General features: G+C 43.3%; 99 protein-coding genes, 1 tRNA gene and 1 riboswitch (2 of these 101 running past the window's edge). Of the genes, 48 read left to right on the top strand and 52 right to left on the bottom strand.

Going from position 1 to position 115343, the window contains the following annotated elements:
• A protein-coding gene (locus GPM24_RS02655) for an AIR synthase family protein (protein ID WP_158825186.1) crosses the window boundary here: on the bottom strand, positions 1–765 show its 5' portion. Its footprint begins 282 nt before the window's first position; 765 of the gene's 1047 nt are visible here — the first part of the coding sequence; it begins with the start codon at positions 763–765; its stop codon lies off the left edge, out of view.
• Positions 766–769: 4 nt separating this feature from the next.
• Positions 770–1486, bottom strand: coding sequence for a class I SAM-dependent methyltransferase (locus tag GPM24_RS02650; protein WP_158825185.1), 717 nt, complete (start codon positions 1484–1486; stop codon positions 770–772).
• A 100-nt stretch (positions 1487–1586) separates the two neighbouring features.
• Positions 1587–1690, bottom strand: a riboswitch (TPP riboswitch).
• Positions 1691–1832: 142 nt separating this feature from the next.
• Between GPM24_RS02650 and GPM24_RS02645 the strand changes: the two genes are divergently transcribed.
• The 6 genes from GPM24_RS02645 (at position 1833) to porN (ending at position 8639) form a co-directional block, all read left to right on the top strand.
• Positions 1833–2825 (top strand): DUF4271 domain-containing protein, encoded by a 993-nt coding sequence (locus GPM24_RS02645; protein WP_158825184.1) that lies wholly within the window; start codon positions 1833–1835, stop codon positions 2823–2825.
• A 26-nt stretch (positions 2826–2851) separates the two neighbouring features.
• Entirely contained in the window at positions 2852–3610 is a 759-nt protein-coding gene (locus GPM24_RS02640) for a uroporphyrinogen-III synthase (protein ID WP_158825183.1), read from the top strand.
• Between the two features lie 236 nt (positions 3611–3846).
• Positions 3847–5151 (top strand): T9SS ring complex lipoprotein PorK/GldK, encoded by a 1305-nt coding sequence (porK, locus tag GPM24_RS02635; protein ID WP_158825182.1) that lies wholly within the window; start codon positions 3847–3849, stop codon positions 5149–5151.
• A 99-nt stretch (positions 5152–5250) separates the two neighbouring features.
• Positions 5251–6048: a type IX secretion system motor protein PorL/GldL gene (porL, locus tag GPM24_RS02630; protein WP_158825181.1), complete on the top strand. Its 798-nt coding sequence runs from the start codon at positions 5251–5253 to the stop codon at positions 6046–6048.
• 58 nt (positions 6049–6106) lie between these two features.
• The gene (gene porM, locus GPM24_RS02625; RefSeq protein WP_158825180.1) at positions 6107–7642 is read left to right on the top strand and encodes a type IX secretion system motor protein PorM/GldM; all 1536 of its coding nucleotides are present in this window, start codon (positions 6107–6109) and stop codon (positions 7640–7642) included.
• 34 nt (positions 7643–7676) lie between these two features.
• Positions 7677–8639, top strand: a complete 963-nt coding sequence (gene porN, locus GPM24_RS02620) for a type IX secretion system ring subunit PorN/GldN (RefSeq protein ID WP_158825179.1) — start codon at positions 7677–7679, stop codon at positions 8637–8639.
• 84 nt (positions 8640–8723) lie between these two features.
• Here porN and uvrC read toward each other — a convergent pair whose 3' ends face one another.
• From uvrC to porW, 3 genes are all read right to left on the bottom strand, one after another.
• The gene (gene uvrC / locus GPM24_RS02615; RefSeq protein ID WP_158825178.1) at positions 8724–10535 is read right to left on the bottom strand and encodes an excinuclease ABC subunit UvrC; all 1812 of its coding nucleotides are present in this window, start codon (positions 10533–10535) and stop codon (positions 8724–8726) included.
• Positions 10536–10762: 227 nt separating this feature from the next.
• A complete protein-coding gene (locus GPM24_RS02610; protein WP_158825177.1) occupies positions 10763–13003 on the bottom strand; it encodes a penicillin-binding protein 1A in 2241 nt (746 codons plus the stop codon).
• A 3-nt stretch (positions 13004–13006) separates the two neighbouring features.
• Entirely contained in the window at positions 13007–15826 is a 2820-nt protein-coding gene (gene porW / locus GPM24_RS02605; RefSeq protein ID WP_158825176.1) for a type IX secretion system periplasmic lipoprotein PorW/SprE, read from the bottom strand.
• Between the two features lie 72 nt (positions 15827–15898).
• Here porW and GPM24_RS02600 point away from each other — a divergent pair, with 72 nt between their 5' ends.
• The 11 genes from GPM24_RS02600 (at position 15899) to GPM24_RS02550 (ending at position 24793) form a co-directional block, all read left to right on the top strand.
• Positions 15899–16129, top strand: a complete 231-nt coding sequence (locus tag GPM24_RS02600) for an AtpZ/AtpI family protein (protein ID WP_233268717.1) — start codon at positions 15899–15901, stop codon at positions 16127–16129.
• Positions 16126–16506 carry a hypothetical protein gene (locus GPM24_RS02595; RefSeq protein WP_158825175.1) on the top strand — a complete coding sequence of 127 codons (381 nt, stop codon included), beginning with the start codon at positions 16126–16128 and terminating at the stop codon, positions 16504–16506. Before GPM24_RS02600 ends, GPM24_RS02595 begins: the two co-directional genes overlap by 4 nt.
• Positions 16507–16520: 14 nt before the next feature.
• On the top strand, positions 16521–17600 hold the full coding sequence (gene atpB / locus GPM24_RS02590) for a F0F1 ATP synthase subunit A (RefSeq protein ID WP_158825174.1): 1080 nt from the start codon (positions 16521–16523) through the stop codon (positions 17598–17600).
• Positions 17601–17647: 47 nt separating this feature from the next.
• Positions 17648–17854, top strand: a complete 207-nt coding sequence (gene atpE, locus GPM24_RS02585) for an ATP synthase F0 subunit C (protein ID WP_158825173.1) — start codon at positions 17648–17650, stop codon at positions 17852–17854.
• Between the two features lie 148 nt (positions 17855–18002).
• Positions 18003–18512, top strand: a complete 510-nt coding sequence (gene atpF / locus GPM24_RS02580) for a F0F1 ATP synthase subunit B (RefSeq protein ID WP_158825172.1) — start codon at positions 18003–18005, stop codon at positions 18510–18512.
• 84 nt (positions 18513–18596) lie between these two features.
• Positions 18597–19142 (top strand): ATP synthase F1 subunit delta, encoded by a 546-nt coding sequence (gene atpH / locus GPM24_RS02575; protein WP_158825171.1) that lies wholly within the window; start codon positions 18597–18599, stop codon positions 19140–19142.
• A gap of 41 nt (positions 19143–19183) precedes the next feature.
• Complete coding sequence (gene atpA, locus GPM24_RS02570; protein ID WP_158825170.1) at positions 19184–20758, top strand: F0F1 ATP synthase subunit alpha; 1575 nt, start codon at positions 19184–19186, stop codon at positions 20756–20758.
• 85 nt (positions 20759–20843) lie between these two features.
• A complete protein-coding gene (gene atpG / locus GPM24_RS02565; protein WP_158825169.1) occupies positions 20844–21743 on the top strand; it encodes an ATP synthase F1 subunit gamma in 900 nt (299 codons plus the stop codon).
• A 106-nt stretch (positions 21744–21849) separates the two neighbouring features.
• The gene (locus GPM24_RS02560; protein ID WP_158825168.1) at positions 21850–23499 is read left to right on the top strand and encodes a glycosyltransferase family 39 protein; all 1650 of its coding nucleotides are present in this window, start codon (positions 21850–21852) and stop codon (positions 23497–23499) included.
• 159 nt (positions 23500–23658) lie between these two features.
• On the top strand, positions 23659–24525 hold the full coding sequence (locus GPM24_RS02555; RefSeq protein ID WP_158825167.1) for a DUF4349 domain-containing protein: 867 nt from the start codon (positions 23659–23661) through the stop codon (positions 24523–24525).
• A gap of 64 nt (positions 24526–24589) precedes the next feature.
• Positions 24590–24793 carry a hypothetical protein gene (locus GPM24_RS02550; protein ID WP_158825166.1) on the top strand — a complete coding sequence of 68 codons (204 nt, stop codon included), beginning with the start codon at positions 24590–24592 and terminating at the stop codon, positions 24791–24793.
• 80 nt (positions 24794–24873) lie between these two features.
• Here the strand turns inward: GPM24_RS02550 and gldB are convergent, their stop codons facing one another.
• Positions 24874–25917 carry a gliding motility lipoprotein GldB gene (gene gldB, locus GPM24_RS02545; protein WP_158825165.1) on the bottom strand — a complete coding sequence of 348 codons (1044 nt, stop codon included), beginning with the start codon at positions 25915–25917 and terminating at the stop codon, positions 24874–24876.
• A 72-nt stretch (positions 25918–25989) separates the two neighbouring features.
• On the opposite strand from gldB, the gene GPM24_RS02540 reads away from it, so the two are divergent.
• Positions 25990–27645, top strand: a complete 1656-nt coding sequence (locus GPM24_RS02540; protein WP_158825164.1) for an NAD+ synthase — start codon at positions 25990–25992, stop codon at positions 27643–27645.
• 73 nt (positions 27646–27718) lie between these two features.
• On the opposite strand, the gene GPM24_RS02535 is transcribed toward GPM24_RS02540, so the two are convergent.
• A complete protein-coding gene (locus GPM24_RS02535) occupies positions 27719–28258 on the bottom strand; it encodes a hypothetical protein (RefSeq protein ID WP_158825163.1) in 540 nt (179 codons plus the stop codon).
• A gap of 499 nt (positions 28259–28757) precedes the next feature.
• Between GPM24_RS02535 and GPM24_RS02530 the strand changes: the two genes are divergently transcribed.
• Together GPM24_RS02530 and GPM24_RS02525 are read left to right on the top strand one after the other, a co-directional pair.
• Positions 28758–29366, top strand: a complete 609-nt coding sequence (locus tag GPM24_RS02530) for a DUF4136 domain-containing protein (protein ID WP_158825162.1) — start codon at positions 28758–28760, stop codon at positions 29364–29366.
• A 78-nt stretch (positions 29367–29444) separates the two neighbouring features.
• Positions 29445–30104 (top strand): DUF4136 domain-containing protein, encoded by a 660-nt coding sequence (locus tag GPM24_RS02525; protein ID WP_158825161.1) that lies wholly within the window; start codon positions 29445–29447, stop codon positions 30102–30104.
• A 65-nt stretch (positions 30105–30169) separates the two neighbouring features.
• Here GPM24_RS02525 and GPM24_RS02520 read toward each other — a convergent pair whose 3' ends face one another.
• Positions 30170–30622 (bottom strand): carboxypeptidase-like regulatory domain-containing protein, encoded by a 453-nt coding sequence (locus tag GPM24_RS02520; protein ID WP_158825160.1) that lies wholly within the window; start codon positions 30620–30622, stop codon positions 30170–30172.
• 139 nt (positions 30623–30761) lie between these two features.
• Between GPM24_RS02520 and GPM24_RS02515 the strand changes: the two genes are divergently transcribed.
• Positions 30762–34517, top strand: coding sequence for a S8 family serine peptidase (locus GPM24_RS02515; protein ID WP_158825159.1), 3756 nt, complete (start codon positions 30762–30764; stop codon positions 34515–34517).
• Between the two features lie 66 nt (positions 34518–34583).
• Here the strand turns inward: GPM24_RS02515 and GPM24_RS02510 are convergent, their stop codons facing one another.
• Entirely contained in the window at positions 34584–35105 is a 522-nt protein-coding gene (locus GPM24_RS02510; protein ID WP_233268716.1) for a hypothetical protein, read from the bottom strand.
• Between the two features lie 177 nt (positions 35106–35282).
• Between GPM24_RS02510 and ggt the strand changes: the two genes are divergently transcribed.
• The 4 genes from ggt (at position 35283) to GPM24_RS02490 (ending at position 39179) form a co-directional block, all read left to right on the top strand.
• Entirely contained in the window at positions 35283–36977 is a 1695-nt protein-coding gene (ggt, locus tag GPM24_RS02505) for a gamma-glutamyltransferase (protein WP_158825158.1), read from the top strand.
• Positions 36978–37090: 113 nt separating this feature from the next.
• Positions 37091–37537, top strand: a complete 447-nt coding sequence (locus tag GPM24_RS02500) for a MarR family winged helix-turn-helix transcriptional regulator (protein WP_158825157.1) — start codon at positions 37091–37093, stop codon at positions 37535–37537.
• Positions 37538–37594: 57 nt separating this feature from the next.
• Positions 37595–38221 (top strand): FKBP-type peptidyl-prolyl cis-trans isomerase, encoded by a 627-nt coding sequence (locus GPM24_RS02495; RefSeq protein WP_158825156.1) that lies wholly within the window; start codon positions 37595–37597, stop codon positions 38219–38221.
• Positions 38222–38225: 4 nt separating this feature from the next.
• A complete protein-coding gene (locus GPM24_RS02490; protein ID WP_158825155.1) occupies positions 38226–39179 on the top strand; it encodes an FKBP-type peptidyl-prolyl cis-trans isomerase in 954 nt (317 codons plus the stop codon).
• Here the strand turns inward: GPM24_RS02490 and GPM24_RS02485 are convergent, their stop codons facing one another.
• From GPM24_RS02485 to GPM24_RS02460, 6 genes are all read right to left on the bottom strand, one after another.
• Complete coding sequence (locus GPM24_RS02485; RefSeq protein WP_158825154.1) at positions 39180–40490, bottom strand: cryptochrome/photolyase family protein; 1311 nt, start codon at positions 40488–40490, stop codon at positions 39180–39182.
• Positions 40483–41391 (bottom strand): TIGR01777 family oxidoreductase, encoded by a 909-nt coding sequence (locus GPM24_RS02480; protein WP_158825153.1) that lies wholly within the window; start codon positions 41389–41391, stop codon positions 40483–40485. Before GPM24_RS02480 ends, GPM24_RS02485 begins: the two co-directional genes overlap by 8 nt.
• A gap of 33 nt (positions 41392–41424) precedes the next feature.
• Positions 41425–42324: an NAD(P)H-binding protein gene (locus GPM24_RS02475; protein WP_158825152.1), complete on the bottom strand. Its 900-nt coding sequence runs from the start codon at positions 42322–42324 to the stop codon at positions 41425–41427.
• A 175-nt stretch (positions 42325–42499) separates the two neighbouring features.
• Positions 42500–43825 carry an ABC1 kinase family protein gene (locus GPM24_RS02470; protein ID WP_158825151.1) on the bottom strand — a complete coding sequence of 442 codons (1326 nt, stop codon included), beginning with the start codon at positions 43823–43825 and terminating at the stop codon, positions 42500–42502.
• Positions 43818–44492, bottom strand: coding sequence for an HAD family hydrolase (locus GPM24_RS02465; RefSeq protein ID WP_158825150.1), 675 nt, complete (start codon positions 44490–44492; stop codon positions 43818–43820). The genes GPM24_RS02470 and GPM24_RS02465 overlap by 8 nt, the downstream gene beginning before the upstream one ends.
• A gap of 68 nt (positions 44493–44560) precedes the next feature.
• Positions 44561–45214 (bottom strand): TetR family transcriptional regulator C-terminal domain-containing protein, encoded by a 654-nt coding sequence (locus GPM24_RS02460; protein ID WP_158825149.1) that lies wholly within the window; start codon positions 45212–45214, stop codon positions 44561–44563.
• A gap of 249 nt (positions 45215–45463) precedes the next feature.
• Between GPM24_RS02460 and GPM24_RS22275 the strand changes: the two genes are divergently transcribed.
• From GPM24_RS22275 to GPM24_RS02445, 3 genes are all read left to right on the top strand, one after another.
• A complete protein-coding gene (locus tag GPM24_RS22275) occupies positions 45464–45610 on the top strand; it encodes a DUF2256 domain-containing protein (protein WP_158825148.1) in 147 nt (48 codons plus the stop codon).
• 39 nt (positions 45611–45649) lie between these two features.
• On the top strand, positions 45650–46945 hold the full coding sequence (locus GPM24_RS02450; RefSeq protein WP_158825147.1) for a DASH family cryptochrome: 1296 nt from the start codon (positions 45650–45652) through the stop codon (positions 46943–46945).
• Between the two features lie 588 nt (positions 46946–47533).
• A complete protein-coding gene (locus tag GPM24_RS02445; protein ID WP_158825146.1) occupies positions 47534–49069 on the top strand; it encodes a cryptochrome/photolyase family protein in 1536 nt (511 codons plus the stop codon).
• Positions 49070–49075: 6 nt separating this feature from the next.
• Here GPM24_RS02445 and GPM24_RS02440 read toward each other — a convergent pair whose 3' ends face one another.
• Entirely contained in the window at positions 49076–49882 is an 807-nt protein-coding gene (locus GPM24_RS02440; RefSeq protein ID WP_233268715.1) for a ThuA domain-containing protein, read from the bottom strand.
• A gap of 262 nt (positions 49883–50144) precedes the next feature.
• On the opposite strand from GPM24_RS02440, the gene GPM24_RS02435 reads away from it, so the two are divergent.
• The 3 genes from GPM24_RS02435 to GPM24_RS02425 all read left to right on the top strand — a co-directional run bounded on the left by GPM24_RS02435 (position 50145) and on the right by GPM24_RS02425 (position 55645).
• Positions 50145–52955: a 2-oxoglutarate dehydrogenase E1 component gene (locus GPM24_RS02435; RefSeq protein ID WP_158825144.1), complete on the top strand. Its 2811-nt coding sequence runs from the start codon at positions 50145–50147 to the stop codon at positions 52953–52955.
• Positions 52956–53098: 143 nt separating this feature from the next.
• Positions 53099–54706 (top strand): 2-oxoglutarate dehydrogenase complex dihydrolipoyllysine-residue succinyltransferase, encoded by a 1608-nt coding sequence (gene odhB / locus GPM24_RS02430; protein ID WP_158825143.1) that lies wholly within the window; start codon positions 53099–53101, stop codon positions 54704–54706.
• Positions 54707–54919: 213 nt separating this feature from the next.
• The gene (locus GPM24_RS02425; RefSeq protein WP_158825142.1) at positions 54920–55645 is read left to right on the top strand and encodes a helix-turn-helix domain-containing protein; all 726 of its coding nucleotides are present in this window, start codon (positions 54920–54922) and stop codon (positions 55643–55645) included.
• Positions 55646–55731: 86 nt separating this feature from the next.
• On the opposite strand, the gene GPM24_RS02420 is transcribed toward GPM24_RS02425, so the two are convergent.
• The 7 genes from GPM24_RS02420 to GPM24_RS02390 form a co-directional block, all read right to left on the bottom strand.
• Positions 55732–57063: a TldD/PmbA family protein gene (locus tag GPM24_RS02420; protein WP_158825141.1), complete on the bottom strand. Its 1332-nt coding sequence runs from the start codon at positions 57061–57063 to the stop codon at positions 55732–55734.
• Positions 57064–57070: 7 nt separating this feature from the next.
• The gene (locus GPM24_RS02415; protein ID WP_158825140.1) at positions 57071–58708 is read right to left on the bottom strand and encodes a TldD/PmbA family protein; all 1638 of its coding nucleotides are present in this window, start codon (positions 58706–58708) and stop codon (positions 57071–57073) included.
• Positions 58709–58759: 51 nt separating this feature from the next.
• Positions 58760–60550 (bottom strand): hypothetical protein, encoded by a 1791-nt coding sequence (locus GPM24_RS02410; protein WP_158825139.1) that lies wholly within the window; start codon positions 60548–60550, stop codon positions 58760–58762.
• Positions 60551–60557: 7 nt separating this feature from the next.
• Positions 60558–62681, bottom strand: a complete 2124-nt coding sequence (locus GPM24_RS02405; protein WP_158825138.1) for a hypothetical protein — start codon at positions 62679–62681, stop codon at positions 60558–60560.
• Positions 62674–64203, bottom strand: coding sequence for a BatA domain-containing protein (locus GPM24_RS02400; protein WP_158825137.1), 1530 nt, complete (start codon positions 64201–64203; stop codon positions 62674–62676). Before GPM24_RS02400 ends, GPM24_RS02405 begins: the two co-directional genes overlap by 8 nt.
• 22 nt (positions 64204–64225) lie before the next feature.
• Positions 64226–65104 carry a DUF58 domain-containing protein gene (locus GPM24_RS02395; protein ID WP_233268714.1) on the bottom strand — a complete coding sequence of 293 codons (879 nt, stop codon included), beginning with the start codon at positions 65102–65104 and terminating at the stop codon, positions 64226–64228.
• A gap of 96 nt (positions 65105–65200) precedes the next feature.
• Positions 65201–66187 carry an AAA family ATPase gene (locus tag GPM24_RS02390; RefSeq protein ID WP_158825136.1) on the bottom strand — a complete coding sequence of 329 codons (987 nt, stop codon included), beginning with the start codon at positions 66185–66187 and terminating at the stop codon, positions 65201–65203.
• Positions 66188–66370: 183 nt separating this feature from the next.
• Here GPM24_RS02390 and GPM24_RS02385 point away from each other — a divergent pair, with 183 nt between their 5' ends.
• From GPM24_RS02385 to ispG, 3 genes are all read left to right on the top strand, one after another.
• Complete coding sequence (locus GPM24_RS02385) at positions 66371–66997, top strand: DUF4159 domain-containing protein (RefSeq protein WP_158825135.1); 627 nt, start codon at positions 66371–66373, stop codon at positions 66995–66997.
• Positions 66998–67064: 67 nt separating this feature from the next.
• On the top strand, positions 67065–67685 hold the full coding sequence (locus GPM24_RS02380; RefSeq protein WP_158825134.1) for an RDD family protein: 621 nt from the start codon (positions 67065–67067) through the stop codon (positions 67683–67685).
• 75 nt (positions 67686–67760) lie between these two features.
• On the top strand, positions 67761–69878 hold the full coding sequence (gene ispG, locus GPM24_RS02375) for a (E)-4-hydroxy-3-methylbut-2-enyl-diphosphate synthase (protein WP_158825133.1): 2118 nt from the start codon (positions 67761–67763) through the stop codon (positions 69876–69878).
• 26 nt (positions 69879–69904) lie between these two features.
• Here the strand turns inward: ispG and GPM24_RS02370 are convergent, their stop codons facing one another.
• Entirely contained in the window at positions 69905–70624 is a 720-nt protein-coding gene (locus GPM24_RS02370) for an energy transducer TonB (RefSeq protein WP_158825132.1), read from the bottom strand.
• 26 nt (positions 70625–70650) lie between these two features.
• Complete coding sequence (locus GPM24_RS02365; RefSeq protein WP_158825131.1) at positions 70651–71424, bottom strand: energy transducer TonB; 774 nt, start codon at positions 71422–71424, stop codon at positions 70651–70653.
• 96 nt (positions 71425–71520) lie between these two features.
• On the opposite strand from GPM24_RS02365, the gene GPM24_RS02360 reads away from it, so the two are divergent.
• Positions 71521–73260: a thiamine pyrophosphate-dependent enzyme gene (locus GPM24_RS02360; RefSeq protein ID WP_158825130.1), complete on the top strand. Its 1740-nt coding sequence runs from the start codon at positions 71521–71523 to the stop codon at positions 73258–73260.
• 177 nt (positions 73261–73437) lie between these two features.
• Here the strand turns inward: GPM24_RS02360 and GPM24_RS02355 are convergent, their stop codons facing one another.
• From GPM24_RS02355 to hemA, 10 genes are all read right to left on the bottom strand, one after another.
• Complete coding sequence (locus tag GPM24_RS02355) at positions 73438–74442, bottom strand: MBL fold metallo-hydrolase (RefSeq protein ID WP_158825129.1); 1005 nt, start codon at positions 74440–74442, stop codon at positions 73438–73440.
• 551 nt (positions 74443–74993) lie between these two features.
• A complete protein-coding gene (gene hemJ / locus GPM24_RS02350) occupies positions 74994–75533 on the bottom strand; it encodes a protoporphyrinogen oxidase HemJ (protein WP_158825128.1) in 540 nt (179 codons plus the stop codon).
• 62 nt (positions 75534–75595) lie between these two features.
• On the bottom strand, positions 75596–76621 hold the full coding sequence (gene hemE / locus GPM24_RS02345) for a uroporphyrinogen decarboxylase (protein ID WP_158825127.1): 1026 nt from the start codon (positions 76619–76621) through the stop codon (positions 75596–75598).
• Positions 76622–76654: 33 nt separating this feature from the next.
• The gene (locus GPM24_RS02340) at positions 76655–77185 is read right to left on the bottom strand and encodes a tetratricopeptide repeat protein (RefSeq protein WP_158825126.1); all 531 of its coding nucleotides are present in this window, start codon (positions 77183–77185) and stop codon (positions 76655–76657) included.
• Positions 77185–77892 carry a response regulator transcription factor gene (locus GPM24_RS02335; protein WP_158825125.1) on the bottom strand — a complete coding sequence of 236 codons (708 nt, stop codon included), beginning with the start codon at positions 77890–77892 and terminating at the stop codon, positions 77185–77187. Before GPM24_RS02335 ends, GPM24_RS02340 begins: the two co-directional genes overlap by 1 nt.
• A gap of 13 nt (positions 77893–77905) precedes the next feature.
• Positions 77906–78775 (bottom strand): sensor histidine kinase, encoded by an 870-nt coding sequence (locus GPM24_RS02330; protein ID WP_158825124.1) that lies wholly within the window; start codon positions 78773–78775, stop codon positions 77906–77908.
• 83 nt (positions 78776–78858) lie between these two features.
• A complete protein-coding gene (hemL, locus tag GPM24_RS02325) occupies positions 78859–80193 on the bottom strand; it encodes a glutamate-1-semialdehyde 2,1-aminomutase (RefSeq protein ID WP_158825123.1) in 1335 nt (444 codons plus the stop codon).
• Between the two features lie 143 nt (positions 80194–80336).
• Positions 80337–81308: a porphobilinogen synthase gene (gene hemB, locus GPM24_RS02320; protein WP_158825122.1), complete on the bottom strand. Its 972-nt coding sequence runs from the start codon at positions 81306–81308 to the stop codon at positions 80337–80339.
• Positions 81309–81418: 110 nt separating this feature from the next.
• Complete coding sequence (gene hemC / locus GPM24_RS02315; protein WP_158825121.1) at positions 81419–82993, bottom strand: hydroxymethylbilane synthase; 1575 nt, start codon at positions 82991–82993, stop codon at positions 81419–81421.
• Between the two features lie 154 nt (positions 82994–83147).
• Positions 83148–84374, bottom strand: a complete 1227-nt coding sequence (gene hemA, locus GPM24_RS02310) for a glutamyl-tRNA reductase (RefSeq protein WP_158825120.1) — start codon at positions 84372–84374, stop codon at positions 83148–83150.
• Between the two features lie 206 nt (positions 84375–84580).
• On the opposite strand from hemA, the gene GPM24_RS02305 reads away from it, so the two are divergent.
• Both GPM24_RS02305 and GPM24_RS02300 read left to right on the top strand, forming a co-directional pair.
• Positions 84581–84964, top strand: coding sequence for a DoxX family protein (locus GPM24_RS02305; protein ID WP_158825119.1), 384 nt, complete (start codon positions 84581–84583; stop codon positions 84962–84964).
• Positions 84965–84968: 4 nt separating this feature from the next.
• The gene (locus GPM24_RS02300) at positions 84969–85808 is read left to right on the top strand and encodes an alpha/beta hydrolase family protein (protein ID WP_158825118.1); all 840 of its coding nucleotides are present in this window, start codon (positions 84969–84971) and stop codon (positions 85806–85808) included.
• Between the two features lie 490 nt (positions 85809–86298).
• Here the strand turns inward: GPM24_RS02300 and GPM24_RS02295 are convergent, their stop codons facing one another.
• Positions 86299–87573: a metal-dependent hydrolase family protein gene (locus GPM24_RS02295; RefSeq protein ID WP_158825117.1), complete on the bottom strand. Its 1275-nt coding sequence runs from the start codon at positions 87571–87573 to the stop codon at positions 86299–86301.
• A 120-nt stretch (positions 87574–87693) separates the two neighbouring features.
• Here GPM24_RS02295 and GPM24_RS02290 point away from each other — a divergent pair, with 120 nt between their 5' ends.
• The 4 genes from GPM24_RS02290 to GPM24_RS02275 all read left to right on the top strand — a co-directional run bounded on the left by GPM24_RS02290 (position 87694) and on the right by GPM24_RS02275 (position 90997).
• Positions 87694–88260, top strand: coding sequence for an RNA polymerase sigma factor (locus GPM24_RS02290; RefSeq protein WP_158826027.1), 567 nt, complete (start codon positions 87694–87696; stop codon positions 88258–88260).
• The gene (locus GPM24_RS02285) at positions 88244–89023 is read left to right on the top strand and encodes a hypothetical protein (RefSeq protein WP_158825116.1); all 780 of its coding nucleotides are present in this window, start codon (positions 88244–88246) and stop codon (positions 89021–89023) included. The genes GPM24_RS02290 and GPM24_RS02285 overlap by 17 nt, the downstream gene beginning before the upstream one ends.
• 31 nt (positions 89024–89054) lie before the next feature.
• Positions 89055–89921, top strand: coding sequence for an outer membrane beta-barrel protein (locus GPM24_RS02280; protein ID WP_158825115.1), 867 nt, complete (start codon positions 89055–89057; stop codon positions 89919–89921).
• 74 nt (positions 89922–89995) lie between these two features.
• Positions 89996–90997: an ABC transporter ATP-binding protein gene (locus GPM24_RS02275; RefSeq protein ID WP_158825114.1), complete on the top strand. Its 1002-nt coding sequence runs from the start codon at positions 89996–89998 to the stop codon at positions 90995–90997.
• A 104-nt stretch (positions 90998–91101) separates the two neighbouring features.
• Here the strand turns inward: GPM24_RS02275 and ilvA are convergent, their stop codons facing one another.
• From ilvA to atpD, 14 genes are all read right to left on the bottom strand, one after another.
• Positions 91102–92352, bottom strand: a complete 1251-nt coding sequence (gene ilvA, locus GPM24_RS02270; protein ID WP_158825113.1) for a threonine ammonia-lyase IlvA — start codon at positions 92350–92352, stop codon at positions 91102–91104.
• 3 nt (positions 92353–92355) lie between these two features.
• A complete protein-coding gene (locus GPM24_RS02265; RefSeq protein WP_158825112.1) occupies positions 92356–93522 on the bottom strand; it encodes a 2-isopropylmalate synthase in 1167 nt (388 codons plus the stop codon).
• Positions 93523–93607: 85 nt separating this feature from the next.
• On the bottom strand, positions 93608–94363 hold the full coding sequence (locus tag GPM24_RS02260; RefSeq protein ID WP_158825111.1) for a class I SAM-dependent methyltransferase: 756 nt from the start codon (positions 94361–94363) through the stop codon (positions 93608–93610).
• 31 nt (positions 94364–94394) lie between these two features.
• Positions 94395–95483, bottom strand: coding sequence for a 3-isopropylmalate dehydrogenase (gene leuB / locus GPM24_RS02255; protein WP_158826026.1), 1089 nt, complete (start codon positions 95481–95483; stop codon positions 94395–94397).
• A gap of 86 nt (positions 95484–95569) precedes the next feature.
• Positions 95570–96160 carry a 3-isopropylmalate dehydratase small subunit gene (leuD, locus tag GPM24_RS02250; protein ID WP_158825110.1) on the bottom strand — a complete coding sequence of 197 codons (591 nt, stop codon included), beginning with the start codon at positions 96158–96160 and terminating at the stop codon, positions 95570–95572.
• Positions 96161–96175: 15 nt separating this feature from the next.
• Entirely contained in the window at positions 96176–96610 is a 435-nt protein-coding gene (locus GPM24_RS02245) for a GxxExxY protein (RefSeq protein WP_233268711.1), read from the bottom strand.
• Between the two features lie 53 nt (positions 96611–96663).
• The gene (gene leuC, locus GPM24_RS02240; RefSeq protein WP_158825109.1) at positions 96664–98082 is read right to left on the bottom strand and encodes a 3-isopropylmalate dehydratase large subunit; all 1419 of its coding nucleotides are present in this window, start codon (positions 98080–98082) and stop codon (positions 96664–96666) included.
• 133 nt (positions 98083–98215) lie between these two features.
• A complete protein-coding gene (gene ilvC / locus GPM24_RS02235; protein ID WP_158825108.1) occupies positions 98216–99274 on the bottom strand; it encodes a ketol-acid reductoisomerase in 1059 nt (352 codons plus the stop codon).
• 54 nt (positions 99275–99328) lie between these two features.
• Positions 99329–99820 (bottom strand): DinB family protein, encoded by a 492-nt coding sequence (locus tag GPM24_RS02230; RefSeq protein WP_158825107.1) that lies wholly within the window; start codon positions 99818–99820, stop codon positions 99329–99331.
• 5 nt (positions 99821–99825) lie between these two features.
• On the bottom strand, positions 99826–100440 hold the full coding sequence (gene ilvN, locus GPM24_RS02225) for an acetolactate synthase small subunit (RefSeq protein ID WP_233268710.1): 615 nt from the start codon (positions 100438–100440) through the stop codon (positions 99826–99828).
• 16 nt (positions 100441–100456) lie between these two features.
• A complete protein-coding gene (gene ilvB, locus GPM24_RS02220) occupies positions 100457–102196 on the bottom strand; it encodes a biosynthetic-type acetolactate synthase large subunit (protein WP_158825106.1) in 1740 nt (579 codons plus the stop codon).
• Between the two features lie 91 nt (positions 102197–102287).
• Positions 102288–103997, bottom strand: coding sequence for a dihydroxy-acid dehydratase (ilvD, locus tag GPM24_RS02215; RefSeq protein WP_158825105.1), 1710 nt, complete (start codon positions 103995–103997; stop codon positions 102288–102290).
• Positions 103998–104411: 414 nt separating this feature from the next.
• The gene (gene atpC / locus GPM24_RS02210; RefSeq protein WP_158825104.1) at positions 104412–104660 is read right to left on the bottom strand and encodes an ATP synthase F1 subunit epsilon; all 249 of its coding nucleotides are present in this window, start codon (positions 104658–104660) and stop codon (positions 104412–104414) included.
• An 81-nt stretch (positions 104661–104741) separates the two neighbouring features.
• Positions 104742–106247 (bottom strand): F0F1 ATP synthase subunit beta, encoded by a 1506-nt coding sequence (gene atpD / locus GPM24_RS02205; protein ID WP_158825103.1) that lies wholly within the window; start codon positions 106245–106247, stop codon positions 104742–104744.
• A 213-nt stretch (positions 106248–106460) separates the two neighbouring features.
• Between atpD and GPM24_RS02200 the strand changes: the two genes are divergently transcribed.
• Both GPM24_RS02200 and GPM24_RS02195 read left to right on the top strand, forming a co-directional pair.
• Positions 106461–107687 carry an OmpP1/FadL family transporter gene (locus GPM24_RS02200; RefSeq protein ID WP_158825102.1) on the top strand — a complete coding sequence of 409 codons (1227 nt, stop codon included), beginning with the start codon at positions 106461–106463 and terminating at the stop codon, positions 107685–107687.
• A gap of 23 nt (positions 107688–107710) precedes the next feature.
• Positions 107711–109054, top strand: a complete 1344-nt coding sequence (locus tag GPM24_RS02195) for an SGNH/GDSL hydrolase family protein (RefSeq protein WP_369409670.1) — start codon at positions 107711–107713, stop codon at positions 109052–109054.
• A gap of 68 nt (positions 109055–109122) precedes the next feature.
• On the opposite strand, the gene GPM24_RS02190 is transcribed toward GPM24_RS02195, so the two are convergent.
• Positions 109123–110109: an NAD(P)H-quinone oxidoreductase gene (locus GPM24_RS02190; protein WP_158825100.1), complete on the bottom strand. Its 987-nt coding sequence runs from the start codon at positions 110107–110109 to the stop codon at positions 109123–109125.
• Positions 110110–110251: 142 nt separating this feature from the next.
• Here GPM24_RS02190 and GPM24_RS02185 point away from each other — a divergent pair, with 142 nt between their 5' ends.
• The 5 genes from GPM24_RS02185 (at position 110252) to obgE (ending at position 114600) form a co-directional block, all read left to right on the top strand.
• Positions 110252–110713 carry a redoxin domain-containing protein gene (locus tag GPM24_RS02185; RefSeq protein ID WP_158825099.1) on the top strand — a complete coding sequence of 154 codons (462 nt, stop codon included), beginning with the start codon at positions 110252–110254 and terminating at the stop codon, positions 110711–110713.
• A gap of 128 nt (positions 110714–110841) precedes the next feature.
• Positions 110842–112437, top strand: coding sequence for a S8 family peptidase (locus GPM24_RS02180; RefSeq protein WP_158825098.1), 1596 nt, complete (start codon positions 110842–110844; stop codon positions 112435–112437).
• 295 nt (positions 112438–112732) lie between these two features.
• Positions 112733–112806, top strand: a tRNA-Arg gene (locus GPM24_RS02175).
• Positions 112807–112873: 67 nt separating this feature from the next.
• Positions 112874–113446, top strand: a complete 573-nt coding sequence (locus GPM24_RS02170; RefSeq protein WP_158825097.1) for an adenylate kinase — start codon at positions 112874–112876, stop codon at positions 113444–113446.
• A 155-nt stretch (positions 113447–113601) separates the two neighbouring features.
• Positions 113602–114600: a GTPase ObgE gene (gene obgE / locus GPM24_RS02165; RefSeq protein WP_158825096.1), complete on the top strand. Its 999-nt coding sequence runs from the start codon at positions 113602–113604 to the stop codon at positions 114598–114600.
• A 38-nt stretch (positions 114601–114638) separates the two neighbouring features.
• Here obgE and GPM24_RS02160 read toward each other — a convergent pair whose 3' ends face one another.
• Positions 114639–115343 carry the final stretch of a hypothetical protein gene (locus tag GPM24_RS02160; protein WP_158825095.1) on the bottom strand. 873 nt of this gene lie beyond the right edge of the window, so only the last 705 of its 1578 coding nucleotides appear in the window; its start codon lies off the right edge, out of view; it ends in the stop codon at positions 114639–114641.

The following is a 115343-nucleotide window of genomic DNA, read 5'->3' as shown; positions in this document are numbered from 1 at the left end:
TGGCAAAGCATCGTTATATACTCGAACTCCGTTACCTGAGGCGATAGCCATTTCGTAAATAGCACCCAGTACACCACCTTCGGTTACATCGTGCATGGCAGTAACGGCTTGATGGCGTGTGGTAACCGCGGTTAGGCCATCTTGTAAAGATGAGGTTTGATAAAAAAGCGCACAACCGCGGTCGTAAACCTCTTTTCCTAATTTGTTCTTTACCGTTTCCGGAAAACTCATGCCCAGTATAGCTGCTGATGACATGGCGCATTCTTTGGTAACGATGATGACATTGCCTTCTTCGGCATATTTGCTTAATCGTATCTGGCTAAGCGGAGCGGTAAGCAACATCGTGCCGCCACCAGCAATGGTTGAGTTTTGCCCTTCAATGCTACCGGTATGCCCACCAGTAATGGCTACGCCAATTTGATTACAGTATTGATGCACAAAATCCCAATAGGTCACAAAATCCTGCTTGCTGAGGGTGGGAGGTAGGTTGAGTACCATTTGCGCGTACATAGGTGCAAAGCCTGTGGTAGCCATATCATTAGCCATTAAGTGTACCGATAGCCAGGCCGACTCCTGTAAGCCCAGTGACGGTATTAAGGACAGTGGATCGCTGGTCATGGCCAGGCCCATACCGCCCGATAAATTCACCACTGATACGTCCACACCAAATGCTGGTCCGCTTAAAACTTCAGACCGCTGAGAACCACAACGCGGCAAAATAATTTCATCAAAGCCACCGTTGGTTATTTTTCCTGAAAGTGACATAGGCTTAATCCAGCAGTTTTACATACAAACCAAAAAAGTCGCCTACAGGTACGCTCCATTGCTGTACCGGGAACCACTCCGGCAAGCCAGTGCAGGTCCACTCCAAGCTATACTGACGACCTTGCAAGGCTTCATTAATTTTTTCGATCAGCATGGCCGGCGTATAAAAGGTAGCGGTTACATAAAACGGATTTTTACCGAACATTTGTTGTACACGGCGGCGCAGCACTTTGGGCGAGTTGCGGTTCATCATACCAAAAGCAATACCATGCTTGCCCACACGGGCCGCTTCACGTATTACCTGAACCGGGTCGCGGTAGTATTCAAAAGTGGTGATGAAAGCTACGGCATCAAAGGTGTGGTCTTTAAATGGCATAAAGTGCGAGTCGGCATTTACCAAATCACCGCCAAACAGGTGTACCGCTTGGCCAAGCATAAAAGGGGAAAGGTCGCCGCCGGTAGCTTCAATGCCTATTTCGTGCCACCAACGGGTAAAGCGGGTGGTACCGCAGCCAAATTCCAGCAGTTCTTTTACGCGTGGATCTTTGCCTAATAACTGGCCCATCACTTTTTTTTGCCATACTTCGGCCCGTTTGTAGCGGCCTTCGTACCATTGCTCGTAAGTGTCAGTGTGTTCGCGGTTAAAAAACCATTCTTTGCGGCCCTGCCAGTTGGTTAGTGTTTGGGTCATTACCCCAAAGCTTTGTTTTTCAAGCTCCATTTATTCAAAAGGTTAAAGTAAAAAAGCCTTGCTTGCCGCTACAGAAATACCGTAACAGAAAACAAGGCTTTGTATGAATAAACAGCTTGGCTGAAAAACATCAATAGAGCCCATGCATCCCTACGCCGGTATTATCCGTATCAGGTTTATCGGGTATTATCTCAGCCTTTAACTATTAAATTAAAAGCACCCCGTGCAAGTATTAAATCAAATGTAAGATATGTGATGGTTAAATGCCAACGTTTCGATAAATAATTGTTTAACTGCTGTTTTACTTTTTGGTGCCCAATTATTAAACCAGTAAAATTTGCCCTACTTTTGCGAGAGAAACCGGGTACCTGTTAATATGCGTTTTAAAGTTTTAGGCTTGTTCATAATGATGTTGTTTTGTGCTGTAGCTGCCTACAGCCAAACAGATACGGCGTTGGTGCCCGTAGAGCAGCCCGATAGCTTACCCCGAAAGCGCATTTATGTGCCGCCTCCGGCTGCTGCCAGTTTGCTCGATTCTGTAGCTAATGCGCTTGCTGCTCGCCAGCGTTTCGTGGCCGACTCGCTTACCATGGTCTTTGTCAAGAAGCCTGATCCATTACGCCGGAACTTGTTTGTAGATAGTATGCTGAAGGCTTACGGTAGGGGTTATAGCATTTTGGAACAGCCTGCCAACCGCCGGGGTCATCTGCGCGAAGGCAGTGCCCGCCGCACGCGCGACCAATGGGTTATTGTAATTATCACCGCCTTGTTGGTGTACATGGGCCTGCTTAACCGGGCCATGAGCAAGGATATCAAAAATGTACTAACGTCGTTTTACAACAATCGCGTATTATCACAGGTAAGCAAGGAAGAAAACTTGCTCAATTCCTGGGCTTTTGTAGGCTTGTTCATTTTATTTGGGTTTACCTTCGGCTTGTTTATTTATCAGTTTACCACCTATAAAGAAATATATTACCGGATAAGCGGCATACAGTTATTTACATCATTTTCGGTTTTAGTAATTATACTGTTTGCTGTAAAGCTGGTATTGCTGCGCTTTTTAGGTTTTGTGTTCAACATCAGTCGGCTGGTAGCCGAATACAGTTCGGTGTTGTACCTTACCTATTTCAATATTACGTTTGTGTTTTTGCCTGTTACTCTATGTTTTAGCTTACTGGCGGCTGCGCTTATACCATACGTGCTGGGGGTAGCTTTATTCCTGGTAGTAGCTATATTTATTTGGCAATATTTGCGCAGTAGTGTAAATATCATTTCCAATATTAAATTTCATAAGTTTTATTTATTTATTTATCTTTGTGCCCTTGAAATTTGCCCGATTTTAATATTGATTAAGGCACTGAATAATTAGAAACTTAGGTAGTTAGACACACTAAATTGGAAGATAGAAAGAAAAAGGTTAAGAGTATATTGGTTACCTTACCAAAACCTGAAAACGACAAGAATCCATATGCTGAACTGGCTAAGAAACTAAATCTAAAAATAGATTTCAGGTCTTTTATACATGTGGAAGGCGTACCGGCTAAAGATTTTCGTAAAGAGAAAATCAACCTGGCCGATTTTACTGCCGTAATCTTCACCAGCCGTAACTCGGCTGATCATTTCTTCCGTATTTGTGAAGAGATGCGCTTTGAGGTTCCGGTTGAAATGAAATATTTCTGCCTTTCTGAAACCATTGCGCTGTACCTGCAAAAGTATATTCAGTACCGTAAACGTAAAATCTTTTTTGGCAAACAAACTGCGGCCGATTTGGCTGAAGTATTGAAAAAACATTCAAGCGAAAAGTTTTTATACCCTTGCTCTGACGTAGCAGCAGAAGAAACACAGAAGTTTTTGACTGAAAACGGTTATGATTTTACGCCTGCTGTTTTGTTCCGTACCGTATGCAGCGATTTGTCTGACCTGGCCGAAGTGTTTTATGATGTAATTGCATTTTTCAGCCCGTCGAGCATACAATCGTTATACAAAAACTTTCCCGATTTTAAGCAGAATAACACACGCATTGCTGCTTTTGGCGCCACCACACATAAAGCCGTACTTGAAGCCGGTTTGATTTTGGATATTCCTGCACCCACTCCAGGTGCCCCGTCCATGACTATGGCTATTGAGCAGTATGTAAAACAAGCCAACAAGTAATCTTAAAAATCCTTCTGATACCAGAAACCTTTTAAAGTGCTTTCACGTAAAAGCACGCATAAGTTTTGATAATATTCTCTTTTTTAATAGCTTGGAGTATATTGTCAAAACTTTAATTTGAACCCGGCGTTTGCAAGGGGATGGATTCTGTTATAGTAAAGTATTTTCCATCTCTTTTGCTGATCGCCACTATATTTAAAGCTCGATAAAATAAGATTGTTGAACACAAATTAGAGATGAAGAACAAATACTTTCTTTTACTATTATTGGCAGGTGTAGTATTGAGTAGTTGTAGCAGAAGTGATAGGGGAGAAGTAATTGGTGTGCACCAACGTGCTTTTCGGGCCGAATTGCCTGCAGGTATGGTGTATATACCAGGTGGCTCTTTCCTGATGGGGCAAACCGATCAGGATATTACCTTCGCACAAATTGCTCAAACTAAACAGGTAACGGTTTCTCCATTTTTTATGGACCAAACCGAAATCACAAATAGCCAGTATCATCAGTTTGTAAACTGGGTGCGCGACTCCATTGCCATTACACAATACTTAAACGACGAAAAGTATTACGTAAAGCCTAAAAACGGCAATGCTGCCGGAAATCAAAAATTTATTAACTGGGCATATGTGCAACGTAATCCGGTTTGGGCTGCCCGTAAGGGACAAAATCCAAACGCAAGCCGTTTGCAGGATATGTACTATAAAGGGGATGACCAAATCCTGGGTCGTAACGAACTGGATGTAAGCAAGTTTAAATACAATTACGCAATTGTTGATTTACGTTCTGCATCAAATTCAAGGTTCGATAAAACTAAAAGACGGTCTGACTTCATTTTACGCGATACCGTAGCCGTTTACCCAGATACACTGGTTTGGTTGAATGATTTTTCATATGCGGCGAATGAGCCAATGGTAGAAGGATATTTTTCACATCCATCATTCCAAAACTATCCGGTAGTTGGTGTAACCTGGCGTCAGGCCCGTGCATTCTCATTATGGCGTTCACACTACAATGATGCTTACAAAGATCAACGTCATTTACCGCACCGTTTGCCTTACAGCTTGCCTACCGAGGCCGAGTTTGAATATGCTGCACGTGGTGGCCGGATTGGTACTGATTATCCATGGGGTGGCCCATATATCAAAAATGCTAAAGGCTGTTTGCTGGCTAACTTTAAGCCGGGTCGTGGTAATTACACAGATGATGGTGGCGCCTATACGGTAAACGTGCGTTCTTATTTTCCTAACGATTACGGCTTGTATAACATGGCAGGCAACGTAGCCGAGTGGACACTGTCAGCATTTGATGAATCTGCTTCTACTTTTGTACACGATATGTCGCCTACATTTAATTATGAGGCTAAAGCAACCGACCCGGAGGTGCTTAAACGTAAAGTAGTAAGGGGAGGATCTTGGAAAGATATTGGCTATTTTCTACAAAATGCCACCCGGTCTTATGAATATCAGGACACTGCAAAATCTTACATTGGTTTCCGCTGCGTATCTCACTTCGTTGGCCGCGATTTTCGCGACAAACGATAATCAAACGTAACCCGTCATGTACCTTTTGCGTATAACGCATTCAAAACAAATAATTATCAAACGAAAAACAAAAACAACAACAATTACACTACATTAATTATGGCTGGCAAAAAGAAACCTTACGGAATTGGTAACATTGTATCTTGGGGTGCAACCGTGGTAATCATCGGTTTGATGTTCAAAATCTTACACTTACCTGGAAGTACTTATTTCATCGCAATCGGACTATCTGCTGAAGCAATCTTGTTCTTTATTTTAGGTTTCGTACGCGAACCGGAAGAAGTGGATTGGACAAGAGCATATCCTGAACTGGATCCTGACTATAAAGGTGCTCCTCGTGCCGTTGCTGCTGCACCACAGTTACAAAGTACTGGTCATACCGCTGCTTTAGACAAAATGTTGGCTGACGCTAAAATTAACCCTGAATTGATTGGTAATCTGGGAGAAGGTTTAAGAACATTTGGTGACAAAGTAGCTTCCATTTCAAAAGTAGCTGACGCCGGTGCTGCAACCAACGAGTTTGCTGCAAAATTAAAAGCTGCCGGTTCAAGCTATGATAACCTGAGCAGTGCATTTGCAAAAGCATCTGCCAGCTTAAGCGATATGGCTAACTCAAGCGTTGATTCAAAAGCTTACCATGAGCAAGTGACCAGCTTGGCTAAAAACCTGTCTGCTTTAAATGCTGTATATGAGCTAGAATTACAAGATTCAAGCGCACACCTAAAATCAATGAACAAATTCTATCAGAACCTGTCATTGACCATGAACAACTTCAACGAATCATTGGAAGATTCTAAACAGTTTAAAGATGAAGTTGGTCGTTTGGCTAAAAACCTAGGTGCACTAAACTCTGTGTATGGCAACATGCTAACTGCTATGAACCAACCACGTGCTTAATAAATATATAATCAATTTTAATCATTACATTAACTAATACCTAAAATATATATAGCACATGGCTGGAGGTAAAGAAACCCCAAGGCAGCGAATGATGGGCATCCTGTATCTGGTACTGTTGGGCTTGGTTGCCCTACAAATTCCAGATTCGTTATTGGATGCCTTCAAAAACATAACAGATAGCCTTTCTCAATCAAAAAATAACGTACAAACCGGTATCAATAACACATTTGATGCTTTTGAAAAAACCAAATTAAAAGAACAACCGGAAAGAGCTAAGCCGCTTTACGATAAAGCTAAACAAGCCAGCTCGATAGCTACTGAATTAAGCGATTACGTTGAAACCATCAAAAAAGACCTGATTGAAAAAAGTGGTGGCATAGACGAAAAAACACAAGATTATAAAGGGAAAGCTGATATGGATATATCAGCCCATTATATGATTGATGGCAAAAAAGGTCTGGAACTGCGTCAAAAAATTGATGAAACCAACCAGAAGTTGATTAACCTGTTAGATGCAAAAGATCGTCAGGGCCTTAATTTTAACTTAGCGGTAGTAGATCCGCCTAAACATGGTGAGGTAACCCGCAGAACTTGGCAGGAAGCTACTTTTGGCGAGGGTATCCCAATGGGTGCGTCTATTACAGCTTTGACCAAAATTCAGTCTGATGCTAAAAATGCTGAGGCTGAAATTGTGAAAAAATTGTTAGGCAAAGTTGACCAGGCAGTTGTTAACTTAGATAAGTTTGCAGCGGTTGCAGTAGCACCAAGCAGCTATATCATTGCTGGTCAGCCTTACAAAGCAGAAGTGTTCCTGACAGCGTCTGATTCACATTCAAGTCCTGATATTGCCGTTAACGGTTCACGTCTACAAGTAACAGAAGGCCGTGGTCAGTACTCGGTAGGTACCAGTGGCGAGGGTGTGCGTACTTGGGTAGGTACCATCCGTGTAAAACAAAACGACGGTACTATTAAAGAATACAAAACTGCACCGCAAACTTACCAGGTGGCTAAGCCATCAGCAACAGTAGCGGCTGATAAAATGAACGTACTGTACATTGGTGTACCAAACCCTATATCAGTATCTGCTCCGGGTATTCCTAAAGAAAAGCTGAGAGTAAGCATATCTGGTGGTTCGGTTAGCGGTTCAGGCGGTTCATTTGTAGCCAAAGTAAGTTCTCCGGGTACTGTAAATGTTACCGTATCAGGCGAAGCATCACCAGGTAAAAATCAGGTATTAGGCTCAACACAATTCCGTGTTAAACGTATACCAGATCCTAAAGCCGTATTTGGTGGCAAAAGTGGTGGCAGCAGCCCTACAGCAAACTTAAAAGCACAGGATAGATTATTTGCCAAATTAGATAACTTTGATTTTGACGCGAAATTTAATGTTACCCGTTTTAACATGATTATTCAACGTCCGCGTCAGGATCCTATTCCTTTGTCAACCAGCGGTGGCGAGTTGTCATCACAAATGCGTCAGGCCATGTCATTGATTACGCCTGGAACCATGGTGGCCTTTACTAACATTATGGCGGTAGGTCCTGATGGTCAGCCACGCGGATTAGAGGATATCGTATTAAGAGCGAACTAATCAGAATATTAAAAGCGCAAATTAAAATTAACACATGAGAAGCAAGATTTTGGCGGTTGGATTATTGAGTTTAATTTGTTTGAGCACTTATGCTCAAAGGCGAACCACGCGTAAACGTACTCCCGCAGCCGCTACCCAGCGTAGAACTGTTAGACCAAATGCGGTTAACAATACCACATTTAACTCACAGTCTGTTGATACGGCGAAAAGAGTGTCGGCCAAGCCGTTTGAGCGCCCTATAGATGGTTACTATAAAAAAGCCAACATTTTAAGTGCCCGGGTTACACCATATGCCAACCTGCGAGAAGCTGACGTTGTGTATGCCAAACGTGTTTGGCGCGATATTGATGTGCGCGAAAAAATGAACCAGTACTTAGGCTCACCTAAAGCCCGCTTAATTGACGTGCTGATGGAAGCTGTACAGGCTGGTGAGTTAACTGCTTACGACCCAAGCCCAACCCGCGACGATCCTAACGGCGACAGCTTTTCTGTTCCGCTTACACCGGGCAGAGCCAGAGCACGCATGGCCGACAGCGTTGTAGTTGATAAATTTGATGCCAATGGCGATAAAATTGGATCAAGCATACAAGCCGGTGATTTTAACCCGGATAGCATCATTCGTTTCCGTATTAAAGAAGATTGGGTGTTTGATAAACAACGCTCGATATTTGAGCCACGCATTATTGGTATTGCGCCCATGATGAAACTTAAAGTGGCTGGCATGGATGCTGACTACCAGCCTGCGTTCTGGATTTATTTTCCGGAAGCACGCCAGGTACTGGCTACCAAAGAAGCCGTTAGCCGTAACAGTGATGCCACCGGCTTAAGCTTTGATGACGTGTTTATGAAACGCATCTTCGCCAGCGTAATTGTCAAAGTGTCTAACCAGAAAGACGAGCGGATTAAAGATTATGCCCAAGGCATAGATCGCTTGTACGAGTCAGAGAAAGTTAAAAAATCTCTGCTCGACTGGGAACTGGGCTTGTGGCAATACTAAGCTAAGTAGCTCTAAAAATATAAAGGCCTTATGCAATTTGCATAAGGCCTTTTTTGTTGTTTAAATTTAAAATAACTAATCAAATTAAGTGGTGGTTGCAGGCTGATTGGCTTTAAAGTAGTCGTTTACTGCCTGCGCCTGTTTTAAATTTACGACCTCCTGTAATTCTTCTAAACTAGCTTCGCGGATCTTTTTCACCGATTTGAAATACTTCAATAACTTTTCGGCTGATAAGCGGCCAATGCCACGAACCAGTTCCAGCTCCGTAGCCAGTGTGCCTTTATCACGCTTTTTACGGTGGGCAGTAATACCGAAGCGGTGCGCCTCATCACGCAGTTGCTGAATAATTTTTAATGTTTCTGATTTCTTATCCAAATATAATGGGTACTGATCGCCGGGATAATAGAGCTCCTCTAACCGTTTGGCAATGCCAATAACAGTCATTTGCTTTTCAATACCCAGTAGCTTCAGGCTTTTTAATGCAGCACCTAATTGGCCTTTACCACCATCAATCACTACCAGTTGGGGTAGCTCAATCCCTTCATCAAGCAAACGACGGTAGCGGCGAAAAACGGCTTCTTCCATGGTGGCAAAGTCGTTAGGTCCTTCAACCGTTTTTACGTTAAAAAAGCGGTAATCGCGTTTGGATGGTTTAGCATCTTTGAATACCACAATGGCCGATACTGGGTACTTGCCCTGGAAGTTAGAGTTATCAAAACACTCAATATGCCGTGGTAACTGGTTCATGCGCAAATCTTTCATCATCTGCGTAAGCAAACGTTCCGATTTTACTTCAGGGTTTAGCTTCTCGTACTGATCAATTTTCTCACGCTTAAAGAACTGCACATTCTTGTACGATAAATCGAGCAATTTTTTCTTTTCACCTAATTTAGGTACGGTAAACTTAATGTTGTTATCTTCTAATTCGATTTCAAAAGGAACAATGATTTCTTTTGATTGGCTGCTATACCGGCTTCTAAATTCAGATATGGCTAATGATAATAACTCGGCATCCGTTTCATCCAATTTCTTTTTCAGCTCAATGGTCTGCGTTTGGATGATGGTACCGTTCATTACCTTCAAAAAGTTCACAAAGGCGTATTTCTCTTCAGATGCGATGCTGAATACATCCACATCGGTAATAGACGAACTCACTACCGTTGATTTGCTTTGGTAATTCTCCAGCAAATCGTACTTGCGTTTTAAACGGTGAGCCAGCTCAAAATCCAAATCAGAAGCGGCGCCTTCCATATCCGTTTTCAGGTTGCGTAGTACATTGCTGATTTTACCATTCAGAATATCTTGTATCTCGCTGATGTTGCGGTTGTAGTCATCTTCTGCCTGATAATTCTGGCAAGGGCCTTTGCAGTTGCCTAGCTGGTACTCCAGGCATACTTTAAACTTACCAGCATTAATGTTTTCGGGCGTTAAAGCCAGGTTGCAGGTACGTAAAGCATATGTTTCACGGATAACACCCAAAATCGTATGCATCATGCTTACTGAAGGGTAGGGGCCTAAATATTTAGAACCATCGCGTACAATATTACGTGTCCAAAATATGCGTGGAAAGCGTTCGTTTTTGATGATAATCCAAGGGTAGGTCTTATCATCTTTTAACAATACATTGTACTTAGGCTTGTGCTTCTTAATCAGACTGTTTTCCAGCAGCCAGGCATCTACCTCGGTATCCACAATGGTAAAGGTGATGTTGCGTATTTTAGATACCAATACTTTGGTTTTAGAACTTACCTGATGGTCTTTTACAAAGTATGATGATACCCGGTTGCGCAAATCTTTTGCCTTACCAATATATATCAGTTCATTGCTATCATCCCAGTATTGGTATACACCGGGCTTATGTGGTATTTTTTTTAATGCTTCTCGGTAATCGAACATGTTGTTTCCCTCCGTCCCATAAAAGGGAATAAATAATAAATGTCGGGTACCTAATAACGAAAGTAATCGAAATTAAGTACCCGACATCGCCGTCTCACAAATCATTCCTTCGCTTATCAAATAATCAACATTTGTTAATAATGTTTTCATTAACAGTAAGATGATTATTCGAAGAAGCTATAAGCAATACTCGTCTTGGATCTTGCTTCTTGGTTTCTGGCTCTATCTTAAAAGCCCAATTTGTTATCCACTTCTGTAGTAGCTTGCTGCTGCTGGCTATAAGCGTTACAATCCAATTGAATATTTACCCCATTTTTAGGCGGATCAAAATCTACCCCGGGTTTAATGCCTAAAGATTGGTTGGCATAAATCTTTTTCATGTACAGCGCAAAAATAGGTAAAGCCGTATTGGCACCTTCGCCTAAACGGGTAGAGCGGAAGTGCAGCGCCCGGTCTTCACAACCCGTCCATACACCGGTAACCAGGTAAGGTGTTATGCCAATAAACCAACCGTCCGAGTTATCGTTGGTGGTACCGGTTTTGCCACCTATTGGGTTGCGCAGTCCGTACTTGGCACGTAAGCGCCAGCCTGTACCTTCATCAACCACGCCTTTTAACATATAAGTCATTACATAGGCGGCCTGTTCATTTAAGGCCTGCACTACGCGTGGTTTGCGTTCATATAATAAGTTGCCGTTCTTGTCTTCGATGCGCAGCATGTAGATCGGTTCGGTCCACAGACCGTGATTAGCAAATGCACCGTAAGCACCGGTCATGTCATATACCGAGGCGTTGAATGTGCCTAAGCAGATGGATGGGTAAGCCGGTACATCGCTGGTAATACCCATCTTTTTAATTAATTGCTGAACGGGTATAGGGGTTACTTCTTTCATCACGTGTGCCGTTACCCAGTTTTGTGAACGGGCCAGGGCCTTACGTAAAGTAATAGATCCTTGTACAGTTTCAGATGGATCAGACCGCGGGCACCATGGTTTGCCATAGCCGTAAATAGTATCCGGTACATTGTTTACCTGCATACAAGGCGAAAATGCCGCATCCTGAATAGCCACTGCGTAAGTAAACGGCTTGGCGGTTGAACCCACCTGGCGGTTACCCATTTTTACCTGATCGTACTTGAAATGCTCAAAATTGATACCGCCTACCCAAGCCTTTACATAGCCAGTAGTAGGGTCCATACTCATCAACGCATTGCGCAGTAGCATTTTGCAGTACACAATTGAGTCAACAGGCTTCATGGTGGTGTCAATATTACCATGCCAGGTAAACAGGTTCATACTAGCCGGCGTATTAAAGTCTTCGGTAATTTCCTCGTCCGATTTGCCTTGCAGTTTTAACGAGCGGTAACGGTCAGACCGTTTCATGCCCTGATCTAACAACTGTTTAAAATTAGGAATGCTTTTCCATAAGCTACGGCCGCGCCAGTGCTGGTTAAATTGCTGCTGTAAGTCGCGCATGTAGGTTTGTTGCGCATCTTCAGCATACTGCTGCATGGTATTGTTAATGGTGGTATATATTTTTAAGCCATCGCGGTCAATATCGTAAGGAGTTCCGTCTGCTTTATGTAATGATGGATCGTCTAAAACGCGCTGAACATCCTTGCGTAACACCGAACGGAAATAGGTAGCCAAACCTTCGTTATGGTCGGTAGGGCTAAAGTGTAAACCCAGCGGTTTTTGTTTGAACTCTTCAGCTTGTCCGTCGCTCAGCATACCTTCTTCGGCCATACGGCGCAGTACAAAATTTCGTCGCCCCAGCGATTTATCCGGGTGGCGAATGGGGTTGTATATACCCGGACCGTTTACCATACCTACCAGCATAGCGGCTTGATCGGCTGTCAGCTTATCGGGCGTGGTATTAAAATAGGTACGCGCGGCCGATTTAATACCGAAAGTGTTATATGCACCAAAGTCAACCGTATTTAAATACATGGTGATGATTTCTTCTTTGGTATAACGGCGCTCCAGGTTAACTGAGATAATCCACTCCTGCAGCTTTTGCGTGATACGCTTAAAAACATTGTGCGAACGTTCCGAGAAAAGGTTAAGCGCCAGCTGCTGGGTAATGGTACTGCCACCTTGCTTTTTACCAATCAGGTTGTAAAAGATGATAGTAAAGGTACGACCAAAATCAATACCCGAGTGATCCATAAAGCGGTTATCCTCAGTAGCAATCAGGGCGTTAACTACGTTAGGGGATATCTCGTTGTAATTAACGTTAGACCGGTTTTGTACATAGTAGGTGCCCAGCACATGCTTATCGGACGATAAAATTTCGGATGCCTGATTACTTTTAGGGTTTTCCAGGTCGCGGTATGACGGCAAATCGCCAAAAATACCAAAGGCAACCAGCACCATCATTAATATAAAGAAGGTAAAGCAGCCAATTACAATCTTCCACAAAGTGAAATTGTAACGGCGTATTTCTTCAGGTCTGAGTTTTACAATCATGTTCTAATAATTTTTCTGATAATAGTCTGTATAACTATCCAGTAATTTTCGGTCGGCTAATTTATCCAGATTTTCTTGAGTGATGATAAAAAAGCTGTATTTATCGGCCGAAACCTTCATGATTTGTGGTAAAAGTGGTACAATGCCGCGTGCATAGTTCTTCACATCATCCAAACTGCTAAACCGACCCACGTATATCAACTGATTATCATCACCCACAGGTTTTAACTGGTGACTGACTTGCACACCCTGATAATTGGTACGGTTAAACTGCCCCACGCCAAAACGCGATGATGATAAATTAGTGCTGCCGCTAGTTACATTAATCACAAAATAGTAACGACTACTATCGCGCTTATTAAATATTGATGGCGGCTCGGGCGCTGGTTTAGGTGCAGCCTTTGCCACCGGAGCAGTACTTACCGGCGGTGTAACAGGTTGTGTTACTGGCGGCATTACCTTAGGTACAGTAACTGGGGGCGCTGTTGGTACAGTTGGCTTTACCGCTGGCTGTGTTGCCGGTTGCTGCTGTTTCACTGTCGGACGCGTTACTGCTACGTTTTGCTGCATTACCGGTGCCGGTATAAATGCTATCGCGTCTGGGTCAGTATCTACCAGTGCTACCGGGCGGGAAGCCATTTCGGCTTGGTTGGCGTCAATGTAAGCCAAGTGTTGTTGTATCAATGGGGTAATCAGGCGGTCGTCAGGGTAGCGGCTGGTTATTTGAACCAGTTCGCTGCGGAAAGGCTGCACTTTTTCCTGATGGCCGGATGCTAATGTACGCAAGTAAGCTATCTGCGGTGATAATTTAGTGTCTGGATATTGCACCAGCAGCTCATCGGCGCGGGCAATTACCTGCGGGTACTCGCGGTGTGTATACAAATCATAAATCTGGTTGTAAAATGCGTTTAACTCGGCATCCCTGTCGTTTAATCTTTGGGCATAATCCGGGTCATTAATGACCTTAGCAAAAGTGGTGTTGCCAAATTTGCTTAGAATCAGATTTTTGTACTCATCTGATTTAGCCTGGTTAATACCACTGTACAAACGGTACAAATTATAATAATTGGCCACTAAGTTAGGATCATCCGGGAAACGGCTAATCAGCAACTCATAAATGCGGATAGCCTCGGGTTTGTCATCCAGTATATCACGGTAAAAATTAGCAATGTCAACATAAGCATTATAGATACGTGTGTTTGACTGTGCCAATTGCTGTGGTGTGAGCGGAATGTTTTGCAGTAAATCCTGACGGTAACCAGATGCGGCCACGTCGGCTGTGCTTTTTTGCAGGGTGCCCGGAACAATACTTGGGTCAACGCCTTGGGTAGAGTTTACCGCATTAACGGCAATATCGCTATTATAACGGTCGCTGCGTCGCCAGTTATCTTCCAGTTTACGGTTACCCCAACGGCGTTTAAAATCAGTAAAACCCTGACTAACGGCAGAGGTATTATAAAAATAAAAGGAGTTATTGTCAGCAGGGCCGCCTTGTGCTACCGTGTTATCGGCATTAGTAAATGGATTGCTAACCGGTGCAGCAACAGTTTGTTGAATCATCTGCCTGCTGGTTATTTCTTGAACGCGGCGGGCCCGTGTAGGCTCATCAAGCTTAGCCAAAGCCTGTAAGGTATCCTCGCGCGAGATGATTTGCAAACGATCGGCCAGGAGTTGCAGATTGTCTGCCTTTCTGCGGATGGTTTGATAACCGGGATAATTTGGCGGCAAATTCAGCAGCGTGCTATCATAGTAAAGTTTAGCCGTTACATAGTCGCCTTGATTTTTAAAACTAATATCAGCTAGTCGTAAATAGCTTAAGCCTTTTTGTGTTTGATTTTTTTGACTGTATTTAACCGAAAGCTTATAATTTTTAATGGCTTCATCTAAATGATTGTCGCTTAAGGCTAACTCGGCCAGTTGATAATAAATCTGGTCGGTAAAATCCTCATTGTTCTGGTTGCGAAGCAAACGTTTTAGGCGGTCGGTCCGGCTTAACTGGGCGCCATTGCGGTTATCTTCCAGGCGGATGCGGTTTAAATCGGCATTAAAAGCCAGCACAAACGGTGCATTGCTTTTTACCACGCGTGTATAACTGTCATAAGCATCAACCGGTTTGCGGTTCAATTCCTGCAACTGTGCCAATATAAACGTCCACCGCAGGCGTTGTTGTTTATTAGAACTGTGTGCAATAGCTTGGGTAGCCATTTCCTCAGCCTCAGTATATTGGCGGGTATTGATATGGTATTGCAAACCTGCTGCATAAACATCATCGGCTTGATTGCTTTTCGGGTTGATGTCGAGCAAAGCGCTATCTAAAATAGATTTGGCAAGTGGCAGCTGATTTAAGTAAAGTAACGACCGTACTTGCCATGCACGCGCTTCTTGAACCAAATCGTGTTCACTGTGGTAGGAGCGGGTAACGTAGTTAAAGAACTCTACTGCATTATAATAATTAGCGTTTAAATGAGCTGCCTTGCCAAGTAATAGGTAAGCGTCGCCTATGTAATGGCTTTGTTCTTTAATACTGATGATATTGTTGGCTTTTGCCACAACGGCATCCAGTTCCTTATCAGACGTGTTGGCAATGTGCGAGGCTGTATCCTGATAGACGGGTAATATTTGGTCGTACGCATCTATAAAGGAAGCAGCGTAGCTATCTTGCTTTTGTTGCAACAATTCATCAGCATTAAACAAAATATTATACTTGGCCGTTAAATTTTGCAGGCCACGGTTAACGGCACTCTTTTTTTCGAGTGAGCAGCCAGCCAGCAAAAGCAGCAGTACTAATGATTGAAGTTTGGCAGATTTTAAAAAATAGTTCAAGCTCAATTTAATTAAACAAAAAGCATTGGCTAATTTACTAAATACTATGCAACGCATTTAATAAATTTGCCGGTGAATTATTTATTGCAGGAACAGGTCGAATACATGAACAAACCGGCTAACGACTATATAAAGTATACAGGCATCGCTTTTCAAATGATTTTCATCATCGGGGTACTTACCTTTATCGGTTATGAGATAGATAAGCGCGCCGGGCATACTACGCAATGGGTTACTGCTTTGTTATCATTATTTGGTGTTTTTGCCTCGTTATATCTGGTTGTTAAATCATTAAAAAGTTGAAACGCTTTTTTATTGGGTTTGGCGTAGTTACAGTAGCTATTGCTTTACCACCGGCGCTTCTAAACTTTACCGGATATACCCACTTGCTGTTACCTCATTTTTGGCTGATGTTCCAGTTTTTTTCTTCATTAACCTTTCTGCTCTGTCTGGGTGTAATTTATGGTCAGCAACGCAACGGTAGTTTAGGCGGACAGATATTTTTAGGCGGAACCACTTTAAAGCTGCTTTTATGCATGTTTTTTGCGCTTATTTATTTGTACAAATTCAAGGTAAATGACATCATATTTGTGCTCAACTTTTTTTATCTTTATTTCTTGTATACTGCCTTTGAAGTTTACAGTTTATTGACTAACTTGCGCGTCCAAAATAAAAAGTAAAAATCTCGCAATTAATGGATTTTAGGCACATTTTGAACTCAAAAAAAACTTTACTCAGCGTAATTTTAGGTGTTTTTTTTACACTAACCACGTGTAAAACTTTTGCTATACAAGGCGAAAATGGCACTACAGAGGCCAAAAATGCAGAACAGGAAGCCTTTAATCCAACCACTGCAATTTTGGAGCACATCGGCGACTCGCATTATTGGCATGTAGGTGGCGAAACATCTATTCCACTTCCGGTTATTCTATTTACCGATAAAGGCATGGAAATGTTTTCGGCTTCTGAATTTCATCATGGTACTGAAGCTCATCAAGGTAAGTATTATACTTACAAACTGGTTGAAGATAAAATTCGCGTAGTAAATGCAGGTGGCGAAGTGGATAAAGAAGCTTCAAAACATATCTACGATTTCTCAATCACTAAAAACGTAGTGGCTTTGTGGATTGCCGGTATTATACTACTGATTATATTCTTTAGCGTTGCTGCAGCTTACCGCAAGCGTGCAGGTAAAGCGCCAAAAGGTTTGCAGTCATTCATTGAGCCGGTTATTATGTTTGTGCGTGATGAAATTGCCCGCCCAAATATTGGTTATCGCTATGAGCGCTATATGCCTATTTTGTTAACCATTTTCTTCTTTATCTGGGTGAACAACCTGTTAGGTTTAATTCCATTATTTCCGGGAGGTGCTAACGTTACGGGTAATATCCTGATGACTTTTGTGTTATCGTTTATCGTAATGCTGGTGGTTAACTTTAGCGCCAACAAGTATTACTGGAAACACATCTTTATGCCGCCTGTACCGGTTTGGTTATATCCAATCATGATCCCGGTGGAGTTAATCGGTGTGATATCTCGTCCGTTTGCCTTGATGATTCGTTTGTATGCCAACATCTCGGCCGGTCACATTATCGTGTTAAGCTTAATTGCCCTGATTTTTATATTCAAATCAATGTGGGTATCTCTGGTATCGGTTCCATTCGTATTGTTTATGGACGTGCTGGAGCTTTTGGTGGCATTCTTACAGGCGTTTATCTTTACCATGCTTACTGCATTGTTTATTGGTACTGCCGTTGAAGAACATCATCATTAATTTTAAAATAATTATACACTATATTTAACTTTTAAATTTTTACAAACATGACTGGAAGTATTGCTGCATTAGGTGCAGGTTTAGCAGTTATCGGTGCTGGTATCGGTATCGGTCAGGTAGGTGGCAAAGCTATGGAAGGTATTGCTCGTCAGCCTGAAGCTTCTAACAAAATCCAAACTGCGATGATTATCGCTGCGGCCCTTATCGAAGGTGTTGCACTGTTCGGTGTGGTAGTTGCACTGTTAGGTAAATAATTTTACCTACTCAAAAAATCTAAAACCTTACTTGCAGCGGTTGGCGGCAGGTAAGGTTTTAAAATGTAATCTCGCTAAAGATTTCTATCCGGTTAAAACGGTTTGAGATCTGTTGTTAAATAGTGTAATAGAAGAATTTAAATAAAAGATGGAAGAATTATTTGAAGGTTTATTAAATGATCATTTAGGCTTTGTTTTTTGGGCCGCAGTGGCATTTGTTCTTTTGCTTATCCTGTTGGCAAAATTTGCCTGGAAACCTATCATGGCAGCTATCAGCGAACGTGAGCGTTCTATTGAAGATGCTTTATTGAAAGCAGAAGCAGCTAAAGAAGAGATGGCTCGCCTGACTAACGAAAATGAGCAGTTGCTGAAACAAGCCCGTGCCGAGCGCGACTTGATTTTGAACGAAGCTCGTAAAATTAAAGATCAGATTGTAGGCGAAGCTAAAGCCCAAGCTAATGCTGAAGGCGCCCGTATGATTGAGCAAGCTCGCATTGAGATTAACAGCCAAAAAGCAGTTGCTTTGGCGGATGTGAAAAATCAGGTAGCTAGTCTTTCGGTAGAAATTGCTGAGAAATTATTACGTAAGCAATTAGCCGACCAGCAAGCACAGGATGCAATGGTTGCTGATTTATTAAAAGAAGTATCTGTAAAATAGTTGTAGGTTGTGAGTTGTTAATTGTGGGCCAGAAAAGCGTACTATCAGACAACACAGAACAGACAACAGACAACTCAATAGAAAATGTCTGAATTAACCGTTGGAACCCGTTACGCAAAATCGCTGATTGATTTAGCTATAGAGCAAAACGCTTTAGAAGCTACCAAACAGGATATGACCTTTTTTGTGCAAACTTTAAAGGCTAACACACAGCTGCAGGCGGTATTGCGTAACCCCATCATTTCACAAGATAAAAAGCTGAAAGTGCTGGAAGGCGTATTTACCGGTAGGGTAAGTGCCAACACTCTGGCATTTTTCAAAATTATGATTAGCAAAGGCCGTGGTGAGGTTCTATACCCTGCTGCACAGGAGTTTGTTAATCTATATAACATCAAGATGAAAATTGTTAACGCTAAGGTGGTTTCGGCAGCGCCGTTATCTGAGGCTAATAAACAGGAAATCATCGCTGATGTACAAAAAATAGCCGGCGCTCAGGTAAACCTGCAAACACTGGTTGATCCGGCTTTAATTGGCGGTTTTATATTAACCGTAGGCGACAGACAAATTGATACTTCAATAGCTACCAGCTTAAAGAAGTTGAAAAAGGATTTTGCCGAAAAAGTAGTTTAAGGAAATTTAAGTTAAAAAACATACTCTAAATAAAATAACAAATGGTAGAGGTTAGACCAGACGAAGTATCGGCTATCTTGCGTCAGCAGCTGTCGGGCTTTAAGTCAGAATCTGAATTAGAAGAAGTGGGTACCGTACTCCAAATAGGTGACGGTATTGCACGCGTTTATGGCTTAACTCAAGTACAGTACGGCGAGCTGGTTGAGTTTGACAATGGTTTACAAGGTATCGTATTGAACCTTGAAGAAGATAACGTAGGTGTAGTATTGCTGGGTAAGTATGATGAAGTGAAAGAGGGCGATACTGTAAAACGTACTTCAAAAATCGCTTCATTAAAAGTTGGCGAAGGTATGCTTGGCCGTGTAGTAAACACATTGGGCGAGCCTATTGACGGTAAAGGACCAATTGCGGGTGCTACTTACGAGATGCCGTTGGAGCGTAAAGCGCCAGGCGTAATCTACCGTCAGCCGGTAACCGAGCCGTTGCAAACCGGTATCAAAGCTATCGACGCGATGATTCCAGTTGGTCGTGGTCAGCGTGAGTTGGTAATTGGTGACCGTCAGGTTGGTAAAACCGCGGTTTGTATCGATACCATCATCAACCAAAAAGAATTTTACAACGCTGGTCAGCCAGTAATTTGTATATATGTTGCCTGTGGCCAAAAAGCTTCAACGGTAGCGAACATCGTTCGTACACTGGAAGAAAATGGTGCTATGGCTTACTCTATCGTAGTCGCATCTAACGCATCAGATCCTGCGCCAATGCAGTTCTTTGCGCCGTTTGCTGGTGCTGCTATCGGTGAGTATTTCCGTGATACCGGTCGCCCTGCACTTATTGTGTATGATGACTTGTCAAAACAAGCAGTAGCTTACCGTGAAGTATCGTTGTTGCTGCGTCGTCCACCGGGCCGTGAGGCTTATCCTGGTGACGTATTTTACCTGCACAGCCGTTTGCTAGAACGTGCCGCTAAAATCAACTCAAATGATGAGATTGCTCGTCAAATGAATGATTTGCCAGAATCAATTAAACACCTGGTGAAAGGTGGTGGTTCATTAACTGCTTTGCCGATTATCGAAACTCAGGCTGGTGACGTTTCTGCATATATCCCTACCAACGTAATTTCTATTACAGACGGTCAGATATTCCTGGAATCAAACTTGTTTAACGCAGGTGTACGTCCGGCTATTAACGTAGGTATTTCGGTATCACGTGTTGGTGGTAATGCGCAAATCAAATCAATGAAGAAAGTTGCCGGTACCTTGAAATTGGATCAGGCACAATACCGCGAGTTAGAGGCTTTCTCTAAATTCGGTTCTGACCTGGATGCGGCTACTAAAAACGTAATTGACAAAGGTGCCCGTAACGTGGAGATCTTGAAACAAGGTCAGTTTGCACCAGTAAGTGTAGAAAAACAAGTTGCCATCATTTACGCAGGTACTAAAAACCTGATGCGTAACGTACCGGTAAACAAAATCAAAGAATTCGAAAACGAATATACCAGCCAGTTGGAACTGCGTCATCCAGAAACTTTAGCGGCTTTAAAAGCGGGTAAGTTTGATGACAACATCACTGGTGTTCTTGAGCAAGTAGCTAAAGAACTGGCAGGAAAATACTAATTAAGTAGTAAGTACTTAGTGGAAAGTAGAAAGTTAGAAAAGTAAGCCTTTTCACTTTTTACTTTCTGCTTTCTACCCCATAACAATGGCTAATTTAAAAGAAGTAAGAAACCGTATTGCATCTGTAAACTCTACACAGCAAATTACCAAAGCCATGAAAATGGTTTCGGCAGCTAAGCTGAAAAGAGCTACTAATGCTATTGTTGATTTGCGTCCGTATGCTAATAAGCTAAAAGAGATGCTGGCAAACTTATCTGCCAGTATTGAAACTGGTGCTTCTCCGTACCTGCAAGAGCGCGAGCCTGCACGTGTGTTGATTGTAGTGGTATCTTCAAACCGCGGTTTGGCTGGTGCCTTCAATACAAATGCTATTAAAACTGCTAACAATCTGATTGCCGACAAATACGCAGATCAGTTTGCAGCTGGTAATGTTTCTGTAGTAGCTATTGGCCGTAAAGCGCAAGATTATTATACCAAACGCAACTTTAATGTAATTGGTGATAACAACGAAGTGTATTCTGACTTAACATTTACCAATGTATCTAAAATTACCGAAGCTATTATGCAAGGTTTTATAGATGGTAAGTTTGACAGGGTAGAACTGGTTTATAACCACTTCCGCAACGCAGCCATGCAAGTATTAGTTGCCGAGCAATTATTGCCTGTGCCTAAAGCGGTTGAGGAAGACACCAAGCTAAAAAATAAAGCAGAAGTATCACAAACTGATTATATTCTGGAGCCATCACAACAAGCCATTGTTGAACAGCTGATTCCTAAGAATATTAAAATTCAATTGTACCGTGCAGTATTGGATTCACATGCCTCTGAGCATGGCGCCCGCATGACAGCCATGGACAAAGCTACTGAGAATGCCGGTGAGTTACTGAAAAGCTTAAAACTATCTTACAACCAAGCACGTCAGGCTGCAATTACTACCGAGTTAACGGAGATTGTAAGCGGCGCAGCTGCGTTGTCAAACGGTTAATCCCGCACAACTCTTAATACGACAAAAAGCCGAAAGATGAACTCTTTCGGCTTTTTGTCGTATTAAGGAAATATTATATCTTCCGCAAATACAGTTACTTGCCAACATGCTATCACAGTTAAATCTTAAAGCCGATGACTTTCCTGGTACTAAACACAAAAAAGTATATCATATTGCTCTTTGGACTGTAATTGCTATAGGTGCGTTTATACGGCTGTATCACTATTTCTACAACCGCTCTTTATGGGAAGATGAAATTTATTTATCAGCTGGTATTGTTAACAAAAGCTTAGTTGAAATTTTAACACGCCCCTTGCCATATTTGCAAAAAGCACCACTTGGATATTTACTGGTATCACGTTTTTGTGTGTGGGTATTCGGTAACCATGAAATGGCATTGCGGCTTTATCCGCTTATATGTGGGTTATTGTCTTTATTTTTATTTGTACCTGTAGCGCGGTATTATTTAAAGCCTTTAGGGGTAGTGGTAGGTTTAGCTATGCTGGCCTTTTCGCCTCCAATTATATATCATAACGTTGAGGCTAAGCCCTATGGTACCGAGCTGTTAGCCACATTAATAGTGCTATGGCTTTTCATAAAATACCAAAACCAAACGCACTGGCGCAAATTGTTGGTTTGGGGTATATATGGTTCTATTATTGTATGGTTTACTTATACTGCAATATTTGTATTAGCCGCTACTGGTATCACTCTTGCTATTAGCTATACCACAAAGCGTAATTGGAAGGCATTAATTCGAATGGTGGTTCCCGGTGCCATGTGGCTTCTCAGTTTTGCCGTTAGTTATTTCTTGTATGCCAAAGAAGGTTCAGAAAGTGGTTGGCTGGTTGATTTTTGGCAAAAACATGATGGTTATATCCCACTATCGCCCGTGCCGGCTGCGATGTGGTTATTGCATCGGGTATTTTCTTTTTTGCATTATCCGGTAGGGTTAAGCTGGTATAACGATTGGTCGGAGCATAATGTAATTAAACAAATTTTGAACCGGATGGCTTTTGGTCCCCTTTTGTTTTTAGCGCTGGGCGTTCCTTACTTCTATAAATACAATAAACGCTTTTTACTGCTGGTTGGTATTGCTATACTTATAACTGTGAGTACATCAGCGCTAAAGCTGTATCCGTTTCATGAGCGTTTAACGGTTTACTTAGCACCCTATATTATTATTTTACTGGCGAGTGGCTGTGAAGCAATTGTTTGGCCAGGCTTATTTGTTAAAGTGATACGTTATATCTTAATTGCACTTTTACTTTTCGGCCCATTCAAAAATTCGTTAGAGCAGGTGATTAAGCCGCGCTTGTTTGCGGATTACAAAAAGTCGTACCAACGCGAGGCCTTGTTCTATCTGCAACAGCATATTCACCAAGGCGATGCGGTATATATTCACCGAACGGATATACCTGGCTATACGTTCTATAAATCAATTTATCCGTTACATTTTAACGCAGTGTTGGGGCACGACTTCCGTAATACAACTAGCAACTTCAAAGATTATCTTTTAAAAACAGATGCAGAACTGAAATCTTTACACGCCAAACGCATATGGATTGTTTACAACACTTTGGATGCTAAGGTTGGTGAGTATGTAGATATGCCGCAATGGTACTACAGAAACCATGATGGTATGGAACGGTTAGAAAAACATCTTAATCAACTAGGACGCAAAGTAGACGAGTTTAGACCTACTGACGGCCGTTTAAAAAGTGATGTAAGCGTGTTATTAATTGAACTACACTAAGGCAGTTTATAAAGTTAAATTGTCATTTAAGGATATCTATTCCAGCCTTTGTAATCGTAACAACTTTATCACACAAAAATATACTCCGTTTTATACGGGTTACTTTTCGATACATTAAGGTATCAATATAAAAAAACCTTAAAGCTTAATGTAATGAAAATGAGTAACTTATTAGTGCTCCTGGCCGTGCTTTGCCTGTTGGGAGCCTGCAAAGGCAATAGCCACTACGAACCTATTAATAACAGCGATAGCGTAGCTATGTCTTCAACAGCTGATAGCGTTGCCACCGATTCCAACCAACCTAAACTGGTTAAAACAGCCGAAATGAATATGAAAGTAAAAGATATTCATAAAACCAGCGAACGCATTGTGGCCCTTACCGAAGGTTATCATGGTATGGTAATGCATCATCACATGCAGTCTACCATTGAGCGTAGCAATGATATATCACGAAGTGATGATTCGCTGATGCGTGTATCATCTTTCACTACCACTGCTAATTTAACAGTTAAAGTTCCGTCCGATAGCTTAGAACACTTCATGACCAGGGTAGGCAAGCTGGGATTGTATGTTAATGTCCGTAAAATGGATGTTGAGGATATGACATTAGCCTATTTATCTAATAAGTTAAAGCTCGAAAGCCGTTCAGAAATAATTGCTCAGCAAAAGCAAGGGAAAATCATCATAAAAAAGCCAGCTGATGTTTTAGCGCTTAAAGACGATATGATAGACCAGAAAGTGAGCAACCTACAAACAGACGACGCGGTAAGAAACAGCATAGTAGACTTAACCCTTTATCAAAGTAATACTATTGTGAAAGAAGTAATTGCAAACGATGATCCGGATACATACAGAGCACCGTTTATGAGCAGGTTTGCCTTTGCATTCACTAATGGATGGAACTTATTTGTCGATCTATTTATTGGACTGGCTAATTTATGGGTATTTTTACTGTTGGGGCTGGGTGCATGGTTCACCTACAAATGGTACAAACGCAGGCAACGTGCAACTTTATCTCACATTTAAGTAAAAAGCATTACCAACTTTAAGCAAACATTTATATTTTTGCCGCAACTAAAAAAGTACTCTGATGGATTCAATGCAAAAAGCTAACGCTACCAGTATTTATTTTACTATTACAGCAGCCGTTATTGTGGGCTTAGCGGGTGTTTTTGTCCGCTTTTTAGATGAATGGTTTGGCCACGGCTTTCTGTTTACCAGTTTATCTAACATCATTTTAGTTATCGGTATTCTGATAGCGTTAAAAGGTGTGTTTGCTATTTTAAAAGCTTAAGTCAACTCTGCACTGTCTTTATATAAAACGGGCTTCCTGATATATTTCAGGAAGCCCGTTTTTTTATGTTTATTGTAAAATTATTTAGGGTGATAGCCCGATTCATTTAAAATCAGTTGCGGATCGGCACTGTTCATTAGTTGTGGCAAGGTAACATTAGGATGCTTTTGCATGTAAGCACGCACAATTTGCCAGCCCGTCCAAATACCCAGCCTTGGGGCCGACTCATTGTTTTCACCTAAGCCCGGCGTAAAAGGGGCCTCGTTCAAATATTTTTGCAATTTCTGGTAATCGGTTTCATATAGCAGATTTTCTTCCAAAAAGTATCCCCATATATTCTTTTCAAACTGTTGGCACCAGTCCAGTTGCTTTTGAGTATAGCCAATTTTCAAGGTGTCGGGGGCATCGGGCAGTACCTGATCCAAAAAGTACATGATTTTTCCTTCATGAACCATTTTAGCCAGTAATGATTTGTCGCGTTCCTGTTCCGGAAACATATCTTCGCGGGCAATGCCTTCTACCACACGTGGTGCAATATTGTCTGGCGTAAAACGGTGGGATATATAACGAGGATAAGCATTAACCAATGCCGGGTAAAATTTGGAATCGGCGCCCAAAAACAAATCAAGCCCAACGGCAAAGTAGCCGTTACCAATAGAGGTTTGCGCCTGAAAGCCTGAAACGTAGGCGTAAACCTTAGGGAGTTGCTTTTGGGGGTAATAATATTTGATGCGCTTAAATGCGTCGGTAAGTTCAGCTTCCTGCTTGTTCAGGTTAGGGAAAACATGGTCAACCTCCTGCTTTAAATCGTTGTATGGCTTGCCGGCAAATACGCGGCGCAGGTTATCATAGCAGGTGGCAGTATCAGTTAGCTTACCGGCCTGTAAAATGCGTTCCATAAAGTCGTTATAAAAGCTGCCGTACTTTTGGTACAGCATCACCGACTTGGGATGCATAGGCGGTGTGCGTAGCTGGTCAAATTCCTTGTCAAACCGTTGTACATGTACCTCCAGTTTGATATGGCTTACGTCAACCTTTTTGTTTTGCTTGCACGCGGTTAGGAGCGCTACACCTAAAATATATAAGTAAAAATGTTTTAATTTGCTTTTACAGGGCATCTTCATTGTCCTTTAAACAAATTTAGTGGTTTTGAGTTGCAATAAAATAAAGCAACTGCATTCTATCTGTCTCAAATCATGAAAATAGCCTTAGCTCAGCTCAACTATCATATTGGTAACTTTGATGCCATCACCGCAAAAATTATAGATGCTATTGATAAAGCCCGTAAAAACGGTGCCGACCTGGTAGTGTTTTCAGAACTCTGCATCAGCGGTTATCCGGCCCGCGACTTTCTGGAGTTTAGAGAATTTATTGATCTGTGTGAACAATCTGTTCAAAAAATTGCTGCGGCCTGTACGGATATGGCCTGCATTATTGGTACACCTACGCCTAATATTAAACGAAATAAAGGTGGTAAAGAGCTACATAACTCAGCCTATTTTATTGCCAATGGCAAAGTACAGCAAGTAGTTAACAAAGCGCTATTACCTAACTATGATGTTTTTGATGAATATCGTTATTTTGAACCCGAGACCGAGTTTTCGGTAGTAGAATTTAAGGGACGTCGGATAGCGTTAACCGTGTGTGAGGATTTGTGGAATACCATTGAAAACCCGTTATACATCACCCGCCCAATGGACGAGCTGATTAAGCAAAATCCTGATGTGATGATTAACATTGCTGCCTCACCGTTTGCTTACAACCATGATGAAGAGCGGATTCAAATCTTAACTGATAATGCTAAGTATTACAAACTGCCGTTGTTTTACGTAAATCACGTAGGCGCACAAACCGAAATTATTTTCGATGGTGGCTCACTGGTATTTGATGCCAACGGCGACCTGGTAGATGAAATGCCATATTTTGAGGAATGCATAGCGTATTATACGCTTAACGATGATAACACGATTACCCCAGAGCAGCCTACAACCAAAAAAGAGCAGCGCCAAAGTGATATCGAGCAAATATACCTGGGCCTGATTTTAGGTATCAAAGATTATTTCTATAAATCTGGCTTTACCAAAGCTACACTTGGTTTATCCGGCGGTATAGATTCAGCCATAGTAGCGGCTTTAGCAGTAGATGCTTTAGGAGCCGAAAACGTAATGGGTATACTGTTACCATCTAAATTCTCTACAGGCCACTCTGTATCCGATGCCGAGGCACTGGTTAAAAACCTGGGCTGTAAATCAGAAACAATTGCTATCAAAGGCGTAACCGATGCGTTTGAAAATGCTTTGCACACGCAGTTTGAAGGACTGCCTTTCAGCATTGCAGAAGAAAACCTGCAAGCCCGTAGCCGTGCGGTTATATTGATGGCTATGTGTAACAAGTTTGGCTATATATTACTAAACACCAGTAACAAAAGTGAGGCTGCTGTAGGTTACGGTACGCTTTACGGTGATATGTGCGGCGGTATATCGGTACTGGGCGATGTGTACAAAACGCAGGTATATCAACTTGCCCGTTACATTAACCGCGACCGTGAAATTATCCCGGAAAATACCATCAGCAAACCACCATCAGCAGAGTTGCGTCCAGATCAAAAAGATACCGACTCGCTGCCCGACTACGATACGCTGGATACCATTTTAATAGAGTACATAGAACATCGCCGCTCATCTGCCGAAATTATACGAATGGGATACGATGAGGCTACTGTGCGCAGAGTAATTAAACTGGTAAACACTGCTGAGCATAAGCGCTATCAAACGCCGCCCATACTGCGTGTGTCGCCCAAAGCATTTGGCATGGGGCGCCGTATGCCAATTGTGGGCAAGTACTTATCCTAAAATTATAAAACATTGGTATATACACGAAAGGGCTGATCAAACTCAGCCCTTTCGTGTATATCATCAGTTAATATTAAGGTTCTGTTTTACTAACTGGTGCGGCAGCCGCAGGTTTCGTTACCTCTGCAACTGCTACTTTGGTTTCTTTTGCCGGCATTTCGGCTACAATCTTATTTTCTTTAGGCGTAGCTGACGCAACGGTGGTTTCGGTCTTATCTTTAAAAGTTTTTAGCTCAGCCATCAAAGCCTCATTTTTGGTTGTCAGGTCTTTTTCCTGATTTTGAAAGCCAGTTACGTCAGCCGTTAATTTGAAAATCTGCGCTTTCTGGGTTTCAATAGTAGCATTTCGAACCAGCAATGCTTCTTTCAAGCTATCCGTCTTGCTTTCCATTCGGCTAATTAACCCGTTGTTTACCTCTGCAGCTCCTTCCACGCGAGCAAGCTTAACCTGCAGCTGCTGTAACATGTCATTTTTGCTATTAATTACTTTACGCAGGCTGTCTACCTCCCGGGTAAGCATTTCAATAACCACTTTTTTACTTTGCGCCTTTAAACCTGTTAGCCCAATCAAGAACAGGCTTACCATCATCAACATAAATTTTCCTCGTGCCATATCCTATATTTTTTATTGTGTGAATAACTATGCTATTCAATTTGCTCGCAGGTTATACAAGGCATTAAGTAGCCAAGCCACCTTATATAGAGCTTAAGTATAAAACAGAATAGAATGCCTAGGGGAGGGGCGGGTGTAGAAAAGTATTGGCTAAAATTGTATAGGTATAACGGCGGTTATTTATTAATAGTTTAAAAGAAGTCAGATTTTTTAGGAGTAACGGTTTTGTTAGTCAAATGATTGTGTGTTATTGGTTATCAGAAAGTTAAAATGCTATTAATGCATGGTTGAATTGTGATTAGATAGTTTAATTGCTCAATAATTGGAATCTGAATTTCTCTAAAAGAAAGATGATGGGGCGGGTAAGGTAAGGCTACTTTTATTAAAACTGAGTATTCTCAAATTATTTGTCACACTGATTAATATCAACGTTATTAACCGGCAAACAACTTTCATATTTCATAGCTTATATCAAATACATTTATCAATGAATTTAAATATGAAGAAGTTAAGTTTTGTGTTAATAGTTTTTTTGACAGGCTTGGTTTGGAGTGCCTGTTCCAGATATAACTATTACGCGGTAGGAAACAATAATAATTTAAGTCGCTACCATACATTTGCATGGCTGCCATCCGTTAAAAATAAATCTACCAGTGCTTATAATAGCGACATTACCGATCAGCGCATTAAAGAAGCCGCAACCGAAAATTTAGAACAACGCGGACTAATGCTTAAAGCTAACAAACCTGATTTGCTGGTACGCTACAACATTATGCTGAGCGATAAAGAGCGTGTTTATGATCAGCCGGTTTACGATTACGTAGGCGGAGGGGCTTATCCGGCAGTAGGTTATTACCGTGGTCGCAGGTTTTTTTATTACCGCTATGCCAATCCATACCCGGTTTATGTAGGGCAGGATGTAGAGCGAGTGCCTTACAAAGAAGGTACTTTAATGATAGATTTGATTGACCGCAATACCCATAAAGTGATTTGGCGAGGTTACGGCATTGGCGAGGTAGATAACCCGGCAAAGGCAATTCAGGATTTGCCTAAAATAGTGGAAGGTATCATTAAAAAGCTGCCGCTTACGCCTATGAAAAATTCTTAAGAATATTTTCAAAAAATAACAATTACGGGTTAAACCTTTCGTTACTTAGAAGTCTAATAAAATAAGTAAACAAAAACAATGAATAGAAAATGGTATATAGGACTCGTACTGTTATGCCTGTCAGTACTTTCAGCCTGTTCAACAGGCTACAGGTATTATAAAGCCGGTAACAGCTTTATAAGTGTAAACCGTTATAAAACATTTGCCTGGGCGCCTACACTGCCAACCCGTAAACCGGATAGCATTGTAAGTACCCAAAAAGCACTGGGCGCTCGTTTAGACTATTTGAACAACAGCAAGTATTTTAAAAGCCCACAAGCTGTTGAGCAAATCAGAACGGCTACTGTAGCAGCCCTGCGAACCAAAGGGTTAACAGTGGATGAAAATAACCCTGATTTGCTGGTGCGTTTTACTACACTGGTTGACCGTGGTACCCGTCGCAGCTATTATAACTATCCTTACTACGGTGGCTTTTATGGCGGCTGGGGTTGGGGCTGGGGTTACCGCTTTAGCCCATGGTGGGGTGGTTACGGTTGGGGTGGTCCTGGTTTTGGATACCCTGTACAGGAACACTTTAAAGAAGGTGTGCTGGCTATTGAGCTGATTGATACCCGTACACATGAGCCGGTATGGATTGGCTATGGTGCCGGTGAATTGAAACGTGACCCTGAAAAAGTTATTGCTCAGTTGCCTAAGGTGGTAGATGGTATTTTTAAACAATTACCGGTTAGCCACTAACAGCTATCTGCATTTTGTAAAAGAAAAGGCTCGTCTGGTTAATCAGGCGAGCCTTTTTTATGCTCTTAAAATACAGCGTTAAGGGTAATGGTCACATCGCGGGTTGTGGTTTGCCCGTTGGTAATAATTACTGGGTTCAAATGGCCCTCGCCATCAGCTTCGGCAGCAAAATAGCCATTGGTTTCTTTTATAAAAACTGAATATTTACCGGCAGGTAATTTTACCTGGTAACGTCCGGTACTGTCGCTTCGGGTATGTGCCGCCAATCGGCTACTGATCTTGGTAAACAGTGGCATGTTGCCGGTTGCTTGTGTTGTAGTAGTAGCCTGGTATACATAAATATCCTTAACCACACCCCGCCCTCTGCTTTTGGGGCGGCCAGGGCCTGGCATCTGGTTGCCGCTTAAATTATAAATGTGTCCTTGCAAGGTACCTGTTGGTGAACCGTTTTTTTGTATGGCGCAGGCAACTAGCAAAGTGCATCCCAGCAGGCTTAAAATCTTAAAAATGTTATTCATAAATCAACGTTTGGCAAATTTTCTAATCAATAAAACCTGCTAGTGTAAGCGCTTAAGTTTAGGAACTTTTATTAACTTAAATTCGTTAAACTTACACAATTTTCTGCTGTGTCTATGCAGCTTCGTTTTTAAGCCTTTTATGAATAAATTTTACGCTAAAAGTATTGGTGGGTTACTGTTATTGCTGGTATCGGCTATTACAGCGCTGGCGCAAAAACCGTTGGTTAGCGCCGCAAAAAAAGCTGAACTTGATCAAATGGCTGTGCAGTTAAACAGCACTTATGCCACTAATCAGCAAAAAGCCCAGCAGTTAGCCGTTCAGCATAACTGGACGATACGCAAGCGTACCAAAAGCGGTAACATTTTTTCATTACAGCGCATTACGCCTAATGGCTTTCCTATCTATTACAAAAACTTTAACAATACTACAGCCGCTGCCACAACCCGTACCAACGAGGTGCAGCCTGGCGGTGCACTCAATTTAAACCTATCGGGCTCCAGCACATTTTTAAACGGTAAGCTGGGCATATGGGATGGCGGCGCAGTATATGCCAACCATCAGGAATTTGCTGGAAAATCTATTACCCTGCGCAACAACGTTGCTACCGACTTGCATGCTACGCACGTGGCCGGTACCATGATAGCAAAAGGTGTGTATGCACCGGCAAAAGGCATGGCTTTTAACGCTACCACTTTACAGTCGTACGATTTTGATAACGATATTTCGGAGATGACCGCTGCGGCGTCGAACTTATTACTCTCTAATCACTCCTATGGTGTAATTGCAGGCTGGAATTATGATGATGATTTAAGCCGCTGGGAATGGTATGGTTTACCGGGCGATACGGTAGATTACAAGTTTGGTTATTATGACACCGATGCCCGCAGCCTTGACCAGTTGACTACTACAGCACCTTATTATTTAATTGTAGCGGCATCGGGCAATAGTCGGGGCTATCCGGGGCCTGCGGTTGGTACTACTTATTACGGTTTCCAGAGCCGTACCAATCAAACCATCGTAAGCAAAGGCCCAAGGCCTGATAATATCAGCAGCAATACGGGGTATGATATTATTCCGGGGTTTGCTACGGCCAAAAATATTTTAACAGTAGGAGCGATTAACCAGTTGCCCTTTGGCCCTACCAACCGGCAGGATGCAACGATATCTTACTTCAGTTCAATTGGCCCTACAGATGACGGCAGAATCAAGCCGGATATTTGTGGCGACGGCGATGCCATATTATCAACCAGTAATACCGGAGTTGCTGCTTATACTACATTGTCGGGTACGTCAATGTCTACCCCTAATGTTACCGGCTCGCTTTATTTACTGCAAGAGTATTACGCACAAAAAAATAGCGGTAACTTTATGCGTTCGGCTACCCTTAAATGTTTGGTATGTCATACGGCATTCGATGCCGGTAATGTTGGTCCCGATTATATTTTTGGCTGGGGGATACTGGATATGCGCAGTGCTACCCAAGCCATAACCAACCGTGGAACCACCAGCTTAATTAACGAGAATACCCTAACTCAGGGGCAAACGCAAACTGTAAAAGTAATTGCATCAGGCAACGGGGTGCTGGCGGCTACCATAGCCTGGACAGATCCGCAGGCTACGGTATCGGCCGACGGTACGATAAATGACCGTACTATAAAATTAATTAATGACTTGGATATCCGCATTAGTGACGGTAGCAATACCTATAGCCCGTGGGTGCTTAATATAAATACCCCATCGGCTAATGCTACCCAAGGTGATAACATTAGGGATAATGTAGAGCAAGTATTGATCGATGGTGCAACACCAGGAAAAACGTATACAATTACCATATCTCATAAAGGTACATTGCAGGGTGGCAGTCAGGCTTACTCGCTGATTGCAACCGGCATTGGCGGTACAAATTATTGCACTTCGGCAGCATCATCAAGCGCCGATTCACGTATTGACAATGTTACTTTAGCTAATATCAACAACACACCGGCAACAGGGTGTACTACTTATTCAAATTATACGAGTTTGACAGCTCAGTTAGAGCAAGGGCGTACTTACCCGCTCAGCTTAAAACTGGGTACATGCGGTGCTAATTTCAGTAAAATAGCCAAAGTGTATATTGATTGGAACGGCGATGGGTCCTTTAATAACACGGATGAATTGGTAGCTACTACAGGCGTTATTGGTGCAACCACTACTTACAACACCAACATAACTGTACCCGGTGCAGTTATAGCCGGAAATTATTCCCTGATGCGGGTGGTGCTGGTAGAAACGACAGATGCCAATAGTATAACACCATGCGGTACCTACAACAAAGGCGAAACGCAAGATTATCGCGTACAATTTTTACAAGCTACTACGGATGTTGGGCCAATTACAGTTACCGGTGGTGCAACAGGGGGCGCTTGTGCCGGGCCAAGTAATGTAACTGTACGGCTTAAAAATTTTGGTTCGCAGCCGGCAAGTAATATCTCGGTGAGGGTTACTATTACACAAGCATCTGGTCAGGTAACTACTTTAAATGAAGTGTACACGGGCACATTAGCAGCGTCAGCCGAAGATGATTTTCTATTAAACGGAACGTTTACTACACAGGCCGGAAGTACTTACACGCTTACAGCTACTACTACGCTTGCTGCCGACCAGGTAGCCACTAATAATCAAACCACCAGTACACTGGTTACGGGTTCTATACCGATACCTGCCGGTCTTTTTGCTTATTTTTGTAACGATACGCAACGTTACCTGCTCACGGGCGAAGATACCGGCCAGCTGTTGTGGTATACCAGCGCAACTGGCGGCGTACCTATAGCATTGGGAAATAATACCTATACAGCAACAGCACCTACAAACAATACCTTTTATGCCGGCATTAACGATTTTAGTGGCAATGTAGGGCCGGCAAGCAAAAATGCCTTCTCGGCCGGTAGTTACAATCAGTTTACCTCGTCTGTATATGTAAATACTAAAATACCGGTAATTATTAAAAGTGCACGGTTATATGTAGGAAACTCAGGGCGTATTACATTTACAGTTACAAATACCAGCGGGCAAGTAGTATCATCCAGAACATTGAATGTTAGAGCTACGCGCACTACGCCAGGGCCCGGCGCGCAAGTTGATGATCCTAACGATGCCGGCCGTGTATACAACCTCGACTTACTGTTGCCTGCTGCAGATACTTACAGTATTAGTGTTAGTTATGCCAACGGCGCTACTTTATACCGAAACAATGGTGGGGTTAACGGTTATCCTTTCACAATAGGAAATGTCTTTAGCATCACCCGTAATGATGCGGTATCGTCATCAGCCCCGAGGGATACTTCTTATTATAAAAATTTATATTATTATTTTTATAATATGCAGGTAGTAAGTGCAGGGTGTGCATCTGTTGCACGGCAGCCGGTTACCGTTACCAATGCCGTAATCACTCAAAATGGTGCTACGCTGGTGTCTAGTTTTACAAGCAATAACCAGTGGTACCTCAATGGCGAATTGTTAGCAAACGCTACCGGGCAAACTTTAACGCCATTGCAAAGCGGGCAATACCAGTTACGAAATGTGCTTGCCACAGGCTGTACTGCTATATCGCCGGTTTTCACTTATATTAAAGCAAACGCGGTGGTAAACGGTTCGGGTAACATTGGTTTATCGGTATTCCCGGTTCCTGCTGGTACTGAGCTTAATCTGTCGTTTTTAGCACCTGTAGCCGACAACCTGACCGTATCGTTAATAAATAGTGCCGGGCAGACAGTATACAGCAATGCCAGGAAAGCAATAACAGCTGGCAACTATACGCAAATCATCAACGTTTCTAACTTAGCGCCGGGTACATATGTGTTACGGTTGCTATTAGGGCAAACGGTATATACCAGTAAGGTTATCATATCACGTTAAAAATGTTATACAAAAAAAGGCCTTGGTGATATACCCAGGCCTTTTTTTGTATCAAATAATAATAAGTTAAAAAGTATATTTCAAACCTAAGCCGGGTGCAATGTCAAAAAAAGTACCACGGGCCAGCTCAACACGCGGATTCAAATCTAAGCTTACGGCAATAGGTGCATTGGGGATGATATATTCTAAACCTAAAACACCATCGGCACCCAGTAAAATGCTGCTGCTGTCATAATAATCTTCGTCGCCGTTAAAACGCTTGTAATAGCCGCTGCCTACTGCGCCAATGTGCGCACCGCCGCCATAATAAAATTTAAGTTCGGGTACGTTGAACGCGGTTTGATGTTTTTCCCATAAGCCCGTTACAACCAGGCCGTGTTTGCGAAAACCTAAAATACCTTCGAGCGCTACATCGCTCTGCATAAAATATTTACCGGAAATGCCGTTTTCATAGCCACCAAACTTAAGGCCTAAGGCGTATGGGTAAGAGGTGGCGGTTTGGCCGCTGGTTTGGGCCATAGCTTGCCGCGTAAATAATATGGCAAACGCAGCCATCGCAAAGATTAAGGTTGCTTTTTTCATCATCATAGTTTTGCAAATAACGTCAGATTTTAAATTTTATGCCCCTGTTGCATTAAAGCATTAGTACAAATAGTTGTATCAGGCTGAGTGTCAATTCTGTTAATTTGCAGTAAGACACACATTTTTGAGAATCGTTTAATAGCAATTATATAAATTTAGAGGCTTAATAAATATATTTTCAATATGAAATTATCTGTGAGTAGCATAAAGTTATGGGTAACAGCAGCCATTCTTTTAACCGGTTGGGAGTTACATGCACAAAACCAAGCTGCGCAGTCATATAAAAATGGCTTGGTAGTTTGTGCTTATCCTGACGCTGCCCAAGCCGGATTATCTATATTAAAAAAAGGCGGTAACGCGGTAGATGCTGCCGTAGCAGTACAATTTGCTTTAGCCGTAACGCTCCCCGAAGCTGGCAACATTGGCGGAGGCGGATTTATGGTTTACCGCTCGGCCAAAGGCCAAGCCGCCACGCTCGATTTCAGAGAAAAAGCGCCTGGGGCTGCGAGTACTAATATGTATCTGGATGCATCAGGAAATATTATTCCGGGTAAAAGCTTATACACCCATCAGGCGGTTGGTGTGCCTGGGTCGGTAGATGGAATGGTGGAGGCTCACCGTAAATATGGCAAATTGCCTTGGACCGCACTGGTGCAGCCTGCCATCGATTTAGCCCGTAAAGGTTTTGTGATAACGCAACATTTGGCCGATGATTTAAATTATAACCAAGCCGAGTTTAAAAAATTAAACCCCGGTAAATCATATTTTTTAAAAGCAGCACCTTGGAAGGCTGGTGATATTTTAGTGCAAGAAGATTTGAGCAAAACTTTGACTTTGATACGCGACAAAGGTCGGGATGGTTTTTACAAAGGTGGCGTAGCCAATCAACTAATTGCCGAAATGCATAGTGCCGACGGGCTTATTTCGCAGGCTGATTTGGATAACTACCATTCGGTATGGCGCAAGCCGGTTACCGGTAAATACAAGCAGTATGAGATCATTACCATGCCGCCACCTTCTAGCGGCGGGATTGCGCTGCTGCAACTACTGCATAGCGTTGAGAAGTACCCGCTGAGTCGCTGGGGGCATAACAGTGATTCGACCGTACGATTGATGGTGGAAGCCGAGCGTCGTGTGTATGCCGACCGGTCTAAATACCTGGGCGACCCCGATTTTTACAAAGTACCTGTAGACAGTTTGCTGAACCCCCGATACATCGATACCCGCATGCAAAGCTTTAGCTGGGCAGCTGCTACACCTAGTAGCAGCATACAGCCCGGAACCTTTGCCGGATATGAAAGCGACCAAACTACCCATTATTGTGTTGTTGACCGCGAGGGAAATGCGGTATCCATCACGACCACATTAAACGGCAGCTTTGGTGCCAAGATTTTTGTAAAAGGCGCCGGCTTTTTACTGAATAATGAAATGGACGACTTTAGCTCGAAGCCAGGCACACCTAATATGTATGGGCTGGTTGGCGGCAAGGCCAACAGTATTCAGCCAGGCAAACGCATGTTATCGTCCATGACACCTACCATACTGGAAAAAGACGGTAAGTTGTTTATGGTGGTAGGCACGCCGGGTGGCTCAACCATTATTACATCAGTATTTCAAACTATATTGAATGTGCTGGAGTTTGGGCAGGATGCGCAGCAAGCCGTAGCATCCAAACGTTTTCATCACCAATGGCTGCCCGATATAATAAGTACTGAGAAGGACGCGTTCAGTTCGTCTACTTCCGCTAAAGTTACCGAAAAAGGTTATTTTCTTAAAGAAGGGGGCTCTATAGGTAGGGTAGAAGCCATTGTAAACACGCCCAAAGGTTACACAGGTGGTGCCGACCCGAGGGGAGATGATACGAAAACCGGTTGGTAATAAATATCACTTTTAAACAATTCATTAAGCCGCTTTACGTTATATAACACTTGGCCGAAGATTTCATAGTCGGAAAATACAGGCAGGCGGCATTTTAACTACCTTTGATATGCATGTATAGTAAGGTGAAACATCAGCACGAGACTATTGATTATTTACTGAAAATTGTTTGGCAGAATATGGCCAACCGCTACAATCAACTGGTTGCCGATTGGGGTATTACACAATCTATAGGTTATTTACTGATTAATATAGACGAAACAGAAGGTACAACGGTATCGCAGGTTGCTGCTTTATTGGGACTAAAATCAACCAGCTTGTCGAGGATGTTGAGCCAGATGGAGCAGATGGATTTGATTTACCGCCAGTCGAACAAAGGCGATAAGCGATCGGTAAAAGTATATCTGACCGACCTGGGAAAAGAGAAGCGCCACCTGGCCCGCGGTTTGGTTAAGCATTTCAATAACTATCTGAACGAGCATTTGAGCGATAAAGAAAAGCAGACTTTGATAACCACCCTTAAAAAAGTTAACCAGCTAACGCTCGATTATAAGCCCTGATTTAATACATTTTTACACTCATTGAAGCGTTTGGTGGTTAATTATCGTATTGTTTAAATGTTAAAAATTGTTAAGCTGCTTATTTTGAACTTTAAAACGATAAATTTGCGGTTTGAAATGACCCGGATGAACAGGTTGCTGATATTAATTGCTTTGTGTGTGCTGGCTTTTGCTTCGTGTAAAAAAGCAGATGATACGCAAGTGGTAATTAACGGTGAACAAGCCGCCATTGACGATAAGCTAATTACAGATTACCTTACTACCCATGGTATTACTAATGCTAAACGGGTAGAAAATACTAATGCTGCCGGTTTATCATTGGGGCCAGACACGATAGGTGTATGGTACCAGATTGTAAAGCAAAGTACAACCCCTTCACTTTACAATTCAAGCTCTACCAGGGTTACGGTAGGATATACAGGTACGTTGCTTACCACGGGTGAAGTATTTGCCCAAACCGGTGATTTCCATCCGTCTTTTACCCTTGGCGAGGTAATAAAAGGATGGCAGGTGGGTATACCTAAAGTGAATAAGAACGGCATAATACGGTTATTTATAGCTTCGCGTAATGCTTATGGGGCTTATGCTCACCCTGAAGTTAAATATAATGGCTTGCCGGCCAATGGCTTACCTGCTAATGCTGTGCTGATTTTTGATATAGAAGTAATTGATGTAACGAACTAATTAAATGAAACTAACTTACTTAACGCTTTGTGTACTATTAACTTTAGGCTTTGTATCTTGTCGGAAAGACAAACAAGATATCGGGATTAAAGAATTTGATGAACAACAAATTACTGCATATATAAAAGCCAACGGCCTTAATAATATGAAGCGTGCGGATGGTGATACATCTGGCATCTATTATGAGATACTCAATCAGGGTACAGGTGCTACGCTCAGATATCAGGATACTATTGCTTATACATTCAGCATTAATTCACTTGATGGATTATATAACTCTACCGACACCGTTTTTAACCATGGATGGTCATTTGTAGGACAATTGATACCTAGTGGTGTACAGCAGGCTGTTTATAATTTGGTAAAAACTAAAGGTACCCGTGCCCGTTTTCTAATCCCATCGCGTTTGGCTTATGGTTCTAGTGGTTTTGGTAACGGAAGCAGCAGGCTAAGGGGTAATCAATCTTTGTATTATTATATTAATGTTATCAATAATCAAGATGCGTACGATGACGCCTGTATACAAAGCTATTTTAAAAATACCAACTCTAACCCGGCCGAGTATACTAAAATTACATCGGGCCGATATGCCGGGCTTTACTACAAAATTAGAAAAGCCGGTACCGGTACTACTTTAATTAATGAAACGTCAACAGTTGCTATTGATTATAAAGGAAGCTTCTTGAATGGTACTGTGTTTGACCCAAGTAATTATTCTGAAAACAATAATGCGTCTCCCGCTACTTATGATTTAAATAATCCTAATGCACTAATACCGGGCTTTAGAGAGGCATTGCTGTTAGCTAAAAATCAAGGTACGGATATTACGGTAATCGTGCCATCGCGTTTAGCATATGGCAGACCAGGTAGTGTCAATCCAACTACTAGAGCAGTAGTCATTCCATCTAATAGTGTATTAATTTTTGACGTTACCATAAATACGGTAACTAACCCGTAATCAGGGCTTGGCTACTGCCGCACGATAAGTTTTCAAAGCGCGTTCTTTACCCGCTTTGTTTTCAATAATGGGTTCAGGATATTGGTTAGTACCATATTCCGGAACCCATTTTTTTATGTACTCATTTTTAGAGTCAAACTTTTTTATTTGCGCCTCAGGATTGAAAATTCTAAAATACGGCATTACATCAGTACCCGAACCAGCCACCCACTGCCAGCTGCCAACGTTGGTTGATCCTTCATAATCCAGCAGTTTACGGGCAAAGTAGTGTTCGCCCAGGCGCCAGTCAACCAATAAATGCTTTACCAAAAAGCTGGCTGCCACCATGCGTACACGGTTATGCATAAAGCCGGTGGCATTCAGTTCGCGCATGCCGGCATCTACCAGCGGGTAGCCGGTTTGACCTTTGCACCATAATTCAAATTCATGCTCATTGTTGCGCCATTCTATACGGTCAAAAGCTGCGCGGTAAGCATGCTTTTCGGTTTCCGGAAAATGGTCCAGTATCATCATATAAAACTCGCGCCATACCAGTTCACCCAGCCAGGTTTGCTCGCGCGTAAAAGCTGCACGGGCAGCATCGCGTATGCTCACGGTGCCAAAACGCAGGTGAATGCCTATGTGAGAGGTGCCTTTTTTGGCCGGATAATCGCGGTTACGGGCATAGTCGTCTATAATATGCTCATATTCCGTTTCCGGAAACTCAATACTGCTTTCAGTAAAGTTCATTTGCTGCAAGGTGATATTGGGCAGCGATTTAGTTTTGTGCAGATTGCTTAAATACTTTTCGGTAGGATAAGAGCTTAAGTAAAAAACATTTACCTTTTTAAACCAACGCTTTTTGTAGGGCGTAAAAACAGTATAAGGTTTGCCGTCATCTTTTACCACCTCATCGCGCTCAAAAATCATTTGATCTTTAAATGTACGGAAGGGGATGCCCCGCTGCTGTAGCTTTTCGCCTATGCTGCCGTCGCGCCTTTTGGCGTAAGGTTCATAATCGCGGTTGGTGTAAACGGAAGCTACGGTGTATTCTTGTAAAATCTCGTTCCAGGCATCATCGGGCTTGGCGTACTTTATTAATAAGCTGCTGCCATGTTTTTGCAATTCATCGCGCAGAGTTTGTATGGTTTGATAAATAAACGTTACCCTGGCGTCGTCCCTGTCTTCCAGTTTGTCAAGTATCTCGCGATCGAAGATAAACAGGCACAATACCGGCTGGCCGCTTTTTAGCGCATGATATAATCCGGCATTATCATGTAACCGCAAATCGCGGCGTAACCAAAAGAGGGTAATGGGTGCTTTTTTATCCATAAATATTTTGTAAGGCTTTAGCTACATCCGGGTATTTAAATTGAAATCCGGCCTGTTCTATCTTATGGGAAGAAACGCGGGTACTGCCCAGCACCACTAAATTCATTTCGCCAAAAATGCGTTTTAATACAAACGCAGGTACGTTGGGCAGCCATAATGGTTTGTGAAGTTGTTTGGCAACGGCCTGTGTAAGTTGCTGGTTGGTTACCGGGTGGGGCGCTACCATATTATAAACGCCGGGTGGGCAATGGCCTTCAATGGCGTATAGGTACATATCTACCACATCCTGCCAGTGTATCCAGGGCACCCACTGCTTGCCGCTACCCAGTGCCGATCCAAATCCTAATTTGATGGGCATAGCCAGTTGCGGTAAGGCGCCACCTTGTTGGGTTAGGACCACGCCGGTGCGAAACTTGGTAACGTTTAATCCCAGTTGCTTTCCCTCGTCTACCGCCTTTTCCCATTCAATACAGCACGTGCCTAAAAAATCGTGCATGGGCCGACTCGTTTCTGTGAGCAACTCATCGCCCCGGTTGCTATAGTAACCGGTTGCCGATGCCGAAATGATGTTTTTAACATTATGCGGATGCTTTTTTAATACGTCATAAATTAACCGGATAGATTCGGTACGACTGTTAATTAATAACTTTTTGCGTTCCTCCGTCCAGCGTTTATCGGCAATGCCAGCACCGGCCAGATGGATAATGGTATCAACGCCGTCAACACAGGCTTCATCAATTTGGCCTTGCTCTACATTCCATAAATAGGTTTTTACCTGCTGATTTTTACCATGCGTACGACTTAAATGACTTACCTGGTGGCCTTGGCGTAATAAAGCATCCGTCAGGTCCTTTCCTAGCAAGCCGCTACCACCGGTAATCAATATATGCTGTTTAGCCATGGTATAATATATAGTTAAGGTTAAAGGGCTGTTCTATGATTGGCACGTAAAATCTTCAGTTTGCCGTAGTGCCTGCTTAAAGGTAAGGCAAGCATGCGGAATAATTTTGCGGATAGCATCATCGCGCGAGATAATATCGTACTTCAGATTTTCAACCAGCGTTTTGGCGTGCGAATAACTGATAGGCGTCAAATAATTGAGCCAGTAAGATGACAAGGCAGATGATACCTGCGGCAACGTCATGATTTTAGCTTTTGTGCCACGGCATATCTCGGCGTGGGTGATCAGCATTTCGCGGAAGGTTAGGATGTCTGGTCCGCTAATGTGAAATTCACTATCATATGTGGCAGCGTTCAGCAAGCAATCAACCAAATAAACAATTACATCGCAGGTAGCAATAGGCTGCTCTTGCGCTTTAGCCCACTTAGAGGCAATCAGTATGGGCGATTTTTTGGTTAATCCTTCCAGCAACTCCGTTGCAATACTGCCCGGACCGATAATCATAGTGGTTTTTAATACGGTTAATGCCGCATCAGCCCCACGCAAAATCTCTTCTACGTGTTGTCGTGACAAGCCCGCTTCGGTTAACTGATCGTCTATTTCGCTTAGGGAAATAATTTGTTTGCAATGCGTTTGATTAACCGCAGTAATGAAGTTATCGGCCGACAGCGCTTCTAATCCGGCAAAGCCCGAGGTTTGCGGAAGGGCATTCACCAGGTAGTAAGCCGCATCAATATCAACCGGTAAAGGTTCCATATTTCGGGCACGCAATAGGTCGCCCGTTACCAGTTCAACCTGGCCGGCATATGGGTTTTGCTTTTCAAAAAGCTTTTTATCGCGCACCAGGCATACTACTACATGGCCCTCCTTCAGCAAAGCCGGGATGAGCCGGGTTCCTATATAGCCACTGGCACCTGCAAGCAGTATCTTCATATCAAGTAGAGCAACAACGCAAAAGGCAGGGAGTTTTGGTTAAGCTAAATAAGTGGTATAATTACCAGCACAACTTATATATGCTGCCAGTATACAGGCTGCAAAATTAAAAAGCCCTGTCAAATAATGGCAGGGCTTTTTGTTTATTTCCTTTATTTAAAATAATGTCAGCTTACTATACAACGGCCATTACATGCGGCTTGTAAGTGTCTGTGCGTACTTGTGCCTGCAATTCATGTAAAATATTATACAGGCCAAAATTGGTACGGTTAACGTAAATAAAATGCTTTACCCCGCGGGCCTGTTTAAACTCGGGCATGCGCGATACCATTTCACCAAAGCCGTACAGCTCATCAAAAAATGCGGTTTCACTAAAATCAAATGTACTGCTCATGTAAGGTTTGGCAAACAGGCCTATCATTTGCTTGTACATGCCGTGGTAAAATTCAATTTGCTTAGGCGTATCGTTCGGCAAAATCATTTCCAGCTTACGGAATGCCTTGATGGTTTCTTCTTTATTATCCAGCAAATTGGTTGACGTAAGTGAAAAGAATGGATAATAAAAATCTTCGGGCATCTCCTTGATGCAGCCAAAATCGATAATGCCCAGTTTGCCGTCGGGTGTAATTAAAAAGTTGCCCGGATGCGGGTCGGCATGCACCGCACGCAGTTCGTGTTGCTGAAAATTGTAAAAGTCCCACAGTGCCTGACCAATTTGGTTACGCAGTTCTTGCGATGGATTGGTTTGCAAAAACTCACGCAAATGCTGCCCTTCCAGCCAGCTCATGGTAATAATACGTTTGCTGGATAATTGCGGATAATACTTAGGAAACACTACATTGTTAAGCCCAGAGCATGCAGTTGAAAACTCTATAGAACGGCGTACTTCCAATTCATAGTCGGTTTCTTCCAGCAGGCGTTCTTCCACCTCGCGCATATAGATATCCAGTTCCTTTTCACTCATGCCCAGCAGGCGAAAAGCAAAGGGTTTAACCAATTTCAGGTCGGATGATATAGAATCGCCTACGCCCGGATATTGTATTTTAACGGCCAGCTTTTCGCCATTCAATTCAGCTTGGTGCACCTGGCCGATAGAGGCAGCGTTGGTTGATTTCAGATTAAACTTATCGTAAATCTGCTCTGGCGATTTGCCAAAATATTTTTTAAAGGTTTGCACAATCAGCGGTCCGGATAGCGGCGGAGCGTTATACTGCGATTGCGAAAATTTATCTACGTAGGCTTTAGGCAGAATGTTTTTATCCATGCTCAGCATTTGCGCTACCTTAAGGGCGCTGCCTTTCAATTCGCTCAGTGATTCGTAGATATCGGCTGCATTATCCTCGTTCAGTTCCGTGCGGTCCAGATCGGGGTTAAACAGCTTTTTAGAGTAATGTTTTATATAGTTGCCGCCCACCTTAAAGCCGGTTTTTACAAACTTGGCCGAGCGCTGTACTTTACTGGTGGGTATGCTGTTTTGCTCTTTGGCGTTATCTTCACTCATGCTTTTTCTCTTCAAATAATGCGGCCAATTTTTGTACAGTCAGGCCGGTATAATCGGCAATAATTAAATCAACCGGGTGCAGTTCCTCTGCTTGGTGTGTAGTGGTTATGGCTGCCACCTTCATACCCGCGGCATTGGCTGCTTTTACACCCGACAAGGAATCTTCAAACACAACGCAGCTTTCAGGCTTAATGCCTAAATCTTCGGCTGCTTTTAAAAATATTTGTGGGTTGGGTTTGGGTTTACTGATGCGCGGCCCATCTACTATTGTATCAAAGTAAGGCTTGATAGGTAGCTTATCCAGCACAAAATCAATATTAGAAGCTGTGGCCGATGACGCTACTGCTGTTTTTACACCGGCGTTTTTAAGTTCAATCAGCAGCCTTTCTAACCCATTAATAGCCGTTACATGCGGGCCATATTCTTCTTTGTAAATGCGGGTCTTTTCATCAAACATCTCCTTCATTTCGTCCTCGCTGTAATCATCGCCAAAAAATTCCCGCATAATAACCATGCCCGGCACACCGCTCAATTTTTCGTTGTATAATTCAGTAGTTACCTCAACACGGTTGTATTTTTCAAACAGTTGTTTCCAGGTTTTAAAATGATACGGATTGTTATCTACCAAAGTGCCATCCATATCAAAAATAGCAGCGAATTGTTTCATAAGTTGTTAATGCAGAAGTGCGAATATAATTTACCGTCGCTCCTCGCCATGACGAAATGATATAATTTTTAAAACCCCATTTTTTCTTTAAATCCGCCATTTTTGGCTAAGAACTTGCCATAATCAATCAGATTATCAATAGGCGAACGCTGAAACAGATCAAACGTTACGTTCAGTCCTTTTTCAATAGCTTCGTCGGTTTTTTCAAAGCCAGCAGAGTTATCGCTGGTCCAGAATTTCAGCACAAATCCAAATTGCATCCAAAGGCCGTCTTTGTAGCGTTTGGAAAAAAACTTGCGATCTGTTAGTTCACCGGTTTCTATGCCATCACGTACCAGCTCATCGGCAAAGTTTTCAAAAATGGTTTTCAGGTTATCTAGTACCCGTGGGGTTGATATACCGCGTGGCTGTTTTTTTAAACTGTAAATGGCAAAGCTGCGGCTGCCTTTGAGTAATTCAAAAAAGCTGTAAAAAAACGACAATGCCTTTTCACGTGATGAGTATTGCGGCCATACTTCCTGTGTTTTAATTTCGGTGATAGTCTTCTTTCCAAACTCTGCCCAGATGTTTTGCTCTACCGCCTCAAACGATCCGAAGTAGCGGTAAAATTCATCCTCGGTCATGTCGTTATTCTTGGCAAAAAGGTAAACCGATTTGGGTTCATGTCCTTCCGTAAGTACATAATCAATATAGGCGCTTTGTATGCTTTTAATAGTTGCCATATGGTGGATGATTAATGATTTGCTATAAATTTACAGTTAATTTGGCTGATCAATGTCATGCTTATATACAATTAAACGCCTGCTTAGGCATATATTGTTTATTCGTTATCAAACAATTAAGCTATAAACGGTTTAATAGATTAGCATTGCCGAGCCTGTTTTCCTGTAATATTCCATATCTTTATAAATCCTGTTTCGTATACAATATTGGGTGCTTAACATTGTATCAGCCGGTTTGTTCATCCTGTTATGTCCGCTCCTAAAAGAATCCTGAAAGAAAATTTGCCGCAAAAAATATGTGCCGTTTGTGGTCGCCCTTTTGCCTGGCGTAAAAAATGGGCTAAGTGTTGGGATGATGTCAAATATTGCAGCGATGCGTGCAGAAGACAGAAATAATGCCGATTATTGTATATTAATTTGGATTGATTATAAACAATGAGTGAAAAAATAATACTGGTTTGGTTCAGAAACGACTTGCGTGTACATGACAATGAAATATTGTTAGAAGCAATACGTAAGGCCGATAAGGTACTGCCGGTATATTGTTTCGATCCTCATTATTTTCAAACTACTGAAGCCGGTAACCATAAAACCGGTAACATACGTGCTCGTTTTCTTATTGAAAGCGTAGCTAATCTACGGCAAAATTTACGCAATCTAGGCGGCGAATTAGTTATCGCACATGGTCATCCGGCCGAGTTGATTCCTCAATTAGCAGAGCAATATCATATCAGCGAAGTATACCACCATCGCGAGGTGGCTTTTGAAGAAACCGGTATATCCGAACAGGTTGAAGCTGCCTTATGGAAGATGAAGCTGAATCTTAAACACTTTATTGGCCATACCCTGTACCATAAAGAGGATTTGCCTTTTCCGATTAAAGATATCCCGGATAGCTTCAATACCTTTAAAAAGAAAGTAGAACGCGATAGTGCGGTGCGCCCGTGTGTGCAAACGCCCGAGGCTGTTATGACGCCTGAAATTATTGATGCCGGTGAAGTGCCAACCCTTGAGCAATTGGGATTAAATGAGCCCATTGCCGACCCTCGTGCTTATCGTTTTGTAGGTGGCGAAACTATGGCTCTGCAACAATTAGAGCAGTATTTTGCCAATAAGTCAACAGCTGCAACCCTTAAAAAGGGGAGTAGCGCAGCTTCCAAGTTATCACCATGGTTAGCTCTGGGCTGTTTATCGCCCAGGCAGGTATATTGGGAACTGGTAAAACACGAAGTTAGCATTAACAGTCACCCGCTGATGCTGGAATTACTATGGCGCGACTACTTCCGGTTTATGTTTAAGAAGTACAGCAGCAAGTTCTACAGTCCGGCTGGCTTTAAAGATAATGCACCCGAACTGGCTACTAACCAGGATGAACTATTTGACCAGTGGAAAAACGGTCAAACCGGTGTGCCTTACGTAGATGCCTGTATGCACGAGTTGAAAATTACGGGCTTTTTACATAATTCCTGCAGACAGGTGGTGGCGGCTTATCTGACCAAAACCTTAAAAGTTGACTGGACCCGCGGCGCCCAATGGTTCGAAGAAAAATTAATCGACTACTCACCGGCCAGCAACTGGGGCAACTGGGCCTACATTGCCGGTGTAGGCAACGATCCTCGCGAGAATCGATATTTTAATCCCAAAACTGCTGCCGAATTAGACCCTAAAGGAGAATATGTTAGGCTGTGGTTAAATGAAGAAGCCGCCGGAGATTTGGCTGCATCAGCATAGTTTTTGCAACATAATTGCCTAAAAAGTAACGGCTTGTGTAATAGGCGTAGAAGCGATCTCAAAATTTTTGCACTGTCTTTATTTATACTACTATCCTAAGTTTGTACTGTAAAATTAACTTCTGATAGTGGTCCTTTACTTACTTCGTCCGCTCATTGCCGCGGAGGCTATTTCTTTTGTCATAGCCACAAAAGAAACAAAAAGGCCTAGCTCTCGCGATCCCTATCCAACGCTACAGGCAGCCGCCGGCCCGGGCGCGATAGCGGGCCACTGCGCTTCTTTTCTTTTTCTATCCTCGTTCAAAGTAAAGCACAGTCAGAACATAACCGACAAAAGAATCGGCATTCAGCTTCTTTCGGTAGCTACTGACTTAAGTATAAGCACTGTTTTGAATAGAAAGAAGGTGCGGCCGAGAGCTTTTTCTTTGGTTACTTTCTTTTTTGCGGTAAAAAAGAAAGTGACATCCACAGTCGGTGGTATAAGAATATCTCTATCCTAATGAAACACAACCAGAAGTAAAAGCTACAAATAAAAAGAACAAGCCTCAATCATTCAAAACCACATCAACACCTGCCTGTTGTTTAATGCATGTCCCGCACGCTCCGATTAATACTTGGCGATCAGCTAAACAGTAATCACAGTTGGTTTAAGCAAACTGACAACAACATTATATATGTAATGCTCGAGGTGATGCAAGAGCAGCAATATGTAATGCACCATGTGCAAAAGATACTGGCTTTTTTTGGAGCGATGCGCAACTTTGCTTATCAGCTTAAAAAAAGAGGGCACCAAGTGGTTTATATCAAATTGGATGATCCGGAAAATCAGCAGGATTTTGAACAGAATCTGCAACGCATCATCATCCAAAACAGCATCACCCGCTTTGAGTACCAACTGCCCGACGAATACCGGTTGGACGAGCAGTTAAAAGCTATCTGCCAAAAGTTAAATATTGAAACTGGTGTTGCCGATACGGAGCATTTTTTAACAGAACGGAATGACGTTCAAAACTTTTTCAGCGGTAAAAAGCGTTACCTGATGGAAGTGTTTTATAGGCACATGCGCCAGAAGTTGCATATATTAATGGAAGGCGACGATCCGCTGGGCGACCGCTGGAATTTTGATACCGATAATCGTAAAAAGTACGACGGCAAAGTGCCGCTGGAAGAGCCCATTCGCTACAATCATGACGTAACGGAACTAAAGGCTATGATTGACCGCATGGGCGTCAAGTATTTTGGAGAGGTAGATGCCATGCGGCTGGAATGGCCGCTTTCCCGACAGGAGGCTTTAAAATCACTCGAGTATTTTTGTGAGCATTTGCTGCCACACTTTGGTACTTATGAAGATGCCATGCTGCAAGAGCATATCAGCTTATTCCATTCGCGTATGTCTTTTGCGCTGAACTCAAAAATGATTGCGCCGTTTGAGATTGTGAGTAAGGTGTTGAATCACTATAAGCAGCATCAGCAAATAATCACCTTACCGCAGGTAGAAGGTTATATACGGCAGGTGGTAGGTTGGCGCGAGTTTATGCGTGGGGTATACTGGTCGCAAATGCCGGGGTATGATGAGAAAAACTTCTTTAACCACCGCACGGAGATACCGCACTGGTTTTGGGATGGCAATACGAAAATGAACTGCCTCAACAAATGTATTGGCCAATCGCTTAACCATGCCTGGGCACATCACATACAACGGCTGATGGTAATTGGTAATTTTTGCTTGCTGGCCGGCATTAACCCCGATGATGTGGATGCCTGGTATCTGGGTATTTATGTAGATGCCATTCAATGGGTAGAAATTACCAACACCCGTGGCATGAGTCAGTTTGCCGACGGTGGTATAATTGCCTCGAAACCATACGCAGCTACCGCGGCCTATATCAACAAAATGAGTGATTACTGCAAGCACTGCCATTACGATTATAAGAAAAGATATGGCGACCGTGCTTGCCCGTACAACAGCCTTTACTGGAACTTTTTGGACCGCAATGCCGAGCATCTGCAAAGCAACCCGCGCATCGGTATGGCCTATCGCATCTTGAAAACGATGCAGCCTGATGAAAAGCAGAAAGTAATGGAGCAGGCGGCCGATTATCTGGATAAATTAAATGAGTTATAACAATGCTCACTCAGCATTCTTTCTGGTTCCCAGCCATAGCAGTGAATTAATGATAAACTGATTCTGCTCTTTATTGCTGAAAGTATAAGAAAGTGTGCGATTGGTATTGTCGTACTTGTGCTCATAGTCCATATCATTGTGGCCCATATTTACATACACCATTTTATATTTCTTGTTGGTCCAAGCTACGGGGTAGTAGCCGCTATGCCAAATCTCATTGGGCTTGGGGCCGGTGCCCAGCGGAAAGCTGCTGGAGTCAATAGTCAGTAAAATATCGATGTCCGGATTTTTGCTTAAGTCGTTTTGCCAGCGGTACCATTCGTTGGGGGATGCTTTGAAAATAGCGGGTAAGTGCTTTGTGGCAGGATGCCGTTTGTTTTCCACTCGCAATATGGCCGATGTTGGTCGCCAGGTGTTACTTCCATATTCGCCCGAGCCTAAAAACTGGTTATGATACCAGTTCCAGTTTTGCGGATAGGCCGATGGCGTAAGTGCAAATGCCGAAAAGTGAAAGCCCATCCAGGCACCACCATTTTTCATGTATTGTTCAAAAGCAGCACGCTGTTCAGGTGCGTCGGGCCGGGTATCTAAAAATAATACAACCTGATAATGCGAAAGGAAGGCTGTGTTTAAATTACGCCAGTTGCTGGTGGTATCATACGTAAAATGATGCTTTTTGGCGATTTCTGGAAACCAGCGATTAGCTTCATTAACAAAGCTGATATGGGCCAGGTCATTTTTGCCTGTAAAAAAGGCAATCACCTTAAAGCGGGAAGCATTAATTTGTGCATAAGCATTTGCAGCAAGCAGCAAGAAACTTAAGCATATTATGCTAAGTGTAATTTTAACACTGTTAAAAAAGGGCATCTTTTTGTTAAGATTAGGTAAAAGTAAGCAGTTGCCAATTTAACATATTACTAAACATTTATACTTATTGGGCACATTTAGTGCGTTTAGCGATAGTCAATCTGTTAAAAAATCAAAATATAACATTTTCAAAACCATTTGCAAATTAAACCGTGTAGTTTACATCTTATATTCTTAGTTTTGTACCGTTTTACTGATTGGTTTTCAGATGGATCGTCTTAATTACATCAATAGCGGAAACGCAGCCTACATAGATTCACTATACGAAGCTTACAAAAATGACTCTGAATCCGTTGATTACGGGTGGCAGAAATTTTTTGAGGGCTTTGATTTTGGACAAGGAAATGCACCGCAACCCGCTGCCGCAAATGCTGCAGCCGGCACTCCCGAGCACGTTTTAAAAGAAATTAACGTGCTGAATATGATAAACGGTTACCGTTCACGCGGTCACCTGTTTACCAAAACTAACCCCGTGCGCGAACGCCGCAAATACCATCCGGGCAAAGAGCTTGAAACCTTTGGTTTAAGCGATGCCGACATGGATACCGTATTTAACGCTGGTGTAGAGGTTGGCTTAGGCCCGGCCAAGCTGCGCGATATTCGGCAGCTGTTGGAGGATACCTATTGCCAGTCGATTGGCGCGGAGTACAAGTACATTCGTAATCCGATAAAAACCAAATGGTTTGAGGATAGGATGGAAAGCAAGCGCAATAAACCGTCGTTTACGGTTGAAGAGAAAAAGCGTATTTTAAATAAGCTGAACCAGGCGGTAGTATTTGAAAGCTTTTTGGGTACCAAGTTTTTGGGTCAGAAACGCTTTTCGCTGGAAGGTGGAGAGTCATTGATTCCGGCACTGGATTCGGTTATCGAAAAAGGTGCACAGTTGGGTATCGAAGAGTTTACCATTGGTATGGCTCACCGTGGTCGTTTAAATGTTTTGACCAACATTATGGGCAAAACCTACAAAGAGATTTTTGCCGAATTTGAAGGTAAAAATTACGACCTGGAAACCTCTTTTGGCGGCGACGTAAAATATCACTTAGGTTATTCAACCGACGTAGAGTTATCTAACGGCAAAAAAGTACACTTAAGCCTTTGTCCCAACCCATCGCACCTAGAAACTGTTGACCCTGTGGTTGAAGGTATAACCCGTGCTAAAATTGACGGCAAATACAACGGCGACCATGATAAAATTGCACCGATATTAATACATGGCGATGCTTCTGTAGCAGGCCAGGGTATTATCTATGAGGTGCTACAGATGGAAAAACTGCAAGGTTACAAAACAGGTGGCACCGTTCACCTGGTAATTAATAACCAGATTGGTTTTACCACCAACTTTAAAGATGCCCGTTCAAGCACTTATTGTACCGATATTGCCAAAACCGTATTATCGCCCGTATTCCACGTAAACGGTGATGATGTAGAGGCATTGGTATACACCATTAATCTGGCTATGGAATATCGTCAGGAATTTAATGAGGATGTGTTTATCGATATTCTGTGCTACCGCCGTTACGGCCACAACGAGTCGGATGAGCCTAAGTTCACCCAGCCGGTACTGTATAAAGCGATAGAAGGTCACCCTAACACCCGCGAAATTTATAACGAACAATTGGTTAAAGAAGGCAGCATTAATGCTGAGTTTACCAAGGGTTTGGATAAAGCATTCCGCGACGAATTGCAAGGTCAACTGAACGAAATTAAAGCGCAAGATCGCTTTACCGATACCAAACCAATGTTTGCCGGTGCATGGCAAGGGCTGCACGTACCTACCAAAGAAGAGGTATATGCAACTTCTGATACTGCCATCAGCGAAGAGCAATTCCTGGAAATTGGCCGTAAACTAACTGATTTGCCAACAGACAAACCGTTGTTCAAGAAAATTGAAAAGCTGTTTGACGATCGTCGCAAAATGGTGAATGAAACCCGCACTTTTGACTGGGCTATGGGCGAGTTGATTGCTTATGGTTCATTGTTAAAAGAAGGTCACCCGGTACGTTTAAGCGGCGAGGACGTAAAACGCGGTACATTCTCACACCGTCATGCGGTAGTTACGCTGCCTGATACCGATGAGGAATATACGCCAATGGATACTTTAGGTGCTGATGCAAAATTCTACATCTATAACTCTCTACTATCTGAGTATGGCGTTTTAGGTTTCGAATATGGTTATGCATTGGCTAACCCTAACGCTTTAACCATTTGGGAAGCACAATTTGGCGACTTCTTTAACGGAGCTCAAATTGTAGTTGACCAGTATTTGGTAAGTGCCGAAACCAAATGGCAACGTGGTAACGGTTTAGTAATGTTATTGCCACATGGTTTTGAAGGCCAAGGCCCCGAGCACTCATCAGCACGTATTGAGCGCTTTATGGAGCTTTGCGCCGATAGCAACATTCAGGCAGTAAACTGTACTACGCCCGCCAACTTCTTCCACGTATTGCGCCGTCAGCTGCACCGCGATTTCCGTAAACCATTGGTGGTATTTACACCGAAAAGTTTACTGCGCCATCCGGCCTGCGTATCTAAACTGGAAGACTTTACCCAAGGCAAATTCCAGGAACTGATTGACGATGCAAGCGTAGATACTAAAAACGTAAAACGTGTACTATTCTGCAGCGGTAAAATTTATTATGAGTTGCTGGAAAAACAGCAAGCTGATAAACGTACTGATGTTGCCATTGTTCGCGTAGAGCAACTGTATCCAACACCTAAGTTGGAGATGGAAGCCATCAAAGAGAAGTACACCAACGCCACCGAGTTTTTCTGGGTACAGGAAGAGCCAGAAAACATGGGTGCATGGCCATATATGCTGCGTAAGTTCCGCAAAAGCCCACTGCAACTGGAAGTAATTTCACGTAAAGAAGCTGCCAGCACTGCTACCGGTTACTCAAAACAGCATGCTTCACAGCAACTGTATATTATCTCTAAAGCTTTTGAAGCACCGGTTAGCCAGGAACAAAAAGAAAATGTGAAAAAGTCGGCCGATAAAATGGCCGAAACTAATGCTGATTAATTTGTTGCGCGTTTAGCTGTCGGTTGTCAGTTGTGAGTTGTCTGAAATAGAAATACAGACGTTTGCAGCTGACAACTCACAACTGACAACTCACAACTCAATTCAAAATATAACGTTACAACCTACAACGAATTCAGTCTATTATGAGTTTAGAAATCAAAGTTCCGCCGGTAGGCGAATCCATTACCGAAGTTACCCTGTCGCGCTGGATTAAAAAAGACGGTGAGCCAGTTGCCATGGATGAGGTAATTGCCGAATTAGAATCAGACAAAGCTACTTTTGAGCTGACTGCCGAAAGTGCCGGAACTTTAAAAATTACTGCCCAGGAAGGTGATACATTGCCAATTGGTGCTGTAGTAGCCAGTATTGAAGCTGGTGCCGCTGCTCCTGCGGCTGCCGCTCCGGTAAGCAAACAAACTGCTGCCGCTGCTGATGAAAGCGCTCCTGGTCAGCGTGATACCCGCCCTGAAGCGGCTCCGGCTGCTGCCCCAGCACCGGCTGCCGAGGCTAAAACTGTTGAAATTAAAGTTCCGCCGGTAGGCGAGTCTATCACTGAAGTTACCTTATCCCGCTGGATTAAGAAAAGCGGCGAGCAGGTAGCTATGGACGAAGCTATTGCTGAACTGGAATCAGATAAAGCTACTTTTGAATTAACTGCCGAAAGCGCAGGTACGTTAACTACCTTAGCCAACGAAGGCGACGTGCTGGCCATTGGCGCTGTAGTTTGCAAGATTGAAAGTGGCGTTGGAGGTGGTGCGAAGAGCGAAGCGCCAAGTGCGCCTGCTGCTTCACAACCAGCAACAGACAACAGACAACAGACAACCGGAAACGGTTATGCTGCAGGCACTCCATCACCTGCTGCCGGTAAAATACTGGCCGAAAAAGGTGTTGATCCGCAAAATGTGAACGGTACCGGTGTAGGTGGCCGTATCACTAAAGAAGATGCCCTGAACGCGCAGAAAACTGCTGCTGGCCCATCTAATAATGCGGCTTCATCAGCACCAAAAGTTACCCCACAAACCGCAGCAGCACCATCAGGCGCTACCAGTACCCGTGCCGAGCGTCGCGAAAAAATGACCAACCTGCGTAAAACCGTAGCTAAGCGTTTGGTTGCTGTTAAAAATGAAACAGCCATGCTAACCACTTTTAATGAAGTGGACATGCAGCCTATCATGGAGCTACGTGGCAAATACAAAGATAAATTTAAAGAAAAACATGGCGTAGGCTTAGGCTTCATGTCGTTTTTTACCAAAGCGGTATGTATGGCCCTGCAAGAATGGCCAGCCGTAGGTGCCCGTATTGATGGTGAAGAGATTGTGTACAGCAACTTTGCTGATATTTCTATCGCTGTATCTGCACCTAAAGGTTTGGTGGTTCCCATCATCCGTAACGCAGATGCCATGAGCTTGGCCGAAATCGAGAAAGCCGTAGTTACGCTGGCCGGCAAAGCCCGCGAAAACAAGCTGACCATTGAGGACATGACCGGCGGTACTTTTACTATTACCAACGGTGGGATCTTCGGATCTATGCTGTCTACGCCAATCATCAATGCACCGCAATCGGCTATTTTGGGTATGCATAACATTATCGAGCGCCCGGTGGCTGTAAACGGCCAAGTGGTTATCCGCCCGATGATGTACCTGGCCCTGTCATACGATCACCGCATCGTAGACGGCCGCGAATCAGTAAGCTTCCTGGTACGTGTAAAACAATTGCTGGAAGATCCTGCAAGATTATTGTTAGGCGTTTAATTGATTGTTCGATTTTGAATATAAAAAGCTCGACCGGTATGGTCGGGCTTTTTTGGTTTTTGGTTGCGCCACGCTTATATGCAGTCTAATTAGATTATATAATACCGTCAAAATAATTTTTATGCATTGTAACAGATAACTCCGTATAGCGCCTTGATAATATTGGTAGCGGGTTGCTGCTAAGTAACGGGATACTTTATTGCAAGTAAGTAAATGCTTGTTTTGAGCGTTGTCATGCAAATGACGCAAAGAATACGTAAGTTTAATTATCAGCCACAATGTAAATTCGCTTCAAAACAACTTAGCATGAAAAACAATAATCTAGGTAGCAAGGTAAAAGCTTTGCGCATCAGCAAGGGGTATTCACAAGAATATCTGGCCGAATGTTGCCGGCTTAGTTTGCGCACGATACAGCGAATTGAAAGTGGTGCAACCCAACCACACGGTGATAGCCTGCAACGCCTAGCAACCTGTTTCGAGATACCTGTTCATAAACTAACAGAAGTTGCCGAGAGTATACGTCCTGAATTTGCCGAGTTACCTGAAGATAGAGTTTATTTAATGGCAATACATCTGTCGGCTCTAAGCTTTTTTCTGTGGGCGCCGCTAGGTGTGATAGTGCCATTTGCTTTATGGGTTATAAAACGTAATTCTATTAAAGGAATTGATGAAATTGCTAAGCGGGTAGTTAACTTTCAAATAACTTGGTGTTTGATTCATTATGGATGGTTGTTGTTTTTTACAACCTCAATTATATTTCATTTTAATATGCCGGTTTCCAATATAGGTTTCGGAGGATTAGGCTTACCGGAGATAATACTTATCATGGGTATAGCCATTCCGTATGCCTATAATGCAATTATGATTGTTGTGAATACCTGCTTAGCATTTAACGGCAGAGCGGCATTTTATCAGCCTGCTATTAAAATTTTTCGATAACCTGATTCTTTTATATGGCGATTAATTAAAAAAAGCGGTTGCCGTACACACGACAACCGCTTCTGTTTTATAGCATCTCAATCTCCTTACACCGCGTCAGACAACGAACTAAACGTAAAGTCCCGAATTTTCATCGGAGGAATCACATAGCTGCGGTAGCTTTCTACACTGATGGCACGCTCGGGTTTACCCAAGGCTTCTACATTGTTCAGCATAATTACCGGGCTTTCGTTAAAGCGCATGTTTTTGATCGGAAACTTGATTTTGCCGTTCTCAATGTAAAAGGTACCGTCGCGGGTTAGGCCGGTAAGGGCCAGTACCTGCGGGTCAACCATACGGATATACCACAGGCGAGATACTAGGATGCCGCGCTCGGTGCTTTTAATCATCTCTTCCAGGCTGGTGGTGCCGCCTTCCATAATGATGTTGCTGGGGCCGGGTAGGGGTTTGGCGCCTTTCTTTTCGGCCCAGTAGCGCGAGTAGCTCAGATTTTTAACCACGCCGTTTTGTATCCAGTAGGTTTTTTCCTGTGGCAGGCCGTCGCGGTCCCAGGTATTGGCCGGTAGTTCGTCATTAAACGGGTCGGAGTAGATGGTTACTTTGTCATCCATCAGCTTTTCTCCCAATCGGGTACCACCACCGCGTTTGCTCAGGTAGCTGCGGCCTTCATCGGCGCTGCGGGCATCAAAACGGAACATGTTCTCCATCATGTAAACCGCTGCAGTAGGCTCTAAAATTACGGTGTATTTACCGGGCTCAATAGCGCGAGCGCCTACAGAGCCATTGGCTTTTTGTGCAGCAATTTTGGTAGCTGCATAAGTGTCCAGTTTACTTACGTCGGTAAAGCCACGAGCCGCATAACCCGAACCCGTTCCGGCGGTGTTACGTGTAGTTACCGAGAAAGTAACACCGGCAGATTTATTATAAGCAAACAAACCTTTATTGTTCATTACCGCGGTAAAGTTGGTTTCGTTTTCCAAAAATCCTGCAGCGCTTAGGTTGGCTTCTTTAGATGCTTTTAAGCTGGCCGCCACCATTTCGGCACGACTTTCGGGCGTCATGGCAGCCGTTTTTTCATTATAAGTTTTAGATTCGGCAAAAGTTTGCGGACCCAACGGCGGCATGTGCTCGGGGTTTTCGGGAGCCAGCTGCGCCAGTTCTTCCGAACGGCGGACAACTTTTTCTAATGAGGCGTCATCAAATTCGTTGATGGTAGCCGTGCCGGTTTTTTTACCGAAGGTAGAGCTTACGGCCAACCCAAGGGTGCTGATATCGCCCGCGGTAGACACTGCGTTTAAGGCAGTACGGATGTTGCCGCCTTCGCTTCCGCTTAAGCCGATTTCGCATTCGTCGGCTTTTGAATAACTAAGCACTTTCTTTAATAAAGCCTGTGCTTCTTCTTTGCTAAGTATTGGCATATGGTTATTATCCGATTCTACGTTTAGTGTTAATTACGTTTACTCCTTTAAATAATGCGGTTGATGAACCGTGCGATACCGCGTTCGACTGGCTGGGTTGACCTTTACCGTCGTTAAAAGCACCACCCAAACGGTAATCGCGCTCATCGCAAACGGCTGCCAGCGAGTTCCAAAACTCCTGGTTGGTTGCTTGGTAAGCCACATCATTCAGCATACCTACGATTTTGCCGTTCTTGATCTCATAAAACAGCTGACCACCAAACTGGAAGTTGTAGCGTTGCTGATCTATAGAGAACGAGCCGTTGCCCACAATGTAAATGCCTTTCTCTACTTTTTTAATCATGTCATCCACGCTCAGTGGGGTTTTGCCTGGTTGCAGGGATACGTTTGGCATGCGCTGGAATTGTACATCGGCCCAGGTTTGTGCATAGCAGCAGCCTTGCGATTCTTTTAAGCCCAGCATATGCGCCTGATCGCGAATGGCCTGGAAGTTAACCAATGTGCCGTCTTTTACCAGTTGCCATTCTTTAGGTTTAACACCCTCATCATCATAACCCACGGCACCTAACGAGCCTTTTTGATTTTTATCGGCAATCACATTCATATGCGGGCTGCCAAATTTAAAGTTGCCCGATTTTAGCTTGTCCAAAGTCAGGAAGCTGGTACCGGCATAGTTAGCCTCATAGCCTAACACACGGTCCAACTCGGTAGGGTGGGCTACCGACTCGTGAATGGTTAACCATAAGTGGGATGGATCAAGCACCAAATCATACTTACCCGGTTCAACCGATTTAGAGTTCACTTTTTCGGCGGCGTTTTTGGTGGCGTTTTTCATGTCCTCCATCATGTCGTACCGGTTTTTGTAACGGGTAACCACGCCTTGTACTTTTTCTGACTCGGTTGGCGTAAGGTATTCGTAACCCATGCCCACCGGCGAGCTTAACGCCGCACGGGTTTCAAACGCGCCTTTAGCGGCGTCAATTTTGGTAACGCTAAAGTTAGGGTACAAGCGGTGGATATCCTGATCGATATACGAGCCATCGGTTGAAGCAAAATACTTTTGCTCGTTGATGGCCAGTATGGTGGAGTTGACAAAGTTGGCACCACCAGCTAAAGCTACGCCATTGGCTGCTAACAGTAAATCAACTTTTTCTTTAATAGGCACCTCGAAAGCATTTTTTTCGATAGGTGTTTTCCAGCTTACTTCGCCATAACCTTTTTGCGGGGCCAGTTGTACCGGTGCACCGCCAATTTTAGCATTGGCTTTGGCCACGGCCACAGCACGTTCTGCTGTTTTAGCCACACCTTCTTTGGTTACCACATTACTGGCAGCAAAGCCCCAGCAGCCGTTTACCAATACACGGATACCTACGCCGTACGATTCGGAATTGGCTACGTTTAGCACACGGGTTTCGCGGGTAACCACAGCCTGATTCAGGTAACGGCCGATACGGATATCGGCATAAGACGCACCTTTAGATTTGGCAGTGTTTAGAGCCACATCGGCCAGTTCTTTTTTAATGCGCACATCCACCTGCTCCAGCGATTGCAGCGGGTCTATCGGCGTACCGAACGACGGCAGGTTGGGCAGCATCATGGCCCCGGCACCAACGCCCGACAGGTAAATAAAATTTCTACGTTTCAAGGTTTAATCCTCCTTTGTTATAGTTTAGTTTTAGTTATAATTCAGTTGTCTTTATATGGCCAGCTTACGTTCAATCCATAAAAAGCTGCACGCGATTAACAAAATCAGATAAAAATAAAATTTTGGCACCTCAACCTTAGCGGTTTGCTGTATTTGTTTTGTTACAGAATTGATTTTAGGCTGATTTTCGATATAATTTTTGGTATCTGCAATCTTTTTCAAAATTTTTAAGCTGTTCCAGTTGCTTTTTGCATAAGTATACCATAATGCAGATGTATTGCCGCCTGTTCGAACTTGTTGCCAGCCAATTTGGTTAGGCCAATAGGTAACCGACCATGAATATGGCACAAACCGGTTTTGTTGCGGTGCTAATACCGATTGATCAATGGTTATAGAAGATGTTAGGGCTGTTCCCTGATACTCCAGTTTTACCGACTCGCTTACCGATGGGGTAGCAGATGCGATTTGCCAGTTAGCCATAGGGGCGGCTTTGCGTACGGCCTTTCCAATTAGCAATGACCATAGCGCACTATAATCTTTACCATTACCGGCCAGCATCCAGGTATAGGTGTGGTTTAAGGTGGTAAAGGCTATCCGGCCTGCACCGGCCATGGCACTGCTGGCTAATATATGGTTTTGCGTGTCATAAACCAGATTTTGTGTGTTGCTGCGAGAATTGATGTAGGAAGGATCTACATTCAGCACAGCTGTTTTAGCTTGCTGGTTTTGCAGGCGTAAAGCCGTTGTTAACTGCCCTTTGGCGGCAACGGTAGTTATCGCAAAGTCCTGTTGCAGCCAAGATGCGTTTTTGTCCGCACTATCTGCCCGAACAATTACACCTAATCCGTTTAGCGTTACCTGTTGCTTCAAAGCTGCGCTTTCTGGTCCGCCTAATGTTTTTAAGGCCGACAGATCGCCTATTACCGCATCAAACTGCGCCAGCAGGTTAGATGTAAGGCGATCTAACGGGAGCTTGTTCATGTTCACAAAATCCTGACTGATTTTATCTTTACTAATCACGGCCCTTGCAGCCACTGCATAGCCGTTACTGCTTAGCCAGTTTTTCAAAAAATTGGTTTCAAAGTTTGGTGCTGCCGAAAGCATCAGCACTTTAACTGGTTTAGCCGGTTCAATAATAAATGGCAAAGTTTCGTTAGTGATGGTATCCGAACCAGAAATACCGATAAGGTTAAAGGTTTGCCGTCCGGTGCTTTTCGTGTGAGTTGCCAGTTCAAAATCAGCTGTTTGATTAGCCGCAATGTTAACCGAATCTAAACCGGTGTTTAGTCCTTTCAATACCAGCTTAACGCTTTTGGATGCTGTGTTGTTGAATCGTCCCTGCACTTGCAATTGCTCGCCCGCTTTAAGCTTGCCTTGCCAGTCAATGGTTTGTATACCTGCAGGAATTTTTGGCGCAGTGTATGTCGTAGCAACGTGGCTAAGGGTTTTCAGTTCATCCGTGCTAAGCCCGTAGCCTAAAATATACAGATTTTTAATAGCGGACCGATGTTGGGCAACTTCTTCTAAACCGCTTAATAAAACAGCTTTTGGGTAAGCCTCCTTTATAGCTTTATCAGTGGTAAAAATAAATTTATAGTTATTGCTGATGCTATCTTTGGTGTAACCCTCAGTTAGCAAAACAGCATTGTTATCTCCTTTCATAATTTGCGTTTGGCTTTGGTAAGTAATTGGCAGCACCAAGCATGCCAGTGCGCCTATGGCTATTATACAGGCCAATATGCGCCAAACCAAATAACGGCGATTACTACGTCGGTATTCCAGCCAGATACTGATGAGGGCTAGAATAGAGGAAATGATGATAACCGATATAATCCAGTTCATGCTTTGTTTATCGGTTTAGATTTTTAAAATAGCGTTGTGCCAATCCCATATCGGCAGTTGGTGTTGCTGGCGACGGCATCGTTTTGCTGTTAGGCAATGTTTTTTGGATAGCCTTTTCTACCGCAGCGATGTCGGTCGGGTTGAATTTTTGTGTTGCCGAAAGAATGTGTCGCATGGCGCTAATAGCTGGCAGATAAGTGCCGGGTTGTGCCGAAGCCTGTGAAGTTAATTGCTGACTGGCCAGTTGCAGCGTGCGCTTGTCGGCAAAGTTTAACTGTTGGGTATACTTCAATTGTTCCAGTACCGTTACAGCCTTTTTAAGATTAGCATAGCGGTCGGCAGCGGCTTTCACTTCCTGTTGGTTAACCGGTTGTACAATCTTGCTTAAATCACCACTCAAACGTTTTTCGGGTTTTAAGGGTGGTGGATTGTAGGCGGTTTTGGCTACATACGAGCGCGACTTTTGCTGTAAATCTTTCAGCAAGCGCAAGGCCTTGTATTCAAAGGGTAAAGCTTCTTGCGGTTTGTACATACGCAGGTGCAATTCGGCTTTCCACATTTCGGTAAGGGTAGCTTTAAGCTGCGCTTTAACGGTGGGTTCTAAAAATGTTGCATCTTCGGCATTATCGTGCTTATCGGTATAGGCATCCATCACCACTTTGGCGTCACCAAAGTTTTCGGCTTTGCCTACTTCTTCGTTGCCTTCACTTTCGGTGCCGATTTCGTCTTCTTCACCCAAAAATTTGCCGTAGCGCAGACGCAATAGCTTTTGATCCATACCTAAATCATTACAGCGGTTTTTAAAATCGGTGGTGCTTAGACTGTCTTTATCTTTCAGTAGCTTTTCGGTATCTAAAATAATTTGGCGTTCGCTCCTGAAATATTCGGGTTTGATGTTGGCCGCTGCCACCAAGCCATCCATGCTTAGTAATTGTGCGGTGTCTTGAATGGACACAATCAGCACATCGGTACGGGTTTTTTGCTGATGATTATCCTGCGCCTGGATGTAAAAGTACAGCTCATCACCGGGTTCCATATTTAGCTTAGGCAAATCCAAAACTTTTTGCAGATTATACTGCCGGTTATGCTGACCGAATGATTGACTAAACGCAAACTGATATTCTTTAAACTTGACAGCCTCGCCGCTGCCTTTGGCCACGGTGGCAAAAATTCGGGCATCGCTTATGCCATAATTGTCGGTTACGGTGGTGTTGATGGTTACTCTGGGCGCCTCGCCAGCATCAATGTGTGTATATTGCTTAGGGCTTTTGATGCGGATAACCGGCAATGCATCTTTAATTACTTGTATCTGGTAAAGCTCGGATATTTGCCCATCGATGCTTACCTGGTAAAAGCCGGGTTTGGTAATAATTTTTTGAGCACGCCAAATGGTATGATCTCCTTCTGAGTTAAGTGTCAGCTTTTCGTGTTCATTAAAAATTAGCCAAGCTTGTTTAACGGCAATATTGGTTTTGATTTGCCAGTTTACTGAAGCGCCTTCTTCTGCTTCAATGGTAAAGCGGTCTTGTTCGCGGGTGCCTTTACCGGTATAAGCCGGTGCGGTAATCTTAACGTTGATGTCTTTGATTTGCGGTAATACTTTTTCGGGAGGTAGGTTTTTATTTGTCGAAATTTTATTTGCTTTACCAAAGTAAGAGCCGATAGTATGCCGTTGCCAATTGATTTTAAACAAAGCAAAGCTTACAGCAATAGCTAAAATAAAAAGCAGCGACATTATTTTAGCTCGTTTGGCAAACTGCTGCGGTTGTGCGGGCACATGTTGCAAGGCTTGCTCTACCTTGCTGCGTTGCAGGCTTTCGAGCAGGTTAAGGTTTTGTTTTGGCTTTAATATTAACTCCGCACTTTCTTCTAATTCGGGGTAAAAAATATTCAGAAAGCTACAAACCGTTTGCAAAGTAATTTGCCAAGGGCGGCGAATGACCGATAACGCTCCCCAGATCAACACAAACAGTAGTAAGGCCCACCAGCTTGGCCATCCCCCCAAAACGTGTAGCACGCTACCCAACAAGACTGCTATAGCCGCAGACAATAATACATCAGCCAGCAACTGGTAACCAATCCAGCGCTGCTGTAGTTGTTTTATTTTATGTAATCCGCCCTGCTCAGTCATGGCTCGTTGTGGTTTTGGGTTCGCGGTTAGACAGCCAGCGTTCTGCTAAAAAGAGCAGTACTAAAGCTAGCCAGAAATAAGGTTGTAAATCGGTAAACCCGGTGAGCTTTACCGTTGGCATATGGGTGTCGCCGGTTAGTTCAGGCATCAGTTGATCCTGACTTAATGCACGTTTGTCAAACGAATTGTTTGCCGTGGTTTCAGCAGGCGTCATTAATTTTAGCAACCAGGTTGGAAACTCGTTACTCCAAACCAAATCGTTCCATGATGGGTTGAAGCGGCTGTAAAAACGGTATACTTTGTTAGTACCTGAATGCAAGCCTAAAACAGAATGTCCGAAGCCATCACGCCATATTACTTCTTCATTATTAGAAGAAGATATCAGCTTAAATAACTCAATCTTTTGCTGTTGCTGAACAGCAGTAGCGTATAGACCGTCGTTATCTATCCATGAGTTGGTATCAACAACTTTTCCTTTAGCGTACACTAAGATATGCTGGCACTGCTGTAACAGGCGTTTGGGAACCGGCTTTTCAGACAACCAAAACAACCAGCTTTGCCCCACCCGAATCAAAGCCGGGCTGCTATATTGCTTTAATACCGTTTTGTGTTGGGCTAATTCTGTTAACGCCTGTAAAGCTGCTTTCAGGTAACTGGCATCAGCTAGGGCATTGTCAGTATAAATAGCTAAACGTGTTGTAGTAGTATCAATGGGTATCGCCGTTTGCTTACTGCTATTAAGTTTAATAGTTGGTCGCCCATCTTGTGTGTTGATAGTGTACACCGAGTTAGCCTGATTGCCCTGAACCGTAGCGTAACTATAAGCGGTACCTGTAGCGGTGCTGTTGCCCTGCACCACGCGAATACTGTTATTATTGGTAAACCAGGCACGTTCCACCCAGTTACTAACCGAATCAGTCGGGATGTAGGTTTGCCAGTGCAGGTTTAGAGCAACCTGTGGCTTAGTGCCGATGAAATAGTTTGCTTGGTTCGGTGTAAATACATACAAGGGCAGGGTAGACGCTACTTTGTTATCCAACTGTTTGATGAGTGTCCAGTAGTTGATTTGCTGCTTGGTGGTATCCTGAATACGGATAGAATCTTTAGGATGAAGTAGGATTTGCGTCAGGTTTGATTTTGAAAAGCCCTGATTGAAATAATGGAACTCATATCCTGCTTTGGTGAGCGAATCTATATGGGGTTTGAATTTTTTGTAGGTATTTATAAAATGCTCTTTCGGGATCATTACCCAGCCTTTTAGTTTAACCGGCTTTAGCTTTTTTTGCCACACGGGCAGGCTCAGCAACAAAGCTAAAGTCAGCAGTAGTAAGCAGCGTAAAATAAATAAAGGTATATCCAGCAGTTTAAAACTGCGGCTGCTTTTGCGCGAAGCCGGGTCAATAAGCGATATGCTACCTACTTTTAATACTTTGCCCGGACGAATGTTCCATAGGTGTATCAGTACCGGTATCACCAACGCGGCAGCTGCAAATAACCATATGGGATTTAAAAACTGAAACAATGCTTGGCTAATTTTAAATTTTTTATACAATACCTTTATTTCGCTGTACCAAAAAATCGCGCAACGCCACATCGAGCGGCAGTGCAGTGCTGAGCATCCGGTAAAAAATATGCTTACCGAGAAGCTGCATTCTAATGTTTTCTAATCGGTTTTGCAATGCTTCTTGGTATTGCTTTTTAGCCTGCGGACCAACCTGTATCACCTCGCCGGTTTCCAGATCTTCCAGTGCCGAATAGCCTTTAAAATCAAAATCCAGTTCGTTTTGCCCCATCAGCTGAAACAGGATAATCTCATGTCTTAATGCGGCTAACGAATCTAATAATTTGGTGATTTCACCGTCGGGTTCATACATGTCGGTAATAAATACCAATAGTTCTTTACGGCCCGATCCGGCAAATAATTCTTTGTAATGTACCGGCTGCGTAAAATTGCCGGCTGGTTTTATGTTTTCCAGTTGGTAATATACCCGCTGCAAATGTTGCGGATCGGGTTTGGATGATAGCGAAAACAAACCGCCATCCTGAAATACATATAACCCCACAGCATCACCCTGTAAGTTGGCCAAGTACGCCAATGAGGCTGCCAGGAATTTAGCATACTCAATTTTTCTCAGCGTACCATCGTGATGGTTCATGCTGGCGCTGGCATCAATCAAAAACCTTACGGAAATGCTGGTTTCTACCTCCGATTCGCGGATGTAATACCGGTCGCTCCGGGCATACATGCGCCAGTCCAGCCAGCGCAAATCATCGCCGGGCTGGTAGCTGCGGTACTGGCTAAACTCCAGTCCGGGCCCCTTAACGGTACTTTTATTAAAGCCGTTCATAAACCCGTCAATTACTGTTTTAGCCAGTAAGGGCAGATTTTTGATGGTCATTAATACTTTCGGGTCTAGCAGCATGTTGGTTGTCTGTTATGTGTTGTCAGTTGTGGGGGAGATGGCGTTTAATTGATGTCTGGTCTGTTATTGCTTACAACAGACAACCTCAACTCACAACTAACTTCTTGGTATCAACTTAATCAACTCGGCTGTGGCTTTGTCTGAGGTAATGCCTTCTGCCTCGGCTTTAAAATTCATCAATACACGATGACGCAACACCGGCGTGGCCATAGCATGAATGTCTTCCATAATTACTGCATAGCGGCCTTTCAATAAGGCGCGGGCTTTGGCGGTTAGTATCAAGGCTTGCCCGGCACGCGGACCGGCGCCCCAGCGTACCCACTCTTTTACATAATCTAATGTAGTGGTATCTGGTCGGGTGGCGCGTATCAGTCTACTTACATAACGTACCAGGTCTTCGCTGATGCTTACTTGCCTTACCAGGGCCTGCGCTTGCTGAATTTCTTCTGCCGATATTACCGGGTTTACGGTAGCAGCTTTAGTACCGGTAGTACGGTTCAGGATGTCAAATTCCTCCTGCTCGGTTGGATAACCAATTTGTACCAGCAACAAAAAGCGGTCAAGCTGCGCCTCGGGCAATGGGTAAGTACCCGCTTGCTCGATAGGGTTTTGTGTAGCCAGGATAAAGAACGGTTTGTCCAGCGGATAGGTTTGCCCGCCATAGGTTACCGAAAACTCCTGCATGGCTTCCAGCAAAGCCGATTGCGTTTTGGGCGGTGTTCGGTTAATCTCGTCGGCCAGTACAATGTTGGCAAACAAAGGGCCTTTGTTGAACTTAAAAAAACGTTTGCCGGTTACATGATCTTCTTCCAGTATCTCGGTGCCCACAATATCCGTCGGCATCAAATCGGGCGTAAACTGTATGCGGCGGAACGACAGGTGCAATGCCTGCGACATGGTTTTTACCAGCAAGGTTTTAGCTAGTCCGGGTACACCTTCCAGCAAACAATGGCCGCCAGCTAAAAAGGCCACCAGTAGTTCGTCTAAAATATGCTCCTGACCTACAATTACCTTTTGTATCTCGGTTTTAAGCTGTGGCAGTTTAGCCAGCAGTGCTTTAATATTGTTTTCGGTTAGTTCCAAAGCTTTGTTGTTATTGTAATACAATGAATACCTTGATACGGCACCACAATATATTGTGCTTTTTACAGAAATGCCACAAAAGTTTAATAGTATTTCAACAAAGTATCTTAAAAATTACAAGCCCTGTAAGTAAAATGGTGCTAATGGATGAGATTTTGTGCTAATTTTAGAGTTTTAACGGTAATGTCTTTAAACTCCAAATTTACTTTTACCCGTTTTAGTTATCATTCCGGCGATTGGGATACCGATCAGCGTATGCCTACTAACATCCTGAACTCATTGCTGGAGTATACCACTATACCTATCGAACAAAAAGAAAAGGTAGTAGCCTTGAGCAGTCCGGATGTGTTTGCTTCGCCTTTTAGTTACATGAGCGGCCACAAGCTGGTGCAGTTTGACGCGCAAGAGCGGGCCAACTTTAAAAAGTATGTGCAAAACGGAGGTTTTGTTTTTGTGGACGATTGCAATCATGATATCGACGGCTTGTTTGCCAAATCGTTTGAGGCACAAATGGCATCCTTGTTCGGGCACGAGGCGTTAAAAAAGATTCCGAACAACCACGAGATTTATCGTTCTTTTTTCACGTTCGAGAAAGGACCGCCTAACACATCATTTGAGCTGAATGGCTGGGGAGATGATTTGGTGCACGATTATTTAAAGGCCATCACCATCAACGGCCGCATTGCCGTGTTATATAGTAATAAAGATTATGGCTGCGAGTGGGATTACGATTTTAGGAATAAACGCTTTTTGGCCGAGGATAATACCAAGTTTGGTGTTAATATTATTGTATATGCCATGAGTTCGTGACCGGGCAAGGTAAACTGTGAGAAAAACAGTTACTTTTGCTGTGCTGTTATAACAGCATAACGCATACATGGATAGCTATTTTGTTAAAGATAATCAAGGCGAAAAAGGCCCGTTTACGTTTGAGGAACTAACCGACGGCCGTTTAGAGCCGAACGATTTAATACGCACCGCTTTTAGCAACTGGACCAAAGCCAGTGACATGCCCGATTTTGTTGAATACTTCCGTTACGAAGGGTATTATTTTCCAACAGAAACTAACTTAGCTAGCTTTAGCATACGGGTACTTGCTTATTTAATAGATGTTTTTTTGTTGTCTCTTATGCTGGCAATTGGTTTGGGGGTTTATCTTGGAAGTCAGCATACTCAAGTTGATTACCAAGAATATCTCCTTGCAAATCTAAAATTTGTCCAATTATATATTTATCCTCCTTTGCATATTATTTACTTTGCTTTGCTAACAGCATCCCCGCTTGGCGGTAGTTTGGGTCAGGTAGCTTGTCGATTAATTATTGTAGATAATGATGGTCGCAAACCTTCATTCGGTAAAGCTTTGAGTAGAAGTATAGGAAAGTTTGTATCAAATTTCTTTTTTGGAATAGGCTTTTTAGTAGCTCTCGGAACCGATTATAAGCAAGCTTTGCATGATCTAGTTGCCAAAACCTATGTGGTGCGCAAAGACGTATATTAAATTAACATTCGCTTGAAACAAGGTTAAGCGTATAATGCTTAACTTTGTCCATTCAAAAAAGTTATCTTTCTGCATATGAATGCTGATGCCGTAAAAGTGCTGCCTGGCCGTTATTGTAATTCATTAACCGAGTATTCCCGTTTTGTTACCCGCGAGGTTACTATTGGCGATGTGCCGATGGGTGGTAGCAATCCTATCCGCATTCAAAGCATGACTACCACCGATACCATGGATACCATTGGTACGGTAGAGCAAACCATCCGTATGGTAGATGCCGGTTGCGAGTATGTGCGCATTACGGCACCCAGCATTAAAGAAGCGCAGAATTTAGCGGAGATTAAAAAGCAATTACGGGCCCGTGGTTATACCGTACCCCTGGTGGCCGATATACATTTTACCCCAAATGCTGCCGAGGTAGCTGCCCGCATAGTTGAAAAAGTGCGTGTAAACCCCGGCAATTATGCCGATAAAAAGAAATTCGATGAGTTAGAGTATACCGACTCGGAGTATCAGGGAGAACTGGATCGTATTTTTCAAAAGTTTACCCCGTTGGTAAACATCTGTAAGGAGTACGGTACCGCCATGCGCATTGGTACCAACCACGGTTCCCTTTCCGACCGTATTATGAGCCGTTATGGCGATACGCCGCAGGGCATGGTAGAGTCGGCCATGGAGTTTATCCGCATGTGCGAAGCACTGAATTATTATAATTTGGTGATTTCCATGAAATCCAGTAATCCGCAGGTAATGGTGCAGGCCTACCGTTTACTGGTAGATACCATGGTGGTCGAAGGTATGAACTACCCATTGCACCTGGGCGTAACCGAAGCTGGCGACGGCGAAGATGGTCGCATTAAATCGGCCGTAGGCATCGGTACTTTGCTGGAAGATGGTTTGGGCGATACCGTTCGGGTATCTTTAACCGAAGAGCCGGAAGCAGAAGCGCCGGTAGCTATTGCACTGGTGAATAGATATTCGGTAAGGAACCAAGAGTCAAGAGCTAAGAGCCAAGATAAAGAACCTATATCACTCACAACCCACAACTCACAACCCTCAACTCATAATCCATACGAATATAAAAAACGCATAACCGACGAAGCTAATGCTTTTATTGGCGGGCATATGGTGCCACGTGTGGTGCTGGATTTGAGCAATCGCAATCTGAAAGATCCTGCGGTGTTGAATGATGCGGGGTATTTGTACTCGCCTGTATTGGATAAGTATAACATGGCCGATCAGTCGGTAGATTTTGTTTACCTGGCTGATCAGTTGCCTTCATTCACTTTTCCGGGTAATTTAAAGCAACTGTACAACTACAATACCTGGAAAACTTTAGCCAATAAAAAGAACTGCCATCCGGTGTTGACTTTGGCTGAGTATTTAAGTGCCGATGACCTTACATCGCCACTGAACTTAGTAAAGGTGACCTTGGCCGACTTTAATGCTGCGGAATTTATTAAGCTTGCACACAACGACCAAGGATTGGTTTGGGTTTTAGAAACCAATGTACAGCATGGCATGGCCGAACAGCGTCAATTCTTTTTTGCATTGAGCCGTGCGGGCATCACCACACCGGTAATCGTGAAAAGAAGCTACGATTTTGTGGAGCGTCTAGAATCAGGAATTCAGAATCAAGATAATTTAGCAGTTAATGGACAATCTATTGTTGATAGTGATAACTCAACCGTTTTAATACCGGCAACTGACAACTCACAACCCACAACTAAACTTCAACTTTACGCCGCTACCGATATGGGGGCCTTGCTGGTAGATGGTTTTGGCGATGGAGTATGGATTGATGCGCCGGGTATGCCGGCTGCTACCATTACTTCAACAGCCTTTGGTATTTTACAGGCTACACGCTCACGTATATCTAAAACTGAATATATCAGCTGCCCAAGCTGTGGCCGTACTTTATTCGATTTGCAGGAAACTACCCAAATGATCCGTAGCCGTACGAGTCACTTAAAAGGATTGAAAATTGGTATCATGGGCTGTATCGTAAACGGTCCCGGCGAAATGGCCGATGCCGATTATGGCTATGTAGGCGCTGGTCCGGGTAAAATTACACTGTACCGTGGTAAAGAGGTCGTGAAAAAGAATGTGAACACTGCTAATGCCTTAGATGAACTGATTGGCATCATTCAAGAAGATGGTAATTGGGTGGAGCTGACCGCGGCGGTAGCATTGTAAAATCAAAAAGTAGCAAGTAATAGTGCTTAGTTTATTATAACAGGAATGCGATAGCGTACTCTTACTTTTTTACCATTCTGTAAACCTGGTTTCCATTTAGGTGATCGGGCAAGTAGTCGTAAAACATCCTCATTGATTGATGGTATAGCCGCGCCATTTATAATTTCGCAGTTTGTTATGCGACCGTTTTTTTCAATGACAAAGCCGGCAATCACTCTGCCAGAAAAGTCTTCTTTGATATGCAGATGCGTTGATATATATGAATAGAATTTATCCATGCCACCTGCAAACTCAGGCATAATTTCAACGTTTTCGTAAATTTTATTATCAGCTTTTGCAATTGGCTTTTTGGTAGGTAATAGTTCGTTTAGGGGTGCTGTCCCAGCTTCAATTGTGTGGGTATCATCAACAAACGTATTCTTGTCAATCTTAATTTTACCAATAGGTTTGTTAGTATTACAAGCAAACAAATGAAAGCCAATTAACATCATAGCAGCAGAAATCCATTTCCTCCAAAAAGGTAACACTACAGGTTGCACATGCAATTGCTGGTGAGTAAAGCGGCCACAAACCTGATAATTGTTTTCGGCTAAAATTGCACGAAACTCATTGACTTTGCTATTAGTAAAGTCATACACTGTCTTCTGACAATGGCTACAATACTGGTCGCCATCTTTTTCCTCCATTGCATTCCAGTTAGCTGAGCAGGAAAATTGCAGTTGAATGTTTTTGATTTCTTCAGACATATTCAATGGTGACTTAACTTTATTATTCAATCGAACAGTATTGGAATAACATAGCTTCGTGCTGCAGGCTTGCCATTAAACATACCAGGTCTCCATTTTGGGGAGTGTTTAATTACACGCAATGCTTCATCGTCTATCTCTTTAGCTATACTTCTAATCACTTTTGTATTAGTTATTGAGCCGTCTTTTTCAACAGTAAAAGAAATAATTACCCGGCCTTTTGCTGTGCCTGAATTGTGGTTTAAGTTTCTGTTAATATAGGCAGTCCACGCTTTATCACCGCCGGGAAATTCAGGAAAAACTTCGTTACCGGGCCCAATCCCACCAACATAATACTGCATAGAGTCGGGGACATCAATCTTATCTTGCTTAACAATTTTGAGGCAGGCATTCAAATTCCCCTTTTTATTAGAAGCAAACTCATCTTTAACATTCGTATGTAAGCTGCTGGTTGAGTCAGCCGGAGGAGTGGCAACTGTATCACCCACTAAAGTTTGGCTGCTATCACTTTGGCAGCTGGTAATGTTTATGCCAATTAACACCATTGCTGCTGATAGCCACTTTTTCCAAAATGGTAAAACTACAGGCTGCGCTGCCATTTGCTGCTTTGTAAAACGGCCGCAAACGTTGTAATTATTTTCGGCTAATATGCGTTGAAACTCATCTGCCTTGCTATCGGTAAAGTCATAAACTTTTTTCTGGCACTTATCACAATACCGGCCACCTGCTGCATCGGACATAGCGTTCCAGTTTTCGGTGCATGAAAATTTGAGCTGTACATTTTTGATTTCTTCAGGCATATGTAATAAAGGTATCACTTTCGGCAATAATTAAAAACAGCTATAAAATTATCAGGTTATGTGTTTAAAACTTATCAAACACCAACTAAAAATATTATGGCACAAAAGGTAGCGGAACAGGTAGTAGAAATGCTGATTGATGCGGGCGTGAAAAGGATTTACGCCGTAACGGGTGATAGCTTAAATCATGTAAACGACGCGGTAAGGCGCAGCGATGATAAAATACAATGGGTACATATGCGGCACGAAGAGGCTGGCGCCTATGCCGCCGCTGCCGAGGCCGAATTGCTGGGCATTGCCTGCTGTGCGGGTAGTAGTGGCCCAGGCCATGTGCATTTGGTGAATGGTTTGTATGATGCGCATCGTTCTGGTGCGCCGGTTATTGCCATTGCTTCTACCTGCCCGTCGCACCAATTTGGTACCGAATATTTTCAGGAAACCAATACCATCAGGCTGTTTGATGACTGCAGTCATTACAACCACATAGCTGTTACCCCGGCGCAACTGCCGCGTATGTTGCAGCAGGGTATACAGCACGCTGTTAGCAAAAAAGGCGTATCTGTAATTGGCCTGCCCGGCGATGTGACCGAGATGGACGCCGTAGAAACGCCGTCGGCCACTAAAAATTATTTTTCTGAACCGGTTATTCGTCCGGCTGATCGTGACCTGCATAATCTGGCAGCATTAATTAACGAAAGCGAGCGCATAACCCTATTCTGTGGTATTGGCTGTGCCGATGCGCATGATGAAGTGGTAGAGTTATCCAAACGTATCCATGCACCGGTGGGCTACTCGTTCCGTGGCAAAATGTTTGTACAACATGATAATCCAAACGAGATTGGCATGACCGGTTTGTTGGGCTTGCCATCGGCTTATCATAGCATGCACGAGTCGGATTTGCTGATATTGTTGGGTACCGATTTTCCGTACGAGCAGTTTATGCCAAAAGACTGCAAAATTGTGCAAATTGATGTAAAACCCGAACGTATTGGCCGCAGGGCTAAAGTAGACGTAGGTTTATGTGGTAAAATTGAACATACCCTACAAGCGTTACTGCCACTTATCCCGCAAAAAACAAACGATGAGTTTTTACAAGGTCAGCTAAAACTATATGCGCACGTAAAAGATAATCTGCAAACTTATGTAGACGACAAAGGGACTAAAAATAGCATTCATCCAGAGTTTGTAGCCAATACTATTGATCGCTTAGCTGATCATAATGCCATATTCACAGTAGATACCGGTATGTGTTGTGTTTGGGGTGCTCGTTATATTCATGGTACAGGCAAACGTAGCATGATAGGTTCTTTTAACCACGGATCTATGGCCAATGCCATGCCGCAGGCTATTGGTGCTGCATTGGCTTGTCCCGATAGACAAGTGATTGCCTTGGCTGGCGATGGTGGGTTAAGTATGCTGCTAGGTGATTTATCTACCATTGTACAATACAAACTGCCGGTTAAGATAGTGGTATTTAACAACCGCTCGTTAGGCATGGTAAAGCTGGAAATGGAAGTAGCTGGGTTGCCCGACTGGCAAACCGATATGCAAAACCCTGATTTTGCGCTAGTAGCCCAAGCTATGGGAATCAAGGGAGTTAAAGTAAACGATCCTGACCAAGTAGAGCAAGCCTTACGCGAAGCATTTTTGCACCAAGGACCTGTTTTAATAGAAGTAATGACCGACCCAAATGCATTGGCTATGCCGCCAAAAGTAGAATTTGGTCAGATGGCAGGTATGTCGCTGGCTATGTCTAAACTGATACTAAACGGTCAGATGGGCGAGGTATGGGATACCATTAAATCGAACTACAAGCACATTAAAGAAGTGCTGTAGGTCCAAATTGAAATCCTTTCTAAAAAAAAGATTTATACAAACAACAATGTCATTTCGAGTGCTAACGAGAAATCTTTTGGAAGCGAGAAGTTAGCTTACATGTTTCAAAAGATTTCTCACTGTCGTTCGAAATGACATTATTTTTTTGCTTTTTCTACCGGACAGGCTGGGGGCTATCTATCTATACTTTTCCCACCATCCCGAATTATAATCTTCGCATGTTACCTCAGTTGGTTTGCCAGGTTCAGGTACAAATAAAGTAAGATGATGATGTTCGGCTAAGGGCAATAGTTTTTCAATGGGTTCATACCAGGCATGAGGTGCCAGGTTAAAGGTGCCCCAATGTATAGGCAGTAATTGTTTGCCTTTTAATGCCAGATGGGCATTTACAGCACTTAGCGGTCCCATATGTATATCGGGCCAATACTTGCCATATGCACCAATTTCCAGAATAGTCAAATCAAAAGGGCCATACGCTTCGCCAATATCATGAAAGGTATTAAACCAACCTGAATCGGCACCAAAGTACACATTATGTTTTGGGCCTTTCAGTACAAAAGATGACCATAATGTTTCGTCGCGATTGTTTAAACTACGGCCAGAAAAATGTCGGGCAGGCGCAGTGGTAATTGTAAAATCAGTTCCTAAATTGGCTGTATCACCCCAATCCATTTCATGCACCAGGTTACCTGCCACACCCCATTTTTTCAGATATTGACCAACTCCCAATGAACAGTAGTAAGGAATGTTTTTAGGAGCCAGTTTACGGATGGTGGCTTCATCAAAATGGTCATAATGATCGTGCGAAATAATAATGCCATCTAATGTCGGCAACTCATTTAATGACAAAGGGGCCGGCCAAAAACGTTTGGGGCCAGCATATTGTGTAAATGATGCCCGGCTGCTCCAAACAGGGTCGGTAAGCAGGCGTTTGCCGTCAATTTCTATCAGTAGGCTCGAGTGCCCCATCCAGGTAATGCGCAAACCGCTGGTTGGTGGCGTTTGATAAGCAGCTGCATCTGTTTGGAACGGGCCTAAAGTTTTCTTCGGATTATTTTCGGCTTTGTTAGTTATATATTCCCACAAAATGGGCAGCATTCGGTTTAATCCTGCAGCATCAGTAGGTATTACATTCTGATACTTTTTGCCAATCTTAACAGATCCTTTTAATAATGAGGGCATATTCTGACGCATGTTGTTTGCTAAACTAACAGATTTAGATGGAGTTGGATGATAGTGGAAGATATTATGATATTGGTGTGAGGGAAGATTGAATACTTCGATGGGCTTTGATTGAAGTTTAGTGCGTTTGCTAACATCCTTTAGTGGTTATTCACTTACTTCGTCTGCTCATTGCCGCAGAGGCTATTTCTTTTGTCATAGCCACAAAAGAAACAAAAAGGCCTAGCTCTCGCGATCCCTACCCAACGCTACAGGCAGCCGCCGGCCCGGGCGCGATAGCGGGCCTCTGCGCTTTTTTCTTTCTTTTCCCACCCTCGTTCAAATTGAAGCACTAGGCAGAAGGAGCCAAACAAAAAATTCGGCATTCAGCTTCTTTCGGTAGCTACTGTCTTATGTACAAGTACTGTCTTGAGTAGAAAGAAGGTGCGGCCGAGAGGTTTTCTTTTGGTTACTTTTCTTTTGCGGTAAAAAAGAAAAGTAACTTCCACAGGCGGTGGTTTAAGTCCATCCCTATCCTAACAGGGCACAACAAGAAGTTCAACAACAAAAGCTTACGCTTTATCCTTTATGCGATACCGCTTATAAATCTTCACCGCTATCATCAAAATCACAGCAAAGGCTACTAAACCTAATACCCCATAAATCCAGTTTAAGGCACTGCGTAAAACGACTAAGAAAACAATGGCGAACAAGAAAAGGGTGGCCAGTTCATTCCATAAGCGCAGCTGAGTAGAGGTCCAGGTATAAATACCCTTGCGCATTTGCTGCATCTTTTTTTGGCAGATGATATGGTAGACTACTAAGCCAACTACAAAACATAGCTTAATCATCAACCAGCTTTGGGTAAGCAGATATGGATTGATATACACCATAGCAACACCCGCCAGCAATGTAAGTACCATGGCCGGCGTGGTAATAATGTTCATCAGCTTGCTTTCCATAATTTCAAACTGCGCAGAAAGTACCCGGCGTTCGGCCTCGGACTTTTCCTGTGCTTCGGTATGATAGATAAACAAGCGCACAATATAGAACAGCCCTGCCATCCAGCAAACTACGAAAATGATATGTATGGATTTGATGTAGAGATACACGGGCTGCTCCAATATTGATTTTCGCGAACAAAGGCAGGCAGCCCCAGTTCGCGAGATGGGTATTAATATTTATATTCTTTAATTACCTCTACTGCGTACTTCACGTTATCAAACGGAATATCCGGCATGATGCCATGACCCAGGTTGAATATATAGCCCGACTCATCTTTCATGCGGTCGAACAGGCGATGAATACGCTCCTTAATTACTTTTTTATCGGCATACAAAATATGCGGATCCAGGTTACCCTGTACAGCCACGCCTTGTGGTAAGCGCTGTTTCATATCCAATAAATCTACATTCCAGTCTATAGACACTACATCTGGTTTAGCTTCTGCCATCAATGGAGCAAATACCGAGCTGCCTTTGCAAAAAGAAATCACCGGGATATCTTTACGATTCAGGTTGCTGATAATTTCAGCAATATAACGGTGAGAGAATTCTTTGTAATCGTCCCATGCTAAAGCCTGCGCCCAACTGTCAAATATCTGGACAGCGTTTACACCAGCTTTAATTTGAAGGTTCAGGTATTCGGCAGTTACTTTAGCTATTTTGGCCAATAACTGATGCGCCAGTTCGGGCTGGTTGTGCAGCATCAGCTTGGTTAGTTTAAAATCGCGAGATGAGCCGCCTTCTACCAAATAACTCATAACGGTAAATGGCGCACCCGCAAAACCAATCAGCGGAATTTTGCCGTTCAGGCGTTGCTGAATTACTTTAATGGCATCGGCTACGTATTGCAACCGGTCCAGTACATCAACGCTTAGGTTATCTACATCGGCCTGGGTACGTACAGGATTGGCAAACTTAGGACCTACGCCCTGTGTAAAGCTTAAATCGCCTCCCATGGCTTCGCCGGTTACCAGGATGTCCGAAAATAGAATAGCGGCGTCAATATCCAGCAAATCTACCGGTAGCATAGTTACATCGGCGGCAATTTCGGGCGTTTTGCACATTTCCAGAAACGAGTACTTGTTCTTAATTTCCCAGTACTGTGGCATAAACCGGCCAGCCTGACGCATCATCCATACAGGCGGACGTTCGGTTTTCTGTGAAAATGCGGCTTTTATAAATAAAGATTCTTTCATATATAATCAGGAAACAAAGCTACCTCAATAGCTTTAATTCGCTTTGGTATTTTTTAATTCTTCTTCTAGGCTTTTCAACACTGCTTTCATGCGTGCTGTTATTTTATCTTGATGCTGGTTGGCCCTGTCCAAAAATTCGGCGGCCTTTTGCAGTTTGCCATTACGGATACTGATATTGGCCACTGTTGCTAAAGCCGATACATGATCGTTAGTAGATCGCAGCGGGTAATTAGCAGCTTGCTCATAATGGTATTCGGCTTGCTCAAAGTCATGTTTTTTGAAAGCAATGCCGCCCATCATAAATTCATAAAAGCCACGGCGGTTCTTACTTAGCCATTCCGGCTGTTGTATTTGGCGCAGCAAGCTTTCAGCCTTATCGTAATCTTTGTTATGAAAATGTTTAGCTGCTAAAATGATGGGGCCTTCTTTAAAATAACCCCATATCAGCAAGCCTATAAATAAAGCAGCAATGGACGCCAGTTCATAGCTACGCTGAAAGATAAAGAAAACTAACAACGCACTAAAAACAGCAATAACCAGTAACCGTGCCTTATTGGTAAACATTAATGATGATCAGTAAACTTATAACCTACACCACGGATAGAGTGGAAATACACCGGATTTTTAGGATCGGGTTCAAAGTATTTACGGAAAGTAAGTATAAAGTTATCGATGGTACGGGTAGATGGGTACACATCATAATTCCAAACCGTTTCCAATATCTGCTCGCGCGATACGGCTTCGTTACGACGCTCGATTAACAGCTTCAACAACATGGTTTCTTTTTTGGTTAATGGTGTTATGCTGCCATCGTCGTTAATCAGTTCAAACGAGTTAAAATGGATGGTTTTATCACCAATTTTATAACTGTTAAACTCTTTTAAATCGTCGCCTTTTAACCCACGTTTAACTAGGTTATTTACCCGCAGAATAAGTTCTTCTAGGTTAAACGGCTTGGTTAGGTAATCATCGGCACCTTTTTTCAGGCCGTTAATTTTATCTTCGTTGGTGTTTTTAGCCGTCAGGAACATGATGGGCACTTCCGAATTTTCCAGACGGATGGTTTCGGCTACTACAAAGCCATCCACCTCGGGCATCATCACATCTAAAATAATAAGGTTAAAGCGCTCTTCTTTAAAAATCTGCAACGCTTTTTTACCGTTGTTAGCTGCAGTTACTTTGTAACCTTCCAGCTCCAGGTTTAATTTAATGGCTTCGAGCAAATGCTCTTCATCTTCAGCCAGTAATATTCTTTTTTTGTTAGTTGACATATGATTATTTAGGTTAACCAAAAACTACTTCAAAAACACTGCCCTCAGGGCGGTTATCGCGTACCTGGATAGAGGCCTGATGCTTATCCAATACTTGTTTTACTATGTATAAACCTAAACCTGTGCCTTTTGTGTTACGGGTTTCTTCACTACCTACACGGTAAAACCGGTCGAAAATACGGTTTTTCTCTTCATCTGCTATACCAATGCCATGATCGGCCACCTCTAAATATACTTTATTACTCTTGGTATACAATTTTACATCTACCGTTGCGCAGGGCGACGAATACTTAATGGCATTCTCGATAAGGTTGGTTACCACCGATGTTAATGCAAATTTATCGCCCGAAACTTCAATTTTAGGTTCAATTTCGGCATTGATCAGTTGCTGCGTCAAATCACACTTATTGATCTGCAAGCGATTGACTACGCTATCAACCAGTGCCGAAAGGTTAAATTGCTGTTTAGGAAATGTATAAGACTGATTTTCAATTTTGGCCGCCAGCAGCATGTTTTCTACCATATCGTTCAGCCGGTCAATATCCAGCAAACACTTTCCGGTAAAGTCCATTATCTGGTCTTTGTTCAGATTACGTTTTTGAATGGTTTCCAGATATAACTTGATAGAAGCCAACGGCGATTTCAGCTCGTGGGTAACCGAAAGCAAAAAATTCTTTTTTTGATGTTGCAGCTTGCGCTCTTTATTGAGCGATTTGTGAAACAGAAAAGCACCACATGACAATACTGACACGAACATAAGCCCTTCACTCAGAATCATGCCCGAACGTTGTGGCTGCAAACTTACCAGCATATACCCCCACCAAAGCAACTCTGCAAAGGCATAAAGGAGGAGTCCGTAAAATATAACAAAAGGTTTTTTCATATAATTAGTTTCTGTGTTGTCGGTTGTGAGTTGTCGGTTGTCAAATTTGGTTTTCCTGACAACTCACAACTGAGAACTGACAACTAACCGTTAAATACCACATCTAAACTATCAAATATAGCTTGTTTTGCTTTATCCAGTATATCAGTTGTATGCGCAGCCGATACAAAGCCAACTTCATAACCAGAAGGTCCCATGTATACGCCCCGGTTCAGCAATTCGCGGTGCATTTTTTTGAAATTTTCCATACTGGCCGGATCAATTTCATCGGCACGGCGGATGGTACCTTGTGTAGTGAATGCAAACCAAAAAATAGAACCTATTTGGTCAATCTGCACCGGGTAATTACGCTCTTTTATAAATTGCAACAGGTTGTTTACGAAAACTTCTGTTTTACGGTTCAGATCATCATAAAAGCCAGGTTTTACCAATTCGCTTAACTGCGCAATACCAGCTGCCATAGCTACCGGGTTTCCAGATAATGTACCTGCCTGATAAACGGCACCTTCTGGTGATATATTGCTCATAATTTCGGCCGATGCACCATATGCGCCTACTGGCAAACCTCCACCAATAATTTTACCATAGGTAATAACATCCGGCTTGATATCATAATAACCAGATGCACCGGTAAAACTTAAACGGAAACCGGAGATTACTTCATCAAACAGTAGTAACGTACCGTTGTCTGTACATATCTCGCGTAGGTACTGCAAAAACTCTTTATGTTGTAACAGCAAGCCATTATTAGCCGGAACCGGCTCAATAATAACTACCGCAATTTCGTCTTTAAACTCTTCAAAAGCTTTTTGCAAAGCTTCTTTATCATTCAAAGCAATTACAATGGTTTCTTTGGCAAAAGCCTCGGGTATACCGGCTGACGACGTTTCGCCAAAAGTAACCAAGCCCGAACCTGCTTTAACCAGCAGTGCATCAGTATGGCCGTGATAGCAGCCTTCAAACTTTAATATTTTGTTACGCTTAGTATAACCACGGGCCAGTCGGATAGCCGACATTACAGCCTCAGTACCCGAGCTGGTAAAGCGTATTTTTTCGATGAAAGAATTGTTCGATAAAATCAGTTCAGCTAGCTCGTTCTCCAATGCGGTTGGTGCACCGAAAGACATACCATATTGCATCACATCCATCACCTTTTCGCGGATGCTTGGGTGGTTATGCCCCAGGATTAGCGGTCCCCATGAGCAGCAAAAATCTATAAACTGGTTATCATCAGCGTCCCACAGGTAAGCTCCGTCACCTTTTTTGATGAACAGTGGGGTACCATATACCGATTTAAAGGCTCTAACCGGTGAGTTTACACCACCCGGAAAGTAGGTTTTAGCTTTGGCATACAGTTCGACCGATTTTTCGCGGCTGATTTCAGGGGCACTTGTAATATTTTTAATGGGTTCAACCATAATATTTTATTTTAATGTCATTTCGAGTGATAACGGGAAATCCTATACGCTTGGCCTAATCACTCGTATAAGATATCTCACTAGCGTTCGAGATGACATTTCGTTTTGATCTATGTTATTGATTCTTTATGCTATATTCTTTATTACAGCCATTTGTTTTCCAATACCTCTTTGGCGTGGTAAGTTAAAATGGCGGTTGCTCCGGCGCGGCGGATGCTGGTTAGCACTTCGGTAATGGCGCGTTGCTCGTTCAGCCAGCCTTTTTGAATGGCGGCTTTAATCATGGCATACTCGCCGCTTACATTGTAAGCCGCTATTGGTAACTCAGTGTTATCTTTCAATAATTTAATTACATCCAGGTAAGGCAATGCTGGTTTAACCATTAAAAAGTCGGCGCCTTCCTGCTCGTCCAAATCTGCTTCAATCAAAGCTTCACGTTGGTTGGCCGGGTTCATCTGGTAAGTTTTTTTATCGCCAAACTTAGGTGCAGAATTCAATGCGTCACGAAACGGGCCATAAAAGGCACTGGCATATTTGGCCGAATAGGACATGATGGATACTGTTGAGTAACCATGCTCATCCAGCACCTGGCGGATGTAACCTACACGGCCGTCCATCATATCCGAAGGGGCAATAATATCAGCGCCGGCACGGGCATGAGCCAATGCCATTTTACCTAACACTTCCAGCGTGGCGTCGTTTAATATCTCGCCGTTTTCTACAATGCCGTCATGTCCGTCGCTGCTGTAAGGGTCCATAGCTACGTCGGTAATCACACAGGCTTCCGGAAATTCTTTTTTTACCTCGCGTATAGCACGCAGGTATAAACTTTCGTCGCGGTAGCTTTCGGTCGCAAATTTATCCTTCAGCGACTCGTCAATATTCGGGAACAGGTCAAACGACTTTAAGCCCAGTTTCATACAACTTTCTACTTCGCGCAGCAAATTATCGATAGAATACCGAAAGATACCGGGCATAGAAGATACCTCACTTTTCTGATTTTCGCCTTCGATGATAAACAGCGGAAAAATCAGGTTTGCCGCACTCACATAAGTTTCCTGCACCATTTGGCGGATTACTTCACTTTTTCTATTTCTTCTAGGTCGTTGTAACATTAGCCCCTCCTAAATTCTCCCGGTTTGGGAGAACTTGAAAAATTAAATGATTAATAAAAATATAGCCTTAAACAAAAAGCCCTCCCTGCTGGGAGGGTTTAAGTAGGCCGTTAAAGTCCAAACACTGCCTCGGCCAGTCCAACTTCGTCGGGCGAGAAAGGCAGCTTGTAAGGAATATTCAATTCGTCGAGTTTTTTACCGGTTGATTTGCCGATGGCAACAACCTTTTGATTCAAATCGAGCAGGTTATCTTTAAAGTAAGCTTCAGCGTTTGATGGGCTGGTAAACACCAGCACGTCAGCAGTTGACCCGCAGGCCACTTCTTCGCGCATAGTGGCATAAACCGGCAAGTCAATTATTTTAGTTTCGGCAGATAATGCCTGGTGGATGCTACGCATCGGGCTTTCGGCACCTGGGAAAAGTACAGTGGTACCGTTGGCCACACAAGCAAACTCCTTGGCTACAATAGCAGTATCTACATTATCACCCACATAATCGGCAAAGTGCCCCTGGCGACGTAGCATATCTTCAGAACCGCTGCCTATTACGCCAAACTTTACTTGTTTTACAAATTTCGGCTTCAGTTCAAAAAAGTATTCAACCGCATTTTTGCTGGTAAAAAACACCCAATCCACATCCTGTAAAATGTAAGGATTTAGTATGGTCATGATGGGCACCGTACGAATCAGCGAACGCGCTTCAACCTCTATACCATGTTTTTGTAACACCCTGCGGAAGTAGCTGGATGGTGGCAGATCACGAGAGATAAAAACCTTGTCGGCAATTTTACGGTCTTTGCTAAAATAAGACACAATATGTTCGGCCAAGCCGTCCAATGAAGGCGTGTTAATATATAAGCGATCAGGTAAATCCTCATCACTGTCGGCCTTCGAGGTAAATACATGGTAAGTGTCATCTTGCTTGGTGCAGTAACAGCCTAACGGCATATGGCAACCACCACCAAACATTTTGAGTACCTGGCGTTCAATGGATAAAGCTTCGGCCACTTCGGGATGATGCAGCTGCTGCAAAATGGTATACAAATCTTTGTCGTTTTCCCGTATCTGTATAGCCAGTGCTCCTTGTGCCGGAGCCGGTACAAATTCGGTAGGCTTTAATTCCTCCACATGAAATTCGCTTAAATCGATACCCAAACGTTTTACACCGGCTTTGGCCAGCATAATGGCATCATAATTTTCGCTGCGCAATTTACCAATACGGGTGGGTACGTTACCGCGCAAATCGTCCATTTCCAAATCCGGGCGCAACGCTAATAACTGCGCCTTGCGGCGGTTAGATGAGGTGCCAACTGTACCACCAAATTTAACAGATAGCTTCTGGCGCACATCCACACAATCTTTTAATATCAACAACAGCTCAGCCGGATCTTCCCGTTCTGAAACTGCTGCAATGATTAATCCTGGTGGATGCTCGGTAGGTAAGTCTTTGTGCGAGTGTACCGCCAAATCAATTTTACCGGCTATCAATTCTTCTTCCAGTTCCTTGGTAAAAAAGCCTTTGCCTTCCAGTTTATCGAGGCTTAGGTTCAGGATACGGTCACCCTGCGTTTTAATGATTTTCAATTCGGCGCTTATACCGATATCTGCTAAACTGTCTTTAACAAAATTGGCTTGCCATAAGGCTAATTCGCTGCCGCGGGTTCCGATAATAATTTTCCTGTCCAAGGGTACTTAATTGTTTGCAGCGCAAATTTAAGCTTTAGCAGGTGTTTTTGGGAATATTTATCAGAATGTGAAGATTAATTGACTTATAAGTACTTACACAACGGGTATATACCAAAAGAGACACCTGTTACGGTGTCTCTTTTGGTATGTTATATTAATTATTGTTGATCAGAATTTCTTTAGCCATCACCATGGGAACGCTGATGTATTTTTTCTCCATGTAATTAATTACCTTTTCCAATATCTCGCGCGATTGCTCGTCCAGGCTGTTCACTTCATCAGCAAAAACAGTATTGAGTGCCTTGTGCTTAATTTCTTTGATTTTTTCAGGCACCTGGCGCATAGCTACTTCAATGCGGCGTTGTTTTAAAAGAGGTAAAAACTCTTCTATGTTTTGGGTGATGATTCTTTCGGCATGAACCAGTTCCTGGTAGCGTTCTTGCAAATTCTTTTTGGCAATCTCGTTTAGTGAATTTACTTCAATAAAGTTTACCGGGTATTGCTCCAAAATTTCGGGGGCAGTATCATTAGGAATAGCCAGGTCAACAATGGTTTTGCGGCAGGTTTCGCCGTTTAACAGCGTTTGATAAATCTCGGGCGTGATGATAGGCTGTGTTGCTGATGTACAGGTAATAATTACATCAAAACCTTTATCATACGTTTTTAACGCTTCCAAATCATAAGCCTCGCCGTTCAAATCGGTTGCCAGGGATTGGGCATTGGCCAACGTACGGTTAAATACTGCGAAGTTTGAGTATTTATGCTTTTGAAGATATTTGGAAATGTTGCGGTTAGTTTCGCCAGCACCAATAATCAGCACTCGTGAATTAGAGCATTGTTTCAGTTCTTTTAACTTACGGTAAGCTAAAGATACAACTGATATTGGATTGCGAGATATGGCAGTATGTGTATAAACCTCTTTAGCGGTTTTTACTACGCAGCTCATCACCATACGCAGGTAATCGCCGGTTAAGCCGGCTTCACGGCAGCTTTCGTAAGCTTTACGCAATTGTGCTAAAATTTCTTTTTCGCCAACTACTAAACTTTCCAATGAGCAAGATGTTCTTAACAGGTGGTTCAGCGCATCCTGGTTTTCATAAATAGAGGCTGCGTCGATGAAGGTATTCATGTAGTATGGGCAAAGGCCTATACTTAAGTGTTGTAAAAACTGCTGTGCAAAAGCTTTATCAACCGGTTGTGAAGTAGCCATTACAAACTCTACCCGGTTACAGGTAGACAAATAGAATAACTCAGGAATATCAAAATGTTTTTGTGCCAGCTGAAGTTTCTCGGTCAGATTTTCCTGACAGATTACCAACTTGCCCAACTCCTTCAATTCAATCTGTTTGTGCGTAAAAGCTATAACCTTTAAATACTTCAAAGCAGTATATATTTTAACAAAACTTTATCCCACAAAATTACTATCATTTAATAGCTTGCACTGTCAAGCCTTTGTCAAACGCAGTAATTTAGAATGCTTATAAATAAAGTCTTTACATCTAACATTTAGTTTTTCAACCGCCAAATGTAGCGAGCCATTGATACACTTTGGTCATACTATCACCATAAATACTTAACATTTTATTTATGACTATTCTTAAACGAATAAGCTTATTGATTCTCATTATAGGTTACATAGCTGCTGGTATTAACCATTTTATACATCCCGTCGGCTATATCCGCATTATACCTGATTACCTGCCTTTTCATTACACACTTAATATATTGGCCGGTGTTTGTGAAGTGATGTTTGGCCTAATGCTGATATTTAAACCTACGCGCAAATGGGGCGCATGGCTTATTGTTTTGATGCTGGCCACATTTTTACCGGTGCATATTACTATGCTATTGCAAGCACCCATGCAATTAGGCAGTATAAAGGTAACACCATTTGTAGCTTGGATACGTTTACTACTACAACCAGTACTTATGCTATGGGCTTGGTGGCATACCAAGCCCGATTATCGTTAACTGTATGATTAGAACAAATAATTTCATTATACCCGGCTCAAAAGGTCGCGCCATGCTGGCCGATTTAACATTTGATGACGCCAAGCCATATGCACCGCTTATTATTTTTGTGCATGGCTTTAAAGGTTTTAAAGATTGGGGTACACACCACTTACTTGCCCATTATTTTGCCGAGCATGACTACCGGTTACTCAAATTCAACTTTTCGCACAATGGTACTACGCCAGAACAGCCCGTTGATTTTGCCGACTTGATTGCCTTTAGTGAAAATACCTTTACCATAGAGCTGGACGATTTGAAGTTTGTAATTGATTTTGTTACCAGTGGATCGGTAATACCAGTTGCACCATCGGTTATTTTAATGGGGCATAGCATGGGCGGCGGCATTAGTATTATTAAAGCAGCTGAGGATGACCGTATAAGTAAACTGATTACCATGGCTTCAGTAGGTACCTTCAGAAATTTATGGCCATCACAAGCCGAACAACAGTGGCGCACCATGGGCGTGATGTACTTTCCTAATCACCGTACCGGGCAGCAAATGCCAATTAAGGTGTCACTGCTGGATGATTTAGACCGCAATCCCGGTCGCCTTAACGTATTGGCTCGTGCTGTCGATGTGCAACAGCCGTGGCTGCTTATCCATGGAACTGCCGATCCAACTGTGCCTATCAGTCAGGCGCATGAATTGAAAGCTATGCAACCCAACGCGCAGCTACTCATTATGCCCAATGCCGACCATGTTTTTGGCGGTTCGCATCCGTACACCGGTCATGAGTTACCAGCTACGCTACATGATTTATGTAAAAAGGTGGTAGGCTTTTTGGAGACGGGAAGTTTGTGATTTAGGCATAGTGGTATATTTTTGGTTTGTGCTTTAACTTCCTGTTATTCTTCGTTAGGATAGGGATGTATGGTAACCACAGCTTGTGGATGTTACTTTTTATTTTACCGGAAAAGAAAAAGTAATCAAAAAGAAACCTCTCGGCCGCACCTTCTTTCTACTCAAGACAATATTTGTACTTAAGTCAGTAGCTACCGAAAGAAGCTGAATGCCGATTCTTTTTTGTTTGGTTAGTTCTGATAGTGCTTTATGTTGAATGAAAAAGAAGGAGGAAAAAGCAAAGAGCAGCGCAGAGGCCCGCTATCGCGCCCGGGCCAGCGTTGGGCATTAGGGCAGCCAGGGGATCGCGAGAGCTAGGCCTTTTGCTTACTTTGTGGCTATGACAAAGTAAGTAGCCCCTGCGGCAATGAGCAGACTAGCTTAAGTAAAGAGCCACTACAAGATGTTAAACTAACAGCACAAACTCTAACAATAGCAGCACAAAGAAAAACTACTCCTTCACAATCACCCCATCCTTCATCACCAACCTTACAGCTTTCACCGCTTTAATATCTTCAACCGGATTACCTTCCATCGCAATTAAATCGGCCAGATAACCAGCTTTAACGTTGCCTAAGTTCCGTAAGCCAAACACATCTGCATTAATGGCCGTGGCCGATTGCAGGGCAGCAATAGGTTTCATCCCGTAATCTACCATCAGTAATAATTCGCGGGCATTGTCACCATGCGTAAATACACCAACATCGCCGCCAAAGCAAATGGTTACGCCGGCTTTTAAGGCTTGGGTAAAGGTAGTGCGTTTATCTTTCAGGCGTTGCGGCTCCGGGTCGGTGCCTTTTTTCCAGCCGCTATACATGGCAATAGCTTCGCCTGCTGCCAGGGTAGGGCAAAATGCTACGTTGTGTTCTTTCATCAGCTTAAATACTGTGGGCGTACCCGCGTCCCCATGCTCAATGGTGCGTACGCCTGCCAGCGTGGCGCGTCGCATACCTTCTTCAGTGCTGGAATGTACTACTACAAAGCGGCCGCTGCTACCAGCTACCTGTACAGCCAGTTTTAGTTCATCCAAAGTAAAAGTAGGTGCAGCAGTGTTATTCGCACCCCAACGGTAATCAGCATACAGTTTAATTACATCAGCACCATGACCTATTTGCGAACGTATGGCGCGGGTTAAACCGTCTACGCCGTCGGCTTCTTCAGCACCTTGCGGCAAGGTGGTTTCGGCCACACTGCTTTTAGGGCCGTAGCTACCAGTAGCCACAATTGCCCTTGTAGCCACCTGCATACGCGGACCTAATATGATGCCTTTATTGATAGCCTGTTTTAAGCCGGCATCATCATAAGCGGCACCTTCTGTTCCTAAATCACGTACGCTGGTAAAGCCGGCCATCAGCGTTTCGCGGGCATGGTTTACGGCGCGGGCAGTACGCTCGGCACGGCTTTCGGTAAGTACTTGGTCGTTCCAGCTAACTTCATTATAAGGATGCAAGAAGAGGTGGGAGTGCCCTTCAATCATCCCCGGCATTAAAGTCATGCCTTTCAAATCAATCGTTTTGGCATCAGCGGGGGCTTGTATAGATGAGGCTGGGCCTGCTGCTTCAATATGATTGCCTTTTACCAGCACTTGCCAGTTAGTATGCAGCTGTTGCCCGTCAAATACGCGGTCGGGCTTTAACAGAGTGTATGTATCTGTACGTTGCTTTTGTGCCAACAGGGAGTTGGTAAACAGTATAATGAATAGTAATGATAAAGCCGTTTTTCTCATAACGCTTAAAGATATAAACATCATGGCGTATCGCTTAATCAATTATCTTTAGCATCAGTAAAAAAATATTTACAAAGTGATGCAACCATTCTTTACAATGCTTCATCTTACTTACAAATGATGTTTTTAAAGCATAAACTTTCAACCGAAGATCTGATTGTAAAATGTAAAGCAGCCGACCGCAAGGCGCAGGAACTGCTGTACAAACAATTTGCTTCGAAAATGCTGGCCGTTTGTTTACGCTATGCCGTAGATAAAATGGAAGCCGAAGATATGCTGCAAAACGGATTTGTAAGGGTGTTTCAAAAGATAAATGATTTTAGGGGCGAAGGGAGCTTTGAAGGATGGATGCGCCGCATTATGGTACATAGCGCTATTGAATATTACCGCAAGCATCACAAAATGCAGATGGTAGACATGGAAGAAAGCGGTTATGAGCAATCAGTAAATCCGGTGGCTGCCGCCAAATTAGAGGCTAACGATCTGATGGCGTTAATACAAGGTTTGCCCGATGGTTACCGGATGGTGTTTAACCTGTATGCCATTGAAGGTTATTCGCACAAAGAAATAGCCGAAATGGCCGGTATTACCGAAGGGGCATCCAAATCGCAATTGTCAAGAGCACGCACCCTGTTAAAACAAAAAATTGAACAACTGGAGGCAAAGCAATATGAATATGCAAGATAACGAATTTGATAATCTGTTTCGCAGTAAGCTGAACGGGTTAGAAGTGGAGCCTGATGCGCATGTGTGGAATAATATTGCTGCCGAATTAGGTGAGCGTAAAAAAAGCAGCGTAATACCAATGCTGCGTATTGCCGCTAGTGTAATTGTTGTACTAGCAGCAGGTACTTGGTTCGCCGTTACCAAGTTTAGTAATAGCACAAATACCAAGGCAAGTAATACGATAGCCAGTACACAGGTGGTAAAGCCAGTTAAAGAGCCAGTGGTTAAGGAAGATGTAAAAGAAACTAAAGCATCTGAAGTGATACAGGAACAGATTATTCCGGTTAGTAAAATGGTAAGGAACCGGATGCCAAAATCTATTGTTAAAATGCATAAAGTTGTTACCATTGAAAAAGCGACTAATACAACTGCGGTGACTGAACCTTTAATCACCCAACCCGAACAACTAGCAGTAGTTAAAGAACCGGTTAAAATGCAACCTGTGCTGCCAGATGTGCAGCTTACCATAAAATCGGACGAGGTAGAAACTATTCAGCCTAAAGTTGTTAATACCCTGGCATCGGTGCCCGAAAGTGTAAATCCACAAACTAAAAAGCCAGCCAAAAAGCATGGTATTCATTCTTTTGGCGATTTGATTAACGTGGTAGTGGCTAAAGTGGATAAACGCGAGGACAAAGTTATTGAGTTTAGCAACACCGATGATGATGAGGCCACAATTACCGGCGTGAACCTGGGCATTATTAAAGTGAAAAAAGAAAAATAAAATATACTTCTCAATCTAAATACATAGTTACATGAAACGCTTACTCTTTACTGCCATACTTTGCGCAGCGGCCAGCGGTGTGTTTGCACAAACCGTTACCAAAACAACTACCAGTACCACAGTGGTTACCAACGATAAAGGCGATACCATACAAGTTAGAACAGATACCGTTAAATCAAAAAGAAAAGGGTTTAAGTTCTCTTTCGGTCAGGGTGAAGATTCAAACTCGATATCAGTAAACCGCAGGGATACTATTAAAGAAGTGTCCAAAGCACCCGGTTTTTCATGGGGGGTAACCTTTGCCCGTTTTGATTTGGGGCTGGCTACTTTAGTTGATAATGGCAGCTTTACTTTATCACCACAAAATAACTTTTTGCGCTACCGTTCCTGGAAAAGCAGCAACGTAGGCTTTGATGTGTTTCAGGCAGGTTACCGTTTTAATAGTGCTTTCCGTATTTATTTGTCTGCCGGGTTTGATTGGACACACATCCGCTTACGCGAAAACATTACCATTTTGGAAGACCAGCCGGTGTTAACTTATCGTCAGGATAATATCGATTACAGCAAAAACCGGTTTACTTCCAGCTACTTGCGCATCCCGCTTACTTTCGACTGGCGGAGCCATGTGAATGATGATGGCAAGCGTTTTCACATAACCGGCGGACCAGACATCGGTATCTTACTGAATGGCCGTGTAAAGCAAATTAGTGATGAAAACGGCAAACAAAAATTTAATGACGATTTTCATTTCGCCAAAGTACGTTATGGTGTATTTGCCCGTGTAGGTTACGGCTTTACCGGCTTGTTTGCCAAATACTACTTCAATGATATGTTTGAAAATAGTCCGATGCAAAAAGGCTTGAAAAACTTATCAGTCGGACTTACTTTTGGTTTCTAGTCAATTAACATATATGTGCATAACAAAGGCTGCCTTTACAAGTGGCCTTTTGTGCTTTTGTATATCTTTGCGCAATGGCAAACTCTTCTTCTTTTTTACAAGCCAAAGCTGTTAGTAAGATATTTCCCGGCAACCAGCAGGCTGGTATCAAAAAAGCTTATCTCAATATACAACCCGGAAAAATAACCGCCATTATAGGGCAAAGCGGCAGCGGCAAAAGTACATTGCTGCGCTTATTATTCGGTTTATTGACTCCTGATAGCGGCGAAGTCCAATTTAAAGGCGAACGGGTATGGGGACCGGAAGAAAAGTTGATTCCTGGCCATGATGCCATGAAGATGGTTACCCAGCACACCGATGATTTGAACTTGTACGCCAAAGTTTGGGATAATATTGCTGTGCTTTTGCCAAATACCGATATCAAAGCCAAGCAGGAAAAAACAGAGCGGGTGCTAAAGCAATTAAACATGCTGCATCTGGCCCAGCAAAAAGTGTTTAGCCTGAGTGGTGGCGAAAAGCAGCGTGTGGCCATTGCCCGTGCGCTGGTTACCCAGCCCGATGTGTTGTTACTGGACGAACCTTTTAACCAGGTGGATACTACTTTTAGAGATGGCTTGCAGCAGGATATTCGCCACATAGTGCGCGAAACGAGTTTAACGGTAATTATTGTATCGCATGATCCGGCCGAGGTGTTATCTATGGCTGATGAACTGGTGGTATTGAAGGATGGTGAGATACTGGAGGCAGGTTTGCCAAAAGTATTGTATCAAACGCCACAGAACCTGTATACCGCCCGCTTGCTTACCAATTGTAACGTACTGTTACGAGAAGAAGCGCGTGTATTAGGCATTAAGGCGAAAAAAGATCAGGTAGTGATTTATCCAGAGTGGGCCGAGGCTATGAGCAGTGGCAAACGCATAGATTGGGCTGTTAAAGAAATACGGTTTAAAGGCGCATACGAAGAAATATCGGTAGAATATGGCCCTATTGAATTGCACTTAATTAATCGCGAGGTTGGCAAATTTGACAATTATAGCCACGTGCACGTAGAAGTGCATCAATTTTTAGAGTTCTAAGGGATAGAGCCAGGAAACAAGAAACAAAAGCCCGGATTTACCACTTTCTTACTATAAATAGGCAAAATTCTTGGCTCTTGTTTCTTAGCTCCTGGCTCTAAAGTCTATACCAGGTATTCAAACAGCGTCTGGTCGCGGTTTACTTCAATTACATCAAAGCGGTGCGCTTCCATGCGTTGCATCAGGTCAGGGTAATCGTCTGCCGATTTAAGTTCGATACCTACCAGAGCCGGGCCACGTTCACGTTCGGTTTTTTTAATAAATTCAAAACGGGTAATATCATCATGAGGGCCCAGCACACTGCTTACAAATAGCTTTAAAGCGCCTGGGCGTTGTGGAAAGCGTACGATGAAGTAATGTTTCAATCCTTCATACAATAATGATTGCTCTTTGATCTCGCCCATGCGGTCGATATCATTGTTACCACCACTAATAACGCAAACCACTTTTTTCCCTTTAATCTGCTCTTTAACCAAATCTAATGCGGCTACTGATAAGGCACCTGCTGGTTCTACCACAATAGCATCTTCATTGTAAAGCTTTAGAATGGTAGTGCAAACCTTACCTTCGGGCACTGATAGCATGTCATCCAATATTTCGCTGCATATTTGAAAAGTAAGATGGCCTACGCGTCTTACTGCGGCGCCATCTACAAATCGGTTAATCTGCGATAGGGTATAAGGCTGGCCTCGCCGAATGGCTTCTGCCATTGATGGCGCACCCTCGGGCTCAATGCCTATTAACTTAATGTTGGGATTAACCTGCTTTAAATAAGTGCCGGTACCGGCCGCTAAGCCGCCACCGCCTACGGGCATGATTACTACATCAGTATCAGGCTCGTCTTCCAAAATTTCAACACCTACGGTACCCTGACCTTCCATGATACGGTAGTTATCAAACGGTGGGATAAAAGTCATTTCATGCGCCTCGGTGTAAGCCAGGGCTTCTTGCAAACAATCATCAAAAGTATCGCCGGTTAATACAATCTCTACAAAGCCGTTGCCGAACATTTGGGTTTGCTTTACCTTTTGCTTGGGAGTAATTTCGGGCATAAAAATAACGCCTTTAATGCCCAGTCTTTTGCATGAAAAGGCTACACCCTGCGCATGATTGCCCGCACTGGCACAAACCACGCCGCGTTGCCGTTGCTGCTCATCCAACTGGCTAATCATATTGTAAGCGCCACGCAGTTTGTACGAGCGCACCACCTGCATGTCCTCGCGCTTTAAGTATACTTCGCACTCGTACTTGTCAGACAGCCCCTGGTTAAATTCCAGCGGGGTACGACGAACAACTCCGCTCAAACGCTCCTTAGCCAACGCAAAGTCGAGCTGCATATTAGTTTCGGTATCCATCTATTATTGTTTTACCAAACGATATGCTACTAAACCCAGCAGGTCGTTATCATCAATGTTCAATTTGCTATCTGCCAGTTTCAAAAATTCGTGGTAAACACTGGCTAGTTCTTCTTTATCTAAGCTATGGCCCAAACGCTCCAAATGATATTTCAGCGCATGGCGACCGCTACGTGCGGTAAGCACAATGCTGGCGCTCGGGAAGCCCACATCTTCGGGGCGAATGATTTCGTAATTTTCGCGGTTTTTCAGGAAGCCATCCTGGTGAATGCCCGAACTGTGTGCAAAAGCATTGCTGCCTACAATAGCTTTATTAGGCTGTACCGGCATGCGCATTTGGGTGCTAATCATGCGGCTTAGTTCGTAGAAGCTTTGGGTGTTAATGTTGGTATGCAGGCCCAGCGTTTGGTGGGTTTTCAGGATCATTACTACTTCTTCAATAGAAGTATTACCCGCACGTTCGCCAATACCATTGATCGTACCTTCAATTTGACGGGCACCGTTTTGCAAACCGGCAACCGAGTTGGCAGTAGCCAGGCCCAAATCGTTATGGCAATGTACAGAGATAATAGCCTGATCAATATTTTTTACGTTCTCTTTCAAAAAGCGGATTTTACTGCCGTATTGGTCGGGCAGGCAATAACCGTTGGTGTCAGGAATATTAACTACGGTAGCACCGGCTGCTATAACGGCTTCAACCATTTTGGCCAGAAACTCAATATCGGCCCTGCCAGCATCCTCGGCATAAAACTCTATATCTTCTACTGATTTTTTGGCGTATTTAACGGCATCTACCGCACGTTCTAAAATCTCTTCACGAGTGCTATTGAATTTATGCTTGATGTGCATATCCGACGAGCCAATACCGGTATGGATGCGTGGATGCTTAGCATATTGCAAAGCCTCAACAGCGGCATCAATATCTCCTTTATGGGCACGGGTAAGGGCACATACAGTTGGATTTTTTACGGCTTTAGAAATTTCCACAACACTCTGGAAATCGCCGGGACTTGAAACCGGGAAACCGGCCTCAATAATGTCAACGCCCAGCGCTTCCAGTTCGCGCGCTATTTCAATCTTTTCAGGCGTGGTTAACTGGCAGCCCGGTACCTGCTCACCATCACGCAGGGTGGTGTCAAATACGTAAACTCGGTTTGGATCGTGTAACATAGTTCTTTTGTTTTTATTTCGGTGTTGGGTGAACGGTGGTCTGGTTCCGGATATGAAAGTCTGATCACTGGCCATTGAACACCGGTTACTCTTTTACTGCTATAAATCTTAATCTCTTATAATCGGCATACCACTGGCCGCTTTCGTTGTAATGCGGTTCCAGTATGTCGGTAATTTCTTCTAATATCTGTTGCTGCTCGGTTTCCGGTATCCCGGCAAAATATTGCGAACCGAACATTTTAATCCATTTGGTTACGCCTTGGTCGCCATCCTTTAAAGGTGTTTTACGATCAAAATGAACAGCAAATGTTACCCGGAACCCGTGACTTTCTAACCGGCTGGTATATTCACCTAATGACGGGAAATACCAGATTTTCGTTTTGGCTTGCTCGGTATAGCCATGTTGTATCAACACTTGTTGAGTTGCTGCGATTAGTTGATCTACATTGCCCTTTCCACCCATCTCGGCCACAAAGCGGCCTCCGGGTCTCAGTGCATTGTAAACAGATTGCATCAGGCCGTCCTTGTTATGTATCCAATGTAAGGCTGCGTTTGAAAAGACAGCATCAAATGGTTCGTTTACCGTAAAATTGGCTGCATCCTCAACTGCAAAATCAACATCAGGGTAGTTGGCTTTAGCCTGCGCAATCATTTCGGGCGAATAATCTGTGCCTTTTGCAACGCCACCTTGATTTTGGATTTGCTGAGTGAGATACCCCGTGCCGCAGCCAATGTCCAATACCCGTTCACCGGGTTGTACATTCAGCAGTTCCAGTACGTTTTCACCGAACTGGAAAACAAAGGCATGTTTATCATCATATAATTCAGCGTTCCATTTCATAAGCGTTGATTTATGGATTATGATTATTTATTTAGGATAATACCGGTTGCTTTAAGTATTCTAATATTTTTTGCCCCATGGCATCAGTACCCAATATTTTACTTTTATCAGTGTTGGCATCGGCAATATCACCAGTACGGTAACCATCTTTTAATGCCTGATCTATGGCCGATGTTATGCGTTTTGCTTCATCTTTTAAACCGAAGCTGATTTCTAACATCAAGGCTACAGATAGGATAGAGGCCAGCGGATTAGCTTTGTTCTGACCTGCAATATCATGTGCCGAACCGTGAATAGGTTCAAAAAAGCCGGTGCCATCACCTACAGATGCAGAGGCTAGCATACCCATAGAACCTGCAATTTGCGAAGCTTCGTCAGTCAGGATATCACCAAACAGGTTAGCCGTTAATACCACGTCGAACTTTTTAGGGTTTTTAACCAGCTGCATGGCAGCATTGTCAATAAACATGTGCTCAGTCTCTACATCAGGGTATTGCTTAGCCAGTTCCTGTACTACCTCGCGCCACAAGCGTGAAGCTTCCAGTACGTTGGCTTTATCTACAGAGCATAAACGCTTGTTACGGGCGCTGGCCGCTTCAAAGGCCTTAGTGGCAATACGCTCAACTTCGTAGCGGTGATAAATCATCAGGTCTGATGCCGTATTGCGGTCTTCGCTCCGTTTCTTTTCGCCAAAGTATACATCGCCGGTCAGTTCGCGGAAAAACAGGATATCGGTACCGCGTAATACTTCAGGCTTTAAGCTGGATGCATCCAGAAGTTCATCAAATAGCATGATGGGGCGCAGGTTGGCATACAAGCCCAGTTCTTTACGGATTTTCAGCAATCCCTGCTCAGGGCGTACTTTAGCCGACGGATCGTTATCGTATTTGGCATGGCCAACCGCACCAAATAATATAGCGTCGCTGGCTCTAGCTTTTTCTAAAGTTTCATCAGGCAAGGGGTTCCCAGTAGCTTCAATAGCAACATGGCCCATCAGCGCCTCGTCAAAAGTAAATTCGTGTCCGTATTCGGTGGCTATCTGCTGTAAAACGGCTTTGCCCCAGGTTGTAACCTCGGGGCCAATGCCGTCACCAGGGATAACTAAAATATGTTTCTTGATACCCATTTGTATGTTTTGGTTGTCGGTTATCAGTTGTGTATTATCGGCAGTAATTAATCTCACAACCGGCAACACATAACTGACTACTAAAATCTATTTTCTTCGTATTCTTCTACCTTTTGGCGGTTGCTTAAAATGTAGTCAATATCATCATAGCCATTAATTAAGCAAGCTTTTTTGTACGGGTTAATATCAAAGCTTTCCTGCTCGCCGGTATTGGCTAATTTGATGATTTGGTTTTCCAGATCAACTTCAACCTGTGTATTGGCATCAGCATAAACTGCGTCAAAAATCTTTTTCAGAAACTCATCGCTTACCTGTACCGGAAGCAATCCGTTGTTTAGCGCGTTACCTTTAAAAATATCAGCAAAAAAGCTGCTTACAACTACATCAAAACCATGATCGGCAATGGCCCAGGCAGCATGTTCACGACTGCTACCGCAGCCAAAGTTTTTGCCTGCTACCAGTATCTTACCCGAGTACGTAGGATTGTTCAATACAAAATCCTGTTTAGGCTGATTGTTGTTGTCAAAGCGCCAATCGCGAAACAGGTTGTCGCCAAAACCCTCGCGGGTAGTGGCTTTCAGGAACCGGGCAGGAATAATCTGGTCGGTATCTATATTTTCAATCGGCAGGGGTACTACCGAGGTTTGTACGTGTTTGAATATTTTGGTCATTGTCTGAACCGGAATTTATGAATTTATTGAATTGATAGAATTCAGTAAATTCGGGTTAATCTTCTTATTAAATAGTCGTTTGAACTGTAAGCTATTGCTTCCAAAGTTTATCAGCAAACCTGTTCTTACCTGATAAGCTTCCAGGTAATTTAATGCTTGAGCTAAGTGAACGTCTTCTAAATGTATCAACGCTTTAAGTTCAACCATAATTTCCCCTTCCACAAAGAAGTCGACACGTCGGGTGCCAATAAGCTCTTCTCTATAAAAAATAGGCATTTCCATTTCACGAGTAAAGCTAAGTCCAGCTAAACTCATTTCAATTTCTAGTGCCCTTTGATAAATTACCTCTTGAAAACCATTCCCCAATGTAGCATGAACACGCATTGCAGAGCCAATAATCGCACTTGTGCAATCATTAAATTCTTGAGGTGTTCTTTTGATGGTGCTCACTTTGTTATAAGGAATTCAATTCGGTTAATTATCTTAATTTTTTAAATTCCGGTTCAGACGATTTCTAACTCCTCTTGTAATAACTCTCTAATATCAGTTACCCGACCTGTAATCGCTGCCGCAGCAGCAGTAAGCGGGCTAGCCAGGAAAGTACGTGAATCCGGTCCTTGGCGGCCTTCAAAGTTGCGGTTCGAGGTAGATACGCAGTATTTACCTGCCGGAATTTTATCCTCGTTCATGCCCAGGCAAGCGCTGCATCCAGGCTCGCGTAATGGGAAGCCTGCAGCTTCAAATATTTTATCCAGGCCTTCTTCAATAGCCTGTTTTTGTACTTGTTTAGAGCCTGGTACCACCCACACGGTTACGTTGTCGGCTTTGTGCTTGCCCTTAATAAAGTCGGCTACCTGGCGTAAATCTTCAATACGCGAGTTGGTACAACTGCCGATGAAAACATAATCAATAGGTTTACCCAGCAGTGATTCGTCATCATGCAAGCCCATGTAGTTCAATGCTTTGGCGTATGAGCCTTGCTCTTTTTGTTCAAAGCTTGCTGTAGCCGGTACATGTTGTGTAACACCGATGCCCATACCTGGATTGGTTCCGTAGGTAATCATCGGCTCAATATCTTCTGCATTGAAGCTTAAAACGCTGTCAAACTCGGCATCTTCATCAGAATACAAAGTTTTCCAGTAAGCTAATGCTTTGTCCCACTCTTCGCCTTTAGGGGCAAATTCGCGGTCTTTTACATATTCAAAAGTAGTTTCATCAGGCGCAATTAAACCACCGCGTGCACCCATTTCGATGCTCATGTTGCAGATGGTCATGCGGCCTTCCATGCTCAACGAGCGAATAGTGTCGCCGGCATATTCCACAAAGTACCCGGTACCGCCTGCGGCCGAGATTTGTGAGATGATGTATAGGATGATGTCTTTAGCGCCTACGCCTTTTTGCAATTGGCCGTTCACTTCAATCTTCATCCGTTTAGGGCGCTGCTGTAATAAGCATTGGGTGGCTAATACCTGTTCTACCTGTGAAGTGCCGATACCAAAGGCAATAGCGCCAAAAGCACCGTGAGTTGAGGTGTGACTATCACCACATACATAGGTACAACCCGGACGGGTAATGCCCAGCTCCGGACCAATTACGTGTACAATGCCCTGATACTCGTGCCCCAGACCATATAGTTCAATGCCAAATTCTGCACAGTTTTTGGTGAGCATATCTACCTGATAGCGGGATAGCTCCTCGCGGATAGGCAGGTGCTGATCCCAAGTAGGTACGTTATGATCGGCCGTAGCCACAGTTTGCTGCGGACGGAAAACCGGCAAACCACGCTGACGCAAGCCATCAAAAGCCTGCGGACTGGTTACCTCGTGTATAAAATGTGTATCGATGTATAAAATATCGGGGAAGCCTTCTTTACTGCTCACCACGTGAGCATCCCAAATCTTATCAAACAGTGTTTTTCCCATTTTCTTAAATTACTAATGTCATCTCGAACGATAGCGAAATATCTTTTACGCGCTGCTTGTTTATCAGTTGCAAGGTCTAAAAGATTTCTCCTAACGTCGAAATGACAGAAGTTTGTTAGTTATGTTATTCGCTTTATGCTTCTACTTCCTGGTTTTCCGGACGTAAACTGCGTACAGTTTTGCCGGCTTGCCATAATTCGCTTTCGCGTAATTCTTTTAATTCTTCATTCAGTTTTTCGCGATAATCAGGCTGGCTGTTAGAGTCGATAGAACGTTGTGACTCTTTGCCAGTAGCTACGCTTTCATATAATTCTTCGAAAACCGGTTTGGTAGCGTCACGGAACTTTTTCCACCAATCTAACGCACCGCGTTGTGCAGTGGTAGAACAGTTGGCGTACATCCAGTCCATACCGTTTTCGGCAACTAATGGCATCAATGATTGGGTTAACTCTTCAACCGTTTCGTTGAACGCCTCAGATGGGGTATGGCCTTTGCTGCGTAAAACATCGTACTGAGCGGCAAAAATACCTTGGATACAACCCATCAGCGTACCACGCTCGCCGGTTAAATCGCTAAATACTTCTTTTTTGAAATCGGTTTCGAACAGGTAACCGCTACCTACAGCAATACCTAAGGCAATTACACGATCCCATGCTTTACCGGTTGCATCTTGGAAAATAGCGAAGCTTGAGTTTAAGCCGCGGCCTTGTAAAAACATACGACGCAGTGAAGTGCCAGAACCTTTAGGCGCTACCAGGAACACGTCCACATCAGCAGGTGGAACAATGCCGGTTTGCTCGTTAAAGGTGATACCAAAACCATGAGAGAAGTACAGGGCTTTGCCTGGGGTTAAGTGTTTTTGTACGGTTGGCCAAAGTTCAATTTGAGCCGCATCACTTAATAAGTAACAAATAATGGTTCCTTTTTCCAGTGCTTCTTCAATTTCAAATAAAGTTTCGCCAGGTACAAAGCCATCTGCTACGGCTTTATCCCAAGTTTTTGAATTTTTACGCTGACCAACGATCACATTGATACCGTTGTCTTTTTGATTTAGCGCCTGGCCGGGACCCTGAACACCGTAACCGATTACTGCTACAACTTCATCTTTCAATACATCCTGTGCTTTTGATAGTGGAAATTCTTCGCGGGTTACTACGTTTTCTTCAGTGCCGCCAAAATTTAGTTTTGCCATTTTATGTTAAGTTATGGTTTGTTAGTTATTGTTTAGTTTTAGTTAAGTTCGATATTAGTAAATGCTGCTTTCAATAGCTTTTTCGCTATTTATCACTGCCCTTCGCAATGCTTGTGCATAACCCAGATGCAGGGTATCATGCGTTGTAAAGTAGGTTATTGCACCATTTATGTTGTTGATGGTAACGCCGAATGCTGTTGTCACTCTTTCATAACTGGTGAATAGATTAGCGGCAACATCTGCCTTTAACTTATCCAGCAGCACAAAAGCCTGATCTTTATAATAGGCTAATTCTTCTTCACTGATAAACCCTTCGGGTGCGCTACCTTTTTGATATTTGGTTACTTTGTCTATAGGCATACGGGTTGATACATGTCCTCTTACGTAGCATAACGTTTGCTGTGCGGCTACTATGTGTGCAAAGTTCCAGGCAATGTTGTTGGTATATCCTTCCGGGATAAAATTTAATTGCTCAATGCTTAAACCATCCATCAGTTTGATGAAGTTTAAACGGGTGTGTTTGGCTATGTCGAGTGAAAATCCCATGCTTATTACATTGTAAATACTTTGTCGCGCTGGTTCAAGTACTCGTTTTCGCTTACCTCTTCGCCAGGCTGCTGCTCTTCAAATTCGCGAAGTTTAGCATTAAAGCCTTCGCTGCCTTTGATGATAGCAATTCGGGCGCTACGCACAAATTCAATTAAACCGTAAGGTTGCAATACGTTAATTAAGTTATCCGTTTCCTCACGGTGACCGGTGGTTTCGAACACCACATAGTCTTTACGAATCACAACCGCACGGGCACCGTTTTCGCGTAGCAAACGCTCAACCGGAGCTTTTTCGGCGATGATATCAGCCGGTACTTTGTAAAGGGCCATCTCCTGCCAAATCACATCGGCATTGGTATGGTAGTATACTTTCAATACTTCCACCTGCTTTTCAATCTGGCGGGCTACCTTACGTACTACGTCTTCTGTTTCATTTACCACAATGTTAAAGCGGTAAATGCTGTCTATTTCAGAAGGAGAGGTGTTTAAGCTCTCGATATTTATTTTACGACGGGTAAAGATAATCGCAATTCGGTTCAGTAAACCAATTTGGTTTTCGGTATAAACCGTGATGTTGTATTCCTGCTTGCCTTGCGGCATGTTATCTGGGGTGCTCATGATAGTTGGTTGTGGATTATTTTAATCTGATTTCGCTAACACTACATCCCTGTGGTACCATCGGGAATACGTTATTTTCTTTGGTTACCATTACTTCGAGCAGGTACGAGCCTGTGTGCTCCAGCATTTCTTTTAAAGCGGTTTGCAAGTCTTCTCGCTCTGATATACAACGACCGGCAATACCGTAGCCTTTAGCCACTTGTACAAAATCAGGACTTTGAATATCTACGAATGAGTAGCGGCGCTCATTAAACAACTCTTGCCACTGGCGAACCATGCCTAAGAAGCGGTTGTTCAAAATCATGATTTTTACATCAACACCGCTTTGCATAATGGTGCCCAGTTCCTGAAGGGTCATTTGGAAACCGCCGTCGCCAATAATGGCTACCACCGTGCGGTTTTGGTCGCCAAACTTAGCGCCTATAGCTGCCGGCAATGCAAAGCCCATCGTACCTAAGCCACCGCTGGTAACATTGCTGCGGGTTTGGTTAAACTTGGCATAACGGCAGCCTACCATCTGATGCTGACCTACGTCGGTTACAATGATAGCATCGCCGTTGGTTAGTTTATTTAATTGGTCAACCACTTCGCCCATGGTCATTTCGCCTTCAGTAGGGTGCAGTTCGGCATCAATCACGGCCTCGTTTTCGCGGCGGGCAAAATCATTGAATTTTTCCAGCCATTCGGTGTGTTGCTTTGCTTCAACCAGTTGGGTAAGCAGGGGTAAAGTTTCTTTGCAGTCGCCCCAAACGGCTACAGTGGTTTGTACGTTTTTGTCAATCTCGGCTGGGTCAATATCCAGGTGAATTACTTTAGCCTGTTTGGCGTACTTGTCTAAACGGCCAGTTACCCGGTCGTCAAAACGCATACCGATGGCAATCAATACATCGCATTCATTGGTCATTACGTTAGGGCCGTAATTGCCGTGCATGCCCAACATGCCTACATTCAATGGATGGTCAGTAGGGATAGCGCCAACGCCCATAATTGTCCAGGCAGATGGGATGCCTGCTTTTTCAATAAAGGCCTGAAACTCCTTTTCGGCACTACCTAAAATTACGCCTTGGCCCCAAAGCACAAAAGGCTTTTTAGCTTCGTTAATTAATTGTGCAGCCTGCTCTATAAATTGTGGCCTAACAATAGGTTTTGGCCGGTAGCTGCGGATATGGTTGCAAGGCGTATAGCCTTTATATTGAAATTTTTGAATCTGTGCGTTTTTAGTAATATCAATCAGCACAGGGCCTGGCCGGCCGGTACGGGCAATGTAAAACGCCTTGGCAATGGCTTCCGGAATTTCATTAGCATCAGTTACCTGAAAGTTCCATTTGGTAACTGGGGTGGTGATGTTAATTACGTCAGTTTCCTGAAAAGCATCCGTACCTAGCAGGTGGGCAAATACCTGACCAGTGATACACACCAAGGGTGTACTGTCTATCTGTGCATCGGCCAAACCGGTTACCAGGTTAGTTGCACCCGGACCGCTGGTGGCAAATACAACGCCCACTTTGCCCGATGAGCGGGCATAGCCTTGACCGGCATGAATGCCGCCCTGCTCGTGGCGGACGAGAATATGGTTGAGTTTTTCTTTGTAATCATACAAAGCATCGTAAATAGGCATTATAGCGCCACCCGGATAACCAAAAATGGTATCTACGCCCTCTACAATTAGTGCTTCCAGTAAGGCAGCCGAGCCTGAAAGTTCAATTGCCTCTTGCTCTTCAAGTGCTGTTAATACGTCTTGCTGTGCAACTTCCATATTCTTCTCTTTTAGTTAGTTGTCTGTTGTGTGTTGTATGTATTTAGTTGTTTGTGTTTACAAGTGATAACGGGCAACACAAACAACTGAATTATGCTTCATCCGTTACGCAGCCTTCGCTGGCGTCTTTTACTTGTTTAAAGTATTTGTATAGTAAACCTTTGGTTACCGGTGGGGCAGGTTGTTGCCACTCGCTACGGCGGTAAGCTAGTTCTTCATCGCTGATGTTTACGTTGATGGTATTGTTTACCGCGTCGATAGTAATTGGGTCGCCGTCTTTTACTAAGGCGATGGTGCCACCTTCCCAAGCTTCGGGCGTGATGTGACCTACCACAAAACCATGCGTACCACCCGAGAAACGACCATCGGTAATTAAAGCTACCGAACTGCCTAAGCCGGCGCCAATAATGGCCGATGTTGGTTTCAACATTTCGGGCATACCCGGTGCACCTTTAGGACCAACGTGGCGGATAACTACCACATCGCCACGTTGTACACGACCGCTGGATATACCGGCAATTAATGATTGCTCGCCCTCAAATACACGGGCCGGACCATCAAAGCGTTCGCCTTCTTTGCCGGTAATTTTGGCTACGCTGCCACGCTCGGCCAGGTTACCATATAGGATTTGTAGGTGGCCAGTAGCTTTGATTGCCTTTTCGACAGGAAGTATAATTTTCTGGGTTTCGAAATCCAACTCAGGGGCGTCGGCCAAGTTTTCGGCAAGTGTTTTACCGGTTACGGTTAAACAATCGCCATGCAACCAGCCTAGTTTCAGTAGATATTTCATTACGGCCGGTACACCACCAACTTTATGCAGGTCTTCCATCATGTACTTACCGCTTGGCTTCATATCGGCCAGTAATGGAATACGGTTGCTCAATTCCTGAAAATCATCAATAGTTAATGGCACATTAACGCTTTTTGCAATAGCAATCAGGTGCAGTACGGCATTGGTAGAGCCACCCATCACCATAATAGTGATAATGGCATTCTCGAATGCCTTACGGGTCATGATATCTGATGGCTTGATGTCTTTTTCCAGCAATTCATAAATAGCTTTACCTGCGGCGCGACACTCGGCCTGTTTTTCTTCACTAACGGCTGGGTTAGATGAAGAGTAAGGCAAGCTCATGCCCAAAGCCTCAATAGCTGCAGCCATGGTGTTGGCTGTATAGATGCCACCGCATGCACCAGCACCGGGGCAAGAGTTTTTTACAATTTCTTTAAAGTCGATTTCATCAAGCTGACCGGCTATTTTTTTACCCAGTGCTTCAAATGCCGATACGATGTTCAAATCTTCGCCTTTGTAATGACCTGGTTTGATGGTACCACCGTACACCATAATTGATGGACGGTTTAACCGGCCCATGGCAATCAGCGAACCGGGCATGTTTTTATCACAGCCGGGCAGCGTAATCAACGCATCATAATACTGTGCACCGCAAACTGCCTCAATAGAGTCGGCAATAACATCACGGCTTATTAATGAGTAGCGCATACCATCGGTACCGTTGCTCATGCCATCACTTACACCAATGGTGTTAAATATTAGTCCAACCAAGTTTTCGCCCCAAACGCCTTCCTTTACAACTTTAGCTAAATCATTCAGGTGCATGTTACAAGGGTTGCCATCGTAACCCATGCTGGCAATGCCTACCTGAGCTTTCTTCATGTCATCGTCCGTTAAGCCAATACCGTAAAGCATGGCTTGGGCTGCAGGCTGAGTAGGGTCGGCAGTTAAAGTTTTGCTATACTTGTTTAATTCAACGTTTTCGGTGGTATCTGGTGTCAAGCTCATTTGGTGTTCAAAATATTTTACTGCTCAGCTTTTTATTATAGTGATGTTTACCTGTTATAGTTGCTTTTATCAATCTATAAGTTTAAAGCTGATTAGGTTATAAATCTGTATTTGTAAGGTAGGGAGTTAGTTTTTTTTTGACAATACACAAAATAAGAATTTTAAATAAGAATATAATTTTATTTATTGTTTATATACAGAATTATATTTTGTATTATTTGTTTAAATAAGAATAATATATTTAAGCATCTATACCAAAGTTGAAATTGGTATTCAGTATGCTAGCTATGCATGCATAGCATTGTACTATAATTTCTGCCTAAAACAACAACTTCTGTGAGAAGTGCTAAAAAATATGTGCATAAAAAAAGCCCGGCAACATGCCGGGCTTTTTTTTATAAAATTGTCATTATTCTAACGATGCGTAATGCCTTCAGCCAGCACCATTACTTTATTGTCGTTTACTTCAACAACGCCACCTTTAATGGTGTATACCTCGTTTTTACCGCCGGCTCTTACAATTAGTTTACCGTCTTCCAAAGTTGAGATAATAGGAGCGTGGTTATTCAGTATCTCGAATGATCCCATAGTGCCGGGCACGGTTACCGAAGTAATTTCGCCCTCGTACACTTTTTTATCAGGAGTAAGAATTTCTAATGTCATATGGTGAGTTGTTAGTTGTCTGTTGTGAGTTATATGTTACGTTTTAAACCGTTAACACACAGCCCACAACTCACAACAACTTTATGAGTTTGCTTCCGCTAAAATTTTCTTGCCTTTTTCAATAGCGTCTTCAATGCTACCAACCAGGTTAAAGGCCGCTTCTGGATATTCATCCACAGCGCCGTCCATAATCATGTTGAAGCCTTTGATGGTTTCTTTAATATCAACCAGTACACCTTTTAAACCGGTAAATTGCTCGGCAACGTGGAATGGCTGAGATAAGAAACGCTGAACACGACGAGCGCGGGATACAGTCAGTTTATCTTCTTCAGATAACTCGTCCATACCCAAAATTGCGATGATGTCTTGCAGTTCTTTGTAGCGCTGCAAAATTTCTTTTACGCGTTGTGCAGTGTTATAGTGCTCGTCACCCAAAATAGCCGGGCTCAGGATACGTGAAGTTGAATCCAATGGATCTACCGCAGGGTAGATACCTAACTCGGCAATTTTACGAGACAATACGGTAGTAGCATCCAAGTGAGCGAAGGTTGTAGCCGGCGCAGGGTCGGTCAAGTCATCCGCAGGTACGTATACCGCTTGTACCGAAGTGATAGAACCGCGTTTGGTTGAGGTAATACGCTCTTGCATTACACCCATCTCGGTAGCCAGGGTTGGTTGGTAACCTACCGCCGATGGCATACGGCCTAATAACGCCGATACTTCAGAACCAGCTTGGGTAAAGCGGAAAATGTTATCAATAAAGAATAAGATATCGCGGCCTTTGCCTTCAGCATCACCATCACGGAAATACTCGGCAATGGTTAAGCCTGATAACGCAACGCGTGCACGTGCACCCGGCGGCTCGTTCATCTGACCGAACACAAAGGTTGCTTTAGATTCTTTCAACTCTTCAGCATCTACTTTTGAAAGGTCCCAGCCACCGGCTTCCATTGAGTGCATAAACTCTTCGCCGTATTTAATAATGCCCGATTCCAGCATCTCGCGCAGTAAGTCGTTACCTTCGCGGGTACGCTCACCTACCCCGGCAAATACTGACAAACCAGAGTATGCTTTTGCAATGTTATTGATCAGTTCCTGAATCAATACGGTTTTGCCTACACCGGCACCACCAAACAAACCAATTTTACCCCCCTTTGCATAAGGCTCTAACAAGTCGATAACCTTAATACCAGTAAATAAAACTTCAGTTTCGGTTGATAAGTCTTCAAATCTTGGCGGCGTAGCGTGGATTGGACGGCCATTGGTTCTATCCAAAGAAGGAATACCATCAATAGCTTCACCTACTACGTTAAATACACGGCCTTTAATATCATCACCGATAGGCATTTTGATAGGCGCTTCCTGGTCAACTACCGGCATACCACGTAATAATCCGTCGGTTGAATCCATAGCAATGGCACGTACCCGGTCTTCGCCCAGGTGCTGCTGAACTTCTAAAATAACTTTTTGTCCGTTGCTTTTAGTGATCTCCAGCGCATCATAGATTTTAGGAAGATGTGCATCATCGCTAAAACTTACGTCAACTACCGGACCAATGATTTGTGAGATTTTTCCAATGTTTGGCATATATACCTTGCGTGCTTATTTAATGAGTTTGTAAACAATAGGAATAGTACTTACGTATAAACACACTCCTATTTTGGAGCGCAAAGTTAACCTTTCTGTCGGATATTTAAGTACTTATGTCAAAGAAATTTAAGTAAAAATACCACTTGTGGGGTGTAGTAAATTATTATCTTAGCAGCCTTTTTTAAATTTTAAATTAATTATTAACTGATTATGAGAAAACTTTTACTGTCTTTATTGGCTTTACTGCCTGCTGCAGCCTTTTCTCAGGGCTTTCAGGTAAACCTTGGGGGGCAAAAGCAAATTGGTATGGGCCATACCGGAACCGGGTTAGTGCAGGATGGTGCTTCGGTATTTTTTAATCCTGGCGCAGTAGCTATGCTGCCTGAAAATTCTATTCAAGCCGGCATTAGCCCGTTGATGTTTAAATCAGTGTTTAATCCGGCCGGAACAGATGTGCAATATCGCACTTCAGACAAAGTAGCCACGCCTTTTAATGCTTATGCTGTTTGGGGGCCAAAATCTGCTGCCTGGAAACTTGGCTTGGGTGTTTATACGCCATTTGGCGGATTAACCGATTGGGGTAACAACTGGCAGGGCAAATACGTATTAGAGAGCTTGGATTTGAAAGCGATTTTTTTCCAGCCAACCATCAGTATTAAACTGGCCGATTTTATTAGCATCGGCGGTGGTTTTGTATACAGTCACGGTATTGTTGATTTGAAACGTGCTATTCCGGTAGCTAACGCTAACGGTGAAGACGGACAGGCGCAGTTAAAAGGTAGCGGGCATGGTTATGGGTGGAATGCTGGGGTGTTTATGAAAACAGAATCAGGTATTACCGTTGGTGTTTCTTATCGTTCAAAAGTGACCACCACTATTGAGAACGGTGATGCTTATTTTACCAATTTACCATCGGCATTAGCCACAAGTTTTCCGCAGCCTAACAACTTCAGAGCAGGTATTCCGCTGCCAGCTACTACATCATTAGGCTTTGGCTTTTATCCATCAAAAAAATGGACGGTTGCTTTAGATGCAAACCTGGTGGCCTGGCACGTTTATAAATCATTAGATTTTGATTATGCACAAAATACCTCCCGCTTACAGGATACGCACTCGCCGCGCTTATACCGCGATGGTTTTAGCCTGAGAGCAGGTACCGAGTATAAACCCGTTACCAAATGGGCTATCCGTGGAGGTGGCGGTTACGCATCAACCGCAGCGCAGGATGGTTATGTAACCCCAGAGGTGCCGGATGCCAACCGTTACTACTTGACTGCTGGTTTGGGTTACAAATTGGCTAACAAGCTGGATTTGGATTTTTCTTTTGAATACGAGCACTTATTTAAACGCACCCAAACCAATATCGAAGCACAATTAGCAGGAACGTATAAATCAAACGTATACATTCCTGGTGTGTCACTTACTTATCACTGGTAATATTTGTAAAGCATTAGATGAAGATGAATCAATTAAAAAATATTTTCCTGCTTACGGCAGGGGTGATGGGTTTGGCTGCATGCAAGCCCGAAATTAATACACCGGCTGCCACCCAAGGTTCGGCCGATTTTTCGAGGTACATTTCTGTAGGTAACTCGTTAACATCTGGCTTTGCCGATGGGGGCTTGTACCGCGAGGGTCAGTTGAACTCTTTCCCAGCCATCATAGCGCAGCAAATGCAAAAGATTGGCGGCGGTGCTTTTGTACAACCGCTGTTTAGCGAAGCTCAAGCCAACGGATCAGGGTATTTGATGCTGAAAAGTATCAGTGCCGATGGTACGCCGGTTACCGCAAACGTAACTGATAACGTTGCCATAAGAGGACAGATTACTGTACCTACCAGCGCAACCACTACATTAAAAGTTACACTGTACACTAAATATGCTGGTGATATCAACAACTATGGTGTTCCGGGTATTAAGTTGTTAACTTCAACCTTGCCATCATATGGTAATTTGAATGGTTACTTTGAGCGCATGCTGCCCGGTAATGCGCCAAGCAATAACACCAGCTACCTAGATTTTGTAACCTCCAAACCGTTTACTTTCTTTTCTAACTGGCTAGGTAATAACGATGCTTTGGGTTATGCAACTTCGGGTGGTGTGGGTGATGTACTGACCGATAAGGGTACATTCAGCGCCTTGTATAACCAGGTTATTAACAAACTTACGCTTGCCGGTCAAAAAGGTGCAGTAGCTACCATTCCTGATGTAACGGCTATTCCTTATTTCAATACTGTTACTATTAACGCTATACTGGCCAGTGTAAAAAAAGCTAGTCCAGCTGCACAAGCACTATTTGTTAACGCTAAAGTTAATGCCGATGCTGTCGGTACAACTTACGCCGCCCGTCCGGCTACCAGTGCCGATTTGGTGGTTTTAACTTTCCCAACCAGTAAAATTGGTCAGCCGGTTGCTACACCTTATGGTAACCTGCCTTACGGTTTAACCCAGTACACGCCTATTGAAAACCAATATGTGCTGGATGCCAATGAAGTGGCGATGACTCAGGATTACGTAATCTCTTATAACAACACTATTAAATCTGTAGCATCATCTAAAGGTTTGGCTGTTGTAGATATATATGCCGTTCTAAATAACATCAAGAAAAACGGTTTGACGGTAGACGGAATTAACCTAACCTCTGATTTTATTAGCGGTGGTATATTCTCGTTAGATGGTATACACCTAACGCCAAGAGGCTACGCGGTGGTGGCTAATGAGTTTATCAAAGCTATCAACGCTCAGTACGGTTCTAATATCCCATTGGCTAATGTGGCAGCTTATCGTGGTGTAAAATTACCATAAGCAACAACTCATTTATATTAAAAAGCCCTTGACCTTCGTTGGTCAAGGGCTTTTGTTTTGATATATAATTAAGCTAGAAATTGCAAAACTATCTTACCCATATGCGAGCTGCTTTCCATCAACTCATGAGCTTTAGCCGCTTCTTCTGCCGGAAACACCTGATGGATAACAGGCTTAATTTTGCCGCTTTCTAAAAACGGCCAGATGTGCTGCCTAAGGGCCGAAGCTATGGCCGATTTAAAAAGGGTATCGCGCGGGCGTAGGGTAGAGCCCGTTAATGTTAGCCGCTTACGCATCACCAACGACAGATCAACCTGTGCATCTTTGCCCTTCATGGTGTTAATCATTACCAGTCGGCCATCCCCGGCCAAAGCTTGCAAGTTGTTTGGGGTATAATCGCCGCCAATCATATCTAGTATCACATCAACACCTTTGCCTGCTGTAAGCTGTTTAATTTCATCTGCAAAGTTTTCCGTTTTATAATTAATCGCTTTAGCGGCACCAAGCTCTTCACAAAAATGGCATTTATCGTCTGAGCCGGCGGTTACATAAACAGTGCAGCCCCAGGCTTTAGCCATTTGTATAGTTGTTACGCCAATACCGCTGCTGCCGCCATGTATTAATAAAGTTTCGCCATGCTGCAAATGGACCCGGTCAAAAACGTTGCTCCAAACGGTAAAAAAAGTTTCGGGTAATGATGCGGCTTCAATCATGGATAAACCTTGCGGAACAGGCAGGCATTGGCCTTCGGGCGCGGTACAATACTCGGCATAACCACCGCCGCTTACCAGTGCACAAACGGTGTCGCCAACTTTCCATTGTGCAACGGCATCGCCCACGGCTGTTATAGTGCCGGCTACTTCCAAACCTGGTATATCCTGCGGCGCATCTGGCGGTGGTGGATAAGCGCCTTTCCGCTGTGCAACGTCGGGGCGGTTTATACCGGCCGCTGCAACTTTAATTAATACCTCATGCGGTTGGAGTATAGGCTCGGGCCGGTCTGCCAGTTGTAAAACATCAGGTTCGCCGGGTTGGGTAATCACAATAGCTTTCATTCAAATACCATTTAGTACTACATAACTACCGCATTAAGTATATGTTTAAATCGCTAAAGTAAATGTTAGCCAAAGTGTCAAAATTTATCATCTTGCTACAGCATTCGCAGAATAAATGCTTCATTTGAAAAAAATTTAAACTATGTCAGTTCAACCCGGCCAACCGGCCCCGCAATTTACTTTGGTAGCGTCTAACCTGAAAACAGTTTCATTAGCTGATTTTAAAGGACAAAAAGTAGTATTGCACTTTTTTCCGCTAGCTTTTACCAGTGTTTGTACCATCCAATTGTGTACCGTGCGCGATCATTTTGGTTACTATGAAGGCGTAAACGCGCAAGTATTAGGCATTTCAGTTGATTCGCCTTTTACATTAGCTAAATTTAAAGAAGAAAATAATTATCAATTTCCTGTTTTATCTGATTTTAACAAAGAAGTATCAGCCGCTTATGGTGCTTTGTATGATGAGTTTGTTTTTGGTTTAAAAGGCGTATCTAAACGTGCAGCTTTTGTAATTGATGAAAACCAACAAGTAATTTATGCAGAAGTGCTGGAATCGGCTGGTGATTTGCCAAACTTTGAAGCTATTGAAGCTTTATTAAAATAAGCAGATATTATATACCAATTTTGCAGCATCATTCGTTTACAGTACAATTGTAAAGCGAATGATGCTTTTTTTATTTAAAAAGCTTTCCTTATCATTGAAAAACATAGCTTAAAGTTAAATTTAGTTAAATGAATAGTTCTTCCTTATTAAGAAGTTTCCTGTTGGCCGGTGGATTAAGCCTGGCCCTAAGTGTACAGGCGCAATCGCCGGTTAAGCCAAAAGATAACTGGCAAAACCTGGATCTGAAAACTGATAGCACTTTTGGTATCAGTACCGAAAAAGCATATGCCGAACTGCTGAAAGGCAAAAAATCGAAACCTGTACTGGTAGCTGTAATAGACGGTGGTGTGGATATTAACCACGAAGATTTAAAGCAAGTGATATGGAATAATCCGAAAGAGAAAGCCGGCGATAATAAAGACAACGACAAAAACGGTTATATAGATGACCTGCATGGTTGGGACTTTATAGGCGGCGCTAAAGGCGATGTGCATTGGGATAACGTAGAAGCAACCCGTGTAGTGCGGGCATATCAAACTAAATTTGCCAGTGCAGATTCTACCAAGTTGTCGGGTCAGGACTTAGTTCAATTCCGCCAATATCAAAGAGCGAAGCAAGAGGTAGCTACCAAGCGTATGCAAGCCGAGCAAAGCCTGCAGGGTATAGGTGGTTTTAAACAAGTGCTGGAAAGCGTGCTGACTAAGATGGGCAATCAAAACCCAACGCTGGCCGATTTTCAAAAATTTGAGCCTGCCGGTGATGCCGAAACACGTGTTGTTGCTGTAGTATCGCAATTGCTGCCACAGTTTAAAGATTTTAAGGATTTAAAGAAACAGGCTATCGACGACGGTTTTGAACACTACGAAGCACAAGCCAAATATCATTATAACATTGATTTTGATCCGCGACCTATTGTAGGTGATAACTATGCCAACAGCAGCGAGCGCAATTATGGCAACGCCGATGTGGCTGGTCCGGATGCAGATCATGGGTCGCACGTGGCGGGTATTATTGGTGCTGTGCGCGATAATAATTTAGGTATTAAGGGTGTCGCTAATAATGTAGTTATCATGTCGGTACGTACCGTGCCTGATGGCGACGAGCGTGATAAAGACGTAGCCAATGCTATTCGTTACGCCGCTGATAACGGTGCCAAGGTGGTTAATATGAGTTTTGGCAAAGGATACTCTTGGGACAAAAAAGTGGTAGACGAAGCAATAAAATACGCTATTAGTAAAGATGTGCTATTGGTGCATGCTGCCGGCAATGATAACCTGAATTTAGAAGTAGAGACCAACTTTCCAACGCCTAAATATTTAGACGGTACAAAAGCCACCGCCTGGATTGAAGTTGGCGCATCAGGTCCGCTGGATGATAAAACGCTGAAAGCATCTTTTTCTAATTACGGTAAAACCATGGTAGATGTGTTTGCGCCGGGCGTGGATATTAATTCTACCGTGCCAGGTTCTAAATACCAGCAAAACAGCGGCACCAGTATGGCATCACCGGTGGTAGCTGGTTTGGCTGCGCTGATCCGTTCATACTATCCTAAACTAAACGCTATGCAGGTTAAAGAGATCATCTTAAAATCGGTAGTAAAAGTTGACCATACCGTTACCTTAAAAGAAGGACAGGCCGAAAGGGAAGTTGCTTTTACTGAACTGTGCAAAACCGGTGGTATTGTTAATACCTACAATGCATTAAAACTGGCTGCTACTTACTAGTTGCAGTTGATTTTCAATAGCAAGAATGTCATCTCGAACGCCAGTGAGAGATCTTTTAGGAGCAAACGGTTAATCAATCGCTCTTAAAAGATTTTTCCTTAGCGTTCGAGATGACATTTTTTTGTTTAGAGAGTGTTAAAGTGAGTATGATGTCACTTGGCTGAATTTTTTTTAAAAATTAATCGTCCAGTAACTCAATCACTTAATCACATCTTTTGTCAAAAACTGCAACTTTATTTAAAAAAGTATTTGCGAGTGTACAGAATGTGACTATATTTGCACTCCGTTTCAGAGAGGACTTGTAGCTCAATTGGATAGAGCATCTGACTACGGATCAGAAGGTTAGGGGTTCGACTCCCTTCAAGTCCACAAAAAATCAAATATAAAGCCTTTCCGTGATACAAACAGAAAGGCTTTTTAAATTTAAAATCAAAGGATGCTGAATTTAGTATTGTTTGGTCCTCCCGGAGCAGGGAAAGGTACTCAATCTCAAAACCTAATCGAAAAGTACGGATTAATTCACCTTTCAACCGGCGATTTACTGCGCAACGAAATAGCACAAGGTACCACATTAGGCCTCGAAGCTAAAAAGCTGATGGATCAAGGTTTGTTAGTTCCTGATGAAGTAGTAATTGGCATGATTAGCAATAAGCTGGATGCGAATCCTGTAGCTAAAGGTTTTATTTTTGACGGTTTTCCACGCACGGTAGCACAAGCAACTGCACTGGATACGCTGTTACAAAGTAAAAACACCGCTATTTCGGGCATGATTGCTTTAGAGGTTAATGATGCAGAGCTGGAAAGCCGCTTATTACTTCGTGGTAAAGATTCTGGCAGACCGGATGATGCTAACCCGGAGGTTATCCGCAAACGCATCCGCGAATACAACGAAAAAACTGCACCTGTAGCCGATTTTTATAAAGGCCAGGATAAATTTACCAGCATTAACGGTATAGGCTCCATCGATGAGATTTTTGCCGCTATTGGTGCTGTTGTAGATAAATATTAATTATAATTCGAGTATCGGGTTTTTTCGATTTCGGATTTAAGCAGGGCTTTACAGAACTGTTTAAATCCGAAATTGTTGTTTTATACGGGTAACAGAAATACAATAACTTACAGAATTCGAATTTGAAAATTCGAAATCCGAAATAGAAAAAAGAAATGTCTCAAGGTTCCAATTTTGTTGATTACGTAAAAATTTGCTGCCGGTCGGGAAAAGGTGGGGCAGGATCTGCGCATTTGCATCGCGATAAACATACAGCAAAAGGTGGTCCTGATGGTGGCGATGGCGGCCGTGGCGGTCATGTTATTGTGAAAGGTAACGCCCAATTGTGGACCTTGCTGCACCTTAAATATCGCAAGCACGTTATTGCCGGTGATGGTGATTCGGGTGGCAGCGCCCTGCGTAGCGGCAAAACCGGTCGTGATGAAATATTGGAAGTGCCCTTAGGTACTATAGCCAAAGATGCCGAAACCGGCGAGGTGATTTTTGAAATTACCCACGATGGCGAAACTAAGGTATTAACCAGTGGCGGCCGTGGCGGCTTAGGCAACTGGCATTTTAAATCGGCCACGCAGCAAACCCCGCGCTTTGCGCAGCCTGGTGAATCTGGTCAAGAGGTTTGGAATATATTAGAATTGAAATTACTGGCTGATGTGGGCTTGGTAGGTTTCCCGAATGCTGGTAAGTCTACTTTGCTATCAGTAGTATCAGCCGCTAAACCCGAAATTGCCGATTATGCGTTTACCACTATTGTGCCTAATTTAGGTATTGTGGCATATCGTGATAACAAATCGTTTGTAATGGCCGATATTCCAGGCATTATCGAAGGTGCGTCGCAAGGCAAAGGGTTAGGATTTAGGTTTTTGCGTCACATTGAGCGTAATTCAGTTTTGCTTTTTATGATACCTGCCGATACTAATCGTAGCATTACGGAGGAATATAAAATTTTACTGAACGAGTTAGAAGTGTATAATCCCGAACTGATTCACAAGCCCCGTGTACTGGCCATCACCAAAAGTGATTTGCTGGACGATGAATTGAAACAGGAAATGAAACAGGAGTTGCCGCCCGATATTCCGGCTGTATTTATTTCATCTGTCGCCCAGCAGGGAATAGATGCTCTAAAAGATTTATTGTGGAAAGAGATTAACCGATAACAAAAAAGAGACACTGATAAGTGTCTCTTTTTTGTTAGTTATTGTGCCGAATATATAGTGTAATCTTCCGTCAGCGCGGTTGTTTTGAAATTTTTGTAGCCAGGAAAGCATTTCATGATAAATTTATCGCGGCCTTGCTCTTCATAATCCGATGGCAGTACAATATATAGTGGTCCTGCGTGGCCTTCATGTAAATAATCATAATAATCAATTTTTACGTCGTGGCCTATGGGTTCAATGGTGATGATGCGATTGTTGTTGATTTCCAATCCAAGGTCGGCACTTACAAATACAAACGTGGCATTCCGCTGCTGCTTGTCTAGTTGCATAATGTAGTTTAATGTAGGCTGGTCAATAAAGCCCTGTGTGAGGCCCGATGTGCCATGTGCAGATTCTTCTTTGTTGTACGCATATTCATCTTTCAACTTATTCAGACTAAACGCCAGTATAAAGACAATCATCAAACCAAAGGCAGCCCTATAAAGAACTTTGGTATTGCTAAGCAGATAAACGATGCCAGGTATAATTAGTAAGCCTACAATACGAAAGTGCCTGCCTTCATATGAGATAGCCAGTTGCCGTAAAAACGCATAGCTGAAAAACAGTACAGATACTACATAAAAAACGGCAATCAAAATAGTATAGTGTCTTTGCGGTATCGTTCTTATCAATTTTACAACCACGAGGATGCTCAGGATAGCCAGCGCCCATATAATAATTAACGTAACCGGTAATGAAAACAT

The organism is Mucilaginibacter lacusdianchii (assembly GCF_009770985.1).
GTDB classification, from domain to species: Bacteria; Bacteroidota; Bacteroidia; order Sphingobacteriales; family Sphingobacteriaceae; genus Mucilaginibacter; species Mucilaginibacter lacusdianchii.
The sequence above is the reverse complement of the archived record's forward strand: the minus strand, read 5'-3'. Positions and strand labels throughout refer to the sequence as shown.

Bases quoted from the DNA above. Each gene is read 5' to 3' on its own strand.
- GPM24_RS02475 (WP_158825152.1), bottom strand. From the start codon at position 42,324: ATGAAGATACTGCTTGCAGGTGCCAGTGGCTATATAGGAACCCGGCTC.
- GPM24_RS02540 (WP_158825164.1), top strand. From the start codon at position 25,990: ATGAAAATAGCCTTAGCTCAGCTCAACTATCATATTGGTAACTTTGAT.
- GPM24_RS02470 (WP_158825151.1), bottom strand. From the start codon at position 43,825: ATGAGTGAAGATAACGCCAAAGAGCAAAACAGCATACCCACCAGTAAA.
- GPM24_RS02300 (WP_158825118.1), top strand. From the start codon at position 84,969: ATGATTAGAACAAATAATTTCATTATACCCGGCTCAAAAGGTCGCGCC.
- ilvN (WP_233268710.1), bottom strand. From the start codon at position 100,440: ATGAGCACCCCAGATAACATGCCGCAAGGCAAGCAGGAATACAACATC.
- ilvC (WP_158825108.1), bottom strand. From the start codon at position 99,274: ATGGCAAAACTAAATTTTGGCGGCACTGAAGAAAACGTAGTAACCCGC.
- GPM24_RS02465 (WP_158825150.1), bottom strand. From the start codon at position 44,492: ATGAAACAATTCGCTGCTATTTTTGATATGGATGGCACTTTGGTAGAT.
- ilvA (WP_158825113.1), bottom strand. From the start codon at position 92,352: ATGGATACCGAAACTAATATGCAGCTCGACTTTGCGTTGGCTAAGGAG.
- ggt (WP_158825158.1), top strand. From the start codon at position 35,283: ATGAAATTATCTGTGAGTAGCATAAAGTTATGGGTAACAGCAGCCATT.
- GPM24_RS02295 (WP_158825117.1), bottom strand. From the start codon at position 87,573: ATGAGAAAAACGGCTTTATCATTACTATTCATTATACTGTTTACCAAC.
- atpH (WP_158825171.1), top strand. From the start codon at position 18,597: ATGTCTGAATTAACCGTTGGAACCCGTTACGCAAAATCGCTGATTGAT.
- GPM24_RS02535 (WP_158825163.1), bottom strand. From the start codon at position 28,258: ATGGCACGAGGAAAATTTATGTTGATGATGGTAAGCCTGTTCTTGATT.
- GPM24_RS02610 (WP_158825177.1), bottom strand. From the start codon at position 13,003: ATGATTGTAAAACTCAGACCTGAAGAAATACGCCGTTACAATTTCACT.
- GPM24_RS02170 (WP_158825097.1), top strand. From the start codon at position 112,874: ATGCTGAATTTAGTATTGTTTGGTCCTCCCGGAGCAGGGAAAGGTACT.
- GPM24_RS02260 (WP_158825111.1), bottom strand. From the start codon at position 94,363: ATGAAATGGAACGCTGAATTATATGATGATAAACATGCCTTTGTTTTC.
- GPM24_RS02500 (WP_158825157.1), top strand. From the start codon at position 37,091: ATGTATAGTAAGGTGAAACATCAGCACGAGACTATTGATTATTTACTG.
- porK (WP_158825182.1), top strand. From the start codon at position 3,847: ATGAAGAACAAATACTTTCTTTTACTATTATTGGCAGGTGTAGTATTG.
- atpA (WP_158825170.1), top strand. From the start codon at position 19,184: ATGGTAGAGGTTAGACCAGACGAAGTATCGGCTATCTTGCGTCAGCAG.
- GPM24_RS02190 (WP_158825100.1), bottom strand. From the start codon at position 110,109: ATGAAAGCTATTGTGATTACCCAACCCGGCGAACCTGATGTTTTACAA.
- GPM24_RS02385 (WP_158825135.1), top strand. From the start codon at position 66,371: ATGTCTTTAAACTCCAAATTTACTTTTACCCGTTTTAGTTATCATTCC.
- GPM24_RS02490 (WP_158825155.1), top strand. From the start codon at position 38,226: ATGAAACTAACTTACTTAACGCTTTGTGTACTATTAACTTTAGGCTTT.
- GPM24_RS02520 (WP_158825160.1), bottom strand. From the start codon at position 30,622: ATGAATAACATTTTTAAGATTTTAAGCCTGCTGGGATGCACTTTGCTA.
- GPM24_RS02195 (WP_369409670.1), top strand. From the start codon at position 107,711: ATGAATCAATTAAAAAATATTTTCCTGCTTACGGCAGGGGTGATGGGT.
- GPM24_RS02445 (WP_158825146.1), top strand. From the start codon at position 47,534: ATGTCCCGCACGCTCCGATTAATACTTGGCGATCAGCTAAACAGTAAT.
- obgE (WP_158825096.1), top strand. From the start codon at position 113,602: ATGTCTCAAGGTTCCAATTTTGTTGATTACGTAAAAATTTGCTGCCGG.
- GPM24_RS02340 (WP_158825126.1), bottom strand. From the start codon at position 77,185: ATGTTTACCAATAAGGCACGGTTACTGGTTATTGCTGTTTTTAGTGCG.
- GPM24_RS02525 (WP_158825161.1), top strand. From the start codon at position 29,445: ATGAATAGAAAATGGTATATAGGACTCGTACTGTTATGCCTGTCAGTA.
- GPM24_RS02305 (WP_158825119.1), top strand. From the start codon at position 84,581: ATGACTATTCTTAAACGAATAAGCTTATTGATTCTCATTATAGGTTAC.
- porN (WP_158825179.1), top strand. From the start codon at position 7,677: ATGAGAAGCAAGATTTTGGCGGTTGGATTATTGAGTTTAATTTGTTTG.
- GPM24_RS02530 (WP_158825162.1), top strand. From the start codon at position 28,758: ATGAAGAAGTTAAGTTTTGTGTTAATAGTTTTTTTGACAGGCTTGGTT.
- GPM24_RS02330 (WP_158825124.1), bottom strand. From the start codon at position 78,775: ATGAAAAAACCTTTTGTTATATTTTACGGACTCCTCCTTTATGCCTTT.
- GPM24_RS02645 (WP_158825184.1), top strand. From the start codon at position 1,833: ATGCGTTTTAAAGTTTTAGGCTTGTTCATAATGATGTTGTTTTGTGCT.
- GPM24_RS02515 (WP_158825159.1), top strand. From the start codon at position 30,762: ATGAATAAATTTTACGCTAAAAGTATTGGTGGGTTACTGTTATTGCTG.
- GPM24_RS02285 (WP_158825116.1), top strand. From the start codon at position 88,244: ATGAATATGCAAGATAACGAATTTGATAATCTGTTTCGCAGTAAGCTG.
- porM (WP_158825180.1), top strand. From the start codon at position 6,107: ATGGCTGGAGGTAAAGAAACCCCAAGGCAGCGAATGATGGGCATCCTG.
- GPM24_RS02290 (WP_158826027.1), top strand. From the start codon at position 87,694: ATGTTTTTAAAGCATAAACTTTCAACCGAAGATCTGATTGTAAAATGT.
- porL (WP_158825181.1), top strand. From the start codon at position 5,251: ATGGCTGGCAAAAAGAAACCTTACGGAATTGGTAACATTGTATCTTGG.
- GPM24_RS02230 (WP_158825107.1), bottom strand. From the start codon at position 99,820: ATGGGATTTTCACTCGACATAGCCAAACACACCCGTTTAAACTTCATC.
- uvrC (WP_158825178.1), bottom strand. From the start codon at position 10,535: ATGTTCGATTACCGAGAAGCATTAAAAAAAATACCACATAAGCCCGGT.
- GPM24_RS02560 (WP_158825168.1), top strand. From the start codon at position 21,850: ATGCTATCACAGTTAAATCTTAAAGCCGATGACTTTCCTGGTACTAAA.
- GPM24_RS02335 (WP_158825125.1), bottom strand. From the start codon at position 77,892: ATGTCAACTAACAAAAAAAGAATATTACTGGCTGAAGATGAAGAGCAT.
- GPM24_RS02395 (WP_233268714.1), bottom strand. From the start codon at position 65,104: ATGCTGCTAGACCCGAAAGTATTAATGACCATCAAAAATCTGCCCTTA.
- leuC (WP_158825109.1), bottom strand. From the start codon at position 98,082: ATGGGAAAAACACTGTTTGATAAGATTTGGGATGCTCACGTGGTGAGC.
- GPM24_RS02365 (WP_158825131.1), bottom strand. From the start codon at position 71,424: ATGCCTGAAGAAATCAAAAATGTACAGCTCAAATTTTCATGCACCGAA.
- atpF (WP_158825172.1), top strand. From the start codon at position 18,003: ATGGAAGAATTATTTGAAGGTTTATTAAATGATCATTTAGGCTTTGTT.
- GPM24_RS02370 (WP_158825132.1), bottom strand. From the start codon at position 70,624: ATGTCTGAAGAAATCAAAAACATTCAACTGCAATTTTCCTGCTCAGCT.
- odhB (WP_158825143.1), top strand. From the start codon at position 53,099: ATGAGTTTAGAAATCAAAGTTCCGCCGGTAGGCGAATCCATTACCGAA.
- atpD (WP_158825103.1), bottom strand. From the start codon at position 106,247: ATGCCAAACATTGGAAAAATCTCACAAATCATTGGTCCGGTAGTTGAC.
- ilvD (WP_158825105.1), bottom strand. From the start codon at position 103,997: ATGAGCTTGACACCAGATACCACCGAAAACGTTGAATTAAACAAGTAT.
- atpE (WP_158825173.1), top strand. From the start codon at position 17,648: ATGACTGGAAGTATTGCTGCATTAGGTGCAGGTTTAGCAGTTATCGGT.
- GPM24_RS02555 (WP_158825167.1), top strand. From the start codon at position 23,659: ATGAGTAACTTATTAGTGCTCCTGGCCGTGCTTTGCCTGTTGGGAGCC.
- GPM24_RS02355 (WP_158825129.1), bottom strand. From the start codon at position 74,442: ATGCCCTCATTATTAAAAGGATCTGTTAAGATTGGCAAAAAGTATCAG.
- GPM24_RS02380 (WP_158825134.1), top strand. From the start codon at position 67,065: ATGGATAGCTATTTTGTTAAAGATAATCAAGGCGAAAAAGGCCCGTTT.
- GPM24_RS02405 (WP_158825138.1), bottom strand. From the start codon at position 62,681: ATGACTGAGCAGGGCGGATTACATAAAATAAAACAACTACAGCAGCGC.
- GPM24_RS02435 (WP_158825144.1), top strand. From the start codon at position 50,145: ATGGATCGTCTTAATTACATCAATAGCGGAAACGCAGCCTACATAGAT.
- GPM24_RS02275 (WP_158825114.1), top strand. From the start codon at position 89,996: ATGGCAAACTCTTCTTCTTTTTTACAAGCCAAAGCTGTTAGTAAGATA.
- GPM24_RS02265 (WP_158825112.1), bottom strand. From the start codon at position 93,522: ATGTTACACGATCCAAACCGAGTTTACGTATTTGACACCACCCTGCGT.
- GPM24_RS02185 (WP_158825099.1), top strand. From the start codon at position 110,252: ATGTCAGTTCAACCCGGCCAACCGGCCCCGCAATTTACTTTGGTAGCG.
- GPM24_RS02460 (WP_158825149.1), bottom strand. From the start codon at position 45,214: ATGGCAACTATTAAAAGCATACAAAGCGCCTATATTGATTATGTACTT.
- GPM24_RS22275 (WP_158825148.1), top strand. From the start codon at position 45,464: ATGTCCGCTCCTAAAAGAATCCTGAAAGAAAATTTGCCGCAAAAAATA.
- leuD (WP_158825110.1), bottom strand. From the start codon at position 96,160: ATGACCAAAATATTCAAACACGTACAAACCTCGGTAGTACCCCTGCCG.
- GPM24_RS02510 (WP_233268716.1), bottom strand. From the start codon at position 35,105: ATGATGATGAAAAAAGCAACCTTAATCTTTGCGATGGCTGCGTTTGCC.
- GPM24_RS02360 (WP_158825130.1), top strand. From the start codon at position 71,521: ATGGCACAAAAGGTAGCGGAACAGGTAGTAGAAATGCTGATTGATGCG.
- GPM24_RS02200 (WP_158825102.1), top strand. From the start codon at position 106,461: ATGAGAAAACTTTTACTGTCTTTATTGGCTTTACTGCCTGCTGCAGCC.
- GPM24_RS02450 (WP_158825147.1), top strand. From the start codon at position 45,650: ATGAGTGAAAAAATAATACTGGTTTGGTTCAGAAACGACTTGCGTGTA.
- hemL (WP_158825123.1), bottom strand. From the start codon at position 80,193: ATGGTTGAACCCATTAAAAATATTACAAGTGCCCCTGAAATCAGCCGC.
- atpC (WP_158825104.1), bottom strand. From the start codon at position 104,660: ATGACATTAGAAATTCTTACTCCTGATAAAAAAGTGTACGAGGGCGAA.
- ispG (WP_158825133.1), top strand. From the start codon at position 67,761: ATGAATGCTGATGCCGTAAAAGTGCTGCCTGGCCGTTATTGTAATTCA.
- GPM24_RS02425 (WP_158825142.1), top strand. From the start codon at position 54,920: ATGCTTGTTTTGAGCGTTGTCATGCAAATGACGCAAAGAATACGTAAG.
- atpG (WP_158825169.1), top strand. From the start codon at position 20,844: ATGGCTAATTTAAAAGAAGTAAGAAACCGTATTGCATCTGTAAACTCT.
- GPM24_RS02550 (WP_158825166.1), top strand. From the start codon at position 24,590: ATGGATTCAATGCAAAAAGCTAACGCTACCAGTATTTATTTTACTATT.
- GPM24_RS02495 (WP_158825156.1), top strand. From the start codon at position 37,595: ATGTTAAAAATTGTTAAGCTGCTTATTTTGAACTTTAAAACGATAAAT.
- GPM24_RS02180 (WP_158825098.1), top strand. From the start codon at position 110,842: ATGAATAGTTCTTCCTTATTAAGAAGTTTCCTGTTGGCCGGTGGATTA.
- GPM24_RS02650 (WP_158825185.1), bottom strand. From the start codon at position 1,486: ATGGAGCTTGAAAAACAAAGCTTTGGGGTAATGACCCAAACACTAACC.
- ilvB (WP_158825106.1), bottom strand. From the start codon at position 102,196: ATGGAAGTTGCACAGCAAGACGTATTAACAGCACTTGAAGAGCAAGAG.
- hemE (WP_158825127.1), bottom strand. From the start codon at position 76,621: ATGAAAGAATCTTTATTTATAAAAGCCGCATTTTCACAGAAAACCGAA.
- GPM24_RS02420 (WP_158825141.1), bottom strand. From the start codon at position 57,063: ATGCCAATACTTAGCAAAGAAGAAGCACAGGCTTTATTAAAGAAAGTG.
- GPM24_RS02480 (WP_158825153.1), bottom strand. From the start codon at position 41,391: ATGGCTAAACAGCATATATTGATTACCGGTGGTAGCGGCTTGCTAGGA.
- GPM24_RS02485 (WP_158825154.1), bottom strand. From the start codon at position 40,490: ATGGATAAAAAAGCACCCATTACCCTCTTTTGGTTACGCCGCGATTTG.
- GPM24_RS02280 (WP_158825115.1), top strand. From the start codon at position 89,055: ATGAAACGCTTACTCTTTACTGCCATACTTTGCGCAGCGGCCAGCGGT.
- atpB (WP_158825174.1), top strand. From the start codon at position 16,521: ATGGATTTTAGGCACATTTTGAACTCAAAAAAAACTTTACTCAGCGTA.
- hemB (WP_158825122.1), bottom strand. From the start codon at position 81,308: ATGTTACAACGACCTAGAAGAAATAGAAAAAGTGAAGTAATCCGCCAA.
- gldB (WP_158825165.1), bottom strand. From the start codon at position 25,917: ATGAAGATGCCCTGTAAAAGCAAATTAAAACATTTTTACTTATATATT.
- GPM24_RS02410 (WP_158825139.1), bottom strand. From the start codon at position 60,550: ATGAACTGGATTATATCGGTTATCATCATTTCCTCTATTCTAGCCCTC.